Genomic DNA, 115343 nt, shown 5'->3' with positions numbered 1-115343 from the left:
GACAAGGCATTTGTGGCCACTCGTGAAGAGCTCAAGGGCGACCTGTTGGTCCAATTGGGTCGTACCGACGAAGCCCATGCTGCGTACCAAAAAGCCAAGGCGGCGCTGTCTGATGAAGCGGCGGTCGGTGGCTTACAAATCAAGCTGGACGACTTGGCCAAAGGGGATGCGTGACGTGATCCGTTGGAAACATGCAGCATTGCTGGCTCTGGCCGTTTTGGCCGCGGGTTGCAGCAGCAACAGTAAAAAAGAACTGCCTCCTGCCGAGCTGACCAGCTTCAAGGAAGAAGTGGTCCTGCAAAAGCAGTGGAGCCGCTCCGTCGGTGATGGCCAGGGCGACCTGTACAACCTGTTGCAGCCGTCGATCGACGGCGACAACATCGTGGCCACTGACTCCACGGGTGTTGTCATGGCCATGGATCGCATGAATGGCGACGTGAAGTGGAAGAAAGACCTCGAACTGCCGGTTTCCGGTGGTGTGGGTGTCGGCTACGGCATGGTGCTGATCGGTACGCTCAAAGGCGACGTGGTGGCTCTGGACTCGGCAACGGGTGAAGAGAAATGGCGCGCTCGCGTGACCAGTGAAGTGCTCGCAGCGCCGGCTACCAATGGCGATGTGGTCGTGGTGCAGACCCAGGATGACCGTGTAATCGGTCTGGATGCCGCCACCGGCAACCAGCGCTGGTTGTACGACAGCACCCCGGCGGTGTTGACCCTGCGCGGTACCAGTGGTCCGATTGTGACCAACAACCTGGCCGTTGCTGGCCTGTCGACCGGTAAAGTGGTCGCCCTGGACACCCAGAACGGCGTGCCGGCCTGGGAAACCCGTGTGGCTATCCCGCAAGGTCGCTCCGAACTGGACCGCGTAGTGGACATCGACGGCGGCCTGCTGCTGTCGGGTGAAACCATTTATGTGGCCACCTACCAGGGCCGCGTTGCGGCGCTGGACCTGCAAAGCGGCCGCATCAACTGGCAGCGTGATGCTTCCAGCTACGCCGGTGTCGCCCAAGGGTTTGGGAGCGTCTACGTAAGCCTCGCTTCCGGCACCGTTGAAAGTGTCGACGAGCGTTCCACTACTGCACTGTGGAGCAACGACTCCCTGGCTCGCCGTCAGTTGTCGGCACCGGAAGTGTTCTCCAGCTACGTAGCGGTAGGTGACTTCGAAGGTTACCTGCACCTGCTGAGCCAGGTAGACGGTCGTTTTGTCGGCCGCGAGCGTATCGACAGCGATGGTCTGCGTGCGCGTCCGCTGGTTGTGGGTAACATGCTTTACGTGTTTGGCAACAGCGGCAAGCTGGAAGCCCTGACCATCAAGTAAGCAACTATGCTTGGGGTAAAACCCAGGCGGCCCCGCTTCGGCGGGGCATGCGGCATTTGACTATGCTGCCCCGAGCACCAGCCGCTGCCTTGCAGCGGCTTTTGTATTTTCTGAAATAACGAAGTGGAGAGCCGCATGGTTCCCGTAATCGCCCTGGTGGGCCGACCTAACGTCGGCAAGTCCACCTTGTTCAACCGCCTGACCAGGACTCGTGACGCCATCGTTGGCGACTTGTCCGGTCTGACCCGTGATCGCCAATACGGTGAGGCAAAGTGGCAAGGGCGCTCCTACATTATTGTCGACACCGGTGGTATCTCCGGTGACGAGCATGGCATGGACGAAAAGATGGCCGAGCAGTCGCTGCTCGCAATCGAAGAAGCCGATGTCGTGTTGTTCCTGGTGGACGCCCGTGCGGGCTACACCGCTGCCGACCAGATGATTGGCGAGCACCTGCGCAAGCGCAACAAGCGTTCCTATTTGGTAGCCAACAAGATCGACAACATCGATCCTGAGGCGGCCCGTGCCGAATTCAGCCCGATGGGCCTGGGCGATGCGATCCCGGTCGCCGGTGCCCACGGTCGCGGCATCACCCAGATGCTGGAAATCGCCCTGCGCGACTTCCCCAAGGATGACGCTGAGGAAGAAGAGGGCGAGGAAGAGATCGTTGCCGAAGGCGAGGAAGCCAAGCGCATTCCTGGCCCAAGCGAAAAAGACGGTATCAAGATCGCCATCATCGGCCGTCCGAACGTCGGCAAGTCGACCCTGGTTAACCGCATGCTCGGTGAAGACCGGGTCATCGTGTATGACCAGCCGGGTACTACCCGCGACAGTATCTACATCCCGTTCGAACGTAACGACGAGAAGTACACGCTGATCGACACCGCCGGTGTGCGCAAGCGCGGCAAGATCCACGAGGAAGTTGAAAAGTTCTCGGTGGTCAAAACCCTGCAGGCGATCAAAGACGCCAACGTAGTGATCTTCGTAATGGACGCCCGCGAAGGCGTGGTGGACCACGACCTCAACTTGCTGGGTTTTGCCCTGGAAGCCGGTCGTGCCTTGGTCATCGCGATCAACAAGTGGGACGGCATGACGCCGAGCGAGCGCGATTTCGTCAAGATCGAGCTGCAACGTCGGCTGTTCTTCGTCGAGTTCGCCGATATCCACTTTATCTCGGCACTGCACGGCACCGGCGTGGGCAACCTCTACGCGTCCGTACAGAACTCGTTCAAGTCCGCGGTTACCCGCTGGCCGACCAACCGCCTTACCCAGATTCTGGAAGACGCGGTTGGCGAGCATGCGCCACCGATGGTCAACAACCGCCGGATCAAATTGCGTTACGCCCACTTGGGTGGTGCCAACCCGCCGATTATCGTGATCCACGGTAACCAGATCGAGAAGGTGCCCAAGTCCTATGTGCGTTACCTGGAAAACACCTACCGCCGTGTCTTGAAACTGGTCGGTACGCCGATCCGTATCGAGTTCAAGGGTGGCGAGAACCCATACGAAGGCAACAAGAACACACTGACTGACCGTCAGGTGAACAAGAAGCGTCGTTTGATGACTCACCACAAGAAAGCCGACAAGAAGCGCCGCGACAAGAAATAGCAGCAGCTTCAAGTTGTGAGTTACAAGCTGCAAGAGAGGGCTCCTTTGGAGCCCTTTTTTGTGCGCGTTAGTTTGTCGCTTGACCTGCTTGTAGCTTGCAGCTTAAAACTTGCAGCTCACCCGAAGGGGGCTTCCATGATCACCAGCAAGCTGCCGAATGTCGGCACCACTATTTTCACCACCATGTCGCAACTCGCTGCCGAAACCGGCGCGCTTAACCTGTCCCAGGGCTTTCCCGATTTTAATGGCCCTCAAGGCTTGCTCGATGCCGTGGGCAAGCATATCGCCCTCGGCCATAACCAATACGCCCCGATGACCGGCCTGCCGGTACTGCGTCAGCAAGTGGCGGCCAAGATCGCCCGCAGTTATGGCGCCACAGTGGATGTCGACAGCGAAGTGACCATCACTCCAGGCGCGACCGAGGCGATCTTTTGCGCGATCCAGGCGGTCATCCGCAACGGTGATGAAGTCATCGTGTTCGACCCCAGCTACGACAGCTACGAGCCGTCGGTCGAACTGGCCGGTGGCCGCTGCGTGCATGTGCAATTGAGCCTGCACGGCTTCGCGCTCGACTTTGACAGGATCAAGGCCGCGTTCTCACCGCGCACGCGCATGATCATCCTCAACTCGCCACACAACCCCACCGGCGCCCTGATCAGCCGGGCCGAGCTGGACCAGTTGGCCGAGCTGATCCGCGACCGCGATATCTATCTGGTCAGCGATGAGGTGTACGAACACCTGGTGTTCGATGGCGTGCCCCATGTCAGCGTGCTGGCCCATGAAGAGTTGTATCAGAAGGCGTTTGTGGTCAGCTCCTTCGGCAAGACTTACCACGTCACCGGCTGGAAAACCGGCTACGTGGTCGCACCCCCGGCCCTGACCGCCGAGCTGCGCAAGGTGCATCAATATGTCAACTTTTGCGGCGTGACCCCTTTGCAGTACGCTTTGGCTGACTTCATGGCCGAACACCCGGAACACGTCGAGCAATTGCCGGCCTTTTATCAGGCCAAGCGCGATCTGTTCTGCGACCTGCTGGCGCCGTCGCGTTTCAGCTTTACCCGGGTGGCCGGCACCTACTTCCAACTGGTGGATTACTCACAGATTCGCCCGGACCTGGATGACGTCGCCATGTCACTGTGGATGACCCGCGAACACGGCGTGGCGACCATCCCCGTCTCGGTGTTCTATCAGAGCCCGCCGCAAGGCCAGCGCCTGGTGCGCCTGTGCTTTGCCAAACGCGAGGAGACGCTGCAACACGCGGCGGAGAAACTATGCGTGATTTGACTGCATTACCCGACCTGAATATCGCCTTGGTCCAGACCAGCCTGGTATGGCATGACCGTCAGGCCAACCTCGAACATTTCGAACTGTTGCTGGAGCAGGCCAAAGGCGCCGACCTGATTGTGCTGCCGGAGATGTTCACCACCGGTTTCTCGATGGAATCACAAACCCTCGCCGAGCCGGAACATGGCCCGACTCATCTCTGGCTGCAAACCCAGGCGGCCAGGTACAACGCGGTGATCACCGGCAGCGTGATCATCCAGGCGGCCGACGGCAGTCACCGGAACCGCCTGCTGTGGGCGCGCCCGGACGGTGAAGTGCTGCACTACGACAAGCGTCACCTGTTCCGGATGGCGGGCGAGCACGACCATTACACGCCCGGCGAGCGCCAGGTGCAGTTCGAGTTGAAGGGTTGGCGCATACGCCCATTGATTTGCTACGACCTGCGCTTCCCGGTGTGGAGCCGTGATGCCCAGGACACCGACCTGCTGCTGTACACCGCGAACTGGCCGGGTGCGCGGCGTCAGCACTGGAACCGCCTGCTACCGGCGCGGGCTATCGAGAACCTGTGTTACGTGGCGGCAGTCAATCGCGTCGGTACGGATGGCAAAGGCTTTGCCTACACCGGAGACAGCCAGGTGCTGGATTTTCAGGGTGAGACCTTGCTGAGTGCGGGGGAGGCGGACGGGGTGTTTCAGGTGTGCCTGAATGCGGCAGAGTTGGCGGCTTATCGCACCAAGTTTCCGGCAAATCTGGATGCCGATGACTTTCAGTTTGTCTGACAGACCGCTATCGCGGGCAAGCCCGCTCCCACAGGTGAATGCATTCCAAATGTGGGAGCCGGGCTTGCCCGCGATGGGGCCCTACAGATCGTTCCCCCGCTCCGCGTGGGAATGCAGCCCCGGACGCTCTGCGTCCGCTTTCAGAGTTGTGACGCAGAGCGTCACCGCAGGCATTCCCACGCAGAGCGTGGGAACGATCAGGCCCCTGGATTCTCACCCAGGGGCCTTTTGCATTAGCGCGACAGCGCTTATGCCGCCTTCGCCTCCAACTGGCTCAACGAACGGTTCAGCGCACTGAACACCGCCTTAAAGCTCGCTGTGGTGATGTTTTCATCGATCCCCACGCCGTGCACCGGACGCTCGCCATTAACGCGCAGCTCGATGTAGGCCGCCGCCTTGGCATTGGTGCCGGCGCCGATCGCGTGTTCGTTGTAGTCCATGATCTCAACCTTGATTGGCAGCGCCGCAACCAGCGCTTCCAGGGTGCCGTAGCCCTTGCCGTTCCAGCGCAGGTTGGTTTCGCCCTGGCCCTTGCCCGAGACTTCCACTTCCACGGTGCTGTTGCCGTTTTCTTCCTGCAGGCGATGGCTGACCAGCGCGTACGGGGTGTTGGCTTGCAGGTATTCACGTTGCAACAAGGCGTAGATCTGCGGCGCAGTCATTTCCAGGCCCACACGGTCGGTTTCGGCCTGTACCACTTGGCTGAACTCGATCTGCATGCGGCGTGGCAAGCTGATGTCGTATTCCTGTTCCAGCAGGTAGGCGATGCCGCCTTTGCCCGACTGGCTGTTTACGCGGATCACCGCCTCGTAGCTGCGGCCAATGTCCGCCGGGTCGATCGGCAAGTACGGCACTTCCCACAGCGCGTCGTCTTTCTGCTGGGTAAAGCCCTTGCGGATGGCGTCCTGGTGGGAGCCGGAGAACGCGGTGTGCACCAGGTCGCCGACGTACGGGTGACGTGGGTGCACCTGGATCTGGTTGCATTCCTCGACGACTTTGCGCACACCGTCGATGTCGGAGAAGTCCAGCTGCGGGTCGAGGCCCTGGGTGTACATGTTCAAGGCTACGGTCACGAGGTCGACGTTACCGGTACGCTCGCCGTTGCCGAACAGGCAACCTTCGACACGGTCGGCGCCGGCCATCAGGCCCAGCTCGGTGGCGGCCACGCCGGTGCCACGGTCGTTGTGGGTGTGCAGGCTGATGATCACGCTGTCACGACGGTTGATATGGCGGCCGAACCACTCGATCTGGTCGGCATAGATGTTGGGTGTCGCGCACTCAACCGTGGCTGGCAGGTTGAGGATCATCTTGTGCTCAGGCGTCGGGTTCCACACCTCGATCACCGCGTCACAGACTTCCTTGGCGAACTCCAGCTCCGTGGCGCTGAAGGTCTCCGGGGAGTACTCGAAGGTCCACTGGGTTTCCGGCTGCTGGGCGGCGTATTTGACGAACAGCTTGGCCGCGTTGACCGCGATGGCCTTGATGCCGTCTTTGTCCTGGTTGAACACGATGCGGCGGAATGACGGCGACGTGGCGTTGTACAAGTGCACGATGGCCTTTTTGGCGCCGCGCAGGGATTCGAACGTACGTGCGATCAAGTCTTCACGGCCCTGGGTCAGCACCTGGATGGTGGTGTCCGCGGGGATGTGGTTGTCTTCGATCAGGGTACGCACGAAGTCGAAGTCGGTTTGCGACGCGGCCGGGAACGAGGCTTCGATTTCCTTCACGCCGACAGACACCAGGGTCTTCCAGAAACGCAGCTTTTTCGCCGCGTCCATTGGCTCGATCAGCGACTGGTTGCCATCACGCAGGTCGGAGCTGCACCAGATCGGCGCTTCAGTGATGGTCTTCGACGGCCAGGTGCGGTCCGGGATGTCGATGGTCGGGAACGCGCGGTACTTCGAAGACGGGTCTTTGAGCATGCTCATCGGGAAATCCTTTGTAGTAGGGGCCGAGAAAAGGCGGCCTGCCGTAAAACTGTTATTGGGGACGAAGCTTGGGACGAGGCAGATCGATTCAGCCTGGCAGTCGTGCGCTGACGAGGCACAGGCTGCGGTGCTGGCGGAGCTGAATGAGGGTGTGAGAGGTTTTCATAAGCTCAACCCTAACCGCCGGGGTGAAAGATGGCAAGCAGTCGGGAAAAATTGAGATAAGTTCTGCTATTTGGCCGGTATTCGATATTTTGTGGCGGTTATTGAGTTGGTGGTTTGTTTTTATTGCGCAGTAGTTATTGGGTGCGCAATTGCGCTGGCAGACCTGGCCTCATCGCAGGCAAGCCCGGCTCCCACAGGGATTCGCGTTCACCTGTGGGAGCCGGGCTTGCCCGCGATGAGGCCGGTAGGTTGAATATTTTTATCAGGGCTGGAACGCGCCAATAAAGATCGCCGGGTCAACCCGCGCATCGTTAAGGCTAATGTTCCAATGCATGTGCGGCCCGGTTGCACGGCCCGTGGAACCGACCTTGCCCACCACCGCACCGCGTGCCAATTGGTCGCCGACTTTTACGTCGATCTTCGACATATGGCAGAACATGCTGATAAAGCCCTGGCCATGGTCGACGAACACCGTGTTGCCGTTGAAGAAGTAATTGCCGGTGAGGATCACCTTGCCCGCCGCCGGCGTCTTGATCGGGGTGCCCGCACCTACGGCGAAATCCAGCCCCGAATGCGGGTTGCGTTCCTCGCCATTAAAGAAGCGGCGCACGCCGAACTTGCTCGACAGCGGCCCGTTGACCGGTTTGTCCAGCAGCAGGTTGCTCGGCGTATTCGGGCTGAAACTGCGGTAAGCCTTGAGCTGCACGGCCAGTTCGCCCTCGATGCGCTTGAGTTGCGCCGGGGCCGGGTTCACCTGGCTTTTGTTCTTCAAGGTGATGTGCTGTTCGGGGTATTTCTTGAAGCCCACCACAAACGGCAAGTTCTGTCCTCCGCTGGTGATGCGCTCGGTGCCGGGTTTGACGGTCAGCGGGATCCCGACAATCGCCAGCCAGTTGTTCTGTTCCTTGACCACCAGCACCGGCCGGTTCAGGTAGGTGGCTTTGGGCGCGCTGGCCGAAGTGCCGAGGTCGACCACCGCCACGCCACCCGGCACCGGCTTGTTCAGCAACCGCGTGATGTAGCTGTCGGCGTGGGCGTTAAAGGTCAGGCATAACAGCATCAGCAGGGTAAATAAACGTGGCATCAATCAATCCAGTAACGAAAGGGTGACGGGCGTCAGGTGGTTATCTTCCACCCGCACCTGCAATTGGCCTTCACCAAGGCGCGCAGTGAGGCGCTGGCCGGTGTGGGTTTGCGCGGCGTTGCGGATCGCCTGGCCGCGCTCGTCCAGCAAGATGCTGTAGCCACGGCCCAGGGTGGCCAGCGGGCTGACCACCTGCAGGGTCTGCACCTGGCTTTGCAGTTGCAGGCGGCGTGCCTTGAGGCCTTCGCGCATGGCGCGGGGCAGGCGTTCTGCGAGGCTATCGAGGCGCTGGCGCAGCAACGCCAGTTGACGGCCGGGGTGTTGGCCTGCGAGCCGGGTTTCCAGGCGGATCAGGCGTTCGCGACGGGTATTGAGGCTGCGCTCGAAAGCGCGGCGCAGGCGCATGTCCAGGTCGTCCAAACGCTGGGCCTGTTGGCGCAGACGTTCGCCAGGGTGGCGCAGGCGGCGGGCCATGCCTTCCAGACGCAGGCGATCATGGCTCAGCCGGTTGCGCATCAGCATCACCAGGCGGCGATGCAGGTTTTCAACCTGGCGCACCAGGTGGCTGGCGTCTGGCGCGAGCAATTCAGCGGCGGCGGAGGGCGTGGGGGCGCGTACGTCGGCCACAAAGTCGCAGATCGACACATCGGTTTCATGGCCGACCGCACTGACGATGGGCGTCACGCAAGCATCCACCGCGCGGGCCACGGCCTCTTCATTGAAGCACCACAGGTCTTCGAGCGAACCGCCGCCTCGGGCCAGGATCAACGCGTCGAAACCGCGCGCATCCGCCAGTTTCAGCGCGCGCACAATCTGCGGGATGGCTTCGCGGCCCTGCACGGCGGTGGGAATCAGTGTCAGTTCAACGTTCGGCGCACGACGACGGAACACGCTGATGATGTCGCGAATCACCGCGCCGGTTGGCGAACTGATAATGCCAATGCGCCGAGGGTGCGCCGGCAGCGGCGCCTTGCGCTCGGCGCTGAACAGGCCTTCGGCGCTGAGCTTTTCCTTCAGCGCATCAAAGGCCAAACGCAGCGCGCCATCGCCGGCAGGTTCCACGGTATCAAGGATCAACTGGTAGTCGCCACGGCCCTCAAACAGCGAGACCTTGCCGCGCACTTTCACCGCCAAACCGTCTTTCAACGCCTGGCGTACTCGAGCGGCATTGTTGCGAAACAGCGCGCAACGCACTTGGGCGCCGCTGTCCTTGAGGGTGAAATACACATGGCCGGAAGCCGGGCGGGCGAGGTTGGAGATCTCGCCTTCGACCCAGATATTGGTGAACACGTCTTCCAGCAACACCCGCGCGCGGCCGTTGAGCTGGCTGACAGTCAGGACTTCGCGGTCCAGGCCCAAGCGGGCAAACGGATCTTTAATCATGAGGAGCGATCTTTAATCATGGGCGGCAGTTTATAGGCATTCGCGCAAGGTTTGGCAGAATTGCTCCACCAGCGCGCTTGGCTTCTGCGCACAGGCCAAGGCCACGGTGCTGAGGCAGTCCGGGTCGGCCAGGGGCAAAAAGTGCAGGTTGGCGGGGGCAATGTCCTGCATGGATTTTGGTAACAAGGCAATTCCGAAGCCGGCCTGAATCAGCTGCAATTGCGTGGTCTTGCGCGACATCACTCGCGCTGCCTTGGGGAAAAATCCTGCACGCATGCACAGCTCGGCCGACAGATAACTCAGGCCGCCGCGTTGGGGATGGGGGATCGAGATAAACGCTTCGTCCTTGAGTTGCTCCAGTTCGATCGGGTTATTACTGCGGGCCAGCGGGTGATTGGGCGGCACAGCCAGCAACAGTTGTTCGCTATATAAAGGCACCACACGCACGCCTTCGCGTTGGCGCAGCACCGGTAAACGTAAAAGGCCGACTTCCAGGCGCCCGTCGGCAATTTCTTCAAGTTGCGCCTCGGAAGACAGTTTGACGATATCCATCGATACGCCGGGGCAACGCTGCAGCCAGGTGCTGATGCCGTGCAGCAATGGCCCGCTCATCGGCACGGTGCTCGAATGGCTCAGGCGCAGGGTGCCAAGCTGGCCATTGCCAACCTGGGTGGCCATCTCGCTGGCCTTGAGCAGCTCGCTCAGCAGGTTGCGCGCCCTCGGGTAAAAGGCTTCGCCCGCTGCCGTCAGCCGGGGCTGGCGCGCGGTGCGTTCGAACAGTGAAGTTTGCAGCTGGGTTTCCAGCTCTTTGATCTGGCGGCTCAGGGCTGATTGCGCCACGAACAAACGCTCGGCGGCGGCGCTGAAGCTGCCGCTGTCGGCGATTTCGACGAAGTAGCGCAGTTGGCGAGTGGATATCACGCGTCATGCCTTTTCGAGATGAGTGGAGGGCTTTGAAGATATTAGTCGCAACGCTCGGCGATGGCTAAAGTGATGGCTGTCTCTTTCAAGGAATACGTCATGAGCCCGGTTGAGTTGATGAGCCAGTGGTCGTTCAGTGGTGTCGATTGGCTGGTCATCGGCCTGGGGGTGGTGCTGGCCTACATCGTGTTCGGCATTGCCGGTTTTGGCACGGCGCTGGTGGCGGGGCCGATCCTGATTGTGTTTATGCCGCTGTCGAAGATTATCCCGCTGCTGGTGCTGCTGGATTTTGTCGCGGCCTTTGGCAATCTGCTGCAATCGCGGCGAGATGTGAACACGCCCGAGCTGCTGCGGTTGCTGCCGTGCATGGCCATCGGTTGCACGCTGGGTGTGATCTTTCTGCTCAACCTGCATTCGGATCTGTTGTTGCTGCTGATGGGGCTGTTTATCAGCGCCTATGCGATCTACAGCTTGTCGGTGAAGGCGCGGCCCGCTCAGCTTTCCAAAGGTTGGTCGATTCCCATGGGCACCGTCGGCGGGTTGTTTGGCGCGCTGTTCGGCAGCGGCGGCTTTTTGTATGCGATCTACCTCAACAGCCGTTTGCCCAAGGACGCGGCGCGGGCCACGCAGAGTGCCTTGATCAGTTGCAGCACGGTGGTGCGCCTGAGCCTGTTTCTGGTCGCCGGGGTGTATGCGGACTTGCCGCTGCTGTTGTTGGCGCTGTGCCTGTTGCCGGCGATGGCTCTGGGGCTGTGGTGTGGGCGCAGGTTGACGATGCGCATGTCGCGCGAAGCCTTTGTGCGCTTGGTGACGTGGCTGGTGCTGGCCAGTGGGATTGCATTGATCGGGCGGTATTTGAGTACTTGACCTGTGTGGGGCAGGGATTAAGCTGCCAGGCTTCAAGGCCTTATCGCAGGCAAGCCAGCTCCCACAGGTGAATGCATTCCAAATGTGGGAGCCGGGCTTGCCCGCGATGGCGGCAGTCGCCACACCGCAGGACTCCCATGAACTCCCAAAGCATCCTTGTCCCCAAAATCTCCACCTTGCCCGTCCACGAACCCCGCGCCCGGGCCATCGTGCGCTGGCTGGTGCGCAAGAACATCATCAAGGAAGAGCTGACCACCTGCGGGCGCACCGGCAACCGCATGGCCTACGCCCTGGCCGACGGCGCCCGCGCCGTAGTGCTGCACCCCGAAGCGCTGCCGTTCAACGAGCCGATCAATGGCCTGGAGATCATCTACAAGCGCTGCATCTACACGCCGGCCAAGGGTTTTCTCGAAGAAGCCGGCTGCCCGGAGTGCCTGAAAGAAGTCGGCGAGGCGCTGTTCGAAAGCCTCGAAGACTGGATGCCCGGCCACACCGACAACTTCACTTGCCCGTTGTGTGGGCATGAAGACGATATCAATGGGTTTCTGTTCCTGCAGGAATGCGGGTTTTCCAACCTGGGGTTTATCTTCAATAACTGGGCGGAGGCGGGGTTCAAGCAGAGCTTTATCGACGAATTTGCCGATTGGCTGGACCAGAAGATGAGTTGGGTCAAAGTCGAGCTTTAATTCGATCGTTCCCACGCTCCTGCGTGGGAATGCATCCCGTGACGCTCCGCGTCACCATAGCGCAGGGCTTCAACCTTGCGCAGACCCCGAACGCGGAGCGTCCCTGGCGGCATTCCCACGCGGAACGTGGGAACGATCTAGCGCTGCAGGTTTTATCCATCTATCAGTATTACCAAGTTTGTCAGAGTTTTACATTGAGCCCGACAGGGTGCATGTATATAATGGCGCGCTTCCATTTTCCCGCTCGGGAGCCCCCGCGATGCTGCGTATCAGCCAAGAAGCTCTGACATTCGACGACATTCTCCTAGTGCCCGGTTATTCCGAGGTGCTTCCTAACGAAGTCAGTCTCAAGACCCGCCTAACCCGTGGCATCGAGCTGAATATTCCTCTGGTTTCCGCTGCCATGGACACCGTCACCGAAGCCCGTTTGGCAATCGCCATGGCTCAGGAAGGCGGCATTGGCATCATCCACAAGAACATGACCATCGAGCAGCAAGCTGCCGAAGTGCGCAAGGTCAAGCGTTACGAAGCCGGTGTGGTGAAAGATCCCATCACCATCGAAGCTGACGCCACCGTGCGTGACCTGTTCGACCTGACCCGCCTGCACAACATCTCCGGCGTTCCGGTACTGCACGATGGCGACCTGGTCGGCATCGTCACTTCCCGTGACGTGCGTTTCGAGAACCGTCTTGAAGTCACCGTCCGCGAAGTGATGACGCCTAAAGAGCGCCTCGTCACGGTCAAGGAAGGCGCCGACAAGAACGATGTGCGCGAACTGCTGCACAAGCACCGCATCGAGCGCGTGCTGATCGTCGACGACAAATTCGCCCTCAAAGGCATGATGACCGTCAACGACATCGAAAAAGCCAAGGCTTACCCGCTGGCCAGCAAGGACGATCAAGGTCGTCTGCGCGTCGGCGCTGCGGTCGGCACCGGTAAAGACACCGGTGACCGCGTTTCGGCCCTGGTGGCTGCTGGTGTTGACGTGGTGGTGGTCGACACGGCCCACGGTCACTCCAAAGGTGTGATCGACCGCGTGCGCTGGGTCAAACAGAATTTCCCTGACGTACAAGTGATCGGCGGCAACATCGCCACCGGCGCAGCCGCCAAGGCCCTGGCCGAAGCCGGCGCCGATGCGGTCAAGGTCGGTATCGGCCCAGGTTCCATCTGCACCACGCGCATCGTCGCCGGTGTAGGCGTGCCGCAAATCAGCGCCATCGCCAACGTGGCTGCTGCCCTTGAAGGCACTGGCGTACCGTTGATCGCCGACGGCGGCATCCGTTTCTCCGGTGACCTGTCCAAAGCCATCGTCGCCGGTGCTTCCTGCGTGATGATGGGCTCGATGTTCGCCGGTACCGAAGAAGCGCCGGGCGAGATCGAACTGTTCCAGGGCCGTTCGTACAAGGCTTACCGCGGCATGGGTTCGCTGGGCGCCATGTCCCAGGCGCAAGGCTCTTCCGACCGCTACTTCCAGGACTCTTCGGCAGGCGCCGAGAAGCTCGTACCGGAAGGCATCGAAGGCCGTGTGCCGTACAAAGGCACCCTGAGCGCGATCATCCATCAACTGATGGGCGGCCTGCGTTCCTCGATGGGCTACACCGGCAGCGCCGACATCGAAGAAATGCGCACCAAGCCAGAGTTCGTACGGATCACCGGCGCCGGCATGGCTGAATCCCATGTCCACGATGTGCAGATCACCAAGGAAGCGCCGAACTACCGCGTAGGTTGAGGCTTCCAGCAAAACGTTAAGTAACCGGGGCTGTTCTTTCAGCCCCGAGTTGTTTCTGATTCATTAGACGAGACTGACTTCATGGCCCTCGACATTCACGCCCACCGCATCCTGATCCTCGACTTCGGTTCCCAGTACACCCAGCTGATCGCCCGCCGCGTGCGTGAAATCGGCGTGTACTGCGAACTGCACCCGTTCGACATGGATGACGAAGCGATCCGCGAATTCGCCCCTAAAGGCGTCATCCTTGCCGGTGGCCCCGAGTCCGTGCACGAAGCCAACAGCCCGCGTTGCCCGCAAGCGGTATTCGACCTGGGCGTGCCCGTCTTCGGTATCTGCTACGGCATGCAGACCATGGCCGAGCAACTGGGCGGCAAGGTTGAAGGTTCCGAACTGCGTGAATTCGGTTATGCCCGTGTCGACGTGGTCGGCAAGAGCCGCCTGCTGGACGGCATCGAAGACCACATCGACGCCGACGGCCTGTTCGGCCTCGACGTGTGGATGAGCCACGGTGACAAGGTCACCAAGATGCCGGAAGACTTCCACATCCTGGCCAGCACCCCGAGTTGCCCGATCGCCGGCATGTTCAACGACGAGCGCGGCTACTACGGCGTGCAGTTCCACCCGGAAGTGACCCACACCAAGCAAGGCGGGCGCATCCTGTCGCGCTTCATCCTCGACATCTGCCAGTGCGAAGCCCTGTGGACCCCGTCGAAAATCGCTGAAGACGCCATCGCCAACGTGCGTGCCCAGGTCGGCACCGACAACGTGCTGCTCGGCCTGTCCGGCGGCGTTGACTCCTCCGTGGTTGCCGCGCTGCTGCACAAAGCCATCGGCGACCAGCTGACGTGCGTGTTCGTCGACAACGGCCTGCTGCGCCTGCACGAAGGCGAGCAAGTGATGGCCATGTTCGCCGAGAACATGGGCGTCAAAGTGATCCGCGCCAACGCCGAGGACCAGTTCCTCAACAACCTGGCCGGCGAAAGCGACCCGGAGAAAAAGCGCAAGATCATCGGCCGCACCTTCATCGACGTGTTCGATGCCCAGTCCAACAAGCTGGACAACATCAAGTACCTCGCCCAGGGCACCATCTACCCTGACGTGATCGAGTCGGCTGGCGCCAAGAGCGGCAAGGCCCACGTGATCAAGTCCCACCACAACGTGGGTGGCCTGCCGGAGGAGATGAACCTCAAGCTGGTAGAACCACTGCGCGAACTGTTCAAGGACGAAGTCCGCCGCCTGGGCCTGGAACTCGGCCTGCCGTACGACATGGTCTACCGTCACCCATTCCCAGGCCCGGGCCTGGGCGTGCGCATCCTGGGTGAAGTGAAGAAGGAATACGCCGACCTGCTGCGTCGCGCCGACCACATCTTCATCGAAGAACTGCGCAAAGCCGACTGGTACCACAAAGTCAGCCAGGCGTTCGTGGTGTTCCAGCCGGTGAAATCGGTGGGTGTTGTGGGTGATGGCCGTCGTTATGCGTGGGTTGTTGCGCTGCGTGCCGTAGAGACCATCGACTTCATGACCGCGCGTTGGGCACACCTGCCGTACGAGCTGCTGGAGACTGTCAGCGGCCGTATCATCAATGAGATCGAAGGCATTTCGCGCGTGACGTATGACGTGTCGAGCAAGCCGCCGGCGACGATTGAGTGGGAATGATTCCTGACCCGCACCTGGAATCGTGAGTAAACAAAGCCCCGGCATTGCCGGGGCTTTGTTGTTTCAGGGGGTTGGTCAATGACTATCGTGAAAACGTTTCCCACAGCCCATAGGCGTTGAGCCGAACCGCAATTGAATCAGCGGCATCGTTGGGCGCGTGGGGGTTGATGATCGCCCAGCCGCTGGTGCCGTTGCGATAGGTTTCATAGCGCACGTAGTACGGCTTGCCATCGTGCAGTATCGCCTCTGCGGGGTCGGATTTCAGACGGTAGATGCCTTGATATTTTCCAGGACTGTTGAGAGGTGTCTGGCTTTCCAGAATCTCATTGGCTTCCCATGCTGCCGGGATTTCAGGGGCGCTGGTCGCTGGCAGCATCGCCTGGGAATTGCCCGTTGCAGCCATGCTCGTTCCTGAAACCGAGAGTTCGGTGGACGCCGCTAAAGCGTTGGTGCCCACCTCCACTGCCGGAACCTGCAGTTTGATCAACGGCATCCCCTTGAGCTTCATTCCCTGGTTGTCCAGGGCCTGGAGCAGTTCGGTCAACGAGCCGTAGACGGTGCCCTTGAGCCGGGGAAACTGGGTCGCATCAATAAAGTAACCATTGTCGGCGGTACTCTGAATGGTACTGCGCACCAACGCGTTAAGCCGGTTGCGGTGGATCAGTGTCAGTACCGACTGGGTTTGCTCCAGAAGATAATCGCCGGGAGTTTTGAGTACACGCTCAATCTCCTGCGCATTGAATGCGTAACGGTGTGGCAGCGCCACTTCCGTCACTGGCACTTGCAGGGCGAAGTCCGTGTCCAGAACGCCTGGCTTGGGATGCCGTGGAGGGATAGGCCCCGCGTTATTTACCACTTTGGGACCCAGGCGCATTTTGATCGCGGGGCTGGCGGCATTGAGTTCCTCAACGGTGCGCAGGCTGATACCACCGTTTATTTCACTGATACCGGCTACCCCCCGAAATGTGTTGGTATTTTGTGCTTCAGTCAGCGCCACCCATTTGCCGACGCCGTTTTTGAGTTGGTCCAGGCGGATGATTTCGCTGGTCAAAAAGTTCTTGGCCATTTGCTCATCCACCACGACAGGGAAGGACTTGTAGTTGGCCAGGCAGCCAGTGGCCTGGACGCGTATCCCGTAATCCCTGGCAGTGGTGAGCAGCGTCTGGGTGTTGAAGCGTACAGGCAGCCGATAGTCCATCTCACGCAGATAGACTTGCAGGTTGTCGGACAGCTCCCCGGTGTTGGCAAACGTATCGAGGTCCAGTTGATGCAGGTCGTTGAACAGCCGGTTCAGATACAGCGTCTTGACCCCTTGTCGCGCCAGGGCGGGCATGTCTTTGATCAGGAGGTACAAGCTGGCGATCCGGCCGGGGCTTTCAGCGACCACCAGGCCTTGCGTGGTTTTGAAGACCTTTTCGATCAGCTCGACGGAGGACATTTCTGGCGTGAGCGTGGGAAGAACAGGACGCTCAGGCAAGGTGTGAATGAAAAAAGGTCGGGAAAAAAACTTACGCGCCGCAGTGAGGATTCTAGTGCGGGCCGGGTTGATTGAGTAATCTGACATATAGAACTCAGTAAAGCCTCCGCCAGGCTTGGGGATGCGCTTGAAGCGATCATCCCTGCCGCCCATTGCGATCTCAACCTCGTAGTTTCTGAGGTTGTTGAGGTCGTAGGGTGTGCTCAGGCTGGAGTGTGTGTGCCTGTAGGTGGGGGATCCATAGGACGTTGGCATGGTTTCTTTGGCCACGGCTGAGTCCTCGCTTGCCGTGATCGTGTCGACAGGGGTGCCTCCCCTGACGGCGTCGGATGGGCGTGGGGCGAGTTCCCACTCACCTGCGGCGTTCAGTCGTACGGGGCGTGAGCCGTAAAACGCGTGAGGGTTTTGCGGATCAATGATCGCCCAGCTTCCATCGCCATTGACGTCGGCTTCGTAGCGCACGTAATAGACGGCATCCTTGAACTTGATGACGGTCGAAGGGTTGGCTTTGACGCTATAGATACTGCGAAAGCGTCCTCCCTCGCTCATCGGCGTTGCCCCTTCCAGGCCTTGCGGGCGCTTCCAGGCTGAGGGTATTTGAGGCTCTGGCGCAGCGGGTTCCACGGGGCCTGGCAAAGGAGCTGCTTCTGTGCTCGTCGATGCCACGGTCGGCTCTTCGACAGGATCAGGTTGCAACACCTCTTTATATTTGGCCATTTCGGCCGCCTCTGTGGCATCGACCTCTGCGCCCACTTCGGTGATCGGGCCAGGCCCGGCCAGGGCCACCACGTTGAACAGCATGGCGATGCCGTTAAGCACGGCCGCCGTCACGCCGGCCTTGCGCTCTGCGCGAGTACGGCCATTGACGGCCTGATCGATGTTCAGCCCCGTGAGTGCAATGCTGGCACCCAATACCGGCAATGCCACCACCCAGCCGATTGCAGCCATTGGGCCGAACACTTTCAAACCGGCACTCAGGTAGCCTATCCAGAGTTTCTTTTGCAGCTGCGTCTGAGTGGTCAGCAGTTGCTGCGCCTCGTCGTACATTGACCAGCGGGTACGATCCCTCAGCCAGGTGAAGGCATCGGCGGTGATCGCTTGGTTTTTTCGGTTGATCAGATGATGGTCGGACTTGCCCCAGGTGCCGACCAGGCGATTCATCAGGTCGGTGATGTTGTCCTGCATGGCCTGGCGGTCAGACAGCGGGAAGTGACAGAGGAAGGCGCTGCGGCTTTGTTCATTGTTCATTTTGCCCAAGACCCACCAGTGCATGTCTGCCGGGGTTTCGAGGACTTGGAACGCCGGAGTGTCACCCGGGGTATAGAGAATCTGTCGGCCCTTCGGGTCGATGATGCGCAGCAGGTTGAACGCCACATGGCCGTCCACGTCCAGGGCATAGACCTGCAGGCCTTGGGTGGGCGTCTCTTCGGTCTGCAGCATCTGGCGGGTAATCGGCCACGTCACATTGGAGGCGACTGCGCTGATGCAGGTCTGGAAGTCGTCGGCCGTCAGTTGCTTGAGGTCAACGGCTTGGACGGCTTTGCTGAGAAAATTGCATTTGGCCAGGGTCCGAAAATCGTCTGCATGAGCGTGCCAGAAATCATCCAGTTGATGGGTGTAGAGGCTGTCGAATTGTATGTCCCAGAAGTCTTTCAGCACCTCATTGCCATGCAGGTGCACTTCGTTGGTTTCGTTAAAATCGCCATACACCGGGCCTTGGGTGTAAAAGCCTCCATAGAGGTCGAGCAAGTCGGCATTGTCGACGTCGGTGGCGCGAAAGCGCCGAATCACCAACTGTGTCAGGGTTGTCGACTCGTAGGGTTTTTCCAGAACGTGCTCCCAGCCGGTAAAGGTCTTGGTGCTGCTCTGGGCAGACTTGAATCGATGGTAGTAAACATCGTCCGGATCCAGGTCTGTCACGCCGTGCTTTTTCAGGAGGCTGCAGGCGGTTTCATGGGCGCTGTCGTGCAGGCTGGGGCATGCCTGCACCACTTGGGTGGCCAAGGCCTTGAGGGCCGCCTTGTCGGCAGCGTTGGGCAGGGAGTTAGCGGTACTCATGGGACTCATCCGTCGATAAAGAACGGCGAGGGTCCCAAAGGTGCAAGGGTTTCAGGGGCTACATAGTTAGCTCAGCCGTCACCGCCGGGCAATATCCGAAAAGTAAAACTTATCCAGCGTATGCCGCGACTCGGTGTACTCGAACTGCCTTCCGTCCTGCAAAAACGTCTGGTTGCTCACCACAATCACATGGCTTTGCCCATCCAGATCCAGATGCACCTGGTCGTCCTTGCTGCGCGGCAGGGCTTCGATGGTGCGTTGCGCGTAGCTGATCTGCAGCGCCAGCGTCTGTTCGATAAACGCATAGATCGACTGCTCGGCGATGTCACGGTCCAGGCCCGGAATCACGTCAGCCACAAAGTGGTTGATGTCCAGGATCACCCGTTTGCCGCCGATGCGCCGTACCCGTTTGATACGGGTAATCAGAGCGCCGGGCGCGGCTTCGATGTGTTGCAGCAGCGCGCCTTCGAGCGGGAACTGGCTGAATTCGACTACTTCGGTGCGTACGTCATCGCCCAGGTCAGCGTGGGTTTCGTGGAAGCTGACGATGCCGCCCAGCTGGAACTCGATGGGGTTGGGCGACAACACAAAGGTGCCCTTGCCGTGGATTTTTTGCGCAAACCCACGCTCCTGCAACTGCTCGATGGCGCGGCGCACCGTGCCACGGCTGGCCTGGTAGGCGTCCATCAGTTCGGTTTCAGAGGGAAGGCGCGTACCGCGTTGCAGGCGTTCAGTGGTGATGCTGGCAAGCAGATCCGTATAGATCTGGTTGTATTTGCTCATGGGGATGGCTCTGTGCCGGCTTGATGAAGGTGAACGGCGCGTTCAAGGCAGGAACCTTAGTGGCAGAGGTGGGCTTTGTCCATTGGACCTGCGTGGAATCAGGGAAATGTCTGACTTCCAATTCGGAAAATTAAACTTAATGTGACTCGTACAGACGAGTTGTTGATTTAACTCGTACATACGAGTACTTTTGGCCACGGCGTGCTGCCAATGACTGCCCTCAAATAAAAAAACCAAAGTGGAAACCAAGCATGAGCCACGACTATTCGAATATTGCCCGCGAGATTCTCGAGAACCTCGGGGGCAGCGACAACGTTGAGCAAGCCGCCCACTGCGTGACCCGCCTGCGCCTGGCGCTCAAGGACCCGAGCCTGGTCAACAGCAGCGCGTTGAACCAGGTCGATCTGGTCAAGGGCTCGTTCTTCACCGGTGGCCTGTTCCAGGTGGTGATCGGCCCCGGCGAAGTGGAAAAGGTCTATGCCGCCCTGCGTGAGCAGACGGGGCTTGCGGCTTCGACCATCGCTGACGTCAAGCAGAAGGGCGCCGACAAGACCAACGCCATGCAGCGTCTGGTGCGTGTGTTCTCCGACGTGTTCATGCCGATCCTGCCCGCGCTGATCATCGCCGGCCTGCTGATGGGCGTGAATAACCTGATGGGCGCCAAGGGCATGTTCATCGAGGGCCAGACGCTGCTGGAGGCGTATCCGAACCTGGATGGCCTGTGGAGCCTGATCAACCTGATGGCCAATACCTCATTCGTGTTCCTGCCGGCGCTGGTGGGCTGGTCGGCGGCCAAGCGTTTTGGCGGCAGTGAAATCCTCGGCATCGTGCTCGGCCTGATGCTGGTGCACCCGGACCTGCTCAACGCCTGGAACTACGGCAAGGCCGTGGCCGGGCTCGATGGTCAGAGCCTGCCGTACTTCGATATTTTCGGTTGGTTCAAGATTGAGAAGGTGGGTTATCAGGGGCAGATCCTGCCGATCCTGATGGCGGCCTATGTGATGAGCGTGATCGAGAAATGGCTGCGGGCACGTGTGCCTAATGCCATCCAACTGCTCGTGGTGCCGATTACCACCATCGTGGTCACCGGCGTACTGGCGCTGGCAATCATTGGCCCGGTGACCCGTCACCTCGGCATCCTCATCACCGAAGGCGTGGTCACCCTGTTTGACCTGGCGCCGATGGTTGGCGGGGCGATTTTCGGCCTGTTGTACGCGCCGCTGGTGATCACCGGCATGCACCACATGTTCCTCGCCGTGGACCTGCAACTTATCTCCACCCAGGGCGGCACCTTTATCTGGCCGATGATCGTGATGTCCAACCTGGCCCAGGGCAGCGCCGCACTGGGCGTGTTCTACATGACCCGCAACGCGCGGGACAAAAGCATGGCCTCGACCTCGGCGATTTCCGCTTATTTCGGCATTACGGAACCGGCGATGTTTGGCGTGAACCTGCGCTTCAAGTTTCCGTTCTATGCCGCGCTGCTCGGCTCGGCGCTGGGCAGCATTTTCCTCTCACTTAACAAGGTGACGGCCTCGGCCATCGGCGTGGGTGGCTTGCCTGGGTTTATCTCGATCATTCCGCAGTTCATCCCCAGTTTTGTGATCGGGATGGTCATCGCCATGGTCGTGCCGTTTGTTCTGACCTGTGCGTTGAGCATGAAGATTGTGCGGCCGGGGTATCGCGTCGCTTGATCGATCGCTATCGCAGGCAAGCCAGCTCCCACATTTGAATGTGTTCACACATCAATGTGGGAGCCGGGCTTGCCCGCGATGAGGCCCGCACGGCCAGTACACAATTTAATTGAAGGAACCCACCATGCAAGACTGGCAACACTCGGTGATCTACCAGATCTACCCCAAAAGCTTCCACAGCCACGCGGGTAACGCCACCGGTGACCTGCTGGGCATCGTGGACAAACTCGACTACCTCAAATGGCTGGGCGTGGATTGCCTGTGGATCACTCCGTTCCTGCGCTCGCCCCAACGCGACAACGGCTATGACATCAGCGACTACTACGCCATCGACCCCAGCTACGGGACCATGGCCGACTGCGACCTGCTGATCAGCGAAGCGGCCAAGCGCGGCATCAAATTGATGCTCGACATCGTGGTCAACCACACCTCCATCGAGCATGAATGGTTCCAGCAGGCGCGCAGCAGCCTCGACAACCCGTACCGTGACTTCTATATCTGGCGCGACCAGCCGAACAACTGGGAATCCAAGTTCGGCGGCTCGGCCTGGGAGTACGAAGCACAAACCGGCCAGTACTTCCTGCACCTGTTCGACCACACCCAGGCTGACCTCAATTGGGACAACCCCAAGGTGCGCGCCGAGGTGTTCAAGTTGATGCGCTTCTGGCGTGACAAAGGCGTGGGCGGTTTCCGCCTGGACGTGATCAACCTGATCTCCAAACCCGCCGATTTCCCCGAAGACCACAGCGATGGCCGGCGCTTCTACACCGACGGCCCGAACGTGCATGAATACCTGCAGCAAATGCACCGCGAAGTCTTCGAAGGGCACGACCTGATCAATGTCGGCGAGATGTCGTCCACCAGCCTTGAGCACTGCATTCGTTATTCGAATCCGGCGTCCAAAGAGCTGTCGATGACCTTCAATTTTCACCACCTGAAAGTCGATTACCCGAACCTGCAAAAGTGGGTGAAGGCCGACTTCGACTTCCTGCAACTCAAGCGGATTTTCTCCGACTGGCAACGGGGCATGCAGGCCGGTGGCGGCTGGAACGCATTGTTCTGGTGTAACCACGACCAGCCGCGGGTGGTCTCGCGTTTTGGCAACGACGGCGAGTACCGCGTGGTCTCGGCCAAGATGCTTGCTACCGCGTTGCACTTCCTCCAGGGCACGCCGTATGTGTACCAGGGCGAAGAGCTGGGCATGACCAACCCGGGTTTCGACAAGATCGAGCAGTACCGCGATGTCGAGACCCTGAACATCTTCCGCCTCAAGCGAGATGCCGGTGAGTCCGAGGCGTCGAGCATGGCGGCGATCATGCAGAAGTCACGCGACAACAGCCGCACGCCGATGCAGTGGAACACCCAGGCCAATGCCGGTTTCACCCGTGGCGAACCGTGGATCGGCATCCCGGCCAACGCGGCGCAGATCAACGTCGAGAGCCAGCTGGATGACCCCGATTCGGTGCTGCATCACTACCGCGCACTGATCGCCCTGCGTCGTCACGAACCGCTGATTCAGAGCGGCGTTTATCGCGAACTGCTGCAGGACCACCTGCAAGTCTGGGCGTACCTGCGCGAAGGCCAGGGCGAGCGCTTGCTGGTGCTGAACAACTTTTATGGCAAGCCCTGCGAAATCCAACTGCCCGAAGGCGTTATTAGCGCGGTGAGCGAGCAACGCCTGCTGATCAGTAACTACCCCGACTGCCCTGTGCGTGCGAGCACGGTGCTGTTGCGCCCGTATGAATCGTTTGTGCTGCACCTCAAGGACTGAGATCCGCTGCAACCCCCGTTTTGGAGTGCGGGGGCGCTTCACCCAAAAACATAATAAAAATACCGGAGTGCTTCATGAAAACAACAATAAAGCTGGGCCTCATTACGTCATGCCTTACTGCACCTTTTGCCGTTCAAGCCCTGGAGTTTGCCGGCTACTTGCGCAGCGGCGCGGGGACTTCAACGGGCAGTGGCAAACAGCAATGTTTCCAACTGCCGGGGGCGCAATCCAAATACCGCCTGGGCAACGAATGCGAGCAGTACGCCGAATTCGAATTGCGCCAGGACCTGCTGACCCTCGACGACGGCTCGGTGCTGAGCGTCGATGCCATGGCCTCGCTGTACAACAAATACGACCGAGCCCTGAAGTTTCAGGGTGAAGACAACGGCTCGGCGCGCATGCCGCAGATGTATGCGCAGTGGTCCAACCTGCCCAGCCTCAATGGCGGCTCGGTGTGGGCGGGGCGCCGTTACTACAAGCGTAATGACATCCATATCTCCGACTTCTACTACTGGAACCAGAGCGCCACGGGCGGTGGTGTCGAGGACGTCAAAATCGGCGACCTCAAATACAGCTACGCGCTGTCGCGCAAGGACAACCTGTACCAGAAGGAATACGCCACTCGTCACGACTTCAACGTGGCGGGCTTCAAGACCAACCCCGGCGGTGAGCTGGAATTTGGCCTGAGCTATATAGAAAAAGCCGGCGGGCGTGAGGCCAACAGCGGTTGGGCGATCACTGCGCAGCATGTGCAAAAACCGTTTCTGGGCGGCAAGAACAAATTCGCCTTGCAGTACGGCGAAGGCCCCGGCACGGGTTTGGGTTATACCGGCGATACCGCCTTGGACAAGAGCAGCAAAAGCTACCGCGCCGTGGAGTTTTTCGACTGGCAGGTAACGCCGCGTTTCGGCGGGCAGGTCGAGGCGGTGTATCAGAAGGATATTCGCCCTGGCAGCCAGGACCAGACCTGGATGTCCATCGGTGTGCGCCCGGCCTACGCCATCAGCGAACAGTTCAAACTGGTCACCGAGCTTGGGCATGATCAAGTCGAGGCTGCCGGCGGCACGCGCAAGCTGAGCAAATTCACCTTCGCCCCGACCTGGTCGCCCAACGGCCCGGATTTCTGGGCACGGCCGGAAGTGCGGTTGTACTACACCTATGCAACCTGGAACGAAGCGGCCAAGCGCGCGGCGAATGAACTGGCGGCAGGCTCGGCGTTGTCCGACACCGGCGCCTACGGCACGGCACGGCATGGCTCGAACGTGGGTGTGCAAGTCGAATACTGGTGGAAATAGCTCGGTTTTAAGTGAACGCGTTTTAGGTGGGAGCTGGCTTGCCTGCGATAGCAACCCCTCGGTCTCACTGAGACACCGAGTCGCCGACATCGCAGGCAAGCCAGCTCCCACAGTGGACCGCCGTTCGCCCTATGATTTTTACAGAACAAAACAGCAGGTGAAGTCATGACCACAACTCAACCCCTGGAACTGCTGGCGCCCTTGTCCGGGGTACTGCTGGCCCTGGACCAGGTGCCTGACCCGGTGTTTGCCAGCCGCATGATCGGCGATGGCCTGTGCATCGATCCCACCTCCCAGACCCTGTGCGCGCCGTTGGCCGGGGTGATCAGCAATATCCAGGACACCGGGCATGCGGTCAGCGTCACCGGCGACAATGGCGTACAGGTGCTGATGCATATCGGCCTGGACACGGTGCACCTGGCCGGCAAAGGCTTCACCCGCCTGGTCGAGGAAGGCCAGCGGGTAGAGGTCGGGCAGCCCCTGATCGAGTTCGATGCCGACTACGTGGCGCTCAATGCGCGCAGTTTGCTGACCTTGATGCTGGTGGTCAGCGGCGAACCCTTTGTGTGGCTGACGCCGGGCAGTGGCGCGGTGGACGTGGGCCAGCCGCTGCTGCACGTCTCGCCCGGCCAGGCCTCTGAAGCCGTGGGCGAGGAGGCGGGCGATGCACTGTTCTCCAAGCCGCTGACGCTGCCCAATGCCAACGGTTTGCACGCACGCCCGGCCGCTGTACTGGCGCAAACGGCCAAAGGTTTCAACGCCAGCATTTACCTGCACAAGCAAACCCAGAGCGCCAACGCCAAGTCATTGGTGGCGATCATGGCGCTGCAAACCGTGCAGGGCGATACCTTGCAAGTGAGTGCGGCGGGGGAGGACGCCGACGCGGCCATCAAGGCGTTGGTAACCCTGCTGGCGCAAGGTTGCGGTGAGACAGTCGAGGAGTCTGTTGCGCCAGTTGAAACACAGCCGCCCGAGTCATCGGCGACCTTGTTGCGCGGCGTATGTGCCTCACCCGGCTCCGCGTTTGGCCAGGTGTTTCAAGTGGCGGAGCCCGAACTGCACATCGAGGAGCAGGGCGCGGGTGAATCGGTTGAACACGCCGCACTGACCCGTGCCTTACTCGCAGCCACCGAAGCGCTGCAAGTGTTGCAAGACAAAGCGGTTGGCAGCGCCCAGGCGGAAATTTTCCGTGCCCATCAGGAACTGCTTGAAGACCCGACGCTGTTGGAGCAAGCCCATCGCCTGCTCACCGAAGGCAAGAGCGCCGCCTTTGCCTGGAACAGCGCCACGGCCGCGACCGCCAAGCTGTTTCTCGGCCTGGGCAGTGCGTTGTTGGCTGAGCGCGCAGCGGATTTGGCCGATGTTGGCCAGCGTGTGCTGAAGTTGATCCTCGGTATCGAGGACAGCGCCTGGGCATTGCCGGATCGTGCGATCGTGATTGCCGAGCAACTGACCCCTTCGCAAACCGCCGGCCTTGATACGCGCAAAGTGTTGGGGTTCGTCACCGTCGGCGGCGGCGCCACCAGCCATGTGGCGATTCTGGCACGCGCCCTTGGTTTGCCGTCGCTGTGTGGCGTCCCGGCACAGGCGCTGGCGCTGGCCAACGGCAAGCAGGTACTGCTCGATGCCGACAAAGGCGAGCTGCACCTGGAGCCTGACCTGGCCGCTGTCGAGCAACTGGCGGCTACGCGCAAGCAACACATACTGCGACGTGAGCGTGAAGTGGAGCAGGCCGCCTTGCCCGGCATCACACGCGATGGTCATCACGTCGAGGTCACCGCCAACGTCGCCTCGTTGCAGGAGGTGGAACAAGCCCTGGCCCTGGGCGGTGAAGGCGTCGGGCTGCTGCGCTCGGAGTTCCTCTACCTGGACCGCAACCGCGCGCCCAGCCCCGAGGAGCAGGCCGGCACCTACAGCGCCATCGCCCGAGCCCTGGGCACCCAGCGCAATCTGGTGGTGCGTACCCTGGATGTGGGCGGTGACAAACCCTTGGCCTATGTGCCGATGGAGCGCGAGACCAACCCGTTCCTCGGCTTGCGCGGTATTCGCCTGTGCCTTGAGCGCCCTCAATTGCTGCGTGAACAGTTCCGCGCGATCCTGGCGAGTGCCGGCTTTGCACGCCTGCATATCATGCTGCCGATGGTCAGCCTGCTGTCGGAGCTGCACCTGGCGCGCAAGATCCTTGAAGAGGAAGCCACGGCGCTGGGCCTTACCGAGCTGCCAAAGCTGGGGATCATGATCGAAGTACCGTCTGCGGCGCTGATGGCGGATGTGTTTGCGCCGCATGTGGATTTCTTCTCCATCGGCACCAATGACCTTACCCAATACACCCTGGCCATGGACCGAGACCACCCGCGTCTGGCCAGCCAGGCCGACAGCTTTCACCCGTCGGTGCTGCGCCTGATTGCCACCACCGTCAAGGCCGCCCATGCCCATGGCAAGTGGGTCGGCGTGTGCGGCGCGTTGGCGTCTGAAGCACTGGCGGTGCCGGTGTTGATCGGGCTGGGAGTGGATGAGCTGTCGGTCAGCGTGCCGCTGATCCCGACCATCAAGGCCACCGTGCGCGAGCTGGACCTGGCCGACTGCCAGGTCATCGCCCGCCAGGTGCTTGGCCTGGAAGAAGCCGCCCAAGTACGCGAGGCCCTGCGCCTGTACCACGCGGCCACCGTTGAAACCTCACCTGTCGTGGAGCACTGAGCATGTTCGAGAAATTGCAAAGGGCGTTCTGGAAGGCCCTGACTCCGGATCTGATTGCCGAAACGGTGGTGGCGCCGGCGCAGGGCTTGTTGTCGACCGAGGTGCTGAACGCATTGGGCGGTGTGGATAACCTCAAGTCGCAACAGCGCGTGGCACTGACGCGGGTGCGGGTGCAGTTGCAGGATGCGGGGCGGCTGGATGCGCAGGCGCTGAAGGCGGCGGGTGTTGCGGGGGTGATGGTGTTAACGGGCGGGGTCGTGCATCTGCTCACCGGCCTATAAAACGACGAGGATCAACTGTGGGAGCGGGCTTGCTCGCGAAGAGGGAGTGCCAGTCACTGAATGTATCGACTGACACACCGCTTTCGCGAGCAAGCCCGCTCCCACATTAGTTTTGTGGCGTTTATAGAGATTATTTACAACTGCGGGTTATCTTCCGGCGGCTTGGTCTTGTCGATGCCCGGCACGTGCAGGTTGCCTTCCACCACCTGGTTGCCTTCCAGCTGCGGCTGGGTCACCCAAGTGAGAATGTCGTAATACCGCCGGATGTTCGCGACAAAATGCACCGGCTCACCACCGCGCGCATAACCGTAGCGGGTCTTGCTGTACCACTGCTTCTGCGACAGGCGCGGCAGCATCTTCTTCACGTCCAGCCACTTGTTCGGGTTCAGGCCGTCTTTCTTGGCCAGCGTGCGCGCGTCTTCCAGGTGGCCGGTGCCGACGTTATAGGCGGCGAGGGCGAACCAGGTGCGGTCCGGCTCGGCAATGCTGTCGTCCAGCTCATCCTTGATCTTGGCCAGGTACTTGGCGCCGCCCATGATGCTTTGCCTGGCGTCCAGGCGGTTGGACACGCCCATCGCCTGGGCCGTGTTCTGGGTCAACATCATCAGGCCGCGCACGCCGGTCTTGGAGGTGACGGCCGGTTGCCACAGCGATTCCTGATAGCCGATGGCCGCCAATAGGCGCCAGTCGACCTTTTCTTCCTTGGCGTAGGTGCGAAAGTGTTTCTCGTACTTGGGCAGGCGTTGCTGCAAATGCTGGGCGAAGGTGTAGGCGCCCACATAGCCGAGTACATCGACATGCCCGTAGTAACGGTCTTTAAGCCGCTGCAGGGTGCCGTTTTTCTCGACCTTGTCCAGGTAGCTGTTGATCTCGTTGAGCAGGCTGTTGTCTTCCCCCGGCGCCACGGCCCAGCTCTGGTTGCTGGCATTGCCGAGGTCGAAGGCCACGCGCACGTTGGGGAAGTACACCTGGTTCATGGCCACTTCGTTGGAGTCCACCAGGGTCAGGTCGATCTGGCCCTCGTCCACCATGCGCAGCAGGTCCACGACCTCAACGGCGTCGGACTCTTCGTATTCAATCGCAGGGTTCTGCTTTTTAAGCGCGGCCAATTGCTCGGCGTGGGTGCTGCCCTTGAGCACCATGATCTTCTTGCCCACCAGGTCTGCCGGGCCGGTCGGGCGCGACTGGCCATTGCGGTAGATGATCTGCGGCGTGACTTCCAGGTACGGATGGGAGAAACGCACCTGCTGGGCGCGCTGCTCGCTGCTGACTAAACCTGCGGCCGCCAGAACCGGACCATTGGGTTTGCCCAACTGGCCGAACAGGTCATCCAGGTTGTCGGCGGTCTCGATTTCCAGCTTCACGCCCAGGTCATCGGCAAAACGCTTGACCAGTTCATACTCGAAACCGGTTTCACCGTTGCGGTCCTGGAAATACGTGGCCGGGCTGTTCCGGGTAATCACCCGCAATACGCCATCCTCCTTGATTCGCTCGAGCGTGCTGGGCTTGTCAACACAGGCGCTGAGCATCAGGAAGAGTCCGGTTGCGATCAGCCATTTGGCGCATCGCGGGCGTAAAGCAGTAGGGGAGAACATCTGCGCAGTATACGCAAACGGCCCTCGGCGCCATATCTCGACAGCAGCGGACTTGTCTGCTAGCACCCGCAAAACCTGCCTGCAGCCCGCAGAAACGTGGGTTCGCGAGGGTTTGTGACGGTTAAAATAACTGCGCGCCAACCCCAGGATTTCGCCCCGAAAGCGTGCAATCGCTGCCAACTGACGTTCGGCAGCGGCCAGCCGTGCCGTTTCGGGTGCCGTTGGCGCAGGTTTACGCTAGAATGCACGGCCTCAAAGCACACCCCCTTCCCGAGGCTGTCCCGAAGATGTTGATCCTGCGCGGCGCTCCTGCCCTTTCTGCCTTTCGCCACAGCAAACTCCTTGAGCAACTGAGCCAAAAGGTTCCAGCGGTTACAGGCTTGTATGCTGAATTTGCTCACTTCGCCGACGTTACCGGCGTCTTGACCGCCGACGAACAGCAAGTGCTCGCACGCCTTCTGAAGTACGGCCCCAGCGTTCCCGTTCAAGAGCCCACCGGCCGCTTGTTCCTGGTTCTGCCGCGGTTCGGCACCATCTCGCCCTGGTCGAGCAAGGCCAGCGACATCGCCCGTAACTGCGGCCTGTCGAGCATCCAGCGCCTTGAGCGTGGCATCGCCTTCTATGTGGCTGGCCAGTTCAGCGACGCTGAAGCCGAGCTGATCGCCAGCAGCCTGCACGACCGCATGACCCAGATCATCGTCAGCCAGCTGGAACAGGCCGCCGGCCTGTTCAGCCACGCCGAGCCCAAGCCGCTCACCGCGATTGACGTGCTCGGCGGTGGCCGCGCCGCCCTCGAGAAGGCCAACACCGAACTGGGCCTGGCGCTCGCCGAAGACGAGATCGACTACCTGGTCGACGCCTTCAACGGCTTGAAGCGCAACCCGCACGACATCGAACTGATGATGTTTGCGCAGGCCAACTCCGAGCATTGCCGTCACAAGATCTTCAACGCCAGTTGGGACATTGACGGCGAAAGCCAGGAAAAAAGCCTGTTCGGCATGATCAAAAACACCTACGTGATGCACAGCGAAGGCGTTCTGTCGGCTTATAAGGACAACGCTTCGGTGATCGTCGGCTCCGTTGCCGGCCGTTTCTTCCCGGACCCTGAAACCCGCCAGTACGGCGCGGTGCAGGAGCCGGTGCACATCCTCATGAAGGTTGAGACCCACAACCACCCGACCGCGATTGCCCCGTTCCCGGGCGCAGCCACAGGTTCGGGCGGCGAAATCCGTGACGAAGGCGCCACCGGCCGTGGCGCCAAGCCAAAGGCTGGCCTCACCGGTTTCACTGTGTCCAACCTGCAGATCCCGGGCTTTGAACAGCCGTGGGAAGTGCCATACGGCAAGCCTGAGCGCATCGTTACCGCACTCGACATCATGATCGAAGGCCCGCTGGGCGGCGCCGCGTTCAACAACGAGTTCGGGCGCCCGGCACTCACCGGCTACTTCCGTACATTTGAACAATCCATCACCACCCCGCGTGGCGATGAAGTGCGCGGTTACCACAAGCCAATCATGTTGGCCGGCGGCATGGGCAACATCCGCGAAGAACACGTCAAGAAAGGCGAGATTCTGGTCGGCTCCAAGCTGATCGTCCTCGGCGGCCCGGCGATGTTGATCGGCCTGGGCGGCGGTGCAGCATCCTCCATGGCCACCGGCACCAGCTCGGCAGACCTGGATTTTGCTTCCGTACAGCGCGAAAACCCGGAAATGGAACGCCGCTGCCAGGAAGTCATCGACCGTTGCTGGCAGTTGGGTGACAAGAACCCGATCAGCTTCATCCACGACGTCGGCGCCGGCGGTTTGTCCAACGCCTTCCCCGAGCTGGTCAACGATGGCGACCGTGGTGGCCGTTTCGAACTGCGCAACATTCCAAACGACGAGCCGGGCATGGCCCCGCACGAAATCTGGAGTAACGAATCCCAGGAACGCTACGTACTGGCCGTTGGCCCTGAAGACTTCGCACGCTTCCAGGCCATCTGCGAACGTGAGCGTTGCCCGTTTGCCGTGGTCGGCGAAGCCACTGCCGAACCACAGCTGACGGTCACCGACAGCCACTTCGGCAACAGCCCGGTCGACATGCCACTGGAAGTGCTGCTGGGCAAAGCCCCGCGTATGCACCGCTCCGCCGTGCGCGAAACCGAGCTGGGCGATGACTTCGACCCAAGCACGCTGGAACTGGCCGACAGCATCGAACGCGTGCTGCACCACCCGGCCGTGGCGAGCAAAAGCTTCCTGATCACCATTGGCGACCGCACCATCACCGGCCTGGTGGCCCGTGACCAAATGGTTGGCCCATGGCAAGTGCCGGTGGCCGACGTTGCCGTCACCGCCACCAGCTTTGACGTGTACACCGGTGAAGCCATGGCCATGGGCGAGCGTACGCCGCTGGCCCTGCTGGACGCCCCGGCGTCGGGCCGTATGGCCATTGGTGAAACCCTCACCAACATCGCCGCATCGCGCATCGGCAAGCTGTCCGACATTAAGCTGTCGGCCAACTGGATGTCCGCTGCCGGTCACCCAGGTGAAGATGCGCGCCTGTACGACACCGTCAAGGCTGTCGGCATGGAGCTGTGCCCGGAACTGGGTATCACCATTCCGGTGGGCAAGGACTCCATGTCCATGGCCACCCGTTGGAACGAAGACGGCACCGACAAGAGCGTCACCTCGCCGCTGTCGCTGATCGTGACCGGTTTTGCACCGGTCACCGACATCCGCCAGACCCTGACCCCGCAACTGCGCATGGACAAGGGCACCACCGATCTGATCCTGATCGACCTGGGCCGTGGCCAGAACCGCATGGGCGCCTCGATCCTCGCGCAAACCCACGGCAAACTCGGCAAGCACGCGCCGGACGTGGATGACGCCGAAGACCTCAAAGCCTTCTTCGCCGTGATCCAGGGCCTGAACGCCGACGGCCACCTGCTGGCTTACCACGACCGTTCCGACGGCGGTTTGCTGACCAGCGTTGTCGAAATGGCATTTGCCGGTCACTGCGGCTTGAACATCGTGCTCGACAGCGTTGCCGAGGATGCCGCCGAAATCAACGGCATCCTGTTCAACGAAGAGTTGGGCGCGGTGATCCAGGTTCGCCAGGACGCGACTCCAGACGTACTCGCTCAATTCAGCGCCGCCGGCCTGGACGACTGCGTGGCGGTGATCGGCCAGCCGATCAACAATGGCGAAATCAACATCTCGTTCAATGGCGATACCGTGTTTGCCGGCCAGCGTCGCTTGCTGCAACGCCAGTGGGCCGAGACCAGCTACCAGATCCAGCGCCTGCGTGATAACGCCGACTGCGCCGAGCAGGAATTCGACGTGATCCTGGAAGAAGACAACCCGGGCCTGAGCACCAAGCTCAGCTTCGACGTCAACCAGGACATCGCTGCGCCCTACATCAAGAAAGGCATTCGCCCACAAGTTGCCGTACTGCGTGAGCAGGGTGTCAACGGCCAGGTGGAAATGGCGGCCGCGTTCGACCGTGCCGGCTTTAATGCGATCGACGTGCACATGAGCGATATCCTCGCCGGTCGCGTTGACCTCAATGAGTTCAAAGGCCTGGTCGCCTGCGGCGGTTTCTCCTATGGCGACGTGCTGGGTGCCGGTGAAGGCTGGGCCAAATCGGCCTTGTTCAACAGCCGTGCCCGTGATGCGTTCCAGGGCTTCTTCGAGCGCAACGACAGCTTCACTCTGGGTGTGTGCAACGGTTGCCAGATGATGTCCAACCTCAGCGAACTGATCCCGGGCAGCGAGTTCTGGCCGCACTTTGTGCGCAACCGTTCCGAGCAGTTCGAAGCCCGTGTTGCCATGGTGCAGGTGCAAGAGTCCAACTCGATCTTCCTGCAAGGCATGGCCGGTTCGCGCATGCCAATCGCCATCGCCCACGGTGAAGGCCACGCGGAATTCTCCAGCGAAGAAGCCTTGCTCGAAGCCGACCTGTCCGGTTGCGTGGCGATGCGTTTCGTCGACAACCACGGCAAGGTCACCGAAAGCTACCCCGCCAACCCGAACGGCTCGCCGCGCGGGATCACCGGCCTTACCAGCCGCGACGGCCGCGTGACCATCATGATGCCGCACCCGGAGCGTGTGTTCCGCGCCGTGCAGAACTCGTGGCGCCCGGAAGAGTGGAACGAAGACGGCGCCTGGATGCGCATGTTCCGCAACGCTCGCGTGTGGGTGAACTAAGGCGGTGTACAAGCTTGCCTTCTTTGTGCCCGCCAGCCATGTGGAGACGGTGAAAACCGCCGTCTTCGCAGCCGGTGGCGGGCGTATCGGCGACTACGACAGCTGCGCCTGGCAAGTGCTGGGCCAGGGCCAATTCCGCGCGTTGGACGGCAGCCAGCCGTTTATCGGGCAGGTGGGCCAGGTTGAAGTGGTTGAAGAATGGAAGGTTGAGCTGGTGGTGGCCGATGAGTTGATTGTGGCGGTTGTGGCTGCGCTCAAGCTGAGCCATCCGTATGAAACACCGGCTTATGAGGTGTGGCAGCTGGCGGACTTTTGATGTGCCGGCTGTGAAATACAAAACCCGCTGGGCCATGACGGACAGCGGGTTTTTTGTGCCTGGAATAAAGCCTTTTGGGTAAGGATTTCTGAGCGCAGAAACCGGAAAGCCCTTACAGAGGCGCTGTCGCCAGGGCGGATAGTGTGCTGCTGGGCTGGAGAGCCAGAGACAGCGCGCCCGCATACGTGAGCGTGTGGATGTCCAGGGCTTAGACCCAGCAGCAAGGTGTCCTTTCATGAAGATAGTGCAGTGGATTGCAGGCGGTACGCTGGCGGCCTTATTGGTTGGCGTCGGTGGCGCGTGGGCCGGTAAGCCCGAGGCCAAGGGTAACGTCCAGTTCTACGATTCGGGGCGTTTTAACCTGCCGTTTTCCGACGGCGTGCGAGTAGGCAATGTGTTCTACACCGCAGGTGAAATCGGCGACGCTCACGGCTCCGATAAAGTGGTGCCAGGCGGCATCGTACCGGAATCGCGCCAGGCGATTGAAAACATCAAAACCACGCTGGCGGCCAACGGCTACGAGCTCAAGGATGTGGTCAAGTGCACCGTGTTCCTGGCCGATATCAAAGAGTGGCCAGCCTTCAACGAAGTGTACAAAGAGTATTTCAAAAAGCCGTACCCGGCTCGCAGCGCCTTCGGCGGTAACCAGCTCGCCTGGGATGCCCGCATGGAAATCGAGTGCATTGCGGCGAAGTGATGGTTGAGTTGTGAATACAAGAAACCCGCTGGGCCGGTTTGGTCAGCGGGTTTTTTGCTGTTTGTAAGGGCCAATCGCAGGCAAGCCAGCTCCCACAGTTGGCGCGTTGTCTGTATCGATATTGCGATCTCCAAATTGGGCAGAGCTACGGATCAGGATGTAAGCGACATCATGGCGTTGCTCAGGGCAGGCTTTATCCTTGCCACTGAGTTCCGTCGATTGGCATTGCAGGCGATTGATATGTATGTTGGCAACAAAGAATCACCTGTATCCATTCTGACCAATATTCTGCACGACTACCTGGAGACTGAAGTTGACGAAGCCTTTTAACGCGCCCGTCCTCTCATCCGCCTTGGATACGCTGGTCAAAAGCCCTTTGAATCAGGCTGATGATGCGGCGCTTGTCTGTGCAGCAAAAGCGGTTTGGTACTCGGACGCGAACCTTGTGGGCGAGGTGAGGGCTTTTCTTAAGGCACATTCCAGTGAGGTGGAGGTTCGCCGCGCAGGTTACTTGCTTGAGCGCTTCACGCGCTTTTCATGTGCGACGGATTCCCGGGTGATGGAAGCGTTAAAGGCGCTCGAATTGTTTTCGGCTTCTGCTGCCAAGCAAAACGTGCAACCACAAGGCGCTGTTGCGCTGCGCAGCCGTCGTGATGAACTGGCGGTGTCTTGGGGGTTGAGTGAGGGGCTGGGTTTGAAGGCTCAAGCGCTGATGCCTTTCCAGACTCGCCATTACGAAGCCGAACAGCGTGCGGCGTCTGCTTAGGCGTAGATTACAAACAAAGAACCCGGCTTGGACCGGGTTTTTTATTGTCTGCGATATCTTCAAGTCTCGGAGATTTCCCACAGGGCTTTCAGGTTGTCCCTAGGAACTCACCTTATTAACCTTTGCCAGTCGCTGCCAATTCAGCGATCGGGACTGCAAGCCCGCCGAAAGCTCACCAGTTACTCCTAAGCGCCTTTATAATTGCGGCGCTTTTTCATGGTCGTCATTTATGGCGGCTGTGTGCGGGAGACCTTCGGGTCTACCGAGGTGCTGGTGGGACTCGGTCTTGCAGGCCCGCGCACAGCTGCCACCCATCATCTGCAAGTGATGCTGGTAGTTCCTAAACTCTCACTAGGAAACACACCATGATCAAAGACAGTCCAAATCCCCCATCTGATTCTCAGCCCACCGATCAAATCTTCTCCGTACTCCCCAACCTGAACAGCGAAACCCTGCTCGCCAATGCCTCCCAAGACCTGGCATCACTTCAAGCACTGGCAGGCAATCTGGCTTTTGACATCGACGGCCCGCAGCGTGATGCGGTGCTGGGGATTCATCGGATGCTGGAAGGTATTCAGTTGATGGTGGATCGGGTGTTGGATCTATTTGAGGTGCCTGAGCAGAAGTAATCAGGCGCCTGTAAGGGCCAATCGCAGGCAAGCCAGCTCCCACATTGATCGTTCCCACGCTCCGCGTGGGAATGCATCCTGTGACGCTCCGCGTCACCCTTGTGCAGGGCTTGAGCCATGCGCGACGGCTTGGACGCGGAGCGTCCGGGGCGGCATTCCCACGCAGAGCGTGGGAACGATCGGTCAGGCGTTGATTGGGCGGGTAACCAGTCGCTCCAGTGCTTCACCCAATCCAGTGGCCTTGTCACCAATCAACAAATGCCAAACCCCGCTGTCCAGTTGGCTCACACCCTGGCAACCCAGCGCAGTCAGGTCCGCTTCAGACAGCACTGAATCATCGCCCAGCTCCACCCGCAACCGGGTCATCGCTACCGCTTCCAGCTGGCGCACATTCGCGCGGCCACCCAAGGCACTCAGCCACTTCTCGGCTTCCTGCACATTCACTGCAACCGGCTTATCCACAGGCTGGGCGGCCACTGGCGCACTGGCAACAAACGATGGCATCGCCAGGCGAATCTCATCGGCAATGCTGTCGGCCATCGGCCCCACCACCACCTGCAAACTCCCGCCGTTACCCGGCCGAACCACGGCCATGGCGCCCAGTGCTTTCAACTGCGCATCCACCGCTTTGTTGCGATCCACCATGTCCAGGCGCAGACGTGTAGTGCACGCGCCGACACTCAGCAGGTTTTCTGCACCGCCCAGTGCCTGGATATAAGCCGTGGCCCGCTGGTTATCCGTCATCACCTCAGCCTGCACCACCTGGATGTCTTCACGCCCCGGTGTTTTCAGGTTGAACCGGCGAATGCAGTAGTTGAACACGCTGTAGTAGATCACCGCGTAAGCCAACCCCACCGGCAATACCAGCCAGCCATTGGTGGACTTGCCCCAACCGAGCACCATGTCGATAAAACCACCGGAGAAGGTAAAGCCCAGGTGGATATTGAGCATATTGGTCACGGCCATCGACAGGCCGGTGAGCACCGCGTGGATCAGGTACAAAAACGGCGCAAGGAACATGAACGCGAACTCGATCGGCTCGGTCACGCCCGTGAGGAAGGACGTCAGCGCCATCGACAGGAAAATCCCGCCCATGACCTTGCGCCGTTCCGGCAGTGCATTGCGGTACATCGCCAGGCACGCGGCGGGCAGGCCGAACAGCATGACCGGGAACATGCCGGTCATGAACTGGCCGCCTTTCGGGTCGCCGGCAAAATAACGGGTCAGGTCGCCGGTGACGATGGCGCCGGTGGTTGGGTCGGTAAAGCTGCCGAACACAAACCACGCCATGTTGTTGAGGATATGGTGCAGGCCGGTGACGATCAGCAGGCGGTTGAACACGCCAAACACGAATGCGCCAAAGCTGCCGCTTTCCATCAGCAGCACGCCGAAACTGTTGATGCCGTGCTGAATCGGCGGCCAGATCAGGCCGAAGATTACCCCCAGAGCGACCGCCGAAAACCCGGTGACAATCGGCACAAACCGTCGCCCACCAAAGAAGGCCAGGTACTCCGGCAGCTTGATGTCCTTGAAGCGGTTATACAGCCCACCGGCCATCAAGCCGCTGGCGATACCGGCGAGCATGCCCATGTTGATGGTGGTGTCCATCACCTTGAGCGTGGAGATCATCACCAGGTAACCAATCGCCCCGGCCAAACCCGCCGTGCCGTTATTGTCGCGGGCAAAACCCACGGCAATACCGATGGCGAAGATCAGCGCCAGGTTGGCGAAAATTGCTTGCCCGGCATCGTGCATCACCGCGATGTTCAAAAGATCGGTGTCGCCCAGGCGCAGCAAGAGGCCGGCGATCGGCAGAATCGCGATCGGCAGCATCAGCGCACGGCCGAGGCGTTGCAGGCCTTCGATGAAATGTTGGTACATGGCGTGTCTCCCTATTCTTGTTGTTTTCAGCTCAGCGGCCAGTGGTGTTGACAGGCTTGGCGAACGGCCTTGGCGCTGCTCAGGTCGAGCAGGTCTTGGCTCAATTGCCGGCATTGCGCCGCGTACAGGTGGCGGACGCGGTCCTTGATTTCTCCGATTTGCAGCGGGCTGACCGACAGTTCACTCACACCCAGGCCAACCAGCACCGGCGTGGCCAGCGGGTCGGACGCCAGGGCGCCGCACACACCCACCCAACGCCCATGCCTGGCGGCGCCTGCGCAGGTGTGCGCGATCAAGCGCAGCAGCGCCGGGTGCAAGGCATCCACCCGTGCGGCGAGGCCCGCGTGGTCGCGGTCCATGGCCAGGGTGTACTGGGACAGGTCATTGGTGCCGATGGATAAAAAGTCCGCGTGTTCGGCGAGTTGTTCGGCCATCAGCGCAGCGGCGGGCACTTCGATCATCACCCCCAGTTCCGGGCGCTGGGTCAGTTCCAGCTCGGCGCAGAGTTCATCCAGGCGCTGGCGGATTTGCAGCAGTTCATCCACCTCGCTGACCATCGGCAGCAGGATGCGGCAACGCGCCAGCGGCGACACTTGCAGCAGCGCGCGCAGTTGCTGGTCGAGCACGTCCGGGCGCACCTGGGCCAGGCGAATGCCGCGCAGGCCCAGCACCGGGTTGGCCTCAACCGGCAACGGCAGGTAGTCGAGCTGTTTGTCGCCGCCCACGTCGATGGTGCGGATGATCACCGACTTGTCGCCCATGGCATCCAGCACGGCCTGGTAGGCCTGGCGCTGCTCTTGCTCGTCCGGCGCGGTGCGACGGTCGACAAACAGGAATTCGGTGCGCAGCAGGCCTACACCATCGGCGCCGTTTTCAAACGCCACTTGGGCCTCGGCACTGGAGGCGACATTGGCCGCCACTTCAATGCTCACGCCATCGCGGGTGTGCGCCGCTTGCCGGGCTTGGGCCTGTTGTTGCTGACGGCGCAGTTTTTGCGCATCGCGAATCTGGTGCACTTCGGCGTGGCGCGCGTCGCTGGGCGCCAGTTCCAGGCGACCGTTGGCCGCGTCCAGCACCACGCGTTGGCCTTGGGGCACGTCGAGCACTTCGGCGCCCAGCGCGACCACACAGGGCAAGCCTTTGCCTCGGGCCAAAATCGCGACGTGGGACGTTGCGCCGCCTTCGGCCATGCAAATACCCACGGCGTTTTGTGCGCTCAGTTGCAGCAGGTCGGAGGGGGTCAGTTCATGGGCGCTGACAATCGCGCCGGCCGGCAATTCGAAGTGCCAGGTTTCGCCCAACAGCGCGCGCAGCACCCGTTGTTGCAGGTCGCGCAGGTCGTTGGCACGTTCGGCAAACAGCGGTTTGCCCAACGCCAGCAACACCGCGCATTGCGCCTGGATCGCATCGCGCCAGGCGTGGGTGGCGGCGCTGCCTTGCTCGATGGCACCGGTGGCGGCGTCCAGCAGGGTGGGGTCTTCCAGCAGCGCCAGGTGGGCGGCGAAGATCTCTTCTTCTTCGACGTTCTTGCGTTGGCGTGCATGTTCCAAAGTGCTGCGGATTTCGCCGCGCACGTGCTCCAGCGCGGTGTCCAGGCGCTGCAGCTGTTCGTCGGCGACATGCTTGCCCGTGTCTTGCGGCAGTTCGATACCGGTGAGGCGAAACAGCGGCCCACAGACTAGGCCGGGCGCGGCGCACACGCCTTGCAACACGCCGGCTTCGGTGTTCGCCCGACGCGGAGCCACGGCTACCGGCGCGTGGTGTTCTTCACTCACTGCAACCGAGAGTGCGGCCACCAACGCTTGCAGCGCCGCCTCGCAATCCGTGCCGCGACAGGTGATGCGCACTTCATCACCTTCACCAATGCCCAACCCCATCAAGCCAATCAGGCTGTCGCACGGCGCCGACTTGCCGGCGAAGTGCAGCTCTGCATGGCAGTTGAACCCTTGCGCGGCCTTGCGCACCAGCGCGGCGGGGCGGGCATGCAAGCCGCCACGGTGGGTAATGCGCACGCTGGCACGCACTTCGGTGACCGAGTTATCCACAGCCGCCTGCAACGGCGCTGCCGAGCGCGCAACAATGTGCAGCAACGGCTCACCCACCTTGACGATTTTTCCTGCCACCGGCCGTAGCTCAAAACCCTCGCCATTGGTCAGGATGATCAGGCTGACCAGGCTTTTGCACTGGCGCGCAATGCGGTCCAGATCAAACTGCACCAACGCCTGGCCCTGGCTCACCCGTGCGCCTTCCTTGACCAGCAGGGCAAAACCTTCGCCGTTCAATTCCACGGTGTCGATGCCCACGTGCATCAGCATTTCGGCGCCGTTGTCGGCGCGAATCGTCAGTGCATGCCCGGTGCGCGCAACGTGGATGATCACGCCATCACAGGGCGCGTGCAGGCAGTCGTTCAACGGGTCGATGGCAATACCGTCGCCCATGGCGCCACTGGCGAACACTTCATCGGGAACGTTGCCCAGGCTCAGCACCGGGCCACTGAGTGGGGCGCTTAGGGTCAATTCATTATTGTTGTAGGACATGGGCACGGTACTCATCAGGAAAACGCGACTCAGTGAGTGCGGGTAACTTTGCTCAGGTGGCGCGGCTGGTCCGGGTCCATGCCCCGGGCCTCCGCCAGGCCTGCGGCCATCACGTAGAAGCTTTGGATCGCCAGGATCGGGTCCAGGCTCGGGTGTTCGGCGCGGCTCAGGGTCAGGTCGCGTTCGACGATATCGTCCGGCGCGGCCAGCAGCACGCGGGCGCCGCGTTGACGCATATCGGCGGCCAGGCTCAGCAGCCCGGCTTGTTCGGCGCCGCGTGGGGCGAACACCAGCAGTGGGTAGTTTTCATCGATCAAGGCCATCGGCCCGTGGCGCACCTCGGCGCTGCTGAAGGCTTCGGCCTGGATTGCCGAGGTTTCCTTGAGCTTGAGCGCGGCTTCCTGGGCGATGGCAAAACCGGCGCCACGGCCGATCACTATCAGGCGTTGGCTGCCGCGCAGGGCTTCGATGGCAGGCGTCCAGTCCTGGGTGGCGGCTTCGCGCAAACCGTCGGGCAAGGCCTGGCAGGCTTGCAGCAGCAACAGGTCCTGGTTCCAGTGGCCGATCAACTGCGCGCTGGCGCTTAAAGTGGCGATAAAGCTTTTGGTCGCGGCGACACTCTGCTCCGGCCCGGCACACAGTGGCACATGGAATTCACACGCGGCTTCCAGTGGTGAGTCTTCGGCGTTGACCATCGAAATGCTCAAAACCCCGCGTTTGCGCAGCAGGCGCAGGCTGTTGACCAAATCCGGGCTTTGCCCCGACTGGGAGAAACCGAACGCCACCTGGCCGCTGACCTTTAACGGCGCTTGCAGCAGGGTCACCACCGACATCGGCAACGACGCCACCGGAATGCCCACATGCTGCATGGCCAGATAGGCAAAGTAACTGGCGGCATGGTCCGAACTGCCACGGGCGACGGTCATCGCCACTTGCGGTGGCTGGCGGCGCAGGCGCCCGGCAACTTCCTCCAGCATCGGGTTGAGGCGCTGCAGTTGTGCCTCCACGGCGTCACAGGAGGCCAGGGCCTCTTCAAGCATTTTTGAAGTCAATGGTTTCTCCTTCGACCATTACGTCGGTGAGTGTCAGGGAGCGGTCCAAACGCACGCAGTCGGCAAAGCTGCCGGGTTGCAGGCGCCCGCGTTCTTCGAGGCCCAAATAGTCCGCAGGAAACTGCGACAGGCGTTGTGAGGCTTCGCTGATGGGCAGGCCGATTTTCACCAGGTTGCGCAGCGCCTGGTCCATGGTCAGGGTGCTGCCGGCCAGGGTGCCGTCGGCCAGGCGCACGCCGCCCAGGCATTTGGTGACGGTGTGGCTGCCCAGCTTGTATTCGCCGTCGGGCATGCCGGCGGCGGCGGTGGAATCGGTGACGCAGTACAGGCACGGGATCGAGCGCAGCGCCACGCGTATGGCGCCGGGATGCACGTGCAGCAAATCCGGGATCAATTCTGCGTACTTGGCGTGGGCCAACGCGGCGCCGACGATGCCGGGTTCGCGGTGATGCAGCGGGCTCATGGCGTTATACAAATGCGTGAAACTGGTGGCGCCGGCGGCGAGGGCAGCGACGCCTTCTTCGTAGCTGCCCAGGGTGTGGCCGATTTGCATGCGCACGCCGCGTTCGCTGAGGGCGCGGATCAAGGCATCGTGGCCGGCGATTTCCGGGGCGATGGTGATCACCCGGATCGGCGCCAGGCGCAGGTAGGCTTCCACTTCGGCCATCAATGCGGTGTGGGCAAAGTTGGGCTGCGCGCCGAGTTTTCCCGGGTTGATGTAGGGGCCTTCCAGGTGTACGCCGAGGACCCGGGCGCTGCCTGTAGGACGCTGCTCGCAGAACGTGCCGAGTTCGCCGAGCACGCGGGAGATTTCATCCACCGGCGCTGTCATGGTGGTAGCCAGCAGCGAGGTCGTGCCAAAGCGCACGTGGGTGCGGGTGATGGTCTCGAAGGCGTCGGTACCTTCCATGATGTCTTTGCCGCCACCGCCGTGAACGTGCAGGTCAATAAAGCCTGGCAGCAGGTAGGGCAGGTCATTGTCGCTCGGGTCGCATGGCGTGCCTTCGATGGCGACCACCTTGCCGTGTTCGTGCACCAGGCGGCCGCGAATCCAGCCGCCGGGCGTGAGGATGTTGTCTTCGGACATGGGCAGTTCTCTAAACTCGCGGTTCAGCGGAGTAGTCATTGCGGCGCAGCTCTGCGACGAAGTCGTAGTAGTCGTTGCGGCAGTAGGTGTCGGTGATTTCAATCGGCGTGTTGTCGGCGGTGAAGCCGACCCGGGTCATCAGCAGCATGGCGGTGCCCGGTGCAATGCCGACCAGCTTGGCGAATTCATCGCAGGCATTGATCGCCTGGATATGTTGCAGTGCGCGCACCACCGGTTTGCCGATGCTTTCCAGGTATTCGTACAGCGAATTGCCGATGGCTTGCGGGTTTGGCAGCACGGAGGCGGGCATCGCGGTCATTTCAATTGCCATCACGGTGTCGTCAGCCTTACGCAGGCGTTTGAGCCGCGCCACTTTGTCGGTCGGCGACAGGCCCAGGCGGATCAGTTCTTCGTGGGTCGGCGGGGTGATGTCGCGCTCCAGCCACTGGGACGTGGGCCCAAAGCCCTTGAGCCGCAACATCTCGCTGAACCCCGACAGGCGCGACAGCGGTTGCTCCAGACGCGGGGTGATAAAGGTCCCGGAACCCTGGCTGCGGCGAATCAAGCCTTGGGCAAACAGCACTTCCAGGGCTTTGCGCGCGGTGACGCGGGAAATATTCAGTTGCTCACTAAGGACCCGTTCCGACGGCAAGGCCTGTTCGGATTTCCACTCGCCGGCATGGATCGCCGCTTCCAGTTTGCGGGCCAATTGCAGGTACAGCGGCGTGGACTGTTTGTCGTCGGGGCGCAGCGCCAGTATGGGATTCATCTGTCAGGTTTCCGATGCGTTATTGGAGTGTTGTCGCCCGGTATTGGCCGAAAATTAATACCACTTAAATACCATGTCAATGCAGCGAAAACAGTGCAGCAGCCTGTTTCAGCGCACATTAAGGGTGCCTGGTATCAAGTGGTATTAGAGAGGTCTTGAGTGCGCGCAGAATTGCGCAGCCCGCGCAGTGAACTGGTATTCACCGGCAGGCGCTGCCGTGAGCAGGATTTTTTTTGAATTATTTTTGACTTATTTTACGAGCGGTAGGTGATTACGGCCGAATCTCGATCAGGGTGCCGTCTTTGACCAGGTTCCAGACTTCGCGCATGTCCACGTTGCGCATGCCGATGCAACCGTCGGTCCAGTCCAGGGTGTGGAACCACTGTTCCGGGTATTCCTCGGTGTCGGGGGTGCCGTGGATCATGATCATGCTGCCCGGTTTCACGCCCTCGCGGCGCGCGCGGGCCGAGTCGCTGATATTGGGGTAGGAGATGTGCATGGCCAGGTTGAAGCGGTCGCTGGTCTTGCGCCAGTCGATCCAGTAGAAACCCTCTGGCGTGCGACGGTCGCCTTCCATCAATTTGGTGCCCTTGGGGTTTTTGCCGAGCGAGATGCGGTAGGTCTTGAGCGGTTTGCCGTCATTGATCAGTTGCAACTGATGGGCGGACTTGAGCACCAGGATTTTCTCGACCGGTTTGCCGCCGAGGGTTTCCACCGTGGAGGCGCAAGACAGGCTGGCGAACGACAGGCAGATCAGAGCGAGCAACCAACGCATTAAAACGGTTTCCCTTGTAGAAGGTGCTGCCTGGAGTTATTTGGCTGGCCGCGTCATCGGCGGCACCGACTCGCTGCGCACCGGGAACAGCTGTTGCCTGCGGTCAGCGAAGAAGCATTCTAAGGTACGCCCGACCGTGCGGAAAGCCAGCTCGGACCAAGGGATGTCGGCTTCCTCGAACAGCTTCACTTCAAGGCTTTCAGGGCCTGCGGCGAAGTCCAGGTCAACCAGCTCGGCGCGGTAGAAGATATGCACCTGGCTGATGTGCGGCACATCGATCAGGGTATAGATGCTCAGGTTGCGCACGCGGGCGCAGGCTTCTTCCAGGGTTTCGCGGGCGGCGGCCTGCTCCACGGTTTCGCCGTTTTCCATAAAGCCTGCGGGCAGGGTCCAGTAACCCAGGCGCGGTTCGATGGCGCGACGGCACAGCAGCACTTTGTCGCCCCACACCGGCACGGTGCCGGCAACGATATTGGGGTTCTGGTAATGAATGGTCGAGCAGTGATCACACACGTAGCGCAGGCGGCCGTCGCCTTCGGGAATGCGTTGGGTAACCGGTTTACCGCACTGGCTGCAGAAATTCATGCTGGGGTTCCTGGAAAGTGCGCCTATCTTGGCTCGGTGGGCAGGGCCCTGCAAGTTGTCGTTTAGCGACACGCCAGTGGTTTTGGGGTTGGGCGCCCGCCTGCTTTGGTGCATGATGCATGGTAGCCAACAGATCGAGATGACTCATGCTGGACGAGCTACTTCGCCGGGTAAGCAATCACACCCCCCACACGTTGGAAACCGATGGGCGTTTCCCCGAGGCCGCGGTGTTGGTGCCGATTACCCGCAGCGACGAACCCGAACTGATCCTGACCCTGCGCGCCAGCGGCCTGTCGACCCACGGTGGCGAAGTGGCGTTTCCCGGCGGGCGACGTGACCCCGAAGACCCGGACCTGATTTTTACTGCGTTGCGCGAAGCCGAAGAAGAAATCGGCCTGCCGCCCGGTCTGGTGGAAGTGATCGGCCCGTTAAGCCCGTTGATTTCCCTGCACGGTATTCGGGTTACGCCCTACGTCGGTGTGATCCCCGATTACGTCGAATACCTGGCCAACGATGCCGAGATCGCCGCCGTGTTCAGCGTGCCGCTGGAGTTTTTCCGCCAGGACCCGCGCGAACACACGCATCGCATCGATTACCAGGGTCGCAGTTGGTATGTGCCCAGTTATCGGTTTGGTGAATACAAGATCTGGGGTCTGACGGCGATCATGATTGTCGAGCTGATCAACCTGCTCTATGACGACGCCCAGATCAGCCTGCACCAGCCGCCTAAAAGCTTTATCAATATCTAAGCCATCGTTTGAATGGCCAGCCGTGAGGACACACCATGAAATACCGCCTGGGCGACGCCCGCGTCGAGACGCACCCGCACAGCTGGGTGGCGCCGAATGCCACGCTGGTCGGCAAGGTCAAGCTGGAAGAGGGCGCCAACGTCTGGTTCAACGCGGTATTGCGTGGCGATAACGAACTGATCCTGATCGGCAAGAACAGCAATGTGCAAGACGGCAGCGTGATGCACACCGACATGGGCTACCCGCTGACCCTGGGCACCGGCGTGACCATCGGCCATAACGCCATGCTGCACGGCTGCACCGTCGACGACTACAGCCTGATCGGCATCAACGCGGTGATCCTCAATGGCGCCAGGATCGGCAAACATTGCATCATCGGCGCCAACTCGCTGATTGGCGAAGGTAAGGAAATCCCCGATGGCTCGCTGGTGATGGGCTCGCCGGGCAAGGTGGTACGTGAGCTGACCGAGGCGCAGAAGCGCATGCTCGAAGCCAGCGCCGCGCACTATGTGCATAACGCGCAGCGCTATGCGCGTGACCTGGCTGAGCAGGAAGAATGAACCCGGTTGAACGCCCCGTCGCCTCGCCGTGCGTGAGCATTTGTGCGCTGGACGATGACGACATTTGTACCGGCTGCCAGCGTACGGTGGATGAAATTACGCGCTGGAGCCGCATGGACAATGCCGAGCGCCGGGGGGTGCTGGGGTTGTGCCATGAGCGGGCGATGGCGAGTGGGTTGGTGTGGATGGTTCCGGGCAAATCTGGCGCCTGACAGACCGCTTTCGCGAGCAAGCCCGCTCCCACATTTGACCGCGTATAGCCTGTAGGAATGCGGTCAAAATGTGGGAGCGGGCTTGCTCGCGAAGAGGCCCTCCCAGACGACATATTTCCAAATGTGAAGTACCCTGTGCCCCTTGCCCACAGGTCCTCGCCCCATGCTCTTCCTGATCGCCTACATCAGCAGCGTCGTGCTGATCAACTTCGCTTTCTCCACCGCTCCGCACCTGGATGTCATCTGGTCCGCCTGGGGTGGCCTGGTGTTTATCCTGCGCGACATGGTGCAAACCCGCTTCGGCCATGGCGCGATCATCGCCATGCTGGCGGCGCTGGTGCTGTCGTACATCACCTCCGACCCGTCCATCGCCCTGGCCAGCGCCACGGCGTTTGCGGTGTCCGAGTGCATCGACTGGCTGGTGTTCAGCATCACCAAGCGCCCGCTGCACGACCGCCTGTGGATAAGTTCGGCGCTGAGCATTCCCCTTGATACCTTTATCTTCTTCGGCCTGATCGGCGCGCTCACACCGGCAGTGGCCGGCACCGCGCTGGTGTCGAAATTTGCCGGGGTCACGGTGGTGTGGCTGATCATGGCCTGGCGCATGCGCAAACGGGCTGTCGCCAACTGAGGCCAATTTTTACAGTTCATGTAAAATGCCGGCCTTTCTCCCCATGATCCGCTCCCCTGAGGACCTGAGATGACCCGAATCGGAACTCCATTGTCGCCAACCGCGACCCGCGTTTTGCTGTGTGGCTGCGGTGAGCTGGGCAAGGAAGTGGTAATCGAACTGCAACGCCTGGGCGTTGAAGTGATTGCCGTGGATCGCTACGCCAACGCACCGGCCATGCAGGTGGCGCACCGCAGCCACGTGATCAACATGCTCGACGGCGCCGCCCTGCGTGCCGTGATCGAGGCCGAAAAGCCGCACTTCATCGTGCCGGAAATCGAAGCCATCGCCACTGCAACGCTGGTGGAACTGGAAGCCGAAGGCTTCACCGTGATCCCGACCGCGCGCGCCACCTCGCTGACCATGAACCGCGAAGGCATTCGCCGCCTGGCCGCCGAAGAACTGGACCTGCCGACCTCGCCGTACCACTTCGCCGATACCTTCGAAGACTACAGCAAGGCCGTGCAAGACCTGGGCTTCCCGTGTGTGGTCAAGCCGGTGATGAGTTCGTCGGGCAAGGGCCAAAGCCTGCTGCGCAGCACCGACGATGTGCAAAAAGCCTGGGATTACGCCCAGGAAGGCGGGCGTGCCGGCAAAGGCCGCGTGATCATCGAAGGCTTTATCGACTTCGACTACGAAATCACCCTGCTGACCGTGCGCCACATCGGCGGCACCACGTTCTGTGCGCCAGTGGGCCACCGTCAGGAGAAGGGCGACTATCAGGAATCCTGGCAGCCGCAAGCCATGAGCCCGATTGCCCTGGCTGAATCCGAGCGTGTTGCCAAAGCCGTGACCGAGGCGTTGGGTGGCCGTGGCCTGTTCGGCGTGGAGTTGTTCATCAAGGGCGATCAGGTGTGGTTCAGCGAAGTCTCGCCGCGCCCCCATGACACCGGTTTGGTGACCCTGATTTCCCAGGACCTGTCGCAGTTCGCGCTGCACGCGCGCGCCATCCTGGGCCTGCCGATTCCGTTGATCCGCCAGTTCGGGCCTTCGGCTTCGGCGGTGATTCTGGTGGAAGGGCAGTCGACTCAGACGGCATTCGCCAACCTCGGTGCGGCCTTGAGCGAGCCGGACACGGCGCTGCGTTTGTTTGGCAAGCCGGAAGTGAATGGCCAGCGCCGCATGGGCGTGGCGTTGGCACGGGATGAGTCGATCGAGGCTGCCCGAGCTAAAGCGACCCGAGCTTCCAAGGCTGTTGTTGTAGAGCTGTAAACCCAACCCGATCGTTCCCACGCTCTGCGTGGGAACGATCGGCTTCAGGTTACCTTGTTCAAATCATTATCCCGCGTCTCTTTCAGGCACAGCACAGCAATCAAGCTGAGCAACGCCGCCGCCGACACATACCCGCCGACATAACTCAGCCCACCCATCGCCACCAGCTTGGTTGCGAAAAACGGTGCGGCCGACGCGCCGACAATCCCACCGAGGTTATACGCCGCCGAAGCGCCGGTATAACGCACGCGGGTCGGAAACAGCTCCGGCAGCATGGCGCCCATCGGGGCAAACGTGATGCCCATCAGGAACAGTTCCAGCGCCAGGAACAACGCCACCGCCCAGGTTGAACCGTGGGTCAGCAGCGGCTCCATGGTGAAACCCGACAAAATCGCCAGCACCGCGCCGACGATCAGCACCGGCTTGCGCCCGTAGCGGTCGCTGGCCAAGGCTGCCAGCGGCGTGGCCAACCCCATGAACAGCACCGCAAAGCACAGCAAACCGAGGAACATCTCACGGCTGTAGCCCAGGGTCGAAACCCCGTAGCTCAGGGAAAACGCGGTGGTGATGTAAAACAGCGCATAGCACACCACCATCGATGCGGCGCCCAGCAGTACCGGCAGCCAATGCTGGCTGAACAGCTCTACCAGCGGCACTTTCACCGGCGCCTCTTTGGCCACGGCATTGGCGAATACCGGGGTTTCGTGCAGCTTGAGCCGCGCATACAGGCCGACCATCACCAGCGCTGCGCTGAGGATGAACGGGATACGCCAGCCCCAACTGCGGAACTGCTCGTCGTTGAGGCTCATGGCCAGGATCAGGAACAGGCCGTTGGCCGCCAAAAAGCCAATCGAAGGGCCCAGTTGCGGGAACATGCCAAACCAGGCGCGCTTGCCTTTGGGCGCATTCTCGGTGGCCAGCAACGCCGCGCCGCCCCATTCGCCGCCAAGGCCCAGGCCCTGGCCGAAGCGCAGCACACACAACAGGATCGGCGCCCAGGCCCCGATGCTGTCATAACCCGGCAGCAAACCGATCAGCGTGGTGCACACGCCCATCAACAGCAGCGAGGCCACCAGCGTGGATTTGCGCCCGATGCGGTCGCCAAAGTGGCCGAACAGCGCCGAACCCAGCGGGCGGGCGATAAAGGCGATACCGAAGGTCAGGAACGACGCCAGCATCTGCGCGGTGCCGGAGGTCTGCGGGAAGAACACCGGGCCAATCACCAGTGCGGCAGCGGTGGCGTAGATATAGAAGTCGTAGAACTCGATGGCGGTGCCGACGATGCTCGCCGTGGCGACCCGTGCGGTCGAGTTGAGCGGGGCGGCGGTGGCGGCCTCGTTATAGGTGGTGCTCATTGAGGTATCCCTGACGGTCATTGCGCGTTTTTACGCGGATTTTTATTGGTCGAACACCCATGGATCAGGGTTGTAAGCGGGGCGGCTCGGGATGGGAGCAAACACCGGTCAGACAGGTAAGGCGCTGCCTGGACGCGCTGAGTGCGGATAGCACGCGGTCGGGCGGGGCTTGGGTAAGCCGAGCCGATTATAGGAAGGGGTTTGCGGATCCAACAAGGGGGCGTTGGCAGGCAAATAATCTAAATGTGGGAGCTGGCTTGTGTGGGGATTGGCTTTTGTGGGAGCTGGCAAGCCAGCTCCCACATTGGATCGAGTGGTGTCAGGAGAAGTTATGCAGCCACCGGCACGCGGCTGGTATGCCAGATCAGCACCTTGCTCACGCGGTTGTCTTCGGTTTCGAGGATTTCCAGGCGGTAGCGGCCGATTTTCAGGCACACCGCGCAGTCCGGAATAGTCTCCAGCGCCTCGGTGACCAGGCCGTTGAGGGTCTTGGGGCCGTCGCTGGGCAAGTGCCAGCCCAGGCTTTTGTTCAGTTCACGGATCGAGGCGGCGCCGTCTATGATGTAGCGGCCATCAGGTTGGGCTTCGATGTGCGGGTTATCCACCGCCTGGTCGCTTTCAAATTCGCCGACGATTTCTTCGAGGATATCTTCCAGGGTAACGATGCCCAGCACTTCGCCGTATTCGTCCACCACCATGCCCAGGCGTCGTTGCTGTTTATGGAAGTTCAGCAACTGCAATTGCAGCGGCGTGCTTTCCGGCACGAAGTAGGGTTCGTGGCAGGCGGCGAGCAAGGCTTCTTTGGTCAGGCTGGCGTCGGGCAGCAGGTGCTGGATCTGACGAGTGTTGAGCACCGCTTGCACCTGGTTGATGTCGCTGTGAAACACCGGCAGGCGCGTGCGCTGGGACGTGCGCAGTTGCTCGATGATTTCTTCGACCGAGTCATCCAGGTTGATGCCATCCACTTCACTGCGCGGCACCAGGATGTCATTGACCGTGATGTTGTCCAGGGCGTGAATGCCGGGCAGGCCGGGTGTGCGATTGTCGTTGGCCTCGGGCTCCGGTTCGTCGTCATGCTCGGGCAACGGTTCGTCGCTCTTTTTCACCACGCCGGATTTGCGCGCGAAGGGGCGCAACAACAGCAGGCTGATGCCATTGAGCAGCCAGGCCAGTGGATAAAGGATTTTCAGCGGCACGCCCAGCAGCGTGTTACCGAAACCCAGCACGGCTTGGGGGTGACGAACGGCCAGGGCGCGGGGCAGGTAGTCGGCGAGTATCAGCAGGATGGCGCAGGAGATCAGCCAGCCGAGCCACGGGCCGTTTTGCGCCCAGGCATAAATTGCCAGCAGCGTGCACAGGATCACCACGGCCGCGCGACACAGGCTGTTGCACAGGATCAGGCTGTTACGTGGGAAGTTCAGGCGGGCGGCTGCCTTGTCCCCTTGGCGTGTGCCGGGGCGTATGGCCAGCAGGTGTTGTTGTGCGGCTTCGATGGCGGTAAACAGCGCCGCCCATAAGATCAGCAGGGCGATTACCGCGAGCATCGGCCCAAGGGGCAAGTTGTCCATTATTACTGCCCGTCAAATATGCAGGATGTATTCGCGAACCAGCTTGCTGCCGAAGTAGGCCAGCATCAGCAGGCAGAAACCGGCCAGGGTCCAGCGGATCGCCTTGTGCCCGCGCCAGCCGAGACGGTTACGCCCCCACAACAGCACGCTGAACACCACCCACGCCAGGCACGCCAGCAGGGTTTTGTGCACCAGGTGCTGGGCGAACAGGTTCTCGACGAACAGCCAGCCGGAGATCAGCGACAGCGACAGCAGCGTCCAGCCGGCCCAGAGGAACCCAAACAGCAGGCTTTCCATGGTTTGCAGCGGCGGGAAGTTCTTGATCAGCCCGGACGGGTGCTTGTTTTTAAGCTGGTGATCCTGCAGCAGCACGAGCAATGCCTGGAACACCGCGATGGTGAACATGCCGTAGGCCAGGATCGACAGCAGGATGTGCGCAAGGATGCCTGGTTCTTCGTCGATGACCTGCACGGTGCCGGTGGGCGTGAATTGCGCCAGCAGCACAGTGAGCATTCCCAGCGGGAATAGCAGCACCAGCAGGTTTTCGACCGGGATGCGGTAGCAGGCCAGCAGCGTCAGCGCGATGACGGCAGCGGCGATCAGGCTGGCGGCACTGAAAAAGTCCAGGCCCAGGCCGACCGGCGTCATCAGGTGGGTGAACAGGCTCGCGGCATGGGCCAGCAGGGCAACGACGCCCAGGCCTGCCAGCAGACGTTTGTCCGCTTTAGCGCCTTGGGCCAGACGAGTGCCCTGATAGAGAGTCGCAGCGGCATATAAAAGGGCGGCGGCGAGGCTGGGTAGCAAACTGGGTGACAAGGGGACCATAAATCCTGATAGACAAGCCCGAAAGGCGCTGAGTTTGGCACACACCTGCGCTGCACGAAAGACTCCCGGGCCAGACAGCGCGTGTGCAGCGGCGCAGTCTTCGCTATAATCCGCGATCTGCCCACGCCACAGGCGTGCTGAGCGCTGTTTTTAACAGCGATTTACCACAGCCTGGGCCGCCATTACCTCGGTCACCAATGCATTTCGATGAATAGGGCCTGAAAGGATCGCGCATGTTTGAAAACTTGACTGACCGTCTCTCGCAGACGCTGCGCCATGTCACCGGCAAGGCCAAGCTGACCGAGGACAATATTAAAGACACCCTGCGTGAAGTGCGCATGGCGTTGCTGGAAGCCGACGTGGCCTTGCCTGTGGTCAAGGACTTCGTCAACTCGGTCAAAGAGCGCGCTGTGGGCACCGAAGTGTCCCGCAGCCTGACGCCGGGCCAGGCTTTTGTGAAGATCGTCCAGGCCGAACTCGAAAGCCTGATGGGCGCAGCCAACGAAGATTTGAACCTCAGCGCCGTGCCACCGGCCGTCGTGCTGATGGCCGGTCTGCAGGGCGCGGGTAAAACCACCACCGCCGGCAAACTGGCGCGCTTCCTTAAAGAGCGCAAGAAGAAGTCGGTGATGGTGGTATCGGCTGACGTCTATCGTCCGGCCGCGATCAAACAGCTGGAAATGCTCGCAGGCGAAGTGGGGGTGACCTTCTTCCCGTCTGACCTGAGCCAGAAGCCGGTCGACATTGCCAACGCGGCTATTAAAGAAGCCAAGCTGAAGTTCATCGACGTGGTTATCGTCGATACCGCTGGTCGCCTGCACATCGACGAAGAGATGATGGGCGAGATCAAGGCGCTGCATGCCGCGATCAACCCGGTCGAAACGCTGTTCGTGGTCGACGCCATGACCGGCCAGGATGCGGCCAACACCGCCAAGGCTTTCGGCGACGCACTGCCGCTGACCGGCGTGATCCTGACCAAGGTCGACGGCGACGCCCGTGGCGGTGCCGCGCTGTCGGTACGCGCCATCACCGGCAAGCCGATCAAGTTCATTGGTATGGGCGAGAAGAGCGAAGCGCTCGAGCCGTTCCACCCTGAGCGTATCGCCTCACGCATTCTCGGCATGGGCGATGTGCTCAGCCTGATCGAGCAGGCCGAAGCCACGCTCGACAAGGACAAGGCTGACAAGCTGGCCAAGAAGCTGAAGAAGGGCAAGGGCTTCGACCTCGAAGACTTCCGTGACCAGCTGCAACAGATGAAGAACATGGGCGGCCTTGGCGGCCTGATGGACAAGCTGCCGAACATCGGCGGTGTGAACCTGGCGCAAATGGGCAACGCCCAGGGCGCGGCAGAGAAGCAGTTCAAGCAGATGGAAGCCATCATCAACTCCATGACCCCGGCTGAGCGCCGCGACCCTGAGCTGATCAGTGGTTCGCGCAAACGCCGGATCGCCATGGGCTCCGGCACCCAGGTGCAGGACATCGGTCGCTTGATCAAGCAGCACAAGCAGATGCAGAAGATGATGAAGAAATTCTCCGCCAAAGGCGGAATGGCCAAGATGATGCGCGGCATGGGCGGTATGTTGCCCGGCGGCGGCATGCCGAAAATGTAAAGAATTCGAGCGCAAGTCTGCTTGCGCTCCGACCCACAGGGACGTGGGATCTCCAGCAAACCCGCGGTTAGCGGGAGCTGACTCGCCGTTTTAACCGACGGCTCTATAGCAGATCTGAGTGGCACGCTGATAGGCGCCAGAAAAAGACATTTGCAAAAGTCCGGATATTCCTTAGAATATGCGGCCTTTCGGGCACCTATGCCCGCTGTGCATTTAGATTTGCAGCACCGACTACAGGAACGATGTTCACATGCTAACAATCCGTCTTGCCCTTGGCGGCTCCAAAAAGCGCCCGTTTTACCACTTGACCGTAACCGACAGCCGCAACCCGCGCGACGGTTCGCACAAGGAACAGGTTGGTTTCTTCAACCCTGTTGCTCGTGGTCAAGAAGTTCGTCTGTCCGTGAACCAAGAGCGCGTAGCCTACTGGCTGAGCGTTGGCGCACAGCCATCCGAGCGCGTTGCAAAACTGTTGAAGGACTCGGCTAAGGCCGCAGCCTGAGCAATATGAACGCGACGCCAGCTGTTGCTGATGATTTGATCGTTATCGGCAAGATTTACTCTGTTCATGGCGTTCGCGGCGAAGTGAAGGTGTATTCCTTTACTGATCCGACTGAAAACCTGTTGCAGTACAAAACCTGGACGCTCAAGCGCGAAGGTAGTGTGAAACAGGTCGAGCTGGTCAGTGGACGCGGGAGCGATAAGTTCCTGGTCGCAAAGCTCAAGGGTCTTGATGACCGTGAAGAAGCTCGTCTTCTGGCCGGTTATGAGATCTGCGTGCCGCGCAACCTGTTCCCTGAATTGACCGACGGCGAGTACTACTGGTACCAGCTGGAAGGTCTGAAGGTTATTGATCAACTGGGGCAATTGCTCGGGAAAATCGATCATCTTCTGGAAACCGGCGCCAATGATGTAATGGTGGTCAAGCCTTGCGCTGGCAGCCTGGATGATCGCGAACGCCTGTTGCCGTATACCGGGCAATGCGTGTTGGCTGTCGACCTGGCCGCGGGCGAGATGAAGGTGGAATGGGACGCGGACTTCTAAGCGTGGCTAATTTGCGCATTGAAGTGATCAGTTTGTTTCCCGAGATGTTCTCCGCCATCAGCGAGTACGGCATCACCAGTCGGGCGGTGAAACAGGGGCTGTTGCAGCTTACCTGTTGGAACCCGCGAGACTACACGACGGATCGACATCACACTGTGGACGATCGCCCATTTGGCGGTGGCCCGGGCATGGTGATGAAGATCAAGCCCCTGGAAGATGCGTTGGTCGAGGCCAAGGCAGCCGCCGGGGAGAAGGCGAAGGTAATTTACCTGTCCCCTCAAGGCCGTCAGCTGAAACAGGCTGGCGTGCGCGAACTGGCAAATGAGGAGGCCTTAATCCTGATTGCCGGTCGCTATGAAGGCATTGACGAGCGTTTTATTGAAGCGCATGTCGATGAAGAGTGGTCGATTGGGGACTATGTCCTGTCTGGCGGCGAGCTGCCGGCGATGGTCCTGATAGATGCGGTTACACGACTGCTGCCTGGAGCTTTAGGGCATGCGGACTCCGCGGAGGAAGATTCCTTCACGGATGGTTTGCTGGATTGCCCGCACTACACCCGACCGGAGGTGTATGCGGATCAGCGTGTTCCCGACGTATTGCTAAGTGGCAATCACGCACACATCCGGCGTTGGCGTTTACAGCAGTCCCTTGGTCGGACCTATGAACGACGCGCCGATCTTCTGGAAAGCCGCTCGCTTTCTGGAGAAGAGAAGAAGCTGCTCGAGGAATACATCCTCGCGCGGGACGATAGTTAACAACGTATCGATGGTAGGTCCATTGACTTACCTTAGGAGCACAGCATGACTAACAAAATCATCCTTGCACTCGAAGCAGAGCAGATGACCAAAGAGATCCCTACCTTTGCCCCGGGCGACACTATTGTCGTTCAGGTGAAAGTGAAGGAAGGCGACCGTTCGCGTCTGCAAGCGTTCGAAGGCGTGGTAATCGCCAAGCGTAACCGTGGTGTGAACAGTGCTTTCACTGTTCGTAAAATCTCCAACGGTGTTGGCGTAGAGCGTACTTTCCAGACCTACAGCCCGCAAATCGACAGCATGGCCGTTAAGCGTCGCGGTGACGTGCGTAAAGCCAAGCTGTACTACCTGCGTGACCTGTCCGGTAAAGCAGCTCGCATCAAGGAAAAACTGGCTTAAGTCCAGCTTCCCGATGCAGAAAAAAGCAGCCTACGGGCTGCTTTTTTGTGCCTGAAATTTGTCTATTTGCCGGTATTTGCCCATGACCACCCGCCTCGAAGAAATCCAGCGACGCACTGAGCTGTCCGTGACCCACGTGACCAAAGCCGTGTTCCCGCCGACCACCAACCACCACAACACGCTGTTCGGCGGCACTGCGCTGGCGTGGATGGATGAAGTGTCGTTCATCACCGCCACGCGCTTTTGCCGCTTGCCACTGGTGACCGTGTCCACCGACCGTATCGACTTCAACCATGCGATCCCCGCCGGCTCCATCGTCGAGCTGATCGGCCGCGTCATCAAAGTGGGCAACACCAGCCTTAAGGTCGAGGTTGAAGTGTTCGTCGAGAGCATGAGTGCCGATGGCCGTGAAAAGGCGATCCAGGGCGTGTTCAGTTTTGTCGCGATTGATGCGGACAAGCGCCCAGTGCCGGTGCTGCCCGGGTTTGTGGACTGAACCGAGACCGCTATCGCAGGCAGCTCCCCCATTTGATCGCTGTTGATCAGGCTATCAGGCAACACACAAAACCCATGTGGGAGCTGGCTTGCCTGCGATAGGATCTAACAAACACTCCAGTAATTAGTTTGAGCCTCTATGCCCGCCATCGACCACCCTCTGATCGACCGCTTCCTCGACGCCCTGTGGCTGGAAAAAGGCCTGTCGGACAACACCCGCCAGGCCTACCGCAGCGACCTGGCCCTGTTCAATGGCTGGTTGCAGGAAAAACACCTCGAACTGATCAATGCCGGCCGTGAGTTGATCCTCGATCACCTGGCCTGGCGCCTGGAACAGAACTACAAGCCGCGTTCCACGGCGCGATTTCTTTCGGGCGTGCGTGGGTTTTATCGTTATTTGCTGCGCGAAAAGCTGATTTCCGTCGACCCGACCCTGCAAATCGATATGCCCCAGCTCGGTAGGCCATTGCCTAAATCCTTGTCGGAAGCTGACGTGGACGCCTTGCTCGCCGCGCCCGATCTGAGCGAAGCCATCGGCCAGCGCGACCGCGCCATGCTGGAAGTCTTGTATGCCTGCGGCCTGCGCGTGACCGAGCTGATCAGCCTGACCCTGGAGCAAGTCAACCTGCGCCAGGGCGTGCTGCGCGTGATGGGCAAGGGCAGCAAGGAACGACTGGTGCCGATGGGCGAGGAGGCGATTGTGTGGGTGGAGCGCTATATGCGTGACGCCCGCAATGAGCTGCTCGGTGGGCGGCCCAGTGATGTGCTGTTCCCCAGCCTGCGCGGCGAGCAGATGACCCGCCAGACCTTCTGGCACCGTATCAAGCACCAGGCCAAGGTCGCCGGGATCGGCAAGGCGCTGTCGCCGCATACCTTGCGCCATGCATTCGCCACGCATTTGCTCAACCACGGCGCAGATTTGCGCGTGGTGCAAATGCTGCTGGGGCACAGCGACTTATCCACCACCCAGATCTACACCCACGTGGCACGCGCACGCTTGCAGGAAATGCACGCCAAGCACCACCCGCGCGGATAAAATTATCTCGGAAAACCCCCAATTTGCCCGTTGAAGCCTGCCCCTCGGTCCAACTGTGGTAGGCTTTGCCGGTTAGCAAAGGGGACGGCCACTGCCCGCGTTTCCAAGCGGTGTTCCACAGCCGTCCCTGCATCTGCCTTCAGGAGTTCCCATGCGCTTGACCCAGATTATTGCCGCCGCAGCGATTGCGTTGGTTTCCACCTTTGTTGTCGCCGATGACGCCGCCGAGCAAACCATTCGCAAGAGCCTGGCCAACCTTCAGCTCGACACCCCGATCGAAAGCATCAGCGCCAGCCCCATGGCCGGCCTGTATGAAGTCAAGCTCAAGGGCAGCCGTGTGCTGTACGCCAGCGCCGATGGCCAGTACATCGTTCAGGGCTACCTGTTCCAGCTTAAAGACGGCAAGCCGGTCAACCTGACCGAGAAAGCCGAGCGCCTGGGCGTGTCCAAGCTGATCAATGGCATTCCGGTGGCTGAAACCGTGGTTTACCCGGCCATTGGCGAGACCAAGACCCACATTACCGTGTTCACCGACACCACGTGCCCGTACTGCCACAAGCTGCACGCCGAAGTGCCTGCGCTGAACAAGGCCGGTATCGAAGTGCGCTACGTCGCGTTCCCGCGCCAGGGCCTGGGTTCGCCGGGTGACGAGCAGCTGCAAGCCGTATGGTGTTCGGCCGACAAGAAATCGGCCATGGACAAAATGGTCGATGGCAAGGACATCAAGGCAGCCAAATGTGCCAACCCGGTTTCCAAGCAGTTCGCCCTCGGCCAGTCGATCGGCGTGAACGGTACACCGGCCATCGTTTTGGCTGACGGCCAAGTGATTCCGGGCTACCAGCCGGCGCCACAAGTTGCCAAACTGGCGCTCAGTGCCAAGTAAACCAGCATCGTCGAACCTTTGACGATCATGGCCCGCCGACCGTTCGACGGGCCATCAAATTGAAAGCCGCAGTTGTGCGGCTGTTTTCCACGGCCGACCTAGCGTCGGCCGTTTCATGGGGAGTTCTTCAGTGAAACCGGTCAAAGTAGGCATCTGTGGGTTAGGGACCGTCGGTGGCGGCACCTTCAACGTACTTCAGCGTAATGCTGAAGAAATTTCCCGCCGTGCAGGGCGTGGGATTGAAGTGGCGCAAATTGCCACGCGTACGCCAAAGCCTCAGTTCCAAACGACCGGTATTGCGATTACCAACGATGTCTTCGCCGTGGCCACCAACCCTGAAATCGATATCGTCATCGAGCTGGTCGGCGGCTACACCGTGGCCCGTGACCTGGTACTGCTGGCCATCGAGAATGGCAAGCACGTAGTCACCGCCAACAAGGCGTTGATCGCCGTGCACGGCAACGAGATTTTTGCCAAGGCGCGCGAGAAGGGCGTGATCGTTGCGTTCGAAGCCGCCGTGGCCGGTGGCATCCCGGTGATCAAGGCGATCCGTGAAGGCCTGTCCGCCAACCGTATCAACTGGGTGGCCGGTATCATCAACGGCACCGGCAACTTCATCCTCACCGAAATGCGCGAGAAGGGCCGCACCTTCGAAGACGTGCTGGCCGAAGCCCAAGCCCTGGGTTACGCCGAAGCCGACCCGACCTTCGACGTGGAAGGCATCGACGCAGCGCACAAGCTGACCATTTTGGCGTCCATCGCCTTTGGTATTCCGCTGCAGTTCGACAAGGCCTACACCGAAGGCATCACCAAGCTGACCACCGCCGATGTGAACTACGCCGAAGCCCTGGGCTACCGCATCAAGCACCTCGGTGTGGCGCGCAGCACCCCGGCTGGTATCGAGTTGCGTGTGCACCCGACGCTGATCCCGGCCGACCGCCTGATCGCCAACGTCAATGGCGTGATGAACGCCGTGATGGTCAACGGTGACGCCGCCGGTTCCACCTTGTTCTACGGCGCCGGCGCCGGCATGGAGCCGACTGCTTCGTCGGTGATCGCCGACCTGGTGGACGTGGTTCGTGCCATGACCAGCGACCCGGAAAACCGCGTGCCGCACCTGGCCTTCCAGCCGGATTCGCTGTCGGCCCACCCGATCCTGCCGATCGAAGCCTGCGAAAGCGCCTACTACCTGCGCATTCAGGCCAAAGACCATCCAGGCGTGTTGGCCCAGGTGGCCAGCATCCTCTCGGAGCGCGGCATCAACATCGAGTCGATCATGCAGAAAGAAGTCGAGGAACAAGACGGCCTGGTGCCGATGATCCTGCTGACCCACCGCGTGCTCGAGCAGCACATCAACGATGCCATTGCCGCGCTTGAAGCGTTGCAGGGCGTGGTTGGGCCGGTGGTGCGCATCCGTGTTGAACACCTGAACTAATCGTTTAGCGGCAAGGGCCCCACAGGTTCGGCGGCCCTTGTTCAGAATGCTCTAGAGGAGCCAGTCATGCGTTATATCAGCACCCGCGGCCAGGCACCGGCCCTGAACTTCGAAGACGTTTTGCTTGCCGGCCTTGCCACTGACGGCGGCCTGTACGTGCCGGAAAACCTGCCACGTTTCACTCAGGAAGAAATCGCTTCGTGGGCCGGCCTGCCGTACCACGAACTGGCGTTCCGGGTGATGCGCCCGTTCGTTACCGGCAGCATTCCGGATGCCGATTTTAAAAAGATTCTGGAAGAAACCTATGGCGTGTTTTCCCACAACGCCATCGCGCCACTGCGCCAGCTGAATGGCAACGAATGGGTATTGGAGCTGTTTCACGGCCCGACCCTGGCCTTCAAGGACTTCGCCCTGCAACTGCTGGGTCGCCTGCTCGACTACGTGCTGGAAAAACGCGGCGAGCGTGTGGTGATCATCGGTGCCACCTCCGGTGATACCGGCTCGGCGGCCATCGAAGGTTGCAAGCACTGCGAAAACGTCGACATCTTCATCCTGCACCCGCACAAGCGTGTGTCGGAAGTGCAGCGCCGCCAGATGACCACCATCTTTGGCGAGAACATCCACAACATCGCCATCGAAGGCAACTTCGATGACTGCCAGGAAATGGTCAAGAACAGCTTCGCTGACCAGAGCTTCCTCAAAGGTACGCGACTGGTTGCGGTGAACTCGATCAACTGGGCGCGGATCATGGCCCAGATCGTCTACTACTTCCACGCCTCCCTGCAGTTGGGCGGCCCGGCGCGTTCGGTGTCGTTCTCGGTGCCGACCGGCAATTTTGGCGATATCTTCGCCGGTTACCTGGCGCGCAACATGGGCTTGCCGATCAATCAGTTGATCGTCGCCACCAACCGCAACGACATCCTGCACCGCTTCATGAGCGGCAACCAGTACGTCAAGGAAACCCTGCACGCCACGCTGTCGCCGTCGATGGACATCATGGTTTCGTCGAACTTCGAACGCCTGCTGTTCGACATGCACGGTCGCAACGGTTCGGCGATTGCCGGCTTGATGGACACCTTCAAAAGCGGTGGCGGTTTCAGCGTTGACGAAGAGCGCTGGACCGAAACCCGCAAGCTGTTCGACTCCCTGGCCGTGGACGATGCGCAAACCTGCGAAACCATCGCCGAGGTCTACGCGCAGACCGGCGAGCTGCTCGACCCGCACACTGCCATCGGTGTGAAGGCCGCACGCGAATGCCGTCGCAGCCTGGACATCCCGATGGTGATTCTGGGCACTGCCCACCCGGTCAAATTCCCGGAAGCGGTGGAGAAGGCCGGTGTTGGCAAGGCGCTGGAACTGCCTCAGCACCTGGCTGACCTGTTCGAGCGCGAAGAGCGCTGTACCGTGCTGGCCAATGACCTGAAAGCCGTGCAGGCGTTTGTCAGCCAGCATGGCAATCGCGGCAAGCCACTCTGACCCACCGGTTGCTGCGCAGCAGATCAAGCCCGTCTTCGTGACGGGCTTTTTCATTCTGGCAATCGAGGGTGCGCCCGCTCGTCACGCGCCAGCCCATCCGGAAAATCGGGCGGTCGTCGGCACAGCTCCAGACGCGGCTTTCAAGGCAGGCGCCGAGGGGCATCCTGGGGTTCCAGCCTGTGGGTGGTTGTTTTCTCTCTGTCATCTTTGCCGTGCATGCTCGATTGACTCGGGCAGGCGACGAAACAAAAGGTCGAACTTTCTGCTGCGGGCACGGGTCACTTGAATGTCAGCATCTTAGTGACATTTTTGTTTTTCGAACTTTATTCGAATGATTGAGTGGTGATCGAGATGGAAAGTATCAGCCTATTGCTCGAAGAAGCACTGAGCCCTTATCAGGTTACGTTGACCACCTCGGGTGTGCAGGGCGAGTGCCTGGTGACCGTGAAGAATCCGGCTGGCGCCATTGTCGTCGAGCGGGAAGTCGATCGGGCGCAATTGACGGATAAGCGCGTGCTGGTGGATGTGGTCGATTGCCTGCTGCGCGACCTTAAAATCGCCGAAGGGCGCCTGGAACCCTCGGTGATTGCCGCCTTGCGCAACGCCGCACAGACTCGCGGCAGCGCGATCGCATGAAGAATTGTTTAATTGGCGAAACTTCCTACGCCATGCCCGGTCAGATTTTTTAACAACAAGAGCAAACATTGTGCTCCGGTGTTTGTGGCTTGTTGTACTGGTCTTTGTAGGCCACGTTTAACCCCGAAGTGTCTCCCCACTCTTCGGGGTTTCTTTTTGCCTGGGATTTACCCAGCACAGGCTCAAGGCTCGGGGGAGTTCAAGAAAAAACTCGGGTTATCCAACAAATACTGTTCACGCATTGCTGGGTCTAACCACGAAGCGTAGGACTGTTGCACTTGCTCCAGTGGGATCTCACCCAACGCCTGATCGATTCGCTGTATGGCCTGGCGACCTTGCGGCGTGTTGGAGCAGCCGATATGCGTACGCTGGTAAGGCGCTGAATCCTTGATGGGAAAGAACAGCAGGTCCTCGGCCGCGATCCCCTGTTGCTGGGCGTGATAGCGGATTTCCGGCGGGTAGCCCAGCACGGCCTCCAGCCGCCCAAGACGCTGCATCTGCAACAGGCTGCCCAGGGCGTCATTGCCATAATGCAGGGCCAGGGTGTGCGGGTCAGCGTGCTTTAGCTGTTCATCGACGGCTGGGCCGTAGCTGCGTTCGGCAGTGGCGCCGATACGCGCCTTGTGGGCTTTGAGAAAGGCTTGCAGGTCAAACTGACCCGCGACGATATAGGGCGCCATGGCCGCCTGTTGACTGCGCTGAATCGTCACCCCATTGCTGACCGTCACGAATGCCTGGGCGGAAAACACCACGTACTGGGCGCGCTCCGGCGTCCACAGCAGCGATGGGTCACAGGTCAGGGATTGAGCACGCAACATTTGAATGCCGCGCGCGCGGTTGACGTGCATCACTTGATGACGATACTCCGGCAGGTGCTCCCTGAGCATCGGCAACAGTTGGTCGAGTGCGCCCTGGTTTTTTTGCGGGCCTTCGAAGATGGTCATTGGCGGCAGGTCGCGCAGCAGCCAGGTCAGCGTGTCCTCGGCCTGCGCCGAGAGCGGGCAGCCGAGCAACGTGCCTACAAGCAGCAAACGGATGTACGGGCGAACCATCAGATCGCGCCATCCTCACGCAAACGGGTAATGGCGGCGGCGTCGTAACCCAGCTCATTGAGCACCGTGCTGTTGTGCTCACCCAACTGCGGCCCAACCCATTCGCAACTGCCTGGCGTCTCGGAGAGCTTGGGCACGATGCCGGGCATTTTGAAGTCCTTGCCACCTGGCAATTGCGCCTTGAGGAACATTTCCCGGGCCAGAAACTGCGGGTCGCCGAGCATGTCTTCGGCACTGTAGATACGGCTGGCGGGCACTTCGGCCTTGTTCAGTTGCTCAACCACTTGCTCCAGCGGCAGCGAGTTGACCCAGCGATCAATCACCCCGTAAAGCTCGTCACGGCGGCTGTCACGCCCGTCATTGCTGGCCAGTGCCGGGTCATTGGCCAGGTCGTCGCGGCCGATGGCGCTCATGAAACGCTTGAAGATCGCATCGCCATTGGCGCCGATCTGCACATGCTTGCCGTCGGCACTGGTATGAATCGAAGAAGGCGTGATGCCGGGCATGATGTTGCCGGTGCGCTCGCGGATAAACCCGAACACATCGAACTCCGGGATCATGCTTTCCATCATCGCGAAGATAGCCTCGTACAGCGCCACATCCACCACTTGGCCGAGCCCGCCGTTGACCTCGCGGTGTCGCAGCGCCATCAGCGCGCCGATCACTGCCCACAGGGCCGCAATGGAATCGCCGATGGAAATTCCGGTGCGCACCGGCGGGCGGTCTTCGAACCCGGTGATATAGCGCAAACCGCCCATGGACTCGCCCACTGCGCCAAAGCCCGGCTGGTCTTTCATCGGCCCGGTCTGGCCGAAACCGGAGAGGCGCACCATCACCAGCTTGGGGTTCAGCGCGTGCAGGGTTTCCCAGCTCAAGCCGAGTTTTTCCAGCACACCGGGGCGAAAGTTTTCGATCAGGATGTCGGCGTCCGCCAGCAGCTGTTTAAGAATCGCCAGGCCATCCGGGTGTTTGAGGTTCAGGGTCAGCGACTTTTTATTGCGCGCCTGCACAAACCACCACAGCGACGTGCCTTCGTACAGCTTGCGCCACTTGCGCAGCGGGTCGCCGCCATCGGGGGATTCAACCTTGACCACTTCGGCACCGAATTCGGCGCAAATGCGTGAGGCAAACGGGCCGGCGATCAGGGTGCCCAGTTCGATGACTTTCAGGCCGGCGAGCGGTTTGGCATTAAACGACATGAGGATCCTTAGCAAGCAGGGGCGGTGGTGTCATGCCTTTTAACATAGGCGAGCGGCCCAGGGATAAGCATGATGCAGCGCAGTATTCGTTCAATGGCTGCCCCATCGGTTAGACTGGCGACCTTTCCCTGTCTTTAGAAGCCCGTTCATGGCCCAGCCGTCCACGACCTACAAATTCGAACTCAACCTCACCGACCTCGACCGTTCGGTGTACGAGAGCGTCAAACAGACCATCGCCCGCCACCCTTCGGAAACCGAAGAACGCATGACCGTGCGGCTGCTGGCCTACGCCCTTTGGTACAACGAGCAGTTGGCGTTCGGGCGTGGCCTGTCAGATGTAGACGAGCCGGCCCTGTGGGAAAAAAGCCTGGATGATCGGGTGCTGCACTGGATTGAAGTCGGCCAGCCCGACGCCGACCGCTTGACCTGGTGCTCGCGCCGCACCGAGCGCACCAGCCTGCTGGCCTATGGCAGCCTGCGTGTATGGGAAGGCAAGGTGGTGCCGGTGGCCAATAACCTCAAGAACGTCCACATCGCCGCCGTGCCGCAGGAAGTCCTCGAGACCCTGGCCAAGGACATGCCGCGCGTGATCAAGTGGGACGTGATGATCAGTGAAGGCACCATTTTTGTGACTGATGATCGTGGCCAGCATGAAGTGCAACTGCAGTGGCTGGTTGGCGAACGCGGCTGAAAAGTAAAACTGTGAAAAGCTGGCTTGTGTGAAAGCTGGCTTCTGTGGGAGCTGGCTTGCCTGCGATAGCATCACCGCGGTATGTCTGATGGACCGAGGTGCCTGCATCGCAGGCAAGCCAGCTCCCACACAAGCCAGCTCCACAAACAGGTTCCACCGTTGATCTGTGTTGATTGCTCAATTGTTATTTAACTGTCGTATTAGAAGAGAAGCTTCCGTCACCCCATGCGTATCGATCCTCGCCCGTTGCCCGCTGTCCTGCCGTTTCTCGGTGAATTGCCGCCGCTGTTGACCCGTCTCTACGCCGCCCGCGGGGTGCAGTCGGAGGCTGAGCTGGACAAGAGCCTGGCGCGGTTGATTCCCTACCAGCAACTCAAGGGCATCGACGCGGCGGTAGACCTGCTGGTGACGGCCCTGGAGCAGCGCCAGCGCATCCTTATCGTCGGTGACTTCGACGCCGATGGTGCCACGGCCAGTACCGTGGGCACGTTGGGCCTGCGTTTGCTCGGTGCGGCCCATGTCGATTACCTGGTGCCTAACCGCTTCGAATACGGCTACGGCCTGACCCCGGAAATCGTCGCGGTGGCGCTGCAGCGCGAGCCGCAGCTGCTGATCACTGTGGATAACGGCATCTCCAGCGTTGAAGGCGTGGCGGCAGCGAAGGCCGCCGGGTTGCAGGTTTTGGTCACCGACCACCACTTGCCCGGCGATGAATTGCCGGCGGCGGATGCCATCGTCAACCCGAACCAGCCTGGCTGCGAGTTCCCCAGCAAGGCATTGGCCGGTGTCGGTGTGATCTTCTACGTGCTGATGGCCCTGCGCGCGCGGTTGCGCAGCCTGGGCTGGTACGACAACAAACCGCAGCCGAACATCGGCGAGCTGCTCGACCTGGTCGCCCTGGGCAGCGTGGCTGACGTGGTGCCGCTGGATGCCAACAACCGCATCCTGGTGCACCAAGGCTTGGAGCGTATTCGTGCCGGGCGTGCGCGGCCGGGGATCAAGGCGATCCTCGAAGTGGCCAAGCGCGATGCGGCGCGTATCACCTCCACCGACCTCGGTTTTATCCTCGGGCCACGCCTCAATGCGGCGGGGCGCCTGGATGATATGAGCTTGGGCATCGAATGCCTGCTCACCAGCGACATGGCGGCGGCACGGGAAATGGCCGCGCAACTGGACGGCATGAACCAGGATCGCAAATCCATCGAGCAAGGCATGCAGCGCGAGGCCCTGGCCCAGCTCAAGGACTTGCCGGTGGAGTCGATGCCATACGGCTTGTGCCTGTTCGACCCTGAATGGCACCAAGGTGTGATCGGTATTCTGGCGTCACGCATGAAAGAGCGCTATTTCCGCCCGACCATCGCCTTCGCCGACGCTGGTGATGGCCTGCTCAAGGGCTCAGGGCGCTCTGTGCAGGGTTTTCACATCCGTGATGCCCTGGCGGTGGTCGCCAGCCAGCATCCCAACCTGATCGCCAAATACGGCGGCCACGCCATGGCCGCCGGCCTGACCTTGCGCGAAGAAAACTTCCCGCTGTTTGCCGAAGCCTTTGATGCCGAAGTGCGCCGGCAACTGTGTGAAGAAGACCTCACCGGTCGCCTGTTGACCGACGGCACATTGGCGGTGGAAGAGTTTCACCTGGAACTGGCGCGTGCACTGCGACATGCCGGGCCATGGGGCCAGCACTTTCCCGAGCCGTTGTTTCACGGTGTGTTTCAGTTGGTGGAGCAACGTGTGGTTGGCGAGCGGCACCTGAAGGTGGTGCTCAAGAGCGAATGCGGGTCAGTGAAGCTCGACGGCATTGCGTTTGGTGTGGACCGTGAGGTCTGGCCGAACCCGACAGTGCGTTGGGTGGAGTTGGCCTACAAGCTGGATGTGAACGAGTTTCGTGGCAATGAGACTGTGCAGCTGATGATTGCGCATATCGAACCGCGCTGAGTCTGAGCCACACCGCAAAACAACTGTGGGAGCTGGCTTGCCTGCGATGCAGACGCCTCGGTCTATCAGACAGACCGAGGTGATGCTATCGCAGGCAAGCCAGCTCCCACAGAGGTGCCCACGTTCAGCTTTGTGGGCAGCCTTGGATTACTCGGCTTTGTCTTTAGCCTGGTGCTTCACAATGATATCCACCAAGCGCTGAGCCAGCGCCGGGTAGTTCTCATCAAAGTGATGCCCGCCGGGCAGCTTCACCGCCTCGCCCACAGCCGTGGTGTCGGTGCAGCCACTCTCGTTGACTTCTTCAGCACCGTAGATGCACACCACTTTATCGGCTGGCAGCTTGGCCATTTCCGGGCCGGTGGCGGCTTCTTTGCCGGCGTTGCCCAGCCAGCCTTCCACTTCGATTTCAAAGCTGCCGGTGCGTGCAAAGGCGAGCAGGATGATTGCGTCGACACGCTGCTGTTCGCTTTCCGGCATGCGGTTGTAGATCGCCGGCAGCACGTCGGCACCGAACGAATAACCGGTCAGTACGAAGCGCTTGGTGCCCCACTTCTGGCGGTAGTGCTGCATCAGCTCGGTGAGGTCTTTGGCGCTTTGTTCCGGGGTCTTGTGCTGCCAGTAGTAGCGCAAGGTGTCGATGCCGACCACCGGGTAGCCGATCTTGGCCATTTCACCGGCCACATCGCGGTCCAGGTCACGCCAGCCGCCATCACCGGAGAGGAACAGGGTAACGGTGTCCTTGGCTTGGCCAGCCGGTACCTCAACCACGGGAATCGCCAGGCCGCCGTTGTCCGAACCGACCAATTGCTTGCGCAGTTCGTTGTTCAGCACTTGCGGGTAGTGAATGTCGTAGTCGCTGATGCTGGTCGTCGCGCGCGGTGTATCGCGGACGAAACTGGCGCTTTCATCGTCAGGGTTATCGTTCCACGCCACCAGCCAGTTGCCGTGGGCGGAGGTCTTTGGCAGTGGATCCTTGCAGCCTTCCTGCACCAGGGCGAAGCCGACGGAGATGGCGTTGGCCTTGTCGTCGTTCTGTGTGGCCAGCCAGCGCCAGGCGAGCGCGGCGCCAGGGCCGATGCCGCTGACCAGCGTCGCCGGGCCTTTAAGCTGGGCCAGGGCGCTTTGCAGGGCTTGTTCCTGCAACTTGCAGTCATCTTTTGGCAGGATCACTTGAACGATTTGCGCCGAGCCGCCCTGGCTCAGGGCAATCAGTTGGCTGTCGCTCAAGGTTTCGTCGGCCATTACGGCCACGGCCACGCGGGCCTTGGCCGAGCCGTTAGGCGTCACACGGGTCATCACCGAACCGTCGGCCTGGGGCAGTTGTTCCAGGGTCGGTTGCGGGGCAGGGCGGTTCCAGTACCAAAAGCCACCCGCCGCGATCAGCGCGAGCAGCACTACTAAGGCCAATACATACCGCCAGGAGCGTCGAATCATCAGCGTTTCACCAATCCAGTCAAGCCGCCCGCAATCAGGGCGGCGGTATCGGCCAGTGCCACCAGCGGATCAAGTCCTGCGGGCACGGCCATATAACGAGGTTCCCAGTCAGGCTGGAACTTGTCTTTGAAGCGGCGCAAACCTTGGAAGTTATACAACTGCTCGCCACGGCGGAACACCATCGAGCCCAAGCGTTGGGTCAGCGGTGCACCACGGCGGGGTTGCAGGCCCGACAACGGCACCATGCCGAGGCTGAAGCGGGCGTAGTCATGGTTCTTATAATGTTGAATCAGGCCAACCATCATGAATTCCATGGTCAGCTTCGGCGCGTCCGGGTGCGCACGCATCAAGTCGAGACTGGCCAAGTCATGGTTGTAGGTCTCGAGCAGGTTGGCGAAGGCCACCGGGCGCCCTTCGAAGCGAATGATCGCGATGCGAAAGTGCTTGAGGTAGTCGTCGCTGAAGCGTCCGAGGGAGAAGCCTTTTTCCCGCACGTTCTTGCCGGTCAGCCAGGCATCGGAGATAACTTTGAGCTCATCCATCGGCGCCTTGCCCGGGTCGCAGATCTCCAGGGACAGACCGTCCCGGGTGCCACGGTTCCAGGTGTAGCGCAGGTCCTTCATCTCTTTGCCCTTGGCTTCCAGGTCAAAGCGTTTGAGGTCGACGCGGGCTTCTTCGCCCAGCTTGATCGCGGTGAGGCCGATGTCCATGTAGTACGGCAGGTTCTCGGCGCGTACCTGGTAGAACACGGGGCGCGCGTGATGGATGTCGCACAGGTCACGGAACTGCCAGATCATCTCCGCGCGGGGCTGAGTCGGGCCGATCGGGTCGTACAAGGCCACGAGGCTGCGCCCGCGACGGGCGTACATCAGGAAGGCTTCATCGTTGGGGTGAAACAGCAACGCCTTGTCGCCGGTCAACGCCAGGCCGCCGTCGGGTTGCGAGGAGGCCATCAGGATCTTGGTGGCGCGCTCAAGCTCATCCGGCGTGGGCAAGTGAATGACCGGGCGCGCCGTGCGCAGCAGCCAGGTCAACGACACGATGACCAGCAACACCGCCGCACCCAGCAACGAACGCAGGCCCCGTGGGGCGTTGGCGTCCAGGGTGAACTGCCACCACAGTTGATGGCTGTACGGCACATCTTGATAGGCAAACAGCAGCAGCCAGATCGAGGCGCCCAGCACGCAGACGCTGGCCACCAGGTACAGCGGCGAGAACGGCAGTTCAGTCAGGCGGCTGGCACGGTAGAACGAGCGACGGAAGATCGCCAGCAGCACCGCCGTCATGATCATCAGGCTGGCTTCTTCCCAGTCGAAGCCTTTGAGCAGCGAGAGCAGGGCGCCGGTCAGCAGCAGCACCATGGTCAGCATCCACGCCGCCGACAAACGTCGACGCAGGCCTTGGGCGAGCAACAGGCACAACACGCCGATCAGGCTGGCACCGAAGTGCGAGGCATCAATCAGGCGGTGGGGAATCAGGAAGCCGATGTTTTCCAGGCGTGAGTCGATTTCCGGCGTGGCGCCGGAAAACAGCAGGACCACGCCGGACAAAAAAACCAGTACGGCCAGCACCGGCGCCGCCAGGCCCGATGCAACCCGCAGGCTTTGCTGGGTCTGGAACAGGCGCTGGGCTTCGTTGACCAGCAGAAAGATACAGGCGATCAGCAGTGGCAGCACCACGTAGATCATCCGGTACAGCAGCAGGGCGGCGGCCAATGGCGCGGCGCCGAGTTTATCGGCAAACGCGGCCAGCAGAATTGCCTCGAACACGCCTACGCCACCCGGCACATGGCTGAGTACACCGGCCGCCAGGGCCAGCAGGTACACCAGCAGGAACGGGCCGAACGGCGGCGCTTCCGGCAGCAACATATAAAGGACGGTGGCGGCAGCGGCCACATCCAGCGCGGTAATGATCAGTTGCAGGAAGGTCAGGCGGCGGCCGGGCAGGCGTAGCGTACGACGCCCGGCCTTGACCAGCAGGTTGTCCGGGTAGGGTTGTTCCGGCAGGCGGCGGCGATAAATACCGATGCACAGTGCGACTGACAGCAGCAATACCGCGCCGGCGATGCCACCGAGCAAACCTTGGGACAAGTGCAGGTAGGTCGAGGCCGCCGGCAAGTTGCTCAAGGTGGCCAGTGCAGCCAGCGGCGGCAGGGCGGTGCCCAGGGCCAGGCTGGCGAACACGGTCATGTGGGCCACTTCCGAAGCGCCGATACCGTGGCGTGCATATAAACGGTAGCGCACCGAGCCACCGGAGAGCATCGACAGGCCAATGGCATTGCCGATGGCAAAGGCAGTGAAGCCGCCCATGGCCAGGGTTTTGGCCGGCAGCTTTACGCCGGCATAACGCGCGCCGGAGAATTCATAGCCCAATAGAATGACGAAACCGGCGACCGCGGCGGCAAATGCGCCGAGCAAGGCAGGCTTGGGCACTTCCAGGATCGAGTCGTGGAGCGCGTAAAGATCGAGTTCCAGCAGCAGGTGTCGGCAGGCGATCAGGGCGATAGCGAACAACAGCAGAGTGACGGCCAGCCCAATGGGTTGACGGTATTTGCTCAACAGATCCAGCCAACGCAAACGGGTGGGAGTAATCGGTTGTTCCGCTGTGACGGTGTCTTGTGGTTCAGACGAGTTGGCGCGCATCAATCACCTCGTGGATTGTGCGCGACAGGATGGAGGTATCCAGCCAAGTTACCAATCCCTATGGACAAAATAATTACAAATATTAACGCTTATCGCCGGGGGCGGCGACAGCGGCCATTGGTCGTAGAGGGTCGTGCTTGAGTACTGAGCATAGCTTGCAATGACATGGACTCTGCAAACCGTATACGGTTTCATGAAAGATGCCATGCCATTGTTTCAGAAGAACTTTTTCACCGGATACAAAAAAGGCCACTCTTTCGAGTAGCCTTTTTTGATGTTTGGTTGCGGGAGCCGGATTTGAACCGACGACCTTCGGGTTATGAGCCCGACGAGCTACCAGACTGCTCCATCCCGCGTCTNTCGAGTAGCCTTTTTTGATGTTTGGTTGCGGGAGCCGGATTTGAACCGACGACCTTCGGGTTATGAGCCCGACGAGCTACCAGACTGCTCCATCCCGCGTCTGTGGGCGGCATTCTACAGCCCAACGGCGAGGTGTCAACCGTTAATAGCCTGATGGGTCAAATAAGTGGAAATTAGTCACTCCACGCCCACCTTGTGCGGTAAGTGCAGGGTGGGCAACGTTTTTTCTGTCTTACAATTTTCATACAGGGCTAAAACAGGCACGCACAAAAAAGGCCACTCTTTCGAGTAGCCTTTTTTGATGTTTGGTTGCGGGAGCCGGATTTGAACCGACGACCTTCGGGTTATGAGCCCGACGAGCTACCAGACTGCTCCATCCCGCGTCTNTCGAGTAGCCTTTTTTGATGTTTGGTTGCGGGAGCCGGATTTGAACCGACGACCTTCGGGTTATGAGCCCGACGAGCTACCAGACTGCTCCATCCCGCGTCTGTGTGTCGGCATTCTACAGAGGAACGCAGGTGTGTCAACCTGTGAATTGAAGAAAAGCGCTTGTGGTTCAATCGGTTAGCTCTCCAAGGTGGGCTTGAAACGGCCTCGGGGCCAGTCTGGCCGAGGGTTTCAGCTCTATTGGCGGCTGGTTTTCGATTGAGAAAATAAATTCACCTGGGAAATTTCCTACCGCTCAAACGGCAGATTCAAACTACTGGTGCTATATACAGGAGTGAGTGCGATACTGGCCGCCCGTTGGATTACACCCTCTGTTTATATGACGCAGCGCAAAATCATCCACGTCGACTGTGATTGCTTCTACGCCGCCATCGAGATGCGCGACGACCCGAGCCTGGCGCAAAAGCCCTTGGCGGTCGGCGGCTCGGCAGACAGGCGCGGGGTGATTGCCACCTGCAACTATGAGGCGCGGGCCTATGGCGTGCGCTCGGCCATGTCATCGCGTCACGCCTTGAAGCTGTGCCCGGACCTGACCATCGTCAAGCCGCGCATGGATGCCTATAAAGAAGCCTCGAAGGAAATCCAGACGATCTTTCGCGACTACACCGATCTGATCGAGCCGTTGTCGCTGGACGAAGCCTATCTGGATGTGTCCGACAGCCCGCATTTTGGCGGCAGTGCCACGCGTATCGCCCAGGACATCCGCCGGCGCGTCTCCAACCAGTTGCACATCACCGTGTCGGCCGGCGTGGCGCCGAACAAGTTTCTGGCCAAGATCGCCAGCGACTGGAAAAAGCCCAATGGCCTGTTTGTGATCACCCCGGATCAGATCGAAGACTTTGTGTCGCAGTTGCCGGTGAAAAAGCTGCACGGGGTTGGCAAGGTCACCGCCGACAAGCTGGCGCGCCTGGGCATCGAAGACTGCCTGCAACTGCGCGAGTGGAACAAGCTGGCGCTGGTGCGTGAATTCGGCAGTTTTGGCGAGCGGCTCTGGGGCCTGGCCCGGGGGATTGATGACCGCGTGGTGCAGAACGACAGCCGTCGGCAATCGATCAGTGTGGAAAATACCTACGACGTGGACCTGCCGGACCTTTCAAGTTGCCTGGCGAAATTGCCTGAACTGATGGAAACGCTGGCGGGGCGCATGGCGCGTATCGACAGTAGCTACCGTGCTGGCAAGCCGTTCGTTAAGGTGAAGTTTCATGACTTTACCCAAACGACGCTGGAGCAGGCCGGAGCAGGGCGGGATCTGGAGAGTTATCAACAGCTGTTGACGCAAGCGTTTAACCGGGGCGGGAAGCCGGTGCGGTTGTTGGGGATTGGGGTGCGGTTGCTGGACTTGAGCATCGGTAACGAGCAGCTGCAATTTCCCTGGTAAAAACCGGATCCAAAAAATGTGGGAGCTGGCTTGCCTGCGATAGCGCTGTGTCAGTCATTGATGCTTTAACTGATACACCGCTATCGCAGGCAAGCCAGCTCCCACAGTTGTCTTTCGGTGTTGCTTAAATCTCAGCGTGCGCCTGGATCTGCGACAAGCCTTCCTGCATCCTTGGTCAGCGCCTGCAGAAACTCCTGCTGCAATTCCGGATCATTGCGCGTCAATTCGATCAGGCTTTGTTCCAGCTCACTGGCTTCTTCTTCCAGGCCCAGCTCCGACAGGCGTTTGACCCGGTGCACCCACTGGCTCACTTCGTCATCTTCCAGGTCGTCGTAGATCAGGCCATGGGCTTCGAGCAACTTGCCGCGCAGGGTGTTGCTGACCGCCAGGGTCGAGTCGGAATGCACATCGTCCTGGCCATCTTCCACGCTGATCTTCAAGGTGCTGACGCGGTTCAGGTCCTGCTCGGCAAACGGGCTGTCCAACAGGTTCAGGCGCAGTACACCGTCGCGGTCGGTGGTCAGCTCATGGGTCTGCTTGCCGGCGGTGACTTGCACCGGGCGTTCGCTCCAGGGCAGGCTCGAATACTCGGTGCGCTTGTCGCGCTGCACTTCATCGATACCCGCCAGGTTCTGTTGCGCACGGCCGTGGGATTGCACGTTCATGAACGGGTTGATGCCGTCCACGCCGTAGCTCAGCCAGTCGTGCGTCATGCTGGTGGGCAGGTTACCGAGGGCGAAGATATTCACCACGTTGGCGCCCGCGCCCGCTACCAGTGCAACGGCACCCAACGGCATCTCATAGAGTTTGCGCCAGGCTTGGTAGGGGGTGTAGCGATCGTAACGGCGGGTGACTTCGAACTCGGTGACCTCAAAGGTCTTTTGCTCGTGAATGCGAACCCGGCGTTGCGGCAGTTCCAGCACTTTGGGTTCGCCTACATCGATTTGCAGGCTGTGATCGAGCAACTTTCGCTCGACCCGCTCCTCGTGCTCGCTGCGTTGCGACATTTGATTGGCGCAGCCGCTGACCAGCAGGGCGCCGCACAAGGCGGCGCCCCCCAGGGCTCTGGTGTTTCGCTTGAACATGACTTCTCTTGATCTGGTTTTCAGCGACGAATACGCGCCTGAAGGAAAGACAGCACGTCAGCCACCGGCAACGGTTGGGCTTCGGCTTCGGTCCGGCTTTTGTATTCCAGATTGCCATCCGCCAGGCCGCGGTCACTGACCACGATACGGTGCGGGATGCCAATCAGTTCCATGTCGGCGAACTTGATGCCCGGGCTGGTTTTCTTGTCTCGGTCATCGAGCAGCACTTCAAAACCGGCAGCTGTCAGTTCGGCATACAGTTTGTCGGTGGCTTCGCGTACTTGCTCGTTGTCGTAGCGCAGCGGTACCAGGGCGATCTGGAACGGTGCCAGGGCGTCGCTCCAGATGATGCCTTTCTCGTCGTTGTTCTGCTCGATGGCAGCGGCAACCACGCGCGATACGCCAATGCCGTAGCAACCCATGTCCAGGGTGATCGGCTTGCCGTTCTCGCCCAGCACTTCGCACTTCATCGCCTTGCTGTACTTGTTGCCCAGCTGGAAGATGTGCCCGACTTCGATGCCACGCTTGATTTCCAGGGTGCCCTTGCCATCCGGGCTTGGGTCACCGGCCACCACGTTACGCAGGTCGGCCACGGTCGGAACCGGCAGGTCACGCTCCCAGTTCACGCCGAAGTAGTGCTTGTCATCAATGTTGGCACCGATACCGAAGTCGCTCATCAGCTCGACCGAACGGTCGATGATGATCGGCAGCGGCAGGTTCAGCGGGCCCAGCGAACCGGCGCCGGCGCCAATGGCGTCGCGCAGTTCGGCATCGGTGGCCATGACCAGCGGGCTGGCCACGCCAGGTTGCTGGGCAGCCTTGATTTCGTTGAGTTCGTGGTCGCCACGGATCACCAGGGCGATCAGCTTGCCTTCTTCCTCGGCGCGCACGATCAGGGTCTTGATGGTCTTTTCAATTGGCAGGTTGAATTTTTCCACCAGGGCCGCGATGGTCTTGGTCTCTGGCGTGTCCACCAGGCGCAGCTCTTCAGCCGGTGCCGGGCGGGACGTTTCCCGTGGCACGGCTTCGGCTTTCTCGATGTTCGCCGCGTAGTCGGAGCCGTTGCTGAACACGATATCGTCTTCGCCGGACTCGGCCAGCACGTGGAACTCGTGGGAGCCGGCGCCGCCGATGGAACCGTTGTCCGCTTCAACCGGGCGGAATTTCAGGCCCAGGCGCGTGAACACGTTGCAGTAGGCCTGGTGCATGCGGTCATAAGTGGCCTGCAAGGACGCCTGGTCTGCGTGGAACGAATACGCGTCCTTCATGATGAACTCGCGGCCGCGCATCAAGCCGAAGCGTGGGCGGATTTCATCACGGAACTTGGTCTGGATCTGATACAGGTTCAACGGCAGCTGCTTGTAGCTGCTCAGCTCGTTGCGCATCAGGTCGGTGATCACTTCTTCATGGGTCGGGCCGGCGCAGAAGTCGCGGCCATGACGGTCCTTGAAGCGCAGCAACTCAGGGCCGTACTCTTCCCAGCGCCCGGATTCCTGCCACAGCTCAGCCGGTTGGGTGCTCGGCATCAACACTTCCAGAGAGCCGGCGGCGTTCATTTCTTCGCGAACGATGGCTTCGACCTTGCGCATCACCTTCAAGCCCATGGGCAGCCAGGTGTACAGGCCGGAGGCCAGTTTGCGGATCATACCGGCGCGCAGCATCAGCTGATGGCTGATCACAACCGCGTCGGAAGGCGTTTCTTTCTGTGTGGCGAGCAAATATTGACTGGTACGCATGGTAGGCCGTTGTCGGTTGCTTGGACTTGAAATGACTTGGGATTGTACGGGCGGTTGTCGCTGGAGTACAGGCGTGAGGTCGTGGCGGTGTTTGTGTTGGAGTAGAGCCTGTGTGGGAACTGGCGTGCCTGCGATAGCGGTGTTGGATTCACCATCGCTATCGCAGGCAGGCCAGCCCCCACATTGACTGAGGTGGGTCAGTCTTCTGCGGGAGGATTCAATCGCGCCCGTCGGCTTTCCTGAAACCAGTGCAGCGCAATCAGGAACAGCGTCGGCACACCCAGCAGGCAGGTGATGATAAAGAAGTTGTGATAGCCGAACTTCTCCACCATCACGCCCGAGTAGCCACCAATCAGGCGCGGCAACAACAGCATGATCGAGCTGAGCAGCGCGTATTGGGTGGCAGAGAACTTGAGGTTGGTCAGGCTTGACAGGTAGGCGACAAACGCCGAAGTGGCCAGGCCCGAACTGAAGTTATCCAGGGAGATGGTGAAGATCAGCATCTGCAGGTCGGGGCCCATGTCGGCGAGCATCACGAACAGCAGGTTGGTGGCCGCCGAGGCAATGCCGCCGATAAACAGGATCGGCAGGATGCCGAAGCGCACGATCAACAGGCCGCCCATACCGGCGCCGAGCAGGGTCATGATCAGGCCGAAGATCTTGCTGACCCCGGCGATCTGGTCCTTGGTAAAGCCCTGGTCGATGTAGAACACGTTGGCCATCACGCCCATCACGGTGTCGGACATGCGATAGGTGGCAATCAGCCCGAGCAGCAGCAGCGCCTGCCAGCGATAACGCAGGATAAAGTCGTTGACCGGCGTCAGCACCGGCGCCAAACCCCGGCGGCCCATGGCCGAGAGGCACAGGGTGGTGAGGATGATGTACAGGATGGCGCGCAGGAACGCGCGGTCTTCCATCAGCAGCTCCCACAGGCTCACGCCGTGGAACAGCACGCTGGCGAAATCGGTGTTGTACAGTTGGGTGAACATCGCCGGGACCGACACCAGCAGCACGATCAGCACAAAGACCGAAACAAGCTGATGCGCAAAGCTGTAGCGCCCGGCCTGCAGTTGGGTGCGCAGTGGCACATCGGGTTCACGCATGAAGAAGGTGGTCAGCAGCGCCGGGATCATCAACACGCCGAACAGCACATAAGTGCCGGTCCAGGCCGAGTGTTTATAGTTGAAACCGGTGGAACCGAAACCTTCGGCAAAGAACAGCGCGCCGGCGGTGGCCAGCAGTGCGGCGATGCGATAGCCGGACATGTAGCTGGCAGCCAGCGCAGCCTGGCGGCTGTCGTCGGCGATTTCCAGGCGATAGGCGTCTACCGCGATGTCCTGGGTGGCTGAGGCGAAGGCTACGATAACGGCAATGGCGATCAGCCAGGACAAGTGCTTTTGCGGGTCGCAGAAGCCCATGCCGATCAACCCGAGGATCACCAGCGTCTGGGCAAGTACCAGCCAGGAGCGACGTCGTCCCAGTTTGCCGAGCAGTGGCAGGCGCCATTGGTCGAGCAGCGGCGACCAGACCCATTTAAACGCGTAGGCCAGGCCGATCAGGCTCGCATAGCCGATGGTCTCGCGGGCCACACCGGCCTCGCGCAACCACACGGAAAGCGTCGAAAACACCAACATGTAAGGCAAGCCGGCGGCGAAGCCGAGCAACAACAGGACTAACGTCGAAGGGCTGGCATAGGCGGCGAGCGCGGCGCGCCAGGTTTTACGGGGCATGGGCTGGAGTCTGCCTCAGATTTGCGGAAACAAAGCGCGCACTCTAACCGCTGTGCTCTACCGGGCGCCAGCCATGACGCTGAATATCAACGCGATTATTCAGGATACTGACGCCTTCACTGCGCAAACGCGCACGTTGTTCGTCGCCTGAAGCACTGCCCACCGGCAGACTTATCCGACCACCGGCACCCAACACCCGATGCCAGGGCAGGCGGGTGTCCTCGGGAAGCTGGCTCAAGGTACGCCCGACCCAGCGGGCGGCCCGGCCCAGGCCGGCAAGGTGCGCCAACTCGCCGTAACTCACCACGCAACCTTCGGGCACTTGCGCCAGGGTCAGGTACAAGGCCGTGCGGCGCATGTCTGCGGGGCTTTGGGGGGCGTCTTCGGGTGTCTGGGGTGTGGGCATCGCCGCGTCTTTATAAAGAGGTGTTTTTGTAAGAAACGTCTGTAATCATGCCGTTGAGAATTGAACTCAATATAAATCCTTGAGTCAGTCCAAGCTATCTAACACGATAACGCCCCTTTTTCGCCATTTTCGAGCCTCGAATTCGCTTATGTTGTCCAGAACCCTGCTCTGCCTTGCTGTTCTCAGCGCCTCCACGCCCCTGCTCGCCGACACCATCTGGTTGAAGAACGGTGACCGCCTGACCGGCAAGATCAAAGTCTTCGACGGTGGCAAATTGCTGATTCAGACCAACTACGCAGGGGCCATCCCAGTGGATTGGAAACAGGTCAAGACCCTGGAAAGCGATCAGGAACTGCTGGTCAAGCAGGACGCTTACACCGGTGAAAAGGCCAAATCCCTGAAAGCGGCGGAGGATGGCAAGGTCACCCTGACCAATGGCGAAGCGCCGAAAACCGTGGACTTGGCCAGCATCCAGCAGATCCTCAAGCCAAAGCCTGTGATCGAAGACCTGGTGTGGAAGGGCAATGTCGACCTGGCGCTGGACTACAAACGCGCCGACAAGGACACCAACGACTACGACATCGACTTCAAGACCACCGCCCGTCACGGCCAGTGGCGGCATACCGCCCAGGGCGAATACAACCGCGAGTTCCAGGATGACGTGACCACCACTGATAACTGGTCGCTGGAATATGACCTGGACCGCTTCATCACCGAGCATTGGTACTGGCAGGGCCGCCTGACCTACAAGCGTGACAAGGTTGAAGACCTGTCCCGCCAGCGCACCGTCGGTACTGGCCCTGGCTACCAGTTCTGGGACGATGAGCTGGGCGCGTTCTCCCTCGGCTCGCTGGTCAACCGCACCGATTACCAGTATTCGGACGATCGCAAGAGCAACTTCTATTCCCTGGCCATGAAATGGAGCTACAACCGCTACCTGGTGGGCAAGACCGTGGAATTCTTCACTAACGGTGAAGTGGGCAAACCGCTGGCCGGGCCGTCCGATTACTCCCTGGATGCGGAAATGGGCCTGCGCTACAAAGTCACCGAGTGGGCGTCGCTCAACCTCAAGGCCGAGCGTGACCTCATTAATGGCGAATCGCAAAGCAGCCTGGACAAGACCCGTTACACCGCAGGCTTCGGCGTCGCCTGGTAAAGCAGCCCGGTAAAACCAGCAACGGGCACTCTGGCAACCCGCGCCGATATTGATTACCTTGTGTTGAGATTCATTCCCATAGACGCCATAGGCTGTGGGCGGCTGAACACCCGAGGAGTCATACCGTGAGCACGCAGGTTGCCAAGAACGCCCGAGAGCTGTTGCTCAAGGAATACCGTGGAGCGCTCTCCACATTGTCCAAAGCCATGCCGGGTTTTCCCTTCGGCTCAGTGGTGCCGTACTGCCTCGACGCGCAGGGCCAGCCGATCATCCTGATCAGCCGCATCGCCCAGCACACGCACAACCTGCAAAAAGACCCCAAGTGCTCGTTGCTGGTGGGTGAGCGCGAGGCGGACGACGTGCAAGCGGTAGGGCGCCTGACCTACCTGGCCGAAGCCGAAAAGCTTGAGGATGAGGCAGCGATTGAAGCCGCCGCCGAGCGCTATTACCGCTACTTCCCGGATTCGGCCAACTACCACAAGGCCCACGATTTTGACTTCTGGGTGCTCAAGCCGGTGCGTCACCGTTACATCGGCGGCTTTGGCGCGATTCACTGGGTTGACCAGCTCACCCTGGCCAACCCGTTTGCGGGCAAAGCCGAGCGCAGCATGATCGAGCACATGAACAGCGACCACACCAAGGCCATCGCCCACTATGTGGAGCTGACCGGCCTGCCGACCACCGAGCCTGCGCAATTGGCCGGTATCGACAGCGAAGGCATGCACCTGCGTATCGGCCAGTCCTTGTATTGGCTGCCGTTTGCCGAGCCTTGCAACACGCCGACACAAGTGCGCGAAGCCCTGGTTTCATTGGCTCACGCCGACGTCTGGCCGAAAAAAGAAGCCGCCAGCGCTTGAATTCACGAAACGGCGACGTCATCTAAGGTGGACTGGCAAGGCATTCTTGCGTTGAGGAACCATTTGATGCGCCCTTTTTTATTGCTCTTTCTGCTGTTCCCGGTGTTGGAGCTGTTCGTATTCGTTCAAGTCAGCAGTGCCATCGGGTTTTTCCCGGCGTTGCTGTTGATCATTCTCGGCTCGATGCTCGGCGTGCTGGTGCTGCGCGTCGCCGGCCTGGCCACGGCGCTGCGTGCCCGTGAAAGCCTGAACCGCGGCGAACTGCCTGCACAGACCATGCTTGAAGGCCTGATGATGGCTTTGGCCGGTGGTTTGTTGATCCTGCCGGGCTTTATCAGCGATGTGGTCGGCCTGGTGATGTTGCTGCCGTTCACCCGCAAGCTGCTGGCCGGCAAGATGCGCCAGCGTGCCGAAGAAGCGGCGATCCGCCAGCGCGCCTTCGCCGATGACCTGCAACCCCGTGGCGGGCCGGCTCCACGCCAGCCGTTGGGGCGTGAAGGGGATGTGATCGAAGGCGAGTTCGAACACCGCGACAGCAAATAACCGCATGACCTGCACGGCGCCTTTGGGTGCTGTGTTGCTTTTGCCGCCCGGCATTCGTAAAAAATTTCCGTCGCGGCCTCTTGTAATAAGCTTATGCGCCCTTATGTAACGGTCACCGCAAGGTTTCTGGTGGCGACACCAGACAGACTTCCGCGTCTTGCTTGGCGAGGCGCGACCGGCACCGCCGGAATACAACTTGCCGGTATCGATACCGGCCGATGAAAAACACAATTAGGAGAGATCGACAATGAGCAAGCTTCGTCCTCTGCACGACCGCGTCGTAATCCGTCGCAGCGAAGAAGAAAAGAAAACCGCTGGCGGTATTGTTCTGCCAGGTTCGGCTGCTGAAAAAGCCAACCACGGTGTGATTCTCGCTGCAGGCCCGGGCAAGACGCTGGAAAACGGTCAAGTACGTGAGCTGGCCGTAAAAGTGGGTGACAAGGTTGTTTTCGGCCCTTACTCCGGCAGCAACACTGTGAAAGTCGACGGCGAAGACCTGCTGGTCATGGCTGAGAACGAAATTCTCGCCGTTCTGGAAGACTGATTCCCCGCTCATTTTCCCGTTACTACAAAGTATTTAAGGAATATCGATCATGGCTGCTAAAGAAGTTAAATTCGGCGATTCCGCCCGCAAAAAAATGCTCACCGGCATCAACATCCTGGCTGACGCGGTAAAAGCGACCCTGGGCCCTAAAGGCCGTAACGTGGTTATCGAGAAGAGCTTCGGCGCTCCGACTATCACCAAGGACGGCGTTTCGGTAGCCAAAGAAATCGAACTGGAAGACCGTTTCGAAAACATGGGCGCGCAGCTAGTCAAAGACGTTGCCTCCCGTGCCAACGATGACGCAGGCGACGGCACCACCACCGCTACCGTACTGGCTCAAGCCATCGTCAACGAAGGCTACAAGGCCGTCGCTGCAGGCATGAACCCGATGGACCTCAAGCGCGGCATCGACAAGGCGACCATCGCCATCGTTGCTGAGCTGAAAAAGCTGTCCAAGCCATGCGCCGACACCAAGGCTATCGCTCAGGTAGGCACCATCTCCGCCAACTCCGACAACTCCATCGGCGACATCATTGCCGAAGCCATGGAAAAAGTCGGTAAAGAAGGCGTGATCACCGTTGAAGAAGGCACTGGCCTGGAAAACGAACTGTCGGTTGTAGAAGGCATGCAGTTCGACCGTGGCTACCTGTCCCCGTACTTCGTCAACAAGCCTGAGACCATGGTTGCCGAGCTGGACAGCCCGCTGATCCTGCTGGTCGACAAAAAGATCTCGAACATCCGCGAAATGCTGCCAGTGCTGGAAGCCGTTGCCAAAGCCGGCCGCCCACTGCTGATCGTTTCCGAAGACGTTGAAGGCGAAGCCCTGGCGACTCTGGTCGTGAACAACATGCGTGGCATCGTTAAAGTCGCCGCCGTCAAGGCCCCAGGCTTCGGCGATCGTCGCAAGGCCATGCTGCAGGACATCGCTGTTCTGACCGGCGGTACCGTAATCTCCGAAGAGATCGGCCTGAGCCTGGAAAGCGCCACCCTGGAAAACCTGGGTAGCGCCAAGCGCGTGACCATCTCCAAAGAAAACACCATCATCGTTGACGGTGCTGGCGTTGAGCAGGACATCCAGGCTCGCATCACTCAGATCCGTGCCCAGGTTGCCGAAACCTCGTCCGACTACGACCGTGAAAAACTGCAAGAGCGTCTGGCCAAGCTGTCTGGCGGCGTTGCAGTGATCAAGGTTGGCGCCGGTTCCGAAGTTGAAATGAAAGAGAAGAAAGCCCGCGTTGAAGACGCCCTGCACGCAACCCGTGCAGCCGTTGAAGAAGGCGTGGTACCTGGCGGTGGCGTTGCGCTGATCCGCGCTCTGGAAGCCCTGGCTGACCTGACCGGCGACAACGCTGACCAGAACGTCGGTATCGCTGTTCTGCGTCGCGCTGTTGAAGCACCGCTGCGTCAGATCGCTGCCAACTCCGGCGACGAGCCAAGCGTTGTAGTCAACGAAGTCAAGAACGGCAAAGGTAACTACGGTTACAACGCTGCGACTGGCGAATACGGCGACATGATCGAAATGGGCATCCTGGACCCTACCAAGGTGACTCGTTCCGCGCTGCAAGCAGCAGCCTCGATCGGTAGCCTGATCCTGACTACCGAAGCTGCAATCGCCGACAAGCCAAAGGCTGAAGGCGCAGGCGGTGGCGGTATGCCTGACATGGGCGGCATGGGTGGCATGGGCGGCATGATGTAAGCCAGCCTTACCCGGCTACTGAAAAGCCCCGCCTGCAGTGATGCAGGCGGGGCTTTTTTGTGCAGTATCCAAAAATGTAGGAGATCGAATGTGGGAGCTGGCTTGCCTGCGATGGCATCACCTCGGTGCACCAGACATACCGAGTCGCCTGCATCGCGGGCAAGCCCGGCTCCCACATGGCTGCCTGTGTTGATCTCAACCCAATGTACGGCGCCGCAACAGCTTCCTGAAGGTCATGCCCCGTGACAGGGTTACTTGGGCAGCCGGCACAAGTGCCATGGGTTGCGGTGCAGCAGCTTGGTCGAGTGAGCCAGGGCCAGGCAGGTGCGCGAGTTTCTCAACGCCGGCGGCTCGGGGCCACCTCCGGGGTGGTGGGGTGAGGAGCGCATCCTGCGCCGTTGGCCGACGTGCCGTATTGGCGGTGTGATCGCCAGCGTGTTTGTCTTCCATCCGTGGTGATGGCTTGTCCGTCACCGCCAGGCGCGAGGCCGACGCATTACCGGGCACGAATGCGCCGGCAACGATGCACAGCGACAGCATCAAAGTGGGCAAATGCTTCTTACGGGGATGCATGAAAGGGCTCTCCAACCGGGGATTCAGTTGGCGAGGTTACGGGCGATGGGATGGCTTGGCTGTCACAGGCTGTAACAGCGCTACAACCGGCGATACCCTTCAATAAGGACGAACACTGTCACTGTGGCGAGCAGGCTTGCCCTGCGTTGGGTGGCGAAGCCGCCCCAAATCAGGCAACTCGGTGAGTCAGTTATAACGGGCTGGGGCTGCTGCGCAGCCCAACGCAGGGCAAGCCTGCTCGCCACGGGTTGCTTTTCTCCAGTGCCGTTTCTGAGTCGACTTACTTGAATGCATCAGCCCAAAGACCTTGAAAGGCATGCCTCTAAAGAGGCCGCAACGGCAGTACCAGGCTCATGCGTGCGCCGCCCAGCGGGCTGCGGGTTACCGACAACTCACCGTGATGCCACTGGGTTGCGCGCTTGGCCAGCGCCAGGCCGAGGCCGAAGCCACTGGGTTCGTCGCCGCCCATGGCAAGCCGCACGAAGGGCTCGAAAATCTTTTCACGGTTCTCCGCCAATATGCCGGGGCCGTCATCGTCGACATGCAGCACCACGTGCTGCTCACCCTGATAAGTGGCGCTCACGCACACTCGATCACGCGCATAGGTGATGGCGTTGCTCAACAGGTTGCGCACGATCAGGTGCAGCAGGGCGCGGTCGCCGATCAGTTCAAGCTGTGCTGGCTCGGTTTCCAGGCTCAATTGGCGATGGTGCCCATCCAGCAAGGCGAACTCCTGGTGCAGCCAGTCACGCAGGTTGATGGGCTCGTGCTGCAAATCACTGGGCGCGCCGGCCATTCGCGCAAAGGCCAGGCTGGCGCGAACCAGGGCTTCGAGTTCTTCGACATCGGTTTGCAAGCGCTCCTGAAGGCGTGCGCGGGTCGGCGGGTCTTCGCTCTTGCTCAGCAACGTAAGGGCGAAACGCATGCGCGCCAGCGGTGTGCGCAGTTCGTGGGAGACGGCTTGAGAGACTTCGCGATGGCGTTCGCTCATGGCGCTGATGTCCCGCGCATGCTGTTGCAAAGTCAGCAGCAACGGCGTCCATTCCTTGCCCAGGGCGGGCAGCATCACATTTGGGCTGAGTGCCAGGGTGTCCAGGCAGTGGGTGAGCGTGGCCAGGTCCTTGTTATGCCGCCGGTACGCGCGCAAACCGAGGCCGAGCAGCAGCAACACCGGCAAGCCTGCGACGCAGGCGGTGATCCAGAAAATCGGGAATTTCAGCAGGTCCTTGACCTCGGCACTCCCCCACATAGGGCCGAAGCGGATCACGGTTTCGTCGTCCAGCGGGAAGTAGCTGATGTCTTCGTCGCTGTTCAGCGCCGGCTGCTGATGTTCGAGCATGACCATGGCTTCGGGGGGCAATTCGACGTCGTCATACGGGATCAGCTCTACCGGGTACTGGAAGTGCGCGCGCAGGATGTCCATGCGCGCTTCACGCTTTTCGGCAGGCACGCCTTTAAGCTGTTCGGCCACCAGGTAGCCTGGGCCGGCCATCAAGCGCAAAAAGCTGTCTTCGCCGACAAACACCGAGGCGTTGGTGCACAGCCACAGCAGATAAAGGGTCAGGCTCGTCCAGCCCGCGCCCGCCACGGCCACCATCCAGGGGCGCAGTTTAAACATGCTGGGCCGCCTGGGGGATTTCGACAAACAGGTAGCCTTGGGCCGTGATGGTCTGGATGGTCACCGGGCAGGCCAGGCTCATCAGCTTTTTGCGCAGGCGCGACACACGCATATCAATCGAGCGGTTAAGCCCGTCGTATTCCAGGCCGCGCAAGCTTTGCAGGAGTTTCTCGCGGGTCAGCAACACGCCACTGTGGCGGGCGAAAATCGCCAGCAATTCGAACTCGGCCACCGAGAACTGCAACGGCGTGCCGTCGAGCCAGGCGAAATGACTGTTGAGGTCCAATCGAAACGCGCCCCACTGATAAGACGCGTTGGGCGCCTGGCGGTGACGGCGCAGTAACGAGCGCACCCTGGCCAGCAACAGCAGCGGGTCGACCGGCTTGACCACGTAATCGTCGGCACCCACGTGGAAACCGGTCAATTGCTCGGCGTTTTCATCCAGCGCGGTCATCATCAGGATCAACCCGGGGTAGCTGTCGCGAATCTGGCGGCACAGGGTAAACCCGTCGATGCCCGGCAACATCACGTCGAGGATCAACAGCGCCGGTTTTTCCTCAAGAATGCGCTGAGCGGCGCGATCACCACGGTGCTCCACGGCGACGGTAAAACCCTCCGCCCGCAGGAACTCGGCCGTCAGCGCGGCCAATGGGCGGTCATCTTCGATCAGCAACAGGGAGTCGGACATGCAAGGGCGCCATCGCCGGAGGATGGCGCAAGTGTCACGCCCTTGCCCTGTGGTAGGCAAGGGCCAGAGCGCAGCTGTCAGCGTACGCTGATCGCAGGGGGCACTTCCTTCGGCGCCTTCCAGCTCAGCAACTGTTGCGTGTAGCCATAGCTGGCCGCTTGGTAGTAGGTGATGGCGCGTTGGATCAACGGATCATCACTGCCCACGCGTAACTCCTGGCTTTCACCCAAGGCTTGATCGTGGCGACGCAGGCCCTGGCGTGGGCTTAAAATGGCCAGGTCCTTGCCGTCAAACAGCCCCAGATACTGGTAGTTGCCGACCACCACGCGCGGTGGCAGCGGGTTGTCCTGCAACAGGTTGCGGCCGAAGAAGGTCGATTCGTAACTCAGGTTGATCAGGCCCAGCAAGGTCGGCGCAAGGTCGATCTGGCTGGCCAGTTGTGCGGTTTCCCGCGCTTCGATCAGCTTGGGGGCATAGATGAACAGCGGGATCTGGTAGTTGGTGATCGGCAAGTCTTCCTTGCCTGCGCTGCCGGCGGTGTGGTCGGCGACGAACACGAAAATCGTGTTATCGAACCAGGGTTTCTGGCGTGCCGCTTCGAGGAACTCGCCAATAGCGTGGTCGGTGTATTTGACGGCGCCGTCACGGCCTTTACCGGACTTGATATCAATGCGCCCGTCCGGGTAGGTGTAGGGGCGGTGGTTGGACGTGGTCATCAGCTGCAGCAGGAAGGGCTGCTGCTTGGCGTAGTCGGCGTCGGCAAGTTTCAGGGTTTGCCGGTAGAGGTCTTCATCAGCCATTCCCCAAGCGTTCTTAAACGAAATTTCCGCTTCAGGCACACTGCTCTGGTCGACGACCCGATAACCGTTGCCGCTGAAAAACGCGTTCATATTGTCGAAGTAACCGCGCCCGCCGTAGACGAACACGCTGTCGTAACCGACGGCACCGAGTTGTTGGCCAAGGCTTGCGAAACCGCTTTCACGGCCAATGCGCTTGACGATCGAGCGGCCGGGGGTGGGTGGAATCGCCAACGTGATCGCTTCCAGCCCACGGTCAGTGCGGGTGCCGGTGGCATAGAAGTTATTGAAGTACAGGCTTTGTTTGCGCAGCGCATCAAGGTTGGGCGTCAGGTTGTTCTCATCGCCATTGCTGCCCATGTATTTGGCGCTGAAGCTTTCGATGGTCACCAGCACGATGTTGGGTTTGCGCAATGTGCCTGGGTTGTCGATAGTGCGGCGGATATCCAGCGGGTCTGTGCCGATAAAGTGCGCATTGGGTTCGCTGAGTTCTGCGCGCAGTTGTTTGGCGACAACGTCGGTTGGCAGGCTTTTGTAGAACTGCGTGTAATCGAGTTCGTTATTGCGAAAGGCGGCAAAAAATTGGTAGGGGCCGTTGCTCGCCAATTCGTTCATATAGGCGTTGCCGCCTTGGGCACGCGGGCTGTTCTGGCTGATCAATTGCACACTCAGACCGGCGGCTAGCAACAGGCACAGGGCGTTCAGCAAGCGGCCGCGCATTGGCGGGAGCGGGGCGTTCATCGCCGCATTGAACGGCTTGCGCAGGGCCAGGCTTACTATTATCGCCAGCATCGCTAACAAACTGAGCAGCTTGCCGATCGGGTAGGACTCCAGCAGGTTGTTCAACACCTCCTTGGAATACACCAGGTAGTCGACGGCAATAAAGTTGAAGCGCACACCGAATTCATCCCAGAACAACCATTCAGCGACTGCAGTGAACAGCATGGCGAAGACGCTGACGGTGAGCACCGCTTGCAGGAACCAGCGATGGCCGCGTCGGCGCCACAGCGCGGGCGGGCACAGCAGCAGGTACAGGCCCAGCGGCAAGGCGGCATACACCAGGAAGCTCAGGTCATAGAGCAAACCCACGCCAAACACCGGCAGCAAATTGCCACCGACTTCATCCAGATGGGTGATCAGCAGCACGCTGCGGGTCAACAGGAAAATCACCAGCCAGGTGGCGGTGACGAGCAGCAGAAAGCGCATAGGCGCTGTTTTGAAAAACCCCATGTCCATATTCCTTATATCGATGGGCGCGATGTTCGACCTGACACTGTAATCAGTTTGTGAAGCTATAGTGAAAAACTTGTTGAAATATGTAATTGGTTGAAAACCTTTATCGACCTGGCCTCAAGGTCTATCCCTGAGCCACACTTGGCCTTAAGCTGCGCGAGCCAACAAGGCCGTTACCGCGTACGGAGACACTGCCCATGCGAATTTTATTGGTTGAAGACAACCGCGATATTCTGGCCAACCTGGCCGACTACCTGGGGCTAAAAGGCTACACCGTGGACTGTGCGCAGGACGGTTTATCGGGCCTGCACCTGGCCGCCACCGAGCATTACGACCTGATCGTGCTCGACATTATGCTGCCTGGTATCGACGGCTACACGCTGTGCAAACGCCTGCGTGAAGACGCCCGCCGCGACACGCCGGTGATCATGCTTACCGCCCGCGACCAATTGGATGACCGGCTGCAGGGCTTCAAGTCCGGCGCCGATGACTACCTGCTCAAACCGTTTGCCTTGTCCGAGCTGGCCGCGCGCATCGAAGCCGTGTTGCGCCGTGCCCAGGGCGGCGGGCGCCGTGCCCTGCAAGTCGGTGATTTGAGCTATGACCTTGATACCCTCGAAGTCACCCGCGAAGGGCGCTTGCTCAAGCTCAACCCGGTGGGCTTGAAGTTGCTCGCGGTGCTGATGCAAAAAAGCCCGCACGTACTGCGCCGCGAAATCCTCGAAGAAGCCCTGTGGGGCGACGACTGCCCGGACAGCGACAGCCTGCGCAGCCACGTTCACCAATTGCGCCAAGTGATCGATAAACCCTTCGCCAAACCGTTGCTGCAAACGGTGCACGGTGTGGGTTATCGCCTGGCCGAGGGCCGTGATGGAGTTTAAGCAAAGCCTTGCCCAGCGGATCATCATTGCCTTTGCGCTGATGAGTGCGTTGGTGGCGGGGGCCTTCGCCATGGGCATCGTTGCAACCGTGCACCTGGTGGAAGAAAAACTGATTTCGGCAGGCCTAGGCGGCGACCTCCAGCGCCTGTTGTTGATGGACAGCGTTGAGGACTGGAGCCACCGACCCGAGCCCGACCAGCTGTTTTACTTCAGCGGCGGGCCTGGAGATTTCGAGCTGCCCAAAGACCTGCGGCACCTGGAACCGGGGTTTCACGAAGTATTCCGCGAAGCGCTGTCGTACCACGCCATGGTTGAAGTGGTGGATGGCCGACGGTATGTGTTGCTGCAAGACCAAAGCGATTTCGAAGAGCGTGAGCGCGTGCTGTTTGCCGTGGTGCTGGTGGGTTTTGTACTCAGCCTGGCGCTCGCGGTGTTCCTCGGTTGGGTGCTGGCCCGCAAGGTAATGGCGCCTGTGGTGCGCCTGGCTCGCCAGGTGCGCCATCGTGACCAATTGCTGGGCTTGGCGCCGCCGCTGGCGCCGGACTACGCCGCCGATGAAGTCGGCGAGCTGGCCGTGGCGTTCGATGCCACCCTGGGCCGCCTGCGTGCGGCGTTGTCCCGTGAGCAATTGTTTACCAGCGACGTCAGCCACGAACTGCGCACGCCCTTGATGGTACTGGCCAGCTCCTGCGAACTGCTGCTGGAAAACCCGGCCATTGACCAGCGTGGTCGCAACCAGGTGCTGCGAATCGCGCGTGCCTGTGAAGAAATGCGCGAACTGGTGCAGACCTTCCTGATGCTGGCGCGTGCCAAACACGACGATGCCGCCATGTCGCCGCAGGTCAACCTCACGCAGGTGGCCGACGATCTACTCGGCATCTGGCGCGAGCCCATCGAGCAAAAAGGCCTTGAGCTGATCTATAACCCCGGCAATCCCCTGGACACCCGCTACAACACCACCTTTTTGCACGCGGTGATGGGCAACCTGTTGCGCAATGCGCTGCACTACACCGAGCAAGGCTTTATTCGCCTCACGCTCGAACCGAGCGGCTTTATCGTCGAGGACTCGGGGGTCGGCATTCCCGAGGACAAACGTGAAGCGATGTTCGAGCCCTTTGTGCGCGGCAGCGAAAAGCGCGGTGAAGGCCTTGGCCTGGGCTTGTCGCTGGTGCAACGCATCTGCGAGAGCCAGGGTTGGAGCGTCAGCCTGAGCACCATGGAGCCTAACGGCTGCCGGTTTCATGTCGAGTTGAGCCAGGTCAAACCCTGAGGATGGACCTGGCCGTTATCCTGCCAGACAACCCGCTAAATCGGCGAATATGGCCCCATGCTATTGCTTGTATCTGTAAAGTCTTGAAATGTATGGGATTGGACAGGACAAGTTTTTCACAACGGGTTGACCTGTTGATCACAGTTTGCTGCTTAAGGTTGTAGGCATCAGCTACTGGAGATCCGTTGATGTCTACCCCGATCAAGCTCGATTTTTCCGAAAAGTACGACGATCAGCACGCGCAGAATTATTTGCTCAAGCATCAGGACAATCTGGCTCGCCGGCTGTCCCACAAACGCGACGAGCAATTGGCGCGCGGCGCGTTGGCCATGGCTGGCGAGCCGGGCCTGGTGCTGGACCTGCCTTGCGGTGCCGGGCGGTTCTGGCCATTGTTGGCGGAGAAGCCCAACCGTGTGATTATCGGCGCTGACAATTCGGAGTCGATGTTGAAGGTCGCCACCGTCGCCCAGCCGGCGGAGGTGGTGAAGCGGGTACGGCCTTTGCACACGTCTGCCTTTGATATCGATTTGCCCGATAACGCGGTCGACAGTATTTTTTGCATGCGTTTGATGCACCACATTGGTGATCCGGCGCACAGGCTGGCAATACTGAAAGAATTTCAGCGGGTTACCCGCGACAGCGTGATTATTTCGTTGTGGGTGGATGGCAATTTCAAGGCTTGGAAACGCAAGCGCGCCGAAGCCAGACGTCGCAAGAAAGGTGAGCAGGAAGGTTACCAAAATCGGTTTGTGTTACCGGCTGCTACTGTCGAGGCAGAATTTGAGCAAGCCGGTTTCCGAGTTCAGGAATCCCTGGACTTCATGCCGCTCTACGCCATGTGGCGAGTCTATGTATTGCGTAAGAGGTAACAGGATGGCAGTTGAGTGCGTATCAGGCAGTCACGTAGCTCCCGAAGAACGATTTGATTTTTTCTGGCGCCAGCAGGGCGAATGGGTCGAGGAACCCAACCGCCGACGCGGTGGTGAAAGCGGTGTGCAGCGGGTGGTCAGCCCAAATGGCCGCTTGCTCTACAGCAAGCGCCAGACCGGGCATATTTACCGCAGTTGGCTTCACCCGTTCGGACGCCCGACCGTGTTGCGCGAACGTGACGCCCTCAAAGGCCTGCGTTCGCTGGATGTACGCGTTCCGGAACTGGTGTTCTGCGGCGCGCGCCGCGACCCCGAGCACCAATGGAAAGCCTTGTTGGTGACCGCGTCCCTCGACGGTTTCGACGAAATCGAAAACTGGTACGCCGCCGGTGGCCGTGAGCTGTACGGTGAGTTGGTTCACGAGCGCATGCTCAAGGAATTGGCGGGCACCCTGGCGCGCATGCACAAGGGCCGCTGGCAACATGGTTGCCTGTACATCAAGCATATTTTTGTACGCGTGACCGGCGAAGGCGACTCGGCCAAGGTGGAAGTGGCGCTGCTGGATTTCGAGAAGTGCCGTCAGCGCTTGACCGCTTATCGGGCCGCCTCCCATGACATGCTGCAATTGCGCCGCCATTCGTCGTGGAACAGTACCGACTGGGAAAAACTCAGCTACTTTTACGAGACGGCGTTTGGCAGCGCTATCAAGGGTTTAAGTAGATGAAGCTAGAAATAGCACGAGGTGTGTTCCTGGTCGGCGCGTTGGGCATTGCAGCCCTGGCGCTGGCTGCGTGGGAACAACCTCGCACACAAGTGCTCAGTGCGGTGCAGGGCAGCGGGCAATGCCTGCTGCCACGTGTTGCCAAAGCCAGTGTGGCGGCCAAGCCGGATCATGAGTTGCTGTTGTTCATGTTCGGCATGTCCCAAGGGATGAGGCCGCAGAGTTGAAAAGATTCCAACCCCCGACAAAGGGCCTTGCGATGCGAGGCCCTTTTTTTTAGCTCAAATTATCAGGTGCAAGTGGTTGTCCCAAAGCCCCGAGGGCAGCTCCAGCGGCGTGGCCACCAACTGCGGCTGGCGGCAATCGTAGAAGCGGCAACGGCCCTGGCCTGAGGTGACGACAAAGCCATCCGCCACCGCGCCGACACCTGCGCAGTCGGGCAACGGCCCGTCCAGACGCAGCGCACCGCTGTCCATGTCCCAGATAAAAAACCGGTTACCCCGCGGCGCCGTCAGTGCGACCAGACGCAGTTCGCTGTGCACGGCGACGCTGGCGGTGTAATGCCCCATGGCTTGCAGTTGCTCATCGGCCACCGGGAACGCCACGAACGGCTGCCCCGGGCGCTTGATCGCGAGCAACTCGGAGCGCTCCTGGGACGGCCCCATGAACTGCTGCCCGGTGAGGATCGTGCCATCGCTGGCAATCCCCATATGGCGCACGCTGTTCATCTGTTGGCCCAGGGTTTCCTTGCTGATCAGGCTGCCGTCGCGGTGCATCAGCACCAGGCTCGGTTCCATGGCGTTGAGGTTCATCTCCACACGGCTTTCGGCTTCGGTGCGAATGCCGCCGTTGGCCACCACCAGGGTTTCGCCGTCGGGCATCCACGACACCTGGTGCGGGCCGATGCCATGGGTGGAGATTTCGCCGCTGTGCACCAGCCGCTCGCCCTCGAACTTGTACACCCCGAGCAGGCCACGGCCGGGGTCGGAGGTGTCGTTTTCGGTGGCGTACAGCCAGTCGCCGCTCTTATGGATGACTGCGTGGCCATAGAAGTGGCGATTGGCATTGGACGTGATGGTTTGCAGCAGCGTGCCAGTACGCAGGTCGATCAGGTAACTCTCGGTGCCCGGGCGACGGGCGACGAACAGCGCAATCGGCAGTGTCGGGTGGTTGATGATGTCATGGCAGCGCTGGCCGACCTGGGTGGCAAACACTTGCGTGCCGTCCAGGCGAAAACCCACGGCGTAGTGCTTGCCGTCCGCGTCATCGCGGGCCGACAGCAGCAGCGGTGCCTGCTTCTTTTGTTTGAACAGCGTCCAGCCACCCAACGTCAGTGCGCTGAGCAGCACACTGCCAACCGCCAAAGCCTGTCGCCTGAGCATCATCAGTCACCGTCGTTAGCGTTAAAGCCCAGTTGGATGCCCAGCGCCTTGGCCAGATCACCTTCGTGCAGGCGGTGGACGACGTTGAGGCTGTCGTAAATGTCGTTGAGTTGCTGGCGCCCGGCGTCGTTGGCCAACAATTCGTTGAGCGTGCGCTGGTTGCTGGCGAACAGCTTGAGCGAGGCGGCGTAAGCGGCGTCGATCTTGTCGGCCAATGGCTTCTGCTCGGACGGCAACAGGCCGCGCAGGCCTTTGTTGTCGACACCCACCCACACGGTCTGCGCCGCCGCCAGGCTGGCTTGCAGGCTTTGCAGGGACGACTGGCTGCGCCAGGCATCGGCCTGGAACGGTTGCGGGATGCCCTTGGTCTGGCGGCCCATCGGCGTGCCGAGTTTTTTCTTCAAGGTATCCAGTGCTGTGACCTGCACACGCAGCAGGTCAGCGATGGCTTCGTGGGAATCGGCGTAGCGCTGGTTCGGGAACTTGGTCATCTGCGCGAGCATGCCGTCGGTGCTGTTCCAGCTGGCCAGGATCTCTTCGGCCAGGGTTTTCTGACGCTCACCAATGGCCACCAGCAGCGGGCAGTATCGGGCTTTCTGGGCTTCGTCGGCGACGTCGGTCTTGGCGTCGTAGAGGATGTATTCGTAGGCCGACAGGCCTTGCACCACCACGCTGGACTTGGCCAGGGCGGCGCCGTCGATCTGCGGCTGGGCGCTGACCAGTTGTTCGACCTGGCGACCCACCAGGTTTTTCTTGTCCGGCCAGAACTGCACTTGCCACGAACGGTTGCCCTCGGCCAGCGGGCCGATCAGCAGCGGTTGCAGCTCAGCCCAGGCTTTTTGCGCGTGCAGGAAGTCGGCGCGGGCCGTCTCCAGGCTTTCCTTGCCCTGGCAGTAGGCGAGGGCGCTGACGGCCAGCTGGCGGTCGGCTTCAACCCAGCGGCTGTAGGTGGGCAGGATCACTTGCTTGGCGATGGCCGCCGAGGTCACCGCTTGCGGGTCCTGGGGCGAGCAGGCGCCAAGGGCGAGGGCGGCAAGGCTGGTGAACAGCAACTTGGGACGGAACATGTCGAGCTCCCTTCTGTCAGTGTGGCAATGCTTATAAGGAATTCAGGAACGCCAGCAACGCAGCACGCTGCTCGGCATTAAAGGACAACACATGCTGCTGCGCCGCTTGTGCTTCACCGCCATGCCAGAGCACGGCTTCGAGCAGGTTACGGGCGCGGCCATCATGCAAAAACTGGGTGTGACCACTTACGGCCTGCGTCAGGCCAATGCCCCACAACGGCGGCGTACGCCAGTCGCGGCCGCCGGCCTTGAACTCGCTGCGGTGGTCGGCCAGGCCTTCGCCCATGTCGTGCAACAGCAGGTCGCTGTAAGGGCGAATCACCTGGTTGGCCAATTCAGGTTCGGCGGCTGTGGCCGCCGTGGTGAACGTCGGCTTATGGCAACCCTGGCAACCGGCCTGGTAGAACAGGTTTTTGCCGGCGAGCACCTGCGGCGTGTTGACGCCACGGCGTGCCGGCACGGCGAGGTTGCGGGTGTAGAACAGCACCAGGCGCAGGATGTTATCGCTGACTTCCGGCTCGCCCTCGGGGCCATTGCCATTGGGCGCCTGTTTGCAGGCGACTTGGGCGTCGGTGCAGTCATCAAAGGGTCTCAGGGACGTGGTGAGGCCCATATCACCAGAAAACGCGTGAACATTTTGTTGATTGAGGTTGGGTTGCCCGGCTTTCCAGCCAAAACGCCCGAGTACGGTTTGGTGCTGCGCGTCATCCCAGACCCAATTGGCGCGACCGACGAGGGCTTCCTTGTCGGCGGTTTTCGCGTCGGTGTTGCGCAGAATGTCGGCATCGCTGATGGCTTCGAGCAGGCCCAGGCCGATCATCGGCGGCGCAATCCGCGCCGAGAAAAGTGTTTCGGGGTGCATCGGGCCGTAACCCAGCTGGGTGATTTGCAGGTTTGGCTTGCGCAACTCGACCACGCTGCCGTCCTTGAAGGTCACGTTGACGGGCGTGTAGTCGACCCGCACTTTGCCTTCAGGTGCCACGCCCGGCACGGCCATGTCCTGCAGTTGCCCACCGTAAACCGGTTCAGGCACCACACCGATCTGCTCGATGAGCCGGGCATCGACAGGTGCAGCCGGAATCGACAGGCGCACCAGCATCGACACCGCATTCGGCGCGTCGGGCAGCGGCGGATGGCCACGGCCGTCCTTGATATGGCAGTTCTGGCAAGCGTTGGTGTTGAACAGCGGGCCCAGGCCATCACGCGCGGTGGTGGTGGACGGCGCAATCACCCAGGGGCTGCGAAAGAAGCTGTTGCCGACGCTGAAATCCAGGCGACGGGTGGGTGCCAGGTTGGCCGAAGGCAGGGAAAACGCGTTCTGATCGCGCTTGTTCACCGTCGTCGCGCCGCCCGCCCGTGATTCACCCGGCTCTGCCTTGGTGAACCTGGGCGCGTCATCGCAGGCAGCCAGGCTCAAGGCCAGCAATGCTGCACACACACGAAGAGGCGAACGGACCATCGGGTTTCCTGCGGCTAAGGCGAAAAATAAGGCCGCAAAGTCTAACAGGGCAGGGCGGATTGAATAAGAGCAATTATCGTTTGGTGGAATCCGATTCATTCCCGCTAGAATGACCGCACATTTTTTTCTGGAGGTGGCCAATGCAGGCTCTCGACGCTTTGCTCAACCGTGTTTCCGTGCCGCGTCTGCTGGAACCGGCGCCGACCCAGGAGCAGCGCGACGTGCTGTTCGCCGCCGCCATGCGCGCGCCGGACCACGGCCAACTGCGCCCGTGGCGCTTCCTCACCGTAGAAGGCGCCGCCCGTGAGCAGATGGGCACGCTGTTGGCCGAAGCCGCACGCCTGCAGGACGCCGACGCGCCGCAAGCCGCCATCGACAAGGCTCAGAATGGGCCGCTGCGTGCGCCGTTGGTGGTGGTGGTGATAGCGCGTCTGCAAGAGCACTTTAAAGTGCCTAAATCCGAGCAACTGCTGGCGGCTGCATGTGCGGCCCACGGTATTTTGCTGGCGGCTTATGCACAGGGGATTGGGGCGGTGTGGCGCACCGGTGAGTTGTCCTACTCGGCCCATGTGGCAAAAGGCTTGGGGCTGACGGCGGATGAGGAAGTGATTGGCTTCCTCTACCTCGGCACGCCGCAGAACCCGCCGCGCACGGCGGCCAAGGAAGATGTAGCGGCGTTTGTTCAGGCCTGGACTGGCGTCTGATTGTGGGAGGCTGGCTTGCCTGCGATAACGGCCTGTCAGTCATGGATGTACTGACTGACCCACCGCCATCGCGGGCAAGCCAGCTCCCACAGGGATCTTCATTGTGTTGAAGATCGGTTTTATACCTTGAACTGATCCATCAACTTCATCTGCTGGCTCGCCAGCGCATTCAGCTGGCTGCTGATGGCCGCCGATTCGGTGGCCTGGCCGGTGAGGGTTTCGGTCACGGTGCGGATCGCCGAGACGTTGCGGTTGACCTCTTCGGCCACGGCGCTCTGTTGTTCGGCGGCGCTGGCGATCTGCAGGTTCATGTCGCTGATCACCGTCACTGCATCACTGATCTTGCCCAGTGCCTGCACGGCTTGATGGATCTGCCCGGCGTTGCTTTGGGCCTGCTGTTGGCTGGAATGCATGGTCGCCACCACGCCACGGGTGCCGCTCTGGATGCGCTCGATCACCAGGCGAATTTCTTCTACCGAGTCCTGGGTGCGCTTGGCCAGGTTGCGCACCTCGTCGGCCACCACCGCAAACCCGCGCCCGCTTTCTCCGGCGCGTGCCGCTTCGATGGCGGCGTTCAGGGCCAGCAGGTTGGTTTGCTCGGCAATGCTGCGGATCACTTCGAGCACCGAGCCGATCTGTTCGCTGTTGACCGCCAGCGCTTCCACTTCGGTCACGGCCTTGCTGACTTCTTCGGCCAAAGTGGTGATGTCGCGGGTGCTCTGCTCAATGATCGACATGCCGTCACGCGCCGACTGGTCTGCGCCACGGGCAGCGCTGGCAGCGTTGGAGGCGCTGTTGGCCACATCATGGGCGGTGGCGCTCATTTCATTGGAGGCGGTGGCCACTTGGTCGATCTCGCGGAACTGCACCTGCATGCCTTCGCTGGTCTGGCGGGCGATGGCTGAGGACTGGTCCGCCGTGCCACGCGCTTCGGTGATGCTCTGCTTGATCTGCGCAATGGTCGGTTGCAGCTTGTCGAGGAAGCGGTTGAACCAGTTTGCCAACTCGCCCAGTTCGTCCTTCTTGGCGTAGGCCAGGCGTTGGGTGAGGTCGCCTTCGCCGCTGGCGATGTTTTTGAGCATCTCCGCAACGGTGTTGATTGGCCGGGTCACGCCGGTGGCGGTCAACCAGATCAGCAGCAGACCGAGCAAGGCAGCAGCGGCGCCGACCAGCAAGGCTTTGAGCGTGCCCGAGGCCTGGGCTTTGTCGAGCACGTCTTGCAGTTTCAAGGTGTCGGCCAGCATCACGTTCTTGGGCAGTTTGATCACAACGCCCCAGGCCTTGGCGTCGGCAATCGGCTTGACCGGGTACACGGCGCGGATCGTGTCATCTTGCTCACGGATCGTGCGGGTATCGTTGGCCAGCAGTTGCACGATTTCCTTGCCTTCTGCGCCGAGGGTGTCGATCAGGTTCTTGCCGACTTTGTCCGGCTGGCCGCTGTACGCCGCAATCAAACCGGTGCTGGACAGAATCTCCAGGTGCGCCGCGCCGTCGAACAGTTCTTTTTGCGCCGCGTCCGTCATCGCCTGCAGCGTATTGAGCGCCAGGTCGATACCGACCACGCCGATGACTTTGCCATCAACGATCAGCGGCAGCGAAATAGTGGTCATCAGCACCTGCTTGCCGGCCACCTCATCGGAATACGGGTCGAGCAGGCACACCGTGCGCGTGTCTCGTGGGCAGGTGTACCAGATGTTATAGGGCGTGCCGCTGAGGTTGAGGGTGGTTTTGGTCAGGTCATCCTCGACCATCACGGTGTTCAGTCCTTCGCCGCCAGCGCGGCTCCAGTAGCTGGCGAAACGGCCTTTTTCATTGGAAACGCGGGTTTTGTCGTTGACGAAGTCGCTGTCTTTGCCATCCAGGCCATTGGGTTCGAATGACAGCCAGATGCCCAGTACCTTGCTGTTGCGCTCAAAGGCGGTTTTGACACTCTGGTTGAGCTCTTCTCGCAATGCGCCAGGTTCCAGCGCTCGTTTGTTGGCGAGGGCACGCAGGTCTTTGACGTGATCGGCCAGCGCGGTGACCACCACAAGGTTTTCGCCAAAGGTTTTCTGTAACTGCACCGCTTGTTCGGCGGCCTTGGCTTGCAGCAGGTGTTGAACGTTTTGGGTGAGCATTCGCGAACTTGAATCGCTGATCAAATGGTCATTCTGATCGGTCTGGTACAGGTTGATACTGATGATCAGCGCTATCACCCCCAGCAGACAAAGGCCCGACAGCAGCACGATTTTCAAGCGGATGGAGAGGGTGTCGAACATAGGTTCACTCGCGATTGGACTCGTTGAAATGCAAGCAGGGCGAGCCAAGTCCATTCGGCGCTATGTCCGGAACATCGGCGTAAATGGATGTTTCATGAGGGAAAGGCGATGAGTGGTAGGAAAAAGACTACACGCCGCGTTATACGGGGGCTGCAAGCCGTTCGGGGCGTGACCAGATCCACAGGTTGCCCAGGCTCATTCCGGCAATCGCCAGGTAGATCGGCCAGCCGTGATCGAGCATCACCAGCATCAGCACGGCGCATAGCAGCATGCTCACGGTGGCGCTGACTTTGGCCCGGCGCGCGATGATCTTGCCATTGCGCCAGTTGAACAGAATCGGTCCGAACAGCCGGTGGTTTTCCAGCCAGGCACTCAAGCGCGGCGAACTTTTAGTTGCAGCCCAGGCGGCCAGCAGGATGAATTCAGTGGTGGGCAAACCCGGTATGACAATCGCCACCAACCCAATGCCCAGGCTGACGTAGGCCAGCAGGCCGAAGAGCAGCTGGGCGATTTTTGAGGTGGATTGGGTTTTGCCGGTCATGGTTCGGGTGATCACAGAAATCAGTTTGAAATGAGTTCCAAATGTGGGAGCGGGCTTGCTCGCGAATGCGGTGTGTCAGTCAACAAATTTATTAGCTGAACGACCGCTTTCGCGAGCAAGCCCGCTCCCACATTTGATTGCATTTCAATTCAAGTGTTACGCCAGTTCAGGGGCGCTAGCGTACGCCTGTTCCAGCAGCACGGTGAAGCGCACAAACGCGTCGATGGCACCTTTTTCTGCCGCGGCTTCTTCTTCGGCGCTGAACTCCAGGCCGTCGAGGGTGCGGGTGAAACGCTTCCAGCCTTCCGCGCGGCCACCGGCCGGCTCGCCCAGGTGACGGGCACCGAAGGTTTCGCTCAGGCCCAGGCCCACGGCGCGCTTGATCAGGAATGCAGCGCCCAGCTTGGAACCTTCGGACACGAACAGCCAGCCCAGGGCTTCGGCTTTGCTCGGGTTTTTTACGGCGCCGGCAACCGGTGCCGGTACCTCGGTTTCCAGGTCGGCCAGGTCCAGCTTGGCGGCGTCGGCGCGGCAGCGCTCAGCCAGGTCCGGGACGATCTTGATCAACTCGGGGTCGTTGTACAGTGCCACCAGCTCCGACTGGAACAGGTACTGCGCCACCACAAAACGGGCAAAGTTGGCGGGGGTTTCAAATGGCGCGTGGGCTTTGACCAGCGCGTCGAGCTTGGTGTGTGGCGCGTGGGTGATCTGATTCAGGCGCTGGGAGCGCAGGCTTGGGCGTTCTGCGGTAGGAGAAGCGGTCATCGAAAAAATCCTTGAGAAGGGGAGCGCCTGGGTGCTCTAAAGAGAGCTGTTATCAACTAGACGAACAAGAAGACGCGGCACAGTAAAAAAACCTCACCTCGCCGCTGATATAGGGCGGCGAGGTGAGAGCGGCGGTCAGATGTCCCAGATCAGGTTGATCGCGAAGTTGCGACCCGGCTGGGTCAGGCGGTCGAGGTTGGCGGGCGCGGTCACCCCGGCTTCGCCGACGCCGTCGTAGCTGCGCACGTCATCCCAGTTCCAGTACTTCTTGTCGGTGAGGTTGTAGATACCGCCGTTGATGGTCACGTCGTTGGTGACTTTGTAGAAGCCGGTCAGGTCGACGATGCCAAAACCCGGGGTCTTGAACGGCGCGCTGGTGCTGCCGTCCGGCGCGTGGAAGGTGGTGCTGTCGACACGGTTCTGTTTCTTCACCAGCGTCCAGCTGACCAACGCGCCGTATTGCTCCTGCTCGTAGCCCAGGCCGAATACGCCTTTAAGCGGGTTGACGCTGTTGAGCGGCTCGCCGTTGTCATCGTTACGGCCGTAGGTGTAGCCCACCGAGCCCTGGGTGTAGAGGCCTTGCGGCGCACCGAACGCGTCGAGGTTCAGGCGGCCTTTGGCCTCAATCCCCTTGATAGTGGCGTGCTTGATGTTGTTGGCTTCGAAGGTTTGGATGTCGCCGCCGGCGACCGAGGCGTCTTCGTCGATAAAGTCGCGGTACTTGTTGTAGAACACCGCGATGTCGAAGGAGCCCTCGTCGAACTGGCCGCGAATCCCGGTCTCGATGCCCTTGCTGGTTTCCGGCTTGAGGTTCGGGTTTGGCTCGACGGTGTAGCCCAGGTCGAGGTTTTCAAAGCGGCCATAGAGCGCCTTGGCCGACGGGGTGCGGAAACCCTCGGCGTATTGGCCGAACCAGGTGTACTGATCGGTCAGCGCGTAGGTCAGGCCGAATTTTGGCGTTACGCGGTGCCAGGTTTTTTCTTTGTCGCTGACCGGGTAGGCGCCGGTCGGGTTGACGGTGTTGAGGAATTCCTGGGTCAGCTTGGGCTTGAGCCGGGTGTAGTCGTAACGCACGGCGGGCAGGAAGGTCCATTTGTCCCAGGTGATCTGGTCCTGGGCGAAGAGTGAGTAGGTGTTGATAGTCGGGTCCGGGAAGTCGCTGGACTTTTTCACGCTGTCGCCGGCAGACGGGCTGGGCGCGCCGATGGCCGTGCAACCGGAGCCAACGGCGAGGCAGTAGGCCGAGCCTTCGCGCGAACCACTGACTTTCTGCTGCTTGAGGGTGGTGCCGTAGGTGACCTGGTGATCGGTTTCACCGAGGCTGAACGCCTTGTCCAACTGAGCGTCGAAGACCCACTGTTTTTCTTCATACAGGGTCTCACGGGTGCGCATGACGCGACGGCCCGGCTGGTAGATTTCAGCGGTGCTCTGGTCGGTCTTGGCGATCTGGTAATTGAGGCTGGTCTTGATACGGTCAGCCATCGGCGAGTCGAGGCCGAAGGTGTTTTCCAGGCCGAAGCGCTCGCGGGTGATGGTGTCGTTACCCGAGCGAGCGCGGTACAGGTTCATTCCGCGACCGCCGATAAACGGTCCGCCCACTGCGTTTTTCAAGTCGACGTCGCGATCATCCTTGAACTTCTCGTAGGTCAGGCCAAGACGGTTGTCATCGCCATAATTCCAGCCCATTTTCGCCAGGATATTGGTGGTGCGCGCATCTTCCGGGTTGGCGCCGGTGCGGGCCAGGCCGGTGGCGTTGTTGCCGTCGTAGGACTCCATTTCATGGCCATTGCGCTGGCTCAGGTGCAGCAAACCGTCGAAGTCCTGCACGCGGCCGGCGACGGTGCCGGAGGTCAGCCAGCTGTCGTCGGCGGAGCTGTAGCCGGTTTTGAGGCGGGCGCCGACGTCCTGGCCGGGCTTGATGATGTCGTCCGGGTCGAGGGTGAAGTAGCTCACTGCGCCGCCGATGGCGCTGCTGCCGTACAGGGCTGACGCCGGGCCGCGCAGGATCTCTACGCGCTTGACGATTTCCGGGTCGACGTAGTTGCGACGGGTCTTGGCATACGGGCCGTTGAAGAAGTTGTCCGGTACTTCTACACCGTCTACCTGGGTGAGGATGCGGTCGCCGTCGATGCCACGGATGTTGTAGCCGGCGTTGCTGGCGCGGGTGCCTGCGCCGCCCACCGACACGTTGGGCTCGTAACGTACCAGCTCACGGATGGTATTCACGTTCTGGCGGTCCAGCTCCTCACGCGCATGCACGGTGACGGTGCTCGGCACGCTGTTGACGTCCTGCTCACTGCGAGTGGCGCTGATGGTCACCTGTTGCAGGTTGAGCGTGCTGCCGGCCGGGCGCTTTTCCAGCACGATGTTGTTATTGCCCAGCTTGCGGTAGCTCAGGTTGGTGCCCAGCAACAGCCGATCCAGGGCCTTTTCCGGCGAAAGTGCGCCGCGTACGCCGGGGGACGACACACCCTGGCCGAGTTCTGCCGGCAGGCCGACTTGCCAGCCGGTCACGCTGGTAAAGGCATTCAACGCCGACACCAAGGGCTGCTGTTCGATGCTGAAACTGTAATTGCCGTGGCTGCGCGCGGCAGGTTCGGCGGCAGTAGCGGCCATCACCGGCGCACTGGCCAGCAGGATGGCGGCGGTTAGCAACGACAGGACGGGCGAAGAGGACCGGCGGTTGAAACGAGAGGACATCGAGAGCGCTCCGGAGATACGAATCTTATAGTTGCAAGCTGATCAAATAGGAATCAGTTGCATTGGCTATAACGAGACGAACCATCGGTGGCTATCGAGTAAAAATAATTCTCATTTAGTTCAAGATGACCAGCGCCGGGTATTCCGAAAGCTTGGCCGAGGTGATGTGCGCCAGGGAGCGCACCACATCCAGCGGTTGATCGAGGCGGTAATTGCCGGTGACGGCCACGCTTGCCAGCTTGTCGTTGGTGTTGACGATCCAGCCGGGGTAATAGCGACGCAACTCGGCGAGCACTTCGCTCATCGGGCAGTTTTCGAACACCAGGCGGCCCTGGACCCACGCCAAGTCTTTACCGGCATCCAGTTTGGCCGGTTGGCCGAAGCCTTTGGGGCCGATGCGGATGCTCTCACCGGCGCTCAGGCGCACGCGGGCATCGTCGAAGGTGTTGCTCAAGTCCACGTCGCCGCGCTGCACCTGCACCTGGGCTTCGCCATTGAGGTAGCGCACGGCGAAGTCGGTGTCGCGCACGCTGGCGCGCACGGGGCCGGCGTCAATCTCCAGCGGCAGGCCACGGCTGGGCGCCACCTCAAAAAAAGCTTCGCCCTGAAACAATCGGGCGACGCGCTGGTGATCCTTGATGCTGCTGGAAAACGCCGAGTTGGTGTTGAGCAACACTTTGGAGCCGTCCTCCAATTGCAGGCGCTGGCGTTCACCGACGACGGTGAGGTGGTCGGCCTGCAAGCGCACGGGCAGGTTGCTGAAGCTGAACAGACCGATCAGCAGCACAGCGGCGGTGGCCAGGGGTTTCCAATGCGGCTTGATACGCCGCCACGCGCTGGGTTTGCGCGGCACTGCCAGGGCCACGGCGGCGCTGTGAACCGGCGCGCCGCCCCAGGCGGCCTGGGCCTTGCTGAAGGCGAGCAGGTGCGCCGGGTCGCTGGCCAGCCAGGCATCGAACTCGGCTTGCTGCCCGGGTTGCGGGCATTGCAAGGCGATCAGCCAGTCGAGGGCTTGGTCCATGGCCGCGTCTTGCAACACCTCATGAGCCAGCTCATGGGGGCGCAGTTTATTCGGGTCCGTCACGGTGTTCCTCGGGTCTTCGCCACGTTCTATTCATCTTTCCTACAGCCTGGTTCGACACCTCTGTCGGGTGAAGCTTAAGGCTGATCCAGCCGTTCGGCCACTCCTACACAGATGGCCATGATCAATTTCAGTTCCTTTTGCACCGTGCTCAAGGACACTTGCAACTGATCGGCAATCTCCTGGTAGCTGCAACCGTGCAGGCGGCTGAGGATGAAAATCTGCTGCTGGCGCGCGCTCAACTGGCCGAGGCTGACGCTCAGGTGTTCGAGCAATTGCTCGGCCTGGGTGGCGTCTTCGGGCGTGCTGATCGGCGCTGCGACGCTCTGCAGCACGTCCAGCGGCACATCTTCTTGCAGTGTGCGGGCCTGGATGCGGCGCGAGCGCAGATGGTCCAGCGCCAGGTTGCGCGCGGTTTGATAGACGAAGGGTTCGAGGTGATCGATCGGCCGCTCGCTGAGCGCCCGCGTAACGCGCAGGTAGGTTTCCTGCAACAGGTCCTCGGCGGTGCTGTGGTTATTCACCATCCGCTGCAGAGTGCGTAGCAGAATCACCCGTTGGGTGAGAAAGACTTGGTTGAAGCGAGATTGGCTCACAGTGATACCAGACCGGTTTGCAGTTAATGATAATGCTTATCATCAACTCAAATGGCAAGTGGCTATTTCGTTGAGCCTGCATAGGTGCAAGGAGGTGCACAAAACCCATGTGGGAGCGGGCTTGCTCGCGAATGCGGTGCATCAGTCAACAAATATGCCAACTGAACCGCCGCCTTCGCGAGCAAGCCCGCTCCCACATTGGAAATTACTCGGCGTTGCAGAGCGCCAGGCAGTTATCCAGCATACGGTTGGAGAAGCCCCACTCGTTGTCATACCACGCCAGTACCTTCAGCAACTTGCCGCTGACCTTGGTGTGGTTGGCATCGAAAATCGACGACAGCGGGTTATGGTTGAAGTCGCTCGAAACCAGCGGCAGGGTGTTGTAGCCGAGGATTTTCGAGTGCTGGCTGGCTTCTTTCAGCAGAGCGTTGACTTGCTCGGCCGTGGCTTCTTTCTTCAGCGTCACGGTGAGGTCCACCAACGACACGTTGATCACCGGCACCCGCACGGCCATGCCGGTCAGCTTGCCCGCCAGTTCCGGCAGTACCAGGCCGACCGCTTCGGCGGCGCCGGTCTTGCTCGGGATCATGTTCTGGGTGGCCGAACGCGCGCGGTACGGGTCGGTGTGGTACACGTCGGTGAGGTTCTGGTCGTTGGTGTAGGCGTGAATCGTGGTCATCAGGCCGCTTTCGATGCCCAGCTCGCGATGCAGCACCTGAGCCACAGGCGCCAGGCAGTTGGTGGTGCACGACGCGTTGGAGATGATCTGGTGCGATTGACGCAAAATGTCATGGTTTACCCCGTAAACCACGGTGGCGTCCGCGCCTTTGGCCGGGGCCGAGATGATCACCTTGCGCGCGCCGGCGGTAATATGGGCGGCAGCCTTGTCGCGTTCGGTGAACAGACCGGTGCATTCGAACACCACGTCGATCTTGTGTGCGGCCCACGGCAGGTCGGCCGGGTTGCGAATGGCACTGACGGCAATCCGGTCACCATTGACGGTCAGGCTTTCCTGATCGTGTGCGACCTCTGCTTCGAAAGTGCCGTGCACGGTGTCGTATTTGAGCAGGTGGGCATTGATCGAGCTGTCGCCCAGATCATTGATGGCGACGATCTGCAAATCCTGGCGGTAGCCTTGGGTATACAGTGCGCGCAGGACATTACGGCCGATACGGCCAAAACCATTGATTGCGATACGAAGAGTCATTGGAAAGTGCCTGTCGTCGATTTGTTGTAAGAATTACAAGATTATTCGCATAAAAATAGAAAACAAGCCTTTTTAGTGGCAATATTTTGTTCAATCTACAACGAGTGACCTGAATCAACTGGTCCGATGATTCAAACGACACCCTGCCATCCCATGCGCTGCGGGCGTTTGATCAGCATAGACACTCAGGTCGCCACATCCGTTAGCCTGGAGTTCTACACATGCATCCCCGCGTTATTGAGGTCACCGAACGGCTTATCGCCCGCAGTCGTGCAACCCGCGAGGCTTACCTTGCGCTCATTCGCGGCGCGGCCAGCGACGGCCCGATGCGCGGCAAGCTGCAATGCGCCAACTTTGCCCACGGCGTGGCGGGTTGCGGCACTGAAGATAAAAATAGTCTGCGCATGATGAATGCCGCCAACGTGGCAATTGTTTCTTCATATAACGACATGCTCTCGGCGCATCAGCCGTACGAACATTTCCCTGAACAAATCAAGAAAGCCCTGCGCGAAGTCGGCTCGGTCGGCCAGTTCGCCGGTGGCACGCCCGCCATGTGCGACGGCGTGACCCAAGGCGAGCCCGGCATGGAGCTGAGCCTGCTGAGCCGCGAAGTGATTGCCATGTCGACGGCGGTAGCGCTGTCCCACAACATGTTCGATGCCGCGCTGATGCTGGGCATCTGCGACAAAATCGTCCCTGGCCTGATGATGGGCGCCCTGCGCTATGGCCATCTGCCGATGATCTTCGTACCGGGCGGCCCTATGCCGTCGGGCATCTCCAACAAGCAGAAAGCCGACGTGCGCCAGCGTTACGCCGAAGGCAAGGCTACCCGCGAAGAGCTGCTGGAATCGGAGATGAAGTCTTACCACAGCCCCGGCACCTGCACCTTCTACGGCACCGCCAACACCAACCAGTTGCTGATGGAAGTGATGGGCCTGCACCTGCCGGGCGCTTCGTTCGTCAACCCGTACACGCCGCTGCGTGACGCGCTGACCCGCGAAGCCGCGCACCAGGTCACGCGCCTGACCAAGGCCAGCGGCGACTTCACGCCGATTGGCGAGATCGTCGACGAAAAATCCATCGTCAACTCCATCGTCGCCCTCAATGCGACCGGCGGTTCCACCAACCACACCCTGCACATGCCGGCCATCGCCATGTCGGCGGGCATCATCCTCACCTGGCAGGACATGGCCGACCTCTCCGAGGTGGTGCCGACCCTGTCCCACGTGTATCCAAACGGCAAGGCCGACATCAACCACTTCCAGGCAGCGGGCGGCATGTCGTTCCTGATCCGCGAACTGCTTGAAGCCGGCTTGCTCCACGAAGACGTCAACACCGTAGCCGGCAAGGGCCTGAGCCGTTACACCCAGGAACCGTTCCTGGTCGACGGCGAGCTGATCTGGCGCGAAGGCCCGATCGAAAGCCTCGACGAAACCATTCTGCGCCCTGTAGCCCGTGCGTTCTCGCCCGAAGGCGGCTTGCGCGTGATGGAAGGCAACCTCGGCCGTGGCGTGATGAAGGTTTCGGCCGTGGCGCCGGAGCATCAGATCGTCGAAGCACCGGCCGTGGTGTTCCAGGATCAGCAGGATCTGGCCGATGCATTCAAGGCCGGCCAGCTGGAAAAAGACTTTGTCGCGGTGATGCGCTTCCAGGGGCCGCGCTCCAACGGCATGCCCGAACTGCACAAGATGACGCCGTTCCTCGGCGTGTTGCAGGACCGTGGCTTCAAAGTTGCGTTGGTAACAGACGGGCGTATGTCCGGCGCCTCGGGTAAGATCCCCGCCGCGATTCATGTCAACCCCGAAGCCCAGAGCGGCGGGCCGCTGGCGCGGGTCAAAGATGGCGATATCATTCGCGTCGATGGCGTGAAGGGCACCTTGGAGCTTAAGGTGGACGCCGAAGAATTTGCAGCGCGCACGCCTGCCACGGGCCTGTTGGGCAACAACGTGGGGGCCGGTCGCGAGCTGTTTGCATTTATGCGCTTGGCCGCAAGCTCCGCAGAGCAGGGCGCCAGCGCCTTTACCTCTGCCTTGGAGACGCTTAAGTGAAGCTTGCGCTGGTCGGTGACATTGGTGGTACCAACGCCCGTTTTGCGTTGTGGCGGGATCAGGAGCTGCATTCGATCCGCGTGCATGCCACCGCAGACCACCACAGCCCTGAGGAAGCCATCAAGGTTTACCTCAAGGAAGAAGGCCTGGAAATCGGGGACATCGGCGCGGTGTGCCTGTCGGTCGCCGGGCCGGTGAGTGGCGATGAATTCAAGTTCACCAACAATCACTGGCGGCTGAGCAAAACTGCGTTTTGCAAAACCCTGCAGGTTGATGAGCTGCTGCTGGTCAATGACTTCACGGCCATGGCCCTGGGCATGACGCGGCTCAAACCCGATGAGTTTCGCGTGGTGTGCCAAGGCACGCCGGAGCCCTTGCGCCCAGCCGTGGTGATCGGCCCGGGCACTGGCCTGGGTGTGGGCACCTTGCTGGACTTGGGCGAAGGCCGTTACGCGGCATTGCCGGGGGAGGGCGGCCATGTCGACCTGCCGCTGAGCAGCCCGCGTGAAACCCAGTTGTGGCAGCACATTCACAGCGAGATTGGGCATGTGAGCGCCGAGACCGCGCTGAGCGGTGGCGGCCTGCCTCGTGTATACCGCGCCATTTGTGCGGTCGACGGGCACACGCCGGTGCTGGACACGCCCGAAGCCATCACGGCAGCGGGCCTGGCCGGCGACCCGGTGGCCATGGAAGTGTTGAACCAGTTCAGCATCTGGCTGGGCCGTGTGGCCGGTAACAACGTGCTGACCACCGGTGGGCGGGGTGGTGTGTACATCGTGGGCGGGGTGATTCCGAGGTTTGCCGACTTCTTTATCAACAGCGGTTTTGCCAGGAGCTTCAGCGACAAGGGCTGCATGAGCGACTACTTCAAAGGCATTCCGGTGTGGTTGGTGACGGCGCCGTATTCCGGGTTGACCGGGGCCGGTGTCGCGCTTGAGCAGGCTTTTGCGTAGGGGCTGATGGCCTCATCGCAGGCAAGCCAGCTCCCACAGTTGACCGGGTTCCAACCTTGGAATGCAGTCAACTGTGGGAGCTGGCTTGCCTGCGATAGGGCCTCAAACGCAACAAATGACGTAAGCTTGGCCATAACAACAAGGAGGACCCCGTGAGCGTAATCAGTAAATCGATTCTCCTCGTCGACGACGACCAGGAAATCCGCGAATTGCTGCAGACCTACCTCAGTCGCGCCGGCTTCCAGGTGCGTGGCGTGCCGGATGGCGCGGGGTTTCGCCAGGCGATGAACGAGGCGCCGTGCGACCTGGTCATCCTCGATGTGATGTTGCCGGACGAAGACGGTTTCAGCCTTTGCCGCTGGATTCGCCAGCACCCGCGCCAGGCGCAGGTGCCGATCATCATGCTGACCGCCAGTTCCGACGAAGCCGACCGTGTGATCGGCCTGGAGCTGGGCGCCGACGATTACATCGGCAAACCTTTCAGCCCCCGCGAGCTGCAAGCGCGAATCAAAGCCCTGTTGCGCCGCGCCCAGTTTGGCCAGGAACGCACGGGCGGCGGCGACGTGCTGGTGTTCGATGAATGGCGCCTGGACATGATCAGCCATCGCCTGTTTCACGTGGACGGCGAAGAGGTGATTCTCTCCGGCGCCGATTTTGCCTTGCTCAAACTGTTTCTCGATCACCCGCAACAGATTCTCGACCGCGACACCATCGGCAACGCCACTCGTGGCCGCGACCTGATGCCGTTGGACCGTATCGTCGACATGGCCGTCAGCCGCCTGCGCCAACGCCTGCGCGATACCGAAAAACCTCCAAGGCTGATCCGCACGGTGCGTGGCAGCGGTTATCAACTGGCAGCCAGCGTGGTTGCCGGCAATGCCCACTGAACCACTGACCGAGCGCCGCCGGCGCTTTCCGGTGCCGCGTTCGCTGCTTGGGCGCATGTTACTGCTGACCTTGCTCGTGGTGCTGTTCGCCCAGGCGCTGTCCAGCGTGATCTGGGTTTCGCAATTGCGCGCCACCCAGCTCGAAGGCCTGGTGACCAGCGCGCGCAGCCTGGCGCATTCAATGACGGCCAGTGTGAGTTACTTTCGCTCGCTGCCGGTGGCCTATCGCCCGTTGGTGCTCGACCAACTACGCAGCATGGGCGGCACGCGCTTTGTGGTGACCCTCAACGACCGCCCTCTGGACATGCAGATTCTGCCGCAGACCCCGCGCAAGCAGGCGGTGCTGCAAGCCGTGGATGAAGTGCTGCGCCAAACCCTGGGCAGCGACGTGCTTATCTCGGTGGAATTCGTCAGCGCCGAGGACCTGCGTATTTTCAACGCGGGCCTCAAGCTTGATGAGCTGCCGCGTTCCTGGGCGCATTACGCCCTGACCCTGGAGCCGGTGAACCCGCCGGTGCTGGTCACACAGATCCAGCTGGCCCCCGGCGAATGGCTGTACATCGCCTCGCTGCTACCCGAGCCCTACACCAGTTTGGAAGAGCAAGGCCTGCCGTCGCAGCAAGTGTGGTTTATCGTGCTGACCAGCGGTTTTCTGCTGCTGTTTATCGGCCTGCTGGTGCACTGGCAAAGCCGGCCGCTCAAGCGCCTGGCGCGGGCAGCGCGGGACATGTCCCTGGGCGCCGATGTGGAGCCGGTGGCCGAAGGCGGTGGCAGCGAAGTGGTGGAAGTGGGCCGTGCATTCAATGCCATGCGCGAACGCATCAGCCGCTACCTCACCGAGCGCAGCCAATTGTTCAGCGCGATTTCCCACGATTTGCGCACGCCGATCACGCGCCTGCGCCTGCGCGTGGAGTTGCTGGAAGACGAAAACCTGCAAGCCAAATTCGGCCGCGACCTGGATGAGCTGGAGCTGTTGGTCAAGGGCGCGTTGCAGTGCGTCAAAGACACCGACATCCACGAAAACATCGAGCCGGTCGACCTCAATCACGTGCTCGATTGCCTGGTGGAACCGTACCTGGCACCGAACGGTAATGGTCGCATCACCCAGCACGGCCGGGCGCTGACCCCTTATCCGGGCAAACCGCTGGCGCTCAAGCGCTGCATCGGCAACCTGATCGACAATGCCCTGAAGTACGGGCAGAACGCGCATTTGCATATCGAGGACGATGGCGTGGAGTTCATCCTGCATGTGGATGACGAAGGCCCCGGGGTGCCGGAGCAGCGTTTGGAGCAAGTGTTTGAGCCGCACTTCCGACTGGCCGGGCAGCAGCAAGGTTATGGCTTGGGCCTGGGGATTGCGCGCAACATTGCCCACAGCCATGGCGGGGAAGTGAGTTTGCAGAATTTGCGCGAAGGCGGTTTGCGGGTGACCCTCCAGTTGCCCCGAACCCTGGACTGACCAACACTACCTATCAACTGTGGGAGCTGGCTCCCACATTTTGATCCCGGTTGAGTCAGATACTCTGGCGCAGCCGGGCCAAATCCCGCAGTGGCGGCGCCCCGAACAACCGGCTGTACTCACGGCTGAACTGCGACGGGCTTTCATACCCTACCCGATACCCCGCCGCCGACGCCTCCAGCCCTTCGGCAATCATCAATCGCCGTGCTTCCTGCAACCGCAGTTGCTTCTGGTATTGCAGCGGACTCATCGCCGTAATCGCCTTGAAACGATGGTGCAAGGTCGAAACACTGAGGTTCACTTCCTTGGCCAGGTCATCAATGCGCAGCGGTTGCTCGTAGTTGCCGTTCAACCACTTGATCGCCTGGCTCACGCGATGGCTCTGACTGTTGGCCACGGCGATTTCATACAGCCGGTAACCCTGTGGGCCACGTAGCAAGCGATAAAGGATCTCGCGATTGATAAGGGGCGCGAGCATGGCGATGTCTTTCGGTGTATCCAGCAGGCGCGCCAGGCGCAGCACGGCGTCGAGCAGTTGGTTGTCGATGCGGTCAACGTACATGCCACGGGATGTCGGCCGCGAGGGCACGCCCATCGGGCCTGCCTCGGCGATCAGCGCGGTGAGCTGGGCCGGGTCGATATTGATGCGCACCGACAGGTTGGGGTCTTGCGGTGTGGCGTCGATGATGCGCCCGGCGACCGGCATCGCCACCGAAAACACCAGATAATTGAGCGGGTCGTAGGCAAAGATTTCGTCGGCCAGGCGCACTTCCTTGCTGCCACTGGCCAGGATGCACAAGGCGGGTTCCACCAGCACCGGCATGAAATCGCGGGGCGTGTTGTGGCGGTTCAGATACAGCGAGGTAATTGCCGTGCCGTAGGAGCCATCTTCCCAGGTGTGACGGTGAACAATGCTGGCCAGCTCGGCGCGTTGTTTTTCCATCTCGGCATCGAGGGGCATTGGCTTGGTTTCGGGCGACGACATGGGGCGTCCTCTGCTGACTGCTTTGATGGGCCCAGCTTAGCGGCGGCTTTGCAAAAGGTGTTACTTCGATTCTGCACAATCCTTGCCTGATCCTGCGATAGAGCGTGAATCAGGCAAGAGCAGGGCCTGTCATCCGCTTGAAACATTGAGTGTAGGGTTGGAATAAGTCCCGGGGGCCAGACGTCTTATCTACGCTTCTCGCAGGATTGTGCAATAAGCCTGCAGGAATCGACTAACTGCGCCCACCTTCGCGCCGCTATCTTTGATCCTGTGGCAACACGCCCTCACAGTGCTTGCCGAGCATCACTTCTCAACGGGAGAGTCGAACATGTCCACCCCCATTCCCGCGAGCCATATGGCCTTTATCCGTGCCCGTACCGGGTGCAGCACCGAACTCGGTGCACGCTTGAGCAGTTTGATCGAACCGGGCCGTCAGGCTCAGGGTTGCCTGCAATTCTCGTTGCAGCATTCCCAGGTCGATCCCGATGTATGGCTGGTCTCAGGCTTCTGGAGCAGCGAGCAGGCGATGAGCGCCTACTTCAGTTCCCCTGCCTTGATGATCTTTACCGAGCTGTTGAACGACATGGTCGTGCGCAGCATGGACTTCCAGACCTTCACCGACGCAACCGCCGCCCATGCTTACGGTGAGTACCTGCAACTGGCCGGTTAGCGGTTAGAATGGCCGACTTTCCATTGGCCGGGACCTGCAACATGGCACGTAAACAATTTGCCCATCACGAAGCCGTTTCTGCATTAGTGCGTGAAGAAGAGGGTGGCTACAGCGCCGCCGTCGCCGTCAAGGCACTCGATGGCATGGGCGCCCCGCAGTTTCACAAGATCCTGGCTGGCCAGACGTTCAAGACCGCCTCCGACGCCGACGATGCAGCGACGCTGCAACTTGAATGTCTGGTCGATGTGGACGAGGACGGTCAACTGACTTGGGCAACAGCCGCAAGCTGAAGCCGAACACTTTATATCGCTCATCAAAAATCAAATGTGGGAGCCGGGCTTGCCCGCGATAGCGGTCTGCCAGCCAACTCATCAGGTGGCTGACAAACCGCTATCGCGGGCAAGCCCGGTTCCCACAGGGTTCTGTTGTGTTTGTTGGGCGAGTGTTCCAGTCAGCGCGGGCGATGCATCTTAAATAGCGCCTCCGGCCCCAACTGGAAATAATCCGCCGGCCCACCACCACGCAAAATCGGCTCAGCGGCCGCCGTGTCGTAAACCCCATCCTTGAGCAGCCACTTGGCAATGTGCACGGCAACCACCTCACCGAGCACCAGCCAGCTCGGCACCAACGCCTTGTCGGCACGCTGCAGTTGAATGATCTGCGTCACCTTGCATTCAAACGACACCGGGCTTTCGCCCACCCGTGGCACCGCGACGATTTTCGAGGCCACCGGCGTCAGGCAGGATAACTCGAATTCATTCACGTCCGGCGAGACGGCCGCGCAACTCTGGTTCATTTGCTCGGCCAGCGGGCGGGTTGCCAGGTTCCACACGAACTCACCGGTCTGTTCGATGTTGTTGAGGCTGTCTTTGCGCCCGACACTGGAAAACCCAATGATCGGCGGAATGTAGTTGAACGCATTGAAAAAACTGTAGGGCGCCAGGTTCAGACGGCCAGCGGCGTCGTGTGACGAAATCCAGCCAATCGGCCGTGGCCCGACGATGGCGTTGAACGGATCATGGGGCAGGCCGTGGCCGTTGGCGGGTTCGTAGAAATGGATATCGTCGGACATGGGCCAGGGTTCCTGCTGCGCGTTGGAGGAGGCCGTCATAGTGCAATCCAGAGCGGTGAATTTCCATCGCGCGTATGGAATTTTCATTGATTGCCCACCTATTTTTCACAGCCCCACGTTCAGTCTGCGCGCCAGGTCGGCACCCCTTTAAGTCGGCCGATTGAAAGACTGAGCTTCGGAGCCTTCTCGCACATGAACAAACTTCCTCAGATCACCCTGGCGTTCTGGGTCATGAAAATCTGCGCAACGACCCTGGGCGAAACCGCCGGGGATTTGCTCTCTATGACCCTTAACGTCGGCTACGCCATCAGCTCGATGATCCTGATCAGCGTGTTTCTCGTCACCCTGCTGACACAGCTCTGGTCGAAAACCTACAACCCGGTGCTGTACTGGATCGTGATCCTGTCCACCAGCACGGCCGGCACCACCATGTCGGACTTTATGGACCGCACGTTGGGCCTGGGCTATGCGGCAGGGTCGATGATCCTGATCGTGATCCTGATGATCATCTTTGCACTGTGGCGCTTGAGCGGCGACTCGCTGAACGTGAACAAGGTCCAGACCTTTCGCGGCGAGCTGTTTTACTGGATGGCGATTCTGTTCTCCAACACCTTGGGCACTGCGTTGGGCGACTTCCTGGCGGACGACTCGGGCTTGGGCTTTGCCGGCGGCGCCTTGCTGATCGGCTCGGCGATTGCGGTGGTGGTCGCACTCAAATACTTCACACAGATTTCGTCAGTGCTGCTGTTCTGGGTGGCATTTGTACTGACCCGCCCGTTTGGCGCGACCCTGGGCGACTTCCTCACCAAACCTCACGAAAAAGGCGGGCTGGATTTCGGCACCATCGGCTCATCGGCGGTGCTGGCGGCGGTGCTGGTGGTGATGATTGCCGGGGCGGCGTACGCGCAGCGTCGGTATGGGCGACGCGAGGTGGCGGAGCTGTCCTGATTCAAAATGTGGGAGCGGGCTTGCTCGCGAATGCGGAGTATCAGTCGCCTAAAATATTGACTGACAGAACGCTTTCGCGAGCAAGCCAGCTCCCACATTTTTTTACCGCGTTAAATCTTTAATCCGTGGTGATGCGCGAATGTTTACGCGTGTCTTTCATGGTCACGTAAACCACCAGCGACACCGCGATACACGCGGTCACATACCAGTAGTAACCCGTCTCCATGCCGATGTTCTTGAACCACAGCGCAATCACTTCAGCCGTACCGCCGAAGATCGACACGGTCAGCGCATACGGCAGGCCCACGCCCAGCGCACGGATCTCGGTCGGGAACAGTTCAGCTTTCACCACCGCGTTGATCGAGGTATAGCCGCTGACGATGATCAGCGCCGCCATGATCAGGAAGAACGCGCCCCACCAGCTTTGGATGGTGTGCAGGGTGGTGAGGATCGGCACGGTGAACAGCGTGCCGAGGATGCCGAAGGCGATCAGGATCGGCCGGCGGCCAACCTTGTCCGACAGCCCGCCCACCAGCGGTTGCAGGCACATGAACAGGAACAGGGTGGCGGCTGAAATGGTGGTGGAGTCGGAGATGCTCATGCCCACCGTGTTCACCAGGTATTTCTGCATGTAGGTGGTGTAGGTGTAGAAGGCCAGGGTGCCGCCCATGGTCAGGCCGACCACGGTCATCACTTCCTTGGGGTGACGCATCAAGGTGCGCATCGCGCTTTCCTTGGCTTTTTCCTTTTTGGTGAACGACTCGGTTTCTTCCATGCCACGCCGCAGGAACAACGCGACCACCGCGCACAGCGCGCCGATGGCGAACGGGATGCGCCAGCCCCAGGCATACAGCTGCTCGGTGGTCAGGGTTTGTTGCAACACGATCAATACCGCCAGGGCGATGAGCTGGCCGGAGATCAGGGTCACGTACTGGAAGCTGGAGAAGAAACCGCGACGCTCCTTGGTCGCCATCTCACTCAAGTAAGTGGCCGAAGTGCCGTACTCGCCACCCACCGACAGGCCTTGCAGCAAGCGTGCAAACACCAGCAGGATCGGCGCGCCGATACCGATGGTGTCGTAGCCCGGCGTCAGCGCGATCAGCAGCGAGCCGAAGCACATCAGCAATACCGAGGCCATCAAGGCCGCCTTGCGACCCTTGTAGTCAGCGTAAAGCCCCATCAGCCAGCCACCGATGGGGCGCATGATAAAGCCCACGGCGAAGATGGCGGCGGTTTTCATCAACTGGGCGGTGGAAGAACCGGCAGGGAAGAACGTCTTGGCGAAATACAGCGAGAAGGCCGCGTAGACGTACCAGTCGTACCACTCGACCATGTTGCCGACGGAGCCACTGAAGATCGATTTGATGCGGCTGGTAGTGGTGCGCTCTTTAGCCGGCACAGCCGCCGACCCCAGAGGCAGGGCGTTGGAGTTATCCATTGAAGGATCCTTCATCTAGTTGTTTTTATGGAGCCGCACGAACGCAGCCTGGTTTGGGCTATAGCAGGAGCTGTGCCAAACAGATGAAGGCCCGGAATAGAAGGGTTACAAGATTTTTTTGAGCGGAAAGTTGCTGATGATTCTTGGGTGATGAGCGGAAAACCGCTTATGGCTGCTGGCCTCTTCGCGAGCAAGCCCGCTCCCACATTTGAAGGTATTCACAATTCAAAATGTGGGAGCAACTGTCTTAACCTACCGTCCGTCAGCGCCATTCTGTACCGTCTCGCAGCATGGCATTTAGTCTGATCAGTAGTATCCGCATGCAGGC

The 115343-nt window shown here is 60.6% G+C and carries 99 protein-coding genes, 4 tRNA genes and 1 pseudogene (1 of these 104 running past the window's edge); 58 read left to right on the top strand and 46 right to left on the bottom strand.

Features of this window, described 5'->3' with window-relative positions:
- From ASE80_RS09800 to ASE80_RS09780, 5 genes are all read left to right on the top strand, one after another.
- Positions 1-174, top strand: partial view of a tetratricopeptide repeat protein gene (locus ASE80_RS09800; protein WP_177336513.1) — the final stretch only. Its footprint begins 444 nt before the window's first position; 174 of the gene's 618 nt are visible here — the last part of the coding sequence; its start codon lies beyond the left edge, outside the window; it ends in the stop codon at positions 172-174.
- Positions 167-1318: an outer membrane protein assembly factor BamB gene (gene bamB, locus ASE80_RS09795; RefSeq protein WP_056858730.1), complete on the top strand. Its 1152-nt coding sequence runs from the start codon at positions 167-169 to the stop codon at positions 1316-1318. The genes ASE80_RS09800 and bamB overlap by 8 nt, the downstream gene beginning before the upstream one ends.
- A gap of 135 nt (positions 1319-1453) precedes the next feature.
- Positions 1454-2923 carry a ribosome biogenesis GTPase Der gene (gene der, locus ASE80_RS09790; protein ID WP_053135513.1) on the top strand — a complete coding sequence of 490 codons (1470 nt, stop codon included), beginning with the start codon at positions 1454-1456 and terminating at the stop codon, positions 2921-2923.
- 135 nt (positions 2924-3058) lie between these two features.
- Positions 3059-4207, top strand: coding sequence for a pyridoxal phosphate-dependent aminotransferase (locus tag ASE80_RS09785; protein ID WP_056858729.1), 1149 nt, complete (start codon positions 3059-3061; stop codon positions 4205-4207).
- On the top strand, positions 4195-4986 hold the full coding sequence (locus tag ASE80_RS09780) for an amidohydrolase (protein WP_056858728.1): 792 nt from the start codon (positions 4195-4197) through the stop codon (positions 4984-4986). Before ASE80_RS09785 ends, ASE80_RS09780 begins: the two co-directional genes overlap by 13 nt.
- Positions 4987-5234: 248 nt before the next feature.
- Here ASE80_RS09780 and leuA read toward each other — a convergent pair whose 3' ends face one another.
- From leuA to ASE80_RS09755, 4 genes are all read right to left on the bottom strand, one after another.
- Positions 5235-6914, bottom strand: a complete 1680-nt coding sequence (gene leuA / locus ASE80_RS09775) for a 2-isopropylmalate synthase (RefSeq protein ID WP_056858727.1) — start codon at positions 6912-6914, stop codon at positions 5235-5237.
- A gap of 427 nt (positions 6915-7341) precedes the next feature.
- Positions 7342-8163 carry a peptidoglycan DD-metalloendopeptidase family protein gene (locus ASE80_RS09765; protein WP_056858725.1) on the bottom strand — a complete coding sequence of 274 codons (822 nt, stop codon included), beginning with the start codon at positions 8161-8163 and terminating at the stop codon, positions 7342-7344.
- Between the two features lie 3 nt (positions 8164-8166).
- Positions 8167-9546 carry an exodeoxyribonuclease VII large subunit gene (gene xseA / locus ASE80_RS09760; RefSeq protein ID WP_056858724.1) on the bottom strand — a complete coding sequence of 460 codons (1380 nt, stop codon included), beginning with the start codon at positions 9544-9546 and terminating at the stop codon, positions 8167-8169.
- A 30-nt stretch (positions 9547-9576) separates the two neighbouring features.
- Complete coding sequence (locus tag ASE80_RS09755; protein WP_056858723.1) at positions 9577-10467, bottom strand: LysR family transcriptional regulator; 891 nt, start codon at positions 10465-10467, stop codon at positions 9577-9579.
- Positions 10468-10566: 99 nt separating this feature from the next.
- Here ASE80_RS09755 and ASE80_RS09750 point away from each other — a divergent pair, with 99 nt between their 5' ends.
- The 4 genes from ASE80_RS09750 to guaA all read left to right on the top strand — a co-directional run bounded on the left by ASE80_RS09750 (position 10567) and on the right by guaA (position 15408).
- Positions 10567-11334, top strand: a complete 768-nt coding sequence (locus tag ASE80_RS09750) for a sulfite exporter TauE/SafE family protein (protein WP_056858722.1) — start codon at positions 10567-10569, stop codon at positions 11332-11334.
- Positions 11335-11471: 137 nt separating this feature from the next.
- On the top strand, positions 11472-12020 hold the full coding sequence (locus ASE80_RS09745) for a hypothetical protein (RefSeq protein ID WP_015885727.1): 549 nt from the start codon (positions 11472-11474) through the stop codon (positions 12018-12020).
- A 259-nt stretch (positions 12021-12279) separates the two neighbouring features.
- Positions 12280-13749 carry an IMP dehydrogenase gene (gene guaB / locus ASE80_RS09740; protein WP_016977684.1) on the top strand — a complete coding sequence of 490 codons (1470 nt, stop codon included), beginning with the start codon at positions 12280-12282 and terminating at the stop codon, positions 13747-13749.
- An 81-nt stretch (positions 13750-13830) separates the two neighbouring features.
- Positions 13831-15408: a glutamine-hydrolyzing GMP synthase gene (guaA, locus tag ASE80_RS09735; RefSeq protein ID WP_017134673.1), complete on the top strand. Its 1578-nt coding sequence runs from the start codon at positions 13831-13833 to the stop codon at positions 15406-15408.
- A gap of 82 nt (positions 15409-15490) precedes the next feature.
- Here the strand turns inward: guaA and ASE80_RS09730 are convergent, their stop codons facing one another.
- Positions 15491-18943 (bottom strand): membrane-targeted effector domain-containing toxin, encoded by a 3453-nt coding sequence (locus ASE80_RS09730; protein ID WP_056858721.1) that lies wholly within the window; start codon positions 18941-18943, stop codon positions 15491-15493.
- Between the two features lie 78 nt (positions 18944-19021).
- Positions 19022-19726: a trehalose operon repressor gene (gene treR, locus ASE80_RS09725; protein WP_056858720.1), complete on the bottom strand. Its 705-nt coding sequence runs from the start codon at positions 19724-19726 to the stop codon at positions 19022-19024.
- A 251-nt stretch (positions 19727-19977) separates the two neighbouring features.
- Here treR and treP point away from each other — a divergent pair, with 251 nt between their 5' ends.
- From treP to ASE80_RS09700, 5 genes are all read left to right on the top strand, one after another.
- Positions 19978-21420, top strand: a complete 1443-nt coding sequence (gene treP / locus ASE80_RS09720) for a PTS system trehalose-specific EIIBC component (RefSeq protein ID WP_056858719.1) — start codon at positions 19978-19980, stop codon at positions 21418-21420.
- 124 nt (positions 21421-21544) lie between these two features.
- A complete protein-coding gene (gene treC / locus ASE80_RS09715; RefSeq protein ID WP_056858718.1) occupies positions 21545-23191 on the top strand; it encodes an alpha,alpha-phosphotrehalase in 1647 nt (548 codons plus the stop codon).
- Positions 23192-23265: 74 nt separating this feature from the next.
- Positions 23266-24486, top strand: a complete 1221-nt coding sequence (locus ASE80_RS09710; RefSeq protein WP_056858717.1) for a maltoporin — start codon at positions 23266-23268, stop codon at positions 24484-24486.
- A 165-nt stretch (positions 24487-24651) separates the two neighbouring features.
- The gene (gene ptsP, locus ASE80_RS09705) at positions 24652-27183 is read left to right on the top strand and encodes a phosphoenolpyruvate--protein phosphotransferase (RefSeq protein WP_056858716.1); all 2532 of its coding nucleotides are present in this window, start codon (positions 24652-24654) and stop codon (positions 27181-27183) included.
- Positions 27184-27185: 2 nt separating this feature from the next.
- Positions 27186-27464: a PTS transporter subunit EIIB gene (locus ASE80_RS09700; protein ID WP_056858715.1), complete on the top strand. Its 279-nt coding sequence runs from the start codon at positions 27186-27188 to the stop codon at positions 27462-27464.
- 134 nt (positions 27465-27598) lie between these two features.
- Here ASE80_RS09700 and mltF read toward each other — a convergent pair whose 3' ends face one another.
- On the bottom strand, positions 27599-29059 hold the full coding sequence (gene mltF, locus ASE80_RS09695) for a membrane-bound lytic murein transglycosylase MltF (RefSeq protein WP_056858714.1): 1461 nt from the start codon (positions 29057-29059) through the stop codon (positions 27599-27601).
- 287 nt (positions 29060-29346) lie between these two features.
- Here mltF and purL point away from each other — a divergent pair, with 287 nt between their 5' ends.
- The 6 genes from purL to ASE80_RS09665 all read left to right on the top strand — a co-directional run bounded on the left by purL (position 29347) and on the right by ASE80_RS09665 (position 35651).
- A complete protein-coding gene (purL, locus tag ASE80_RS09690) occupies positions 29347-33243 on the top strand; it encodes a phosphoribosylformylglycinamidine synthase (protein ID WP_056858713.1) in 3897 nt (1298 codons plus the stop codon).
- A 4-nt stretch (positions 33244-33247) separates the two neighbouring features.
- Positions 33248-33559, top strand: a complete 312-nt coding sequence (locus tag ASE80_RS09685; protein ID WP_056858712.1) for a hypothetical protein — start codon at positions 33248-33250, stop codon at positions 33557-33559.
- Between the two features lie 235 nt (positions 33560-33794).
- Complete coding sequence (locus ASE80_RS09680; RefSeq protein WP_081321567.1) at positions 33795-34256, top strand: Rid family hydrolase; 462 nt, start codon at positions 33795-33797, stop codon at positions 34254-34256.
- Positions 34257-34259: 3 nt separating this feature from the next.
- Positions 34260-34586 carry a hypothetical protein gene (locus ASE80_RS09675; RefSeq protein ID WP_236708820.1) on the top strand — a complete coding sequence of 109 codons (327 nt, stop codon included), beginning with the start codon at positions 34260-34262 and terminating at the stop codon, positions 34584-34586.
- Positions 34570-35022: a hypothetical protein gene (locus ASE80_RS09670; protein WP_056858711.1), complete on the top strand. Its 453-nt coding sequence runs from the start codon at positions 34570-34572 to the stop codon at positions 35020-35022. The genes ASE80_RS09675 and ASE80_RS09670 overlap by 17 nt, the downstream gene beginning before the upstream one ends.
- Positions 35023-35387: 365 nt before the next feature.
- Positions 35388-35651: a DUF6124 family protein gene (locus tag ASE80_RS09665; protein ID WP_056858710.1), complete on the top strand. Its 264-nt coding sequence runs from the start codon at positions 35388-35390 to the stop codon at positions 35649-35651.
- 183 nt (positions 35652-35834) lie between these two features.
- On the opposite strand, the gene nagE is transcribed toward ASE80_RS09665, so the two are convergent.
- From nagE to ASE80_RS09630, 7 genes are all read right to left on the bottom strand, one after another.
- The gene (gene nagE, locus ASE80_RS09660; protein ID WP_056858709.1) at positions 35835-37532 is read right to left on the bottom strand and encodes an N-acetylglucosamine-specific PTS transporter subunit IIBC; all 1698 of its coding nucleotides are present in this window, start codon (positions 37530-37532) and stop codon (positions 35835-35837) included.
- Between the two features lie 26 nt (positions 37533-37558).
- The gene (gene ptsP / locus ASE80_RS09655; RefSeq protein ID WP_056858708.1) at positions 37559-40069 is read right to left on the bottom strand and encodes a phosphoenolpyruvate--protein phosphotransferase; all 2511 of its coding nucleotides are present in this window, start codon (positions 40067-40069) and stop codon (positions 37559-37561) included.
- Positions 40070-40098: 29 nt separating this feature from the next.
- The gene (locus tag ASE80_RS09650) at positions 40099-41109 is read right to left on the bottom strand and encodes an SIS domain-containing protein (RefSeq protein WP_056858707.1); all 1011 of its coding nucleotides are present in this window, start codon (positions 41107-41109) and stop codon (positions 40099-40101) included.
- Positions 41102-42208, bottom strand: a complete 1107-nt coding sequence (gene nagA, locus ASE80_RS09645) for an N-acetylglucosamine-6-phosphate deacetylase (RefSeq protein WP_056858706.1) — start codon at positions 42206-42208, stop codon at positions 41102-41104. The genes ASE80_RS09650 and nagA overlap by 8 nt, the downstream gene beginning before the upstream one ends.
- Before the next feature lie 10 nt (positions 42209-42218).
- Positions 42219-42977 (bottom strand): GntR family transcriptional regulator, encoded by a 759-nt coding sequence (locus ASE80_RS09640; protein ID WP_056858705.1) that lies wholly within the window; start codon positions 42975-42977, stop codon positions 42219-42221.
- A 271-nt stretch (positions 42978-43248) separates the two neighbouring features.
- Positions 43249-43752, bottom strand: coding sequence for a L,D-transpeptidase family protein (locus ASE80_RS09635; protein WP_056858704.1), 504 nt, complete (start codon positions 43750-43752; stop codon positions 43249-43251).
- Positions 43753-43788: 36 nt separating this feature from the next.
- Positions 43789-44337: an NUDIX hydrolase gene (locus ASE80_RS09630; protein WP_056858703.1), complete on the bottom strand. Its 549-nt coding sequence runs from the start codon at positions 44335-44337 to the stop codon at positions 43789-43791.
- A gap of 146 nt (positions 44338-44483) precedes the next feature.
- On the opposite strand from ASE80_RS09630, the gene ASE80_RS09625 reads away from it, so the two are divergent.
- The 5 genes from ASE80_RS09625 (at position 44484) to purT (ending at position 47740) form a co-directional block, all read left to right on the top strand.
- Positions 44484-45086 carry a CoA pyrophosphatase gene (locus tag ASE80_RS09625; protein WP_056858702.1) on the top strand — a complete coding sequence of 201 codons (603 nt, stop codon included), beginning with the start codon at positions 44484-44486 and terminating at the stop codon, positions 45084-45086.
- 35 nt (positions 45087-45121) lie between these two features.
- Complete coding sequence (locus ASE80_RS09620; protein WP_056858701.1) at positions 45122-45646, top strand: gamma carbonic anhydrase family protein; 525 nt, start codon at positions 45122-45124, stop codon at positions 45644-45646.
- A complete protein-coding gene (locus tag ASE80_RS09615; RefSeq protein ID WP_056858700.1) occupies positions 45643-45858 on the top strand; it encodes a DUF1289 domain-containing protein in 216 nt (71 codons plus the stop codon). Before ASE80_RS09620 ends, ASE80_RS09615 begins: the two co-directional genes overlap by 4 nt.
- Before the next feature lie 163 nt (positions 45859-46021).
- A complete protein-coding gene (locus ASE80_RS09610) occupies positions 46022-46489 on the top strand; it encodes a VUT family protein (RefSeq protein WP_056858699.1) in 468 nt (155 codons plus the stop codon).
- Positions 46490-46558: 69 nt separating this feature from the next.
- Positions 46559-47740, top strand: a complete 1182-nt coding sequence (gene purT, locus ASE80_RS09605) for a formate-dependent phosphoribosylglycinamide formyltransferase (RefSeq protein WP_014719785.1) — start codon at positions 46559-46561, stop codon at positions 47738-47740.
- 44 nt (positions 47741-47784) lie between these two features.
- On the opposite strand, the gene ASE80_RS09600 is transcribed toward purT, so the two are convergent.
- The 3 genes from ASE80_RS09600 to ASE80_RS09590 all read right to left on the bottom strand — a co-directional run bounded on the left by ASE80_RS09600 (position 47785) and on the right by ASE80_RS09590 (position 51488).
- Positions 47785-49095, bottom strand: a complete 1311-nt coding sequence (locus ASE80_RS09600) for an MFS transporter (protein WP_056858698.1) — start codon at positions 49093-49095, stop codon at positions 47785-47787.
- A gap of 329 nt (positions 49096-49424) precedes the next feature.
- Positions 49425-50663 carry a transporter associated domain-containing protein gene (locus ASE80_RS09595; RefSeq protein WP_056858697.1) on the bottom strand — a complete coding sequence of 413 codons (1239 nt, stop codon included), beginning with the start codon at positions 50661-50663 and terminating at the stop codon, positions 49425-49427.
- 12 nt (positions 50664-50675) lie between these two features.
- Entirely contained in the window at positions 50676-51488 is an 813-nt protein-coding gene (locus tag ASE80_RS09590; protein ID WP_056858696.1) for a cytochrome C assembly family protein, read from the bottom strand.
- Positions 51489-51721: 233 nt separating this feature from the next.
- Between ASE80_RS09590 and ffh the strand changes: the two genes are divergently transcribed.
- From ffh to ASE80_RS09535, 11 genes are all read left to right on the top strand, one after another.
- Complete coding sequence (gene ffh / locus ASE80_RS09585; RefSeq protein WP_003193965.1) at positions 51722-53098, top strand: signal recognition particle protein; 1377 nt, start codon at positions 51722-51724, stop codon at positions 53096-53098.
- A gap of 250 nt (positions 53099-53348) precedes the next feature.
- The gene (rpsP, locus tag ASE80_RS09580) at positions 53349-53600 is read left to right on the top strand and encodes a 30S ribosomal protein S16 (protein ID WP_003175899.1); all 252 of its coding nucleotides are present in this window, start codon (positions 53349-53351) and stop codon (positions 53598-53600) included.
- 5 nt (positions 53601-53605) lie between these two features.
- Positions 53606-54142 carry a ribosome maturation factor RimM gene (gene rimM / locus ASE80_RS09575; RefSeq protein WP_056858695.1) on the top strand — a complete coding sequence of 179 codons (537 nt, stop codon included), beginning with the start codon at positions 53606-53608 and terminating at the stop codon, positions 54140-54142.
- Positions 54124-54897 carry a tRNA (guanosine(37)-N1)-methyltransferase TrmD gene (trmD, locus tag ASE80_RS09570; RefSeq protein ID WP_170875847.1) on the top strand — a complete coding sequence of 258 codons (774 nt, stop codon included), beginning with the start codon at positions 54124-54126 and terminating at the stop codon, positions 54895-54897. Before rimM ends, trmD begins: the two co-directional genes overlap by 19 nt.
- 45 nt (positions 54898-54942) lie before the next feature.
- Positions 54943-55293, top strand: coding sequence for a 50S ribosomal protein L19 (gene rplS / locus ASE80_RS09565; RefSeq protein WP_003175895.1), 351 nt, complete (start codon positions 54943-54945; stop codon positions 55291-55293).
- Positions 55294-55375: 82 nt separating this feature from the next.
- Entirely contained in the window at positions 55376-55789 is a 414-nt protein-coding gene (locus ASE80_RS09560) for an acyl-CoA thioesterase (RefSeq protein WP_056858694.1), read from the top strand.
- A gap of 138 nt (positions 55790-55927) precedes the next feature.
- On the top strand, positions 55928-56824 hold the full coding sequence (gene xerD / locus ASE80_RS09555) for a site-specific tyrosine recombinase XerD (protein WP_056858693.1): 897 nt from the start codon (positions 55928-55930) through the stop codon (positions 56822-56824).
- A gap of 151 nt (positions 56825-56975) precedes the next feature.
- Positions 56976-57707 (top strand): thioredoxin fold domain-containing protein, encoded by a 732-nt coding sequence (locus ASE80_RS09550; protein ID WP_056858692.1) that lies wholly within the window; start codon positions 56976-56978, stop codon positions 57705-57707.
- Positions 57708-57837: 130 nt separating this feature from the next.
- On the top strand, positions 57838-59142 hold the full coding sequence (locus ASE80_RS09545) for a homoserine dehydrogenase (protein WP_056858691.1): 1305 nt from the start codon (positions 57838-57840) through the stop codon (positions 59140-59142).
- A gap of 66 nt (positions 59143-59208) precedes the next feature.
- The gene (thrC, locus tag ASE80_RS09540; protein WP_056858690.1) at positions 59209-60618 is read left to right on the top strand and encodes a threonine synthase; all 1410 of its coding nucleotides are present in this window, start codon (positions 59209-59211) and stop codon (positions 60616-60618) included.
- A 351-nt stretch (positions 60619-60969) separates the two neighbouring features.
- The gene (locus ASE80_RS09535; RefSeq protein WP_056858744.1) at positions 60970-61254 is read left to right on the top strand and encodes a DUF3509 domain-containing protein; all 285 of its coding nucleotides are present in this window, start codon (positions 60970-60972) and stop codon (positions 61252-61254) included.
- 182 nt (positions 61255-61436) lie between these two features.
- Here ASE80_RS09535 and ASE80_RS09530 read toward each other — a convergent pair whose 3' ends face one another.
- Together ASE80_RS09530 and ASE80_RS09525 are read right to left on the bottom strand one after the other, a co-directional pair.
- Entirely contained in the window at positions 61437-62306 is an 870-nt protein-coding gene (locus ASE80_RS09530; RefSeq protein WP_056858689.1) for a TIGR02285 family protein, read from the bottom strand.
- Positions 62306-63505 (bottom strand): CaiB/BaiF CoA transferase family protein, encoded by a 1200-nt coding sequence (locus tag ASE80_RS09525; RefSeq protein WP_056858688.1) that lies wholly within the window; start codon positions 63503-63505, stop codon positions 62306-62308. Before ASE80_RS09525 ends, ASE80_RS09530 begins: the two co-directional genes overlap by 1 nt.
- Before the next feature lie 148 nt (positions 63506-63653).
- Here ASE80_RS09525 and ASE80_RS09520 point away from each other — a divergent pair, with 148 nt between their 5' ends.
- Positions 63654-64196, top strand: coding sequence for a YaeQ family protein (locus ASE80_RS09520; protein ID WP_003193952.1), 543 nt, complete (start codon positions 63654-63656; stop codon positions 64194-64196).
- A 225-nt stretch (positions 64197-64421) separates the two neighbouring features.
- Entirely contained in the window at positions 64422-66131 is a 1710-nt protein-coding gene (gene recJ / locus ASE80_RS09515) for a single-stranded-DNA-specific exonuclease RecJ (RefSeq protein WP_056858687.1), read from the top strand.
- 147 nt (positions 66132-66278) lie between these two features.
- Here the strand turns inward: recJ and ASE80_RS09510 are convergent, their stop codons facing one another.
- The 6 genes from ASE80_RS09510 to ASE80_RS09485 form a co-directional block, all read right to left on the bottom strand.
- The gene (locus ASE80_RS09510) at positions 66279-67565 is read right to left on the bottom strand and encodes a virulence factor family protein (RefSeq protein WP_056858686.1); all 1287 of its coding nucleotides are present in this window, start codon (positions 67563-67565) and stop codon (positions 66279-66281) included.
- Complete coding sequence (gene mprF, locus ASE80_RS09505; RefSeq protein ID WP_056858685.1) at positions 67565-70207, bottom strand: bifunctional lysylphosphatidylglycerol flippase/synthetase MprF; 2643 nt, start codon at positions 70205-70207, stop codon at positions 67565-67567. Before mprF ends, ASE80_RS09510 begins: the two co-directional genes overlap by 1 nt.
- Positions 70208-70486: 279 nt before the next feature.
- Positions 70487-70563, bottom strand: a tRNA-Met gene (locus ASE80_RS09500).
- A gap of 26 nt (positions 70564-70589) precedes the next feature.
- A tRNA-Met gene (locus tag ASE80_RS09495) sits at positions 70590-70666 on the bottom strand.
- A gap of 207 nt (positions 70667-70873) precedes the next feature.
- A tRNA-Met gene (locus tag ASE80_RS09490) sits at positions 70874-70950 on the bottom strand.
- A 26-nt stretch (positions 70951-70976) separates the two neighbouring features.
- A tRNA-Met gene (locus ASE80_RS09485) sits at positions 70977-71053 on the bottom strand.
- A gap of 280 nt (positions 71054-71333) precedes the next feature.
- Between ASE80_RS09485 and dinB the strand changes: the two genes are divergently transcribed.
- Complete coding sequence (gene dinB / locus ASE80_RS09480; protein ID WP_056858684.1) at positions 71334-72392, top strand: DNA polymerase IV; 1059 nt, start codon at positions 71334-71336, stop codon at positions 72390-72392.
- Between the two features lie 131 nt (positions 72393-72523).
- Here the strand turns inward: dinB and ASE80_RS09475 are convergent, their stop codons facing one another.
- The 4 genes from ASE80_RS09475 to ASE80_RS09460 form a co-directional block, all read right to left on the bottom strand.
- Positions 72524-73477: a hypothetical protein gene (locus tag ASE80_RS09475; RefSeq protein ID WP_056858683.1), complete on the bottom strand. Its 954-nt coding sequence runs from the start codon at positions 73475-73477 to the stop codon at positions 72524-72526.
- Positions 73478-73497: 20 nt separating this feature from the next.
- A complete protein-coding gene (locus tag ASE80_RS09470; protein WP_056858682.1) occupies positions 73498-75213 on the bottom strand; it encodes a proline--tRNA ligase in 1716 nt (571 codons plus the stop codon).
- 197 nt (positions 75214-75410) lie between these two features.
- Positions 75411-76943, bottom strand: coding sequence for an AmpG family muropeptide MFS transporter (locus ASE80_RS09465; RefSeq protein ID WP_017139744.1), 1533 nt, complete (start codon positions 76941-76943; stop codon positions 75411-75413).
- Between the two features lie 43 nt (positions 76944-76986).
- Complete coding sequence (locus ASE80_RS09460; RefSeq protein ID WP_056858681.1) at positions 76987-77349, bottom strand: MGMT family protein; 363 nt, start codon at positions 77347-77349, stop codon at positions 76987-76989.
- 148 nt (positions 77350-77497) lie between these two features.
- Between ASE80_RS09460 and ASE80_RS09455 the strand changes: the two genes are divergently transcribed.
- From ASE80_RS09455 to ASE80_RS31615, 6 genes are all read left to right on the top strand, one after another.
- Positions 77498-78505, top strand: a complete 1008-nt coding sequence (locus ASE80_RS09455; protein ID WP_056858680.1) for a DUF481 domain-containing protein — start codon at positions 77498-77500, stop codon at positions 78503-78505.
- Between the two features lie 125 nt (positions 78506-78630).
- Entirely contained in the window at positions 78631-79362 is a 732-nt protein-coding gene (locus ASE80_RS09450) for a HugZ family pyridoxamine 5'-phosphate oxidase (protein WP_056858679.1), read from the top strand.
- A gap of 66 nt (positions 79363-79428) precedes the next feature.
- Entirely contained in the window at positions 79429-79905 is a 477-nt protein-coding gene (locus ASE80_RS09445) for an FxsA family protein (RefSeq protein ID WP_016975517.1), read from the top strand.
- A 247-nt stretch (positions 79906-80152) separates the two neighbouring features.
- Positions 80153-80449: a co-chaperone GroES gene (locus ASE80_RS09440; protein ID WP_017139748.1), complete on the top strand. Its 297-nt coding sequence runs from the start codon at positions 80153-80155 to the stop codon at positions 80447-80449.
- Between the two features lie 49 nt (positions 80450-80498).
- Entirely contained in the window at positions 80499-82145 is a 1647-nt protein-coding gene (gene groL, locus ASE80_RS09435) for a chaperonin GroEL (RefSeq protein WP_056858678.1), read from the top strand.
- A 324-nt stretch (positions 82146-82469) separates the two neighbouring features.
- Complete coding sequence (locus ASE80_RS31615) at positions 82470-82604, top strand: hypothetical protein (protein WP_256598347.1); 135 nt, start codon at positions 82470-82472, stop codon at positions 82602-82604.
- A 436-nt stretch (positions 82605-83040) separates the two neighbouring features.
- On the opposite strand, the gene ASE80_RS09430 is transcribed toward ASE80_RS31615, so the two are convergent.
- The 3 genes from ASE80_RS09430 to ASE80_RS09420 form a co-directional block, all read right to left on the bottom strand.
- Positions 83041-84336 carry a sensor histidine kinase gene (locus tag ASE80_RS09430; RefSeq protein ID WP_056858677.1) on the bottom strand — a complete coding sequence of 432 codons (1296 nt, stop codon included), beginning with the start codon at positions 84334-84336 and terminating at the stop codon, positions 83041-83043.
- Positions 84329-85024, bottom strand: a complete 696-nt coding sequence (locus ASE80_RS09425) for a response regulator (RefSeq protein ID WP_056858676.1) — start codon at positions 85022-85024, stop codon at positions 84329-84331. Before ASE80_RS09425 ends, ASE80_RS09430 begins: the two co-directional genes overlap by 8 nt.
- A 77-nt stretch (positions 85025-85101) precedes the next feature.
- Complete coding sequence (locus tag ASE80_RS09420) at positions 85102-87051, bottom strand: LTA synthase family protein (RefSeq protein WP_056858675.1); 1950 nt, start codon at positions 87049-87051, stop codon at positions 85102-85104.
- Between the two features lie 200 nt (positions 87052-87251).
- Between ASE80_RS09420 and colR the strand changes: the two genes are divergently transcribed.
- From colR to ASE80_RS09395, 5 genes are all read left to right on the top strand, one after another.
- Positions 87252-87935, top strand: a complete 684-nt coding sequence (gene colR, locus ASE80_RS09415) for a two-component system response regulator ColR (RefSeq protein ID WP_003175870.1) — start codon at positions 87252-87254, stop codon at positions 87933-87935.
- Positions 87925-89205, top strand: coding sequence for a sensor histidine kinase (locus ASE80_RS09410; RefSeq protein WP_056858674.1), 1281 nt, complete (start codon positions 87925-87927; stop codon positions 89203-89205). Before colR ends, ASE80_RS09410 begins: the two co-directional genes overlap by 11 nt.
- Positions 89206-89393: 188 nt before the next feature.
- Positions 89394-90074, top strand: a complete 681-nt coding sequence (locus tag ASE80_RS09405; protein ID WP_056858673.1) for a class I SAM-dependent methyltransferase — start codon at positions 89394-89396, stop codon at positions 90072-90074.
- A 4-nt stretch (positions 90075-90078) separates the two neighbouring features.
- Positions 90079-90798 carry a lipopolysaccharide kinase InaA family protein gene (locus tag ASE80_RS09400; protein WP_056858672.1) on the top strand — a complete coding sequence of 240 codons (720 nt, stop codon included), beginning with the start codon at positions 90079-90081 and terminating at the stop codon, positions 90796-90798.
- The gene (locus tag ASE80_RS09395; RefSeq protein ID WP_056858671.1) at positions 90795-91022 is read left to right on the top strand and encodes a hypothetical protein; all 228 of its coding nucleotides are present in this window, start codon (positions 90795-90797) and stop codon (positions 91020-91022) included. Before ASE80_RS09400 ends, ASE80_RS09395 begins: the two co-directional genes overlap by 4 nt.
- A 54-nt stretch (positions 91023-91076) precedes the next feature.
- Here the strand turns inward: ASE80_RS09395 and ASE80_RS09390 are convergent, their stop codons facing one another.
- Genes ASE80_RS09390 through ASE80_RS09380 form a run of 3 tightly spaced genes read right to left on the bottom strand, consistent with a single transcriptional unit; the run spans position 91077 to position 94703 of the window.
- Positions 91077-92177 (bottom strand): DUF1513 domain-containing protein, encoded by a 1101-nt coding sequence (locus ASE80_RS09390; RefSeq protein ID WP_056858670.1) that lies wholly within the window; start codon positions 92175-92177, stop codon positions 91077-91079.
- A gap of 2 nt (positions 92178-92179) precedes the next feature.
- The gene (locus tag ASE80_RS09385; protein WP_056858669.1) at positions 92180-93244 is read right to left on the bottom strand and encodes an imelysin family protein; all 1065 of its coding nucleotides are present in this window, start codon (positions 93242-93244) and stop codon (positions 92180-92182) included.
- A 31-nt stretch (positions 93245-93275) separates the two neighbouring features.
- Positions 93276-94703 (bottom strand): di-heme oxidoreductase family protein, encoded by a 1428-nt coding sequence (locus tag ASE80_RS09380; protein WP_056858668.1) that lies wholly within the window; start codon positions 94701-94703, stop codon positions 93276-93278.
- Positions 94704-94843: 140 nt separating this feature from the next.
- Between ASE80_RS09380 and ASE80_RS09375 the strand changes: the two genes are divergently transcribed.
- Positions 94844-95407, top strand: a complete 564-nt coding sequence (locus ASE80_RS09375; RefSeq protein ID WP_056858667.1) for an NAD(P)H nitroreductase — start codon at positions 94844-94846, stop codon at positions 95405-95407.
- Positions 95408-95526: 119 nt separating this feature from the next.
- On the opposite strand, the gene ASE80_RS31765 is transcribed toward ASE80_RS09375, so the two are convergent.
- The 8 genes and pseudogenes from ASE80_RS31765 to gap form a co-directional block, all read right to left on the bottom strand.
- Entirely contained in the window at positions 95527-96282 is a 756-nt protein-coding gene (locus tag ASE80_RS31765) for a methyl-accepting chemotaxis protein (protein WP_371920511.1), read from the bottom strand.
- A gap of 102 nt (positions 96283-96384) precedes the next feature.
- Positions 96385-97524, bottom strand: a pseudogene (locus tag ASE80_RS31760) (PDC sensor domain-containing protein); the annotation flags it as partial.
- A gap of 280 nt (positions 97525-97804) precedes the next feature.
- Complete coding sequence (locus ASE80_RS09365; protein ID WP_017139762.1) at positions 97805-98206, bottom strand: YbaN family protein; 402 nt, start codon at positions 98204-98206, stop codon at positions 97805-97807.
- 156 nt (positions 98207-98362) lie between these two features.
- Entirely contained in the window at positions 98363-98971 is a 609-nt protein-coding gene (locus tag ASE80_RS09360; RefSeq protein WP_056858665.1) for a biliverdin-producing heme oxygenase, read from the bottom strand.
- Positions 98972-99106: 135 nt separating this feature from the next.
- Positions 99107-101671, bottom strand: coding sequence for a TonB-dependent receptor (locus ASE80_RS09355; RefSeq protein WP_056858664.1), 2565 nt, complete (start codon positions 101669-101671; stop codon positions 99107-99109).
- Between the two features lie 115 nt (positions 101672-101786).
- Entirely contained in the window at positions 101787-102755 is a 969-nt protein-coding gene (locus tag ASE80_RS09350) for a FecR family protein (RefSeq protein WP_056858663.1), read from the bottom strand.
- Positions 102756-102829: 74 nt separating this feature from the next.
- Positions 102830-103348: an RNA polymerase sigma factor gene (locus ASE80_RS09345; RefSeq protein ID WP_056858662.1), complete on the bottom strand. Its 519-nt coding sequence runs from the start codon at positions 103346-103348 to the stop codon at positions 102830-102832.
- A 205-nt stretch (positions 103349-103553) separates the two neighbouring features.
- Positions 103554-104555 carry a type I glyceraldehyde-3-phosphate dehydrogenase gene (gap, locus tag ASE80_RS09340; protein ID WP_056858661.1) on the bottom strand — a complete coding sequence of 334 codons (1002 nt, stop codon included), beginning with the start codon at positions 104553-104555 and terminating at the stop codon, positions 103554-103556.
- Between the two features lie 221 nt (positions 104556-104776).
- On the opposite strand from gap, the gene edd reads away from it, so the two are divergent.
- From edd to ASE80_RS09320, 4 genes are all read left to right on the top strand, one after another.
- On the top strand, positions 104777-106603 hold the full coding sequence (gene edd / locus ASE80_RS09335; RefSeq protein ID WP_056858660.1) for a phosphogluconate dehydratase: 1827 nt from the start codon (positions 104777-104779) through the stop codon (positions 106601-106603).
- Complete coding sequence (locus ASE80_RS09330; protein WP_056858659.1) at positions 106600-107556, top strand: glucokinase; 957 nt, start codon at positions 106600-106602, stop codon at positions 107554-107556. The genes edd and ASE80_RS09330 overlap by 4 nt, the downstream gene beginning before the upstream one ends.
- A gap of 152 nt (positions 107557-107708) precedes the next feature.
- A complete protein-coding gene (locus ASE80_RS09325; protein WP_017139770.1) occupies positions 107709-108443 on the top strand; it encodes a response regulator in 735 nt (244 codons plus the stop codon).
- 31 nt (positions 108444-108474) lie between these two features.
- Entirely contained in the window at positions 108475-109902 is a 1428-nt protein-coding gene (locus ASE80_RS09320) for an ATP-binding protein (protein WP_201024761.1), read from the top strand.
- Positions 109903-109957: 55 nt separating this feature from the next.
- On the opposite strand, the gene ASE80_RS09315 is transcribed toward ASE80_RS09320, so the two are convergent.
- Positions 109958-110887, bottom strand: a complete 930-nt coding sequence (locus tag ASE80_RS09315) for an AraC family transcriptional regulator (protein WP_056858657.1) — start codon at positions 110885-110887, stop codon at positions 109958-109960.
- A 328-nt stretch (positions 110888-111215) separates the two neighbouring features.
- Here ASE80_RS09315 and ASE80_RS09310 point away from each other — a divergent pair, with 328 nt between their 5' ends.
- Both ASE80_RS09310 and ASE80_RS09305 read left to right on the top strand, forming a co-directional pair.
- Positions 111216-111557, top strand: coding sequence for an antibiotic biosynthesis monooxygenase family protein (locus tag ASE80_RS09310; RefSeq protein ID WP_056858656.1), 342 nt, complete (start codon positions 111216-111218; stop codon positions 111555-111557).
- Positions 111558-111565: 8 nt separating this feature from the next.
- On the top strand, positions 111566-111847 hold the full coding sequence (locus ASE80_RS09305; protein ID WP_056858655.1) for a hypothetical protein: 282 nt from the start codon (positions 111566-111568) through the stop codon (positions 111845-111847).
- 161 nt (positions 111848-112008) lie between these two features.
- Here ASE80_RS09305 and ASE80_RS09300 read toward each other — a convergent pair whose 3' ends face one another.
- Positions 112009-112629: a flavin reductase family protein gene (locus tag ASE80_RS09300; protein ID WP_056858743.1), complete on the bottom strand. Its 621-nt coding sequence runs from the start codon at positions 112627-112629 to the stop codon at positions 112009-112011.
- Between the two features lie 192 nt (positions 112630-112821).
- Between ASE80_RS09300 and ASE80_RS09295 the strand changes: the two genes are divergently transcribed.
- Positions 112822-113577 (top strand): COG4705 family protein, encoded by a 756-nt coding sequence (locus tag ASE80_RS09295; RefSeq protein ID WP_056858654.1) that lies wholly within the window; start codon positions 112822-112824, stop codon positions 113575-113577.
- Between the two features lie 118 nt (positions 113578-113695).
- Here the strand turns inward: ASE80_RS09295 and ASE80_RS09290 are convergent, their stop codons facing one another.
- Positions 113696-115015 (bottom strand): MFS transporter, encoded by a 1320-nt coding sequence (locus ASE80_RS09290; protein WP_056858653.1) that lies wholly within the window; start codon positions 115013-115015, stop codon positions 113696-113698.
- Positions 115016-115343: the final 328 nt, after the last annotated feature.

It is taken from the genome of Pseudomonas sp. Leaf15 (assembly GCF_001421425.1).
GTDB lineage: Bacteria > Pseudomonadota > Gammaproteobacteria > Pseudomonadales > Pseudomonadaceae > Aquipseudomonas > Aquipseudomonas salomonii.
Note: the sequence above shows the minus strand (reverse complement) of the source record. Positions and strands in the feature narration are given on the sequence as shown.

What these genes read in the sequence shown, in the direction of transcription:
- bamB (WP_056858730.1), top strand. Translation starts at nt 167, where the DNA reads ATGCGTGACGTGATCCGTTGGAAACATGCAGCATTGCTGGCTCTGGCC.
- der (WP_053135513.1), top strand. Translation starts at nt 1,454, where the DNA reads ATGGTTCCCGTAATCGCCCTGGTGGGCCGACCTAACGTCGGCAAGTCC.
- ASE80_RS09785 (WP_056858729.1), top strand. Translation starts at nt 3,059, where the DNA reads ATGATCACCAGCAAGCTGCCGAATGTCGGCACCACTATTTTCACCACC.
- ASE80_RS09780 (WP_056858728.1), top strand. Translation starts at nt 4,195, where the DNA reads ATGCGTGATTTGACTGCATTACCCGACCTGAATATCGCCTTGGTCCAG.
- leuA (WP_056858727.1), bottom strand. Translation starts at nt 6,914, where the DNA reads ATGAGCATGCTCAAAGACCCGTCTTCGAAGTACCGCGCGTTCCCGACC.
- ASE80_RS09765 (WP_056858725.1), bottom strand. Translation starts at nt 8,163, where the DNA reads ATGCCACGTTTATTTACCCTGCTGATGCTGTTATGCCTGACCTTTAAC.
- xseA (WP_056858724.1), bottom strand. Translation starts at nt 9,546, where the DNA reads ATGATTAAAGATCCGTTTGCCCGCTTGGGCCTGGACCGCGAAGTCCTG.
- ASE80_RS09750 (WP_056858722.1), top strand. Translation starts at nt 10,567, where the DNA reads ATGAGCCCGGTTGAGTTGATGAGCCAGTGGTCGTTCAGTGGTGTCGAT.
- ASE80_RS09745 (WP_015885727.1), top strand. Translation starts at nt 11,472, where the DNA reads ATGAACTCCCAAAGCATCCTTGTCCCCAAAATCTCCACCTTGCCCGTC.
- guaB (WP_016977684.1), top strand. Translation starts at nt 12,280, where the DNA reads ATGCTGCGTATCAGCCAAGAAGCTCTGACATTCGACGACATTCTCCTA.
- guaA (WP_017134673.1), top strand. Translation starts at nt 13,831, where the DNA reads ATGGCCCTCGACATTCACGCCCACCGCATCCTGATCCTCGACTTCGGT.
- ASE80_RS09730 (WP_056858721.1), bottom strand. Translation starts at nt 18,943, where the DNA reads ATGAGTACCGCTAACTCCCTGCCCAACGCTGCCGACAAGGCGGCCCTC.
- treR (WP_056858720.1), bottom strand. Translation starts at nt 19,726, where the DNA reads ATGAGCAAATACAACCAGATCTATACGGATCTGCTTGCCAGCATCACC.
- treP (WP_056858719.1), top strand. Translation starts at nt 19,978, where the DNA reads ATGAGCCACGACTATTCGAATATTGCCCGCGAGATTCTCGAGAACCTC.
- treC (WP_056858718.1), top strand. Translation starts at nt 21,545, where the DNA reads ATGCAAGACTGGCAACACTCGGTGATCTACCAGATCTACCCCAAAAGC.
- ASE80_RS09710 (WP_056858717.1), top strand. Translation starts at nt 23,266, where the DNA reads ATGAAAACAACAATAAAGCTGGGCCTCATTACGTCATGCCTTACTGCA.
- ptsP (WP_056858716.1), top strand. Translation starts at nt 24,652, where the DNA reads ATGACCACAACTCAACCCCTGGAACTGCTGGCGCCCTTGTCCGGGGTA.
- ASE80_RS09700 (WP_056858715.1), top strand. Translation starts at nt 27,186, where the DNA reads ATGTTCGAGAAATTGCAAAGGGCGTTCTGGAAGGCCCTGACTCCGGAT.
- mltF (WP_056858714.1), bottom strand. Translation starts at nt 29,059, where the DNA reads ATGTTCTCCCCTACTGCTTTACGCCCGCGATGCGCCAAATGGCTGATC.
- purL (WP_056858713.1), top strand. Translation starts at nt 29,347, where the DNA reads ATGTTGATCCTGCGCGGCGCTCCTGCCCTTTCTGCCTTTCGCCACAGC.
- ASE80_RS09680 (WP_081321567.1), top strand. Translation starts at nt 33,795, where the DNA reads ATGAAGATAGTGCAGTGGATTGCAGGCGGTACGCTGGCGGCCTTATTG.
- ASE80_RS09665 (WP_056858710.1), top strand. Translation starts at nt 35,388, where the DNA reads ATGATCAAAGACAGTCCAAATCCCCCATCTGATTCTCAGCCCACCGAT.
- nagE (WP_056858709.1), bottom strand. Translation starts at nt 37,532, where the DNA reads ATGTACCAACATTTCATCGAAGGCCTGCAACGCCTCGGCCGTGCGCTG.
- ptsP (WP_056858708.1), bottom strand. Translation starts at nt 40,069, where the DNA reads ATGTCCTACAACAATAATGAATTGACCCTAAGCGCCCCACTCAGTGGC.
- ASE80_RS09650 (WP_056858707.1), bottom strand. Translation starts at nt 41,109, where the DNA reads ATGCTTGAAGAGGCCCTGGCCTCCTGTGACGCCGTGGAGGCACAACTG.
- nagA (WP_056858706.1), bottom strand. Translation starts at nt 42,208, where the DNA reads ATGTCCGAAGACAACATCCTCACGCCCGGCGGCTGGATTCGCGGCCGC.
- ASE80_RS09640 (WP_056858705.1), bottom strand. Translation starts at nt 42,977, where the DNA reads ATGAATCCCATACTGGCGCTGCGCCCCGACGACAAACAGTCCACGCCG.
- ASE80_RS09635 (WP_056858704.1), bottom strand. Translation starts at nt 43,752, where the DNA reads ATGCGTTGGTTGCTCGCTCTGATCTGCCTGTCGTTCGCCAGCCTGTCT.
- ASE80_RS09630 (WP_056858703.1), bottom strand. Translation starts at nt 44,337, where the DNA reads ATGAATTTCTGCAGCCAGTGCGGTAAACCGGTTACCCAACGCATTCCC.
- ASE80_RS09625 (WP_056858702.1), top strand. Translation starts at nt 44,484, where the DNA reads ATGCTGGACGAGCTACTTCGCCGGGTAAGCAATCACACCCCCCACACG.
- ASE80_RS09620 (WP_056858701.1), top strand. Translation starts at nt 45,122, where the DNA reads ATGAAATACCGCCTGGGCGACGCCCGCGTCGAGACGCACCCGCACAGC.
- ASE80_RS09615 (WP_056858700.1), top strand. Translation starts at nt 45,643, where the DNA reads ATGAACCCGGTTGAACGCCCCGTCGCCTCGCCGTGCGTGAGCATTTGT.
- ASE80_RS09610 (WP_056858699.1), top strand. Translation starts at nt 46,022, where the DNA reads ATGCTCTTCCTGATCGCCTACATCAGCAGCGTCGTGCTGATCAACTTC.
- purT (WP_014719785.1), top strand. Translation starts at nt 46,559, where the DNA reads ATGACCCGAATCGGAACTCCATTGTCGCCAACCGCGACCCGCGTTTTG.
- ASE80_RS09600 (WP_056858698.1), bottom strand. Translation starts at nt 49,095, where the DNA reads ATGAGCACCACCTATAACGAGGCCGCCACCGCCGCCCCGCTCAACTCG.
- ASE80_RS09595 (WP_056858697.1), bottom strand. Translation starts at nt 50,663, where the DNA reads ATGGACAACTTGCCCCTTGGGCCGATGCTCGCGGTAATCGCCCTGCTG.
- ASE80_RS09590 (WP_056858696.1), bottom strand. Translation starts at nt 51,488, where the DNA reads ATGGTCCCCTTGTCACCCAGTTTGCTACCCAGCCTCGCCGCCGCCCTT.
- ffh (WP_003193965.1), top strand. Translation starts at nt 51,722, where the DNA reads ATGTTTGAAAACTTGACTGACCGTCTCTCGCAGACGCTGCGCCATGTC.
- rpsP (WP_003175899.1), top strand. Translation starts at nt 53,349, where the DNA reads ATGCTAACAATCCGTCTTGCCCTTGGCGGCTCCAAAAAGCGCCCGTTT.
- rimM (WP_056858695.1), top strand. Translation starts at nt 53,606, where the DNA reads ATGAACGCGACGCCAGCTGTTGCTGATGATTTGATCGTTATCGGCAAG.
- trmD (WP_170875847.1), top strand. Translation starts at nt 54,124, where the DNA reads ATGGGACGCGGACTTCTAAGCGTGGCTAATTTGCGCATTGAAGTGATC.
- rplS (WP_003175895.1), top strand. Translation starts at nt 54,943, where the DNA reads ATGACTAACAAAATCATCCTTGCACTCGAAGCAGAGCAGATGACCAAA.
- ASE80_RS09560 (WP_056858694.1), top strand. Translation starts at nt 55,376, where the DNA reads ATGACCACCCGCCTCGAAGAAATCCAGCGACGCACTGAGCTGTCCGTG.
- xerD (WP_056858693.1), top strand. Translation starts at nt 55,928, where the DNA reads ATGCCCGCCATCGACCACCCTCTGATCGACCGCTTCCTCGACGCCCTG.
- ASE80_RS09550 (WP_056858692.1), top strand. Translation starts at nt 56,976, where the DNA reads ATGCGCTTGACCCAGATTATTGCCGCCGCAGCGATTGCGTTGGTTTCC.
- thrC (WP_056858690.1), top strand. Translation starts at nt 59,209, where the DNA reads ATGCGTTATATCAGCACCCGCGGCCAGGCACCGGCCCTGAACTTCGAA.
- ASE80_RS09535 (WP_056858744.1), top strand. Translation starts at nt 60,970, where the DNA reads ATGGAAAGTATCAGCCTATTGCTCGAAGAAGCACTGAGCCCTTATCAG.
- ASE80_RS09530 (WP_056858689.1), bottom strand. Translation starts at nt 62,306, where the DNA reads ATGGTTCGCCCGTACATCCGTTTGCTGCTTGTAGGCACGTTGCTCGGC.
- ASE80_RS09525 (WP_056858688.1), bottom strand. Translation starts at nt 63,505, where the DNA reads ATGTCGTTTAATGCCAAACCGCTCGCCGGCCTGAAAGTCATCGAACTG.
- ASE80_RS09520 (WP_003193952.1), top strand. Translation starts at nt 63,654, where the DNA reads ATGGCCCAGCCGTCCACGACCTACAAATTCGAACTCAACCTCACCGAC.
- recJ (WP_056858687.1), top strand. Translation starts at nt 64,422, where the DNA reads ATGCGTATCGATCCTCGCCCGTTGCCCGCTGTCCTGCCGTTTCTCGGT.
- ASE80_RS09510 (WP_056858686.1), bottom strand. Translation starts at nt 67,565, where the DNA reads ATGATTCGACGCTCCTGGCGGTATGTATTGGCCTTAGTAGTGCTGCTC.
- mprF (WP_056858685.1), bottom strand. Translation starts at nt 70,207, where the DNA reads ATGCGCGCCAACTCGTCTGAACCACAAGACACCGTCACAGCGGAACAA.
- dinB (WP_056858684.1), top strand. Translation starts at nt 71,334, where the DNA reads ATGACGCAGCGCAAAATCATCCACGTCGACTGTGATTGCTTCTACGCC.
- ASE80_RS09475 (WP_056858683.1), bottom strand. Translation starts at nt 73,477, where the DNA reads ATGTTCAAGCGAAACACCAGAGCCCTGGGGGGCGCCGCCTTGTGCGGC.
- ASE80_RS09470 (WP_056858682.1), bottom strand. Translation starts at nt 75,213, where the DNA reads ATGCGTACCAGTCAATATTTGCTCGCCACACAGAAAGAAACGCCTTCC.
- ASE80_RS09465 (WP_017139744.1), bottom strand. Translation starts at nt 76,943, where the DNA reads ATGCCCCGTAAAACCTGGCGCGCCGCGCTCGCCGCCTATGCCAGCCCT.
- ASE80_RS09460 (WP_056858681.1), bottom strand. Translation starts at nt 77,349, where the DNA reads ATGCCCACACCCCAGACACCCGAAGACGCCCCCCAAAGCCCCGCAGAC.
- ASE80_RS09455 (WP_056858680.1), top strand. Translation starts at nt 77,498, where the DNA reads ATGTTGTCCAGAACCCTGCTCTGCCTTGCTGTTCTCAGCGCCTCCACG.
- ASE80_RS09445 (WP_016975517.1), top strand. Translation starts at nt 79,429, where the DNA reads ATGCGCCCTTTTTTATTGCTCTTTCTGCTGTTCCCGGTGTTGGAGCTG.
- ASE80_RS09440 (WP_017139748.1), top strand. Translation starts at nt 80,153, where the DNA reads ATGAGCAAGCTTCGTCCTCTGCACGACCGCGTCGTAATCCGTCGCAGC.
- groL (WP_056858678.1), top strand. Translation starts at nt 80,499, where the DNA reads ATGGCTGCTAAAGAAGTTAAATTCGGCGATTCCGCCCGCAAAAAAATG.
- ASE80_RS09430 (WP_056858677.1), bottom strand. Translation starts at nt 84,336, where the DNA reads ATGTTTAAACTGCGCCCCTGGATGGTGGCCGTGGCGGGCGCGGGCTGG.
- ASE80_RS09425 (WP_056858676.1), bottom strand. Translation starts at nt 85,024, where the DNA reads ATGTCCGACTCCCTGTTGCTGATCGAAGATGACCGCCCATTGGCCGCG.
- ASE80_RS09420 (WP_056858675.1), bottom strand. Translation starts at nt 87,051, where the DNA reads ATGGGGTTTTTCAAAACAGCGCCTATGCGCTTTCTGCTGCTCGTCACC.
- colR (WP_003175870.1), top strand. Translation starts at nt 87,252, where the DNA reads ATGCGAATTTTATTGGTTGAAGACAACCGCGATATTCTGGCCAACCTG.
- ASE80_RS09410 (WP_056858674.1), top strand. Translation starts at nt 87,925, where the DNA reads ATGGAGTTTAAGCAAAGCCTTGCCCAGCGGATCATCATTGCCTTTGCG.
- ASE80_RS09405 (WP_056858673.1), top strand. Translation starts at nt 89,394, where the DNA reads ATGTCTACCCCGATCAAGCTCGATTTTTCCGAAAAGTACGACGATCAG.
- ASE80_RS09400 (WP_056858672.1), top strand. Translation starts at nt 90,079, where the DNA reads ATGGCAGTTGAGTGCGTATCAGGCAGTCACGTAGCTCCCGAAGAACGA.
- ASE80_RS09395 (WP_056858671.1), top strand. Translation starts at nt 90,795, where the DNA reads ATGAAGCTAGAAATAGCACGAGGTGTGTTCCTGGTCGGCGCGTTGGGC.
- ASE80_RS09390 (WP_056858670.1), bottom strand. Translation starts at nt 92,177, where the DNA reads ATGCTCAGGCGACAGGCTTTGGCGGTTGGCAGTGTGCTGCTCAGCGCA.
- ASE80_RS09385 (WP_056858669.1), bottom strand. Translation starts at nt 93,244, where the DNA reads ATGTTCCGTCCCAAGTTGCTGTTCACCAGCCTTGCCGCCCTCGCCCTT.
- ASE80_RS09380 (WP_056858668.1), bottom strand. Translation starts at nt 94,703, where the DNA reads ATGGTCCGTTCGCCTCTTCGTGTGTGTGCAGCATTGCTGGCCTTGAGC.
- ASE80_RS09375 (WP_056858667.1), top strand. Translation starts at nt 94,844, where the DNA reads ATGCAGGCTCTCGACGCTTTGCTCAACCGTGTTTCCGTGCCGCGTCTG.
- ASE80_RS31765 (WP_371920511.1), bottom strand. Translation starts at nt 96,282, where the DNA reads ATGCAGGTGCAGTTCCGCGAGATCGACCAAGTGGCCACCGCCTCCAAT.
- ASE80_RS09365 (WP_017139762.1), bottom strand. Translation starts at nt 98,206, where the DNA reads ATGACCGGCAAAACCCAATCCACCTCAAAAATCGCCCAGCTGCTCTTC.
- ASE80_RS09360 (WP_056858665.1), bottom strand. Translation starts at nt 98,971, where the DNA reads ATGACCGCTTCTCCTACCGCAGAACGCCCAAGCCTGCGCTCCCAGCGC.
- ASE80_RS09355 (WP_056858664.1), bottom strand. Translation starts at nt 101,671, where the DNA reads ATGTCCTCTCGTTTCAACCGCCGGTCCTCTTCGCCCGTCCTGTCGTTG.
- gap (WP_056858661.1), bottom strand. Translation starts at nt 104,555, where the DNA reads ATGACTCTTCGTATCGCAATCAATGGTTTTGGCCGTATCGGCCGTAAT.
- edd (WP_056858660.1), top strand. Translation starts at nt 104,777, where the DNA reads ATGCATCCCCGCGTTATTGAGGTCACCGAACGGCTTATCGCCCGCAGT.
- ASE80_RS09315 (WP_056858657.1), bottom strand. Translation starts at nt 110,887, where the DNA reads ATGTCGTCGCCCGAAACCAAGCCAATGCCCCTCGATGCCGAGATGGAA.
- ASE80_RS09310 (WP_056858656.1), top strand. Translation starts at nt 111,216, where the DNA reads ATGTCCACCCCCATTCCCGCGAGCCATATGGCCTTTATCCGTGCCCGT.
- ASE80_RS09305 (WP_056858655.1), top strand. Translation starts at nt 111,566, where the DNA reads ATGGCCGACTTTCCATTGGCCGGGACCTGCAACATGGCACGTAAACAA.
- ASE80_RS09300 (WP_056858743.1), bottom strand. Translation starts at nt 112,629, where the DNA reads ATGTCCGACGATATCCATTTCTACGAACCCGCCAACGGCCACGGCCTG.
- ASE80_RS09295 (WP_056858654.1), top strand. Translation starts at nt 112,822, where the DNA reads ATGAACAAACTTCCTCAGATCACCCTGGCGTTCTGGGTCATGAAAATC.
- ASE80_RS09290 (WP_056858653.1), bottom strand. Translation starts at nt 115,015, where the DNA reads ATGGATAACTCCAACGCCCTGCCTCTGGGGTCGGCGGCTGTGCCGGCT.